The sequence below is a fragment of the Pedobacter soli genome (genome assembly GCF_900101435.1).
Classification (GTDB): domain Bacteria; phylum Bacteroidota; class Bacteroidia; order Sphingobacteriales; family Sphingobacteriaceae; genus Pedobacter; species Pedobacter soli.
In genome coordinates this window covers 634385-747953 of sequence record NZ_FMZH01000002.1, presented here as the reverse complement: position 1 = coordinate 747953, position 113569 = coordinate 634385, and the positions used below count along the sequence as shown (strand labels likewise).

At 40.4% G+C, this 113569-nt stretch carries 104 protein-coding genes and 1 tRNA gene (1 of these 105 only partly in view); 59 read left to right on the top strand and 46 right to left on the bottom strand.

Annotated features, from left to right (window positions below):
- Positions 1-183: 183 nt before the first annotated feature.
- The 4 genes from BLR37_RS07125 to BLR37_RS07110 all read right to left on the bottom strand — a co-directional run bounded on the left by BLR37_RS07125 (position 184) and on the right by BLR37_RS07110 (position 5097).
- Positions 184-660, bottom strand: a complete 477-nt coding sequence (locus tag BLR37_RS07125) for an acyl-CoA thioesterase (RefSeq protein ID WP_090766358.1) — start codon at positions 658-660, stop codon at positions 184-186.
- A 402-nt stretch (positions 661-1062) separates the two neighbouring features.
- Positions 1063-3207: a glycoside hydrolase family 97 protein gene (locus BLR37_RS07120; RefSeq protein ID WP_208599611.1), complete on the bottom strand. Its 2145-nt coding sequence runs from the start codon at positions 3205-3207 to the stop codon at positions 1063-1065.
- Positions 3208-3377: 170 nt separating this feature from the next.
- On the bottom strand, positions 3378-4628 hold the full coding sequence (locus BLR37_RS07115) for a DUF2130 domain-containing protein (protein ID WP_090766352.1): 1251 nt from the start codon (positions 4626-4628) through the stop codon (positions 3378-3380).
- Positions 4629-4716: 88 nt separating this feature from the next.
- Positions 4717-5097, bottom strand: coding sequence for an OsmC family protein (locus BLR37_RS07110; protein ID WP_090766349.1), 381 nt, complete (start codon positions 5095-5097; stop codon positions 4717-4719).
- Between the two features lie 366 nt (positions 5098-5463).
- Here BLR37_RS07110 and BLR37_RS07105 point away from each other — a divergent pair, with 366 nt between their 5' ends.
- From BLR37_RS07105 to BLR37_RS07060, 10 genes are all read left to right on the top strand, one after another.
- On the top strand, positions 5464-5829 hold the full coding sequence (locus BLR37_RS07105) for a YtxH domain-containing protein (protein WP_090766346.1): 366 nt from the start codon (positions 5464-5466) through the stop codon (positions 5827-5829).
- Between the two features lie 51 nt (positions 5830-5880).
- Complete coding sequence (locus tag BLR37_RS07100) at positions 5881-6630, top strand: YdcF family protein (protein WP_090766343.1); 750 nt, start codon at positions 5881-5883, stop codon at positions 6628-6630.
- A 268-nt stretch (positions 6631-6898) separates the two neighbouring features.
- Positions 6899-7318 (top strand): hypothetical protein, encoded by a 420-nt coding sequence (locus tag BLR37_RS07095; RefSeq protein WP_143009548.1) that lies wholly within the window; start codon positions 6899-6901, stop codon positions 7316-7318.
- A gap of 20 nt (positions 7319-7338) precedes the next feature.
- Positions 7339-8004, top strand: coding sequence for a hypothetical protein (locus BLR37_RS07090; protein WP_143009547.1), 666 nt, complete (start codon positions 7339-7341; stop codon positions 8002-8004).
- Positions 7985-8803, top strand: a complete 819-nt coding sequence (locus BLR37_RS07085) for a sensor histidine kinase (protein ID WP_090766334.1) — start codon at positions 7985-7987, stop codon at positions 8801-8803. The genes BLR37_RS07090 and BLR37_RS07085 overlap by 20 nt, the downstream gene beginning before the upstream one ends.
- An 87-nt stretch (positions 8804-8890) precedes the next feature.
- Positions 8891-9544 (top strand): response regulator transcription factor, encoded by a 654-nt coding sequence (locus BLR37_RS07080; protein ID WP_090766331.1) that lies wholly within the window; start codon positions 8891-8893, stop codon positions 9542-9544.
- Positions 9545-9738: 194 nt separating this feature from the next.
- Entirely contained in the window at positions 9739-10044 is a 306-nt protein-coding gene (locus BLR37_RS07075) for a hypothetical protein (protein WP_090766328.1), read from the top strand.
- A 56-nt stretch (positions 10045-10100) separates the two neighbouring features.
- Positions 10101-10652, top strand: coding sequence for a hypothetical protein (locus BLR37_RS07070; RefSeq protein WP_143009546.1), 552 nt, complete (start codon positions 10101-10103; stop codon positions 10650-10652).
- A gap of 2 nt (positions 10653-10654) precedes the next feature.
- Complete coding sequence (locus tag BLR37_RS07065) at positions 10655-11476, top strand: hypothetical protein (protein WP_090766322.1); 822 nt, start codon at positions 10655-10657, stop codon at positions 11474-11476.
- Complete coding sequence (locus BLR37_RS07060; protein WP_090766319.1) at positions 11461-11880, top strand: thiol-disulfide oxidoreductase DCC family protein; 420 nt, start codon at positions 11461-11463, stop codon at positions 11878-11880. The genes BLR37_RS07065 and BLR37_RS07060 overlap by 16 nt, the downstream gene beginning before the upstream one ends.
- A gap of 14 nt (positions 11881-11894) precedes the next feature.
- Here BLR37_RS07060 and obgE read toward each other — a convergent pair whose 3' ends face one another.
- The 5 genes from obgE to BLR37_RS07035 form a co-directional block, all read right to left on the bottom strand.
- Positions 11895-12890, bottom strand: a complete 996-nt coding sequence (gene obgE / locus BLR37_RS07055; protein ID WP_039479915.1) for a GTPase ObgE — start codon at positions 12888-12890, stop codon at positions 11895-11897.
- A 173-nt stretch (positions 12891-13063) separates the two neighbouring features.
- Positions 13064-13654 carry an adenylate kinase gene (locus tag BLR37_RS07050; RefSeq protein ID WP_039479914.1) on the bottom strand — a complete coding sequence of 197 codons (591 nt, stop codon included), beginning with the start codon at positions 13652-13654 and terminating at the stop codon, positions 13064-13066.
- Positions 13655-13967: 313 nt separating this feature from the next.
- Complete coding sequence (locus BLR37_RS07045) at positions 13968-14552, bottom strand: hypothetical protein (protein WP_090766315.1); 585 nt, start codon at positions 14550-14552, stop codon at positions 13968-13970.
- Positions 14553-14678: 126 nt separating this feature from the next.
- Complete coding sequence (locus BLR37_RS07040) at positions 14679-14936, bottom strand: helix-turn-helix domain-containing protein (RefSeq protein WP_090766312.1); 258 nt, start codon at positions 14934-14936, stop codon at positions 14679-14681.
- Positions 14937-15222: 286 nt separating this feature from the next.
- Positions 15223-16371 carry a hypothetical protein gene (locus tag BLR37_RS07035; protein WP_090766309.1) on the bottom strand — a complete coding sequence of 383 codons (1149 nt, stop codon included), beginning with the start codon at positions 16369-16371 and terminating at the stop codon, positions 15223-15225.
- 557 nt (positions 16372-16928) lie between these two features.
- Between BLR37_RS07035 and BLR37_RS07030 the strand changes: the two genes are divergently transcribed.
- Positions 16929-17741, top strand: coding sequence for a sensor histidine kinase (locus tag BLR37_RS07030; RefSeq protein WP_167356563.1), 813 nt, complete (start codon positions 16929-16931; stop codon positions 17739-17741).
- Positions 17738-18475, top strand: a complete 738-nt coding sequence (locus BLR37_RS07025) for a LytR/AlgR family response regulator transcription factor (protein ID WP_090766303.1) — start codon at positions 17738-17740, stop codon at positions 18473-18475. Before BLR37_RS07030 ends, BLR37_RS07025 begins: the two co-directional genes overlap by 4 nt.
- Here BLR37_RS07025 and BLR37_RS07020 read toward each other — a convergent pair.
- Positions 18472-21489 (bottom strand): lantibiotic dehydratase, encoded by a 3018-nt coding sequence (locus BLR37_RS07020; protein WP_090766300.1) that lies wholly within the window; start codon positions 21487-21489, stop codon positions 18472-18474. The genes BLR37_RS07025 and BLR37_RS07020 overlap by 4 nt on opposite strands.
- Before the next feature lie 88 nt (positions 21490-21577).
- Between BLR37_RS07020 and BLR37_RS07015 the strand changes: the two genes are divergently transcribed.
- Entirely contained in the window at positions 21578-22003 is a 426-nt protein-coding gene (locus tag BLR37_RS07015) for a MauE/DoxX family redox-associated membrane protein (protein WP_090766297.1), read from the top strand.
- Between the two features lie 121 nt (positions 22004-22124).
- Positions 22125-22448 (top strand): hypothetical protein, encoded by a 324-nt coding sequence (locus tag BLR37_RS07010; protein WP_090766294.1) that lies wholly within the window; start codon positions 22125-22127, stop codon positions 22446-22448.
- A gap of 38 nt (positions 22449-22486) precedes the next feature.
- Here the strand turns inward: BLR37_RS07010 and BLR37_RS07005 are convergent, their stop codons facing one another.
- From BLR37_RS07005 to BLR37_RS06970, 7 genes are all read right to left on the bottom strand, one after another.
- Entirely contained in the window at positions 22487-23839 is a 1353-nt protein-coding gene (locus BLR37_RS07005) for a RagB/SusD family nutrient uptake outer membrane protein (protein WP_167356562.1), read from the bottom strand.
- Positions 23840-23850: 11 nt separating this feature from the next.
- Positions 23851-27048, bottom strand: a complete 3198-nt coding sequence (locus tag BLR37_RS07000; protein WP_090766287.1) for a SusC/RagA family TonB-linked outer membrane protein — start codon at positions 27046-27048, stop codon at positions 23851-23853.
- Between the two features lies 1 nt (position 27049).
- Positions 27050-28378 carry a redoxin family protein gene (locus tag BLR37_RS06995; protein WP_090766284.1) on the bottom strand — a complete coding sequence of 443 codons (1329 nt, stop codon included), beginning with the start codon at positions 28376-28378 and terminating at the stop codon, positions 27050-27052.
- A gap of 50 nt (positions 28379-28428) precedes the next feature.
- The gene (locus tag BLR37_RS06990; RefSeq protein WP_090766281.1) at positions 28429-28704 is read right to left on the bottom strand and encodes a hypothetical protein; all 276 of its coding nucleotides are present in this window, start codon (positions 28702-28704) and stop codon (positions 28429-28431) included.
- Positions 28705-29482: 778 nt separating this feature from the next.
- Positions 29483-29556 (bottom strand) — tRNA-Arg (locus BLR37_RS06980).
- A 99-nt stretch (positions 29557-29655) separates the two neighbouring features.
- Positions 29656-30120 carry a redoxin domain-containing protein gene (locus tag BLR37_RS06975; protein WP_039481901.1) on the bottom strand — a complete coding sequence of 155 codons (465 nt, stop codon included), beginning with the start codon at positions 30118-30120 and terminating at the stop codon, positions 29656-29658.
- A gap of 100 nt (positions 30121-30220) precedes the next feature.
- The gene (locus BLR37_RS06970) at positions 30221-31117 is read right to left on the bottom strand and encodes an SDR family oxidoreductase (protein WP_090766276.1); all 897 of its coding nucleotides are present in this window, start codon (positions 31115-31117) and stop codon (positions 30221-30223) included.
- 161 nt (positions 31118-31278) lie between these two features.
- Here BLR37_RS06970 and atpD point away from each other — a divergent pair, with 161 nt between their 5' ends.
- From atpD to BLR37_RS06870, 20 genes are all read left to right on the top strand, one after another.
- Positions 31279-32781, top strand: coding sequence for a F0F1 ATP synthase subunit beta (atpD, locus tag BLR37_RS06965; protein ID WP_039481904.1), 1503 nt, complete (start codon positions 31279-31281; stop codon positions 32779-32781).
- A gap of 80 nt (positions 32782-32861) precedes the next feature.
- Positions 32862-33107: an ATP synthase F1 subunit epsilon gene (atpC, locus tag BLR37_RS06960; protein ID WP_039481908.1), complete on the top strand. Its 246-nt coding sequence runs from the start codon at positions 32862-32864 to the stop codon at positions 33105-33107.
- 169 nt (positions 33108-33276) lie between these two features.
- Positions 33277-33996, top strand: a complete 720-nt coding sequence (locus tag BLR37_RS06955; protein ID WP_090766273.1) for a hypothetical protein — start codon at positions 33277-33279, stop codon at positions 33994-33996.
- 511 nt (positions 33997-34507) lie between these two features.
- Positions 34508-35398 (top strand): branched-chain-amino-acid transaminase, encoded by an 891-nt coding sequence (gene ilvE / locus BLR37_RS06950; RefSeq protein ID WP_090766271.1) that lies wholly within the window; start codon positions 34508-34510, stop codon positions 35396-35398.
- A gap of 282 nt (positions 35399-35680) precedes the next feature.
- Positions 35681-37360 carry a dihydroxy-acid dehydratase gene (ilvD, locus tag BLR37_RS06945; protein ID WP_090766268.1) on the top strand — a complete coding sequence of 560 codons (1680 nt, stop codon included), beginning with the start codon at positions 35681-35683 and terminating at the stop codon, positions 37358-37360.
- Between the two features lie 80 nt (positions 37361-37440).
- Positions 37441-38013: an ORF6N domain-containing protein gene (locus tag BLR37_RS06940; RefSeq protein ID WP_039481917.1), complete on the top strand. Its 573-nt coding sequence runs from the start codon at positions 37441-37443 to the stop codon at positions 38011-38013.
- A 21-nt stretch (positions 38014-38034) separates the two neighbouring features.
- Positions 38035-39783, top strand: coding sequence for a biosynthetic-type acetolactate synthase large subunit (gene ilvB, locus BLR37_RS06935; RefSeq protein WP_090766265.1), 1749 nt, complete (start codon positions 38035-38037; stop codon positions 39781-39783).
- A gap of 133 nt (positions 39784-39916) precedes the next feature.
- The gene (ilvN, locus tag BLR37_RS06930; RefSeq protein ID WP_090766262.1) at positions 39917-40555 is read left to right on the top strand and encodes an acetolactate synthase small subunit; all 639 of its coding nucleotides are present in this window, start codon (positions 39917-39919) and stop codon (positions 40553-40555) included.
- Between the two features lie 110 nt (positions 40556-40665).
- A complete protein-coding gene (locus BLR37_RS06925) occupies positions 40666-41076 on the top strand; it encodes a glyoxalase superfamily protein (protein WP_090766256.1) in 411 nt (136 codons plus the stop codon).
- Positions 41077-41089: 13 nt separating this feature from the next.
- Entirely contained in the window at positions 41090-41551 is a 462-nt protein-coding gene (locus BLR37_RS06920) for a DinB family protein (protein ID WP_090766253.1), read from the top strand.
- 93 nt (positions 41552-41644) lie between these two features.
- Complete coding sequence (gene ilvC, locus BLR37_RS06915) at positions 41645-43126, top strand: ketol-acid reductoisomerase (protein WP_090766251.1); 1482 nt, start codon at positions 41645-41647, stop codon at positions 43124-43126.
- Positions 43127-43183: 57 nt separating this feature from the next.
- Positions 43184-44590: a 3-isopropylmalate dehydratase large subunit gene (leuC, locus tag BLR37_RS06910; protein ID WP_090766248.1), complete on the top strand. Its 1407-nt coding sequence runs from the start codon at positions 43184-43186 to the stop codon at positions 44588-44590.
- A 62-nt stretch (positions 44591-44652) separates the two neighbouring features.
- A complete protein-coding gene (locus BLR37_RS06905; protein WP_090766246.1) occupies positions 44653-44946 on the top strand; it encodes an antibiotic biosynthesis monooxygenase family protein in 294 nt (97 codons plus the stop codon).
- A gap of 74 nt (positions 44947-45020) precedes the next feature.
- Entirely contained in the window at positions 45021-45782 is a 762-nt protein-coding gene (locus tag BLR37_RS06900) for a class I SAM-dependent methyltransferase (RefSeq protein ID WP_090766243.1), read from the top strand.
- Between the two features lie 99 nt (positions 45783-45881).
- On the top strand, positions 45882-46466 hold the full coding sequence (leuD, locus tag BLR37_RS06895; RefSeq protein WP_090766241.1) for a 3-isopropylmalate dehydratase small subunit: 585 nt from the start codon (positions 45882-45884) through the stop codon (positions 46464-46466).
- Positions 46467-46501: 35 nt separating this feature from the next.
- A complete protein-coding gene (locus BLR37_RS06890) occupies positions 46502-47935 on the top strand; it encodes an ATP-binding cassette domain-containing protein (RefSeq protein WP_341844511.1) in 1434 nt (477 codons plus the stop codon).
- Between the two features lie 89 nt (positions 47936-48024).
- Positions 48025-49116, top strand: a complete 1092-nt coding sequence (gene leuB / locus BLR37_RS06885) for a 3-isopropylmalate dehydrogenase (protein ID WP_039481945.1) — start codon at positions 48025-48027, stop codon at positions 49114-49116.
- Positions 49117-49126: 10 nt separating this feature from the next.
- Positions 49127-50287, top strand: coding sequence for a 2-isopropylmalate synthase (locus BLR37_RS06880; protein ID WP_082018707.1), 1161 nt, complete (start codon positions 49127-49129; stop codon positions 50285-50287).
- 157 nt (positions 50288-50444) lie between these two features.
- On the top strand, positions 50445-51695 hold the full coding sequence (gene ilvA, locus BLR37_RS06875) for a threonine ammonia-lyase IlvA (RefSeq protein WP_090766235.1): 1251 nt from the start codon (positions 50445-50447) through the stop codon (positions 51693-51695).
- A gap of 83 nt (positions 51696-51778) precedes the next feature.
- The gene (locus tag BLR37_RS06870; RefSeq protein WP_090766232.1) at positions 51779-52129 is read left to right on the top strand and encodes a cupin domain-containing protein; all 351 of its coding nucleotides are present in this window, start codon (positions 51779-51781) and stop codon (positions 52127-52129) included.
- A 161-nt stretch (positions 52130-52290) separates the two neighbouring features.
- On the opposite strand, the gene BLR37_RS06865 is transcribed toward BLR37_RS06870, so the two are convergent.
- Positions 52291-52851, bottom strand: a complete 561-nt coding sequence (locus BLR37_RS06865; RefSeq protein WP_090766230.1) for a DUF4230 domain-containing protein — start codon at positions 52849-52851, stop codon at positions 52291-52293.
- 137 nt (positions 52852-52988) lie between these two features.
- On the opposite strand from BLR37_RS06865, the gene BLR37_RS06860 reads away from it, so the two are divergent.
- Positions 52989-53399, top strand: coding sequence for a YajG family lipoprotein (locus BLR37_RS06860; protein WP_090766227.1), 411 nt, complete (start codon positions 52989-52991; stop codon positions 53397-53399).
- 10 nt (positions 53400-53409) lie between these two features.
- Here BLR37_RS06860 and BLR37_RS06855 read toward each other — a convergent pair whose 3' ends face one another.
- Positions 53410-54402 carry an ABC transporter ATP-binding protein gene (locus tag BLR37_RS06855; RefSeq protein ID WP_090766224.1) on the bottom strand — a complete coding sequence of 331 codons (993 nt, stop codon included), beginning with the start codon at positions 54400-54402 and terminating at the stop codon, positions 53410-53412.
- Between the two features lie 133 nt (positions 54403-54535).
- Here BLR37_RS06855 and BLR37_RS25300 point away from each other — a divergent pair, with 133 nt between their 5' ends.
- Positions 54536-54688: a DUF6364 family protein gene (locus tag BLR37_RS25300; RefSeq protein ID WP_167356561.1), complete on the top strand. Its 153-nt coding sequence runs from the start codon at positions 54536-54538 to the stop codon at positions 54686-54688.
- Positions 54689-54775: 87 nt separating this feature from the next.
- Here the strand turns inward: BLR37_RS25300 and BLR37_RS06850 are convergent, their stop codons facing one another.
- The 13 genes from BLR37_RS06850 to hemA form a co-directional block, all read right to left on the bottom strand.
- On the bottom strand, positions 54776-55561 hold the full coding sequence (locus tag BLR37_RS06850) for an outer membrane beta-barrel protein (protein WP_090766221.1): 786 nt from the start codon (positions 55559-55561) through the stop codon (positions 54776-54778).
- A 132-nt stretch (positions 55562-55693) separates the two neighbouring features.
- On the bottom strand, positions 55694-56446 hold the full coding sequence (locus BLR37_RS06845) for a hypothetical protein (protein WP_090766218.1): 753 nt from the start codon (positions 56444-56446) through the stop codon (positions 55694-55696).
- Positions 56427-56996 carry an RNA polymerase sigma factor gene (locus tag BLR37_RS06840; RefSeq protein ID WP_039483528.1) on the bottom strand — a complete coding sequence of 190 codons (570 nt, stop codon included), beginning with the start codon at positions 56994-56996 and terminating at the stop codon, positions 56427-56429. The genes BLR37_RS06845 and BLR37_RS06840 overlap by 20 nt, the downstream gene beginning before the upstream one ends.
- 314 nt (positions 56997-57310) lie before the next feature.
- Positions 57311-58468, bottom strand: a complete 1158-nt coding sequence (locus tag BLR37_RS06835; protein WP_090766215.1) for a hypothetical protein — start codon at positions 58466-58468, stop codon at positions 57311-57313.
- A 209-nt stretch (positions 58469-58677) separates the two neighbouring features.
- Entirely contained in the window at positions 58678-59232 is a 555-nt protein-coding gene (locus BLR37_RS06830) for a CopD family protein (RefSeq protein WP_090766212.1), read from the bottom strand.
- A 116-nt stretch (positions 59233-59348) separates the two neighbouring features.
- Complete coding sequence (hemE, locus tag BLR37_RS06825; RefSeq protein WP_039477974.1) at positions 59349-60374, bottom strand: uroporphyrinogen decarboxylase; 1026 nt, start codon at positions 60372-60374, stop codon at positions 59349-59351.
- A gap of 192 nt (positions 60375-60566) precedes the next feature.
- Entirely contained in the window at positions 60567-61082 is a 516-nt protein-coding gene (locus tag BLR37_RS06820; RefSeq protein ID WP_090766209.1) for a hypothetical protein, read from the bottom strand.
- Positions 61082-61786 (bottom strand): response regulator transcription factor, encoded by a 705-nt coding sequence (locus BLR37_RS06815; protein WP_039477978.1) that lies wholly within the window; start codon positions 61784-61786, stop codon positions 61082-61084. Before BLR37_RS06815 ends, BLR37_RS06820 begins: the two co-directional genes overlap by 1 nt.
- Positions 61787-61794: 8 nt before the next feature.
- Positions 61795-62661 carry a sensor histidine kinase gene (locus tag BLR37_RS06810; RefSeq protein ID WP_039477979.1) on the bottom strand — a complete coding sequence of 289 codons (867 nt, stop codon included), beginning with the start codon at positions 62659-62661 and terminating at the stop codon, positions 61795-61797.
- A gap of 107 nt (positions 62662-62768) precedes the next feature.
- Positions 62769-64139 carry a glutamate-1-semialdehyde 2,1-aminomutase gene (hemL, locus tag BLR37_RS06805; protein WP_090766206.1) on the bottom strand — a complete coding sequence of 457 codons (1371 nt, stop codon included), beginning with the start codon at positions 64137-64139 and terminating at the stop codon, positions 62769-62771.
- 93 nt (positions 64140-64232) lie between these two features.
- Positions 64233-65201 (bottom strand): porphobilinogen synthase, encoded by a 969-nt coding sequence (gene hemB, locus BLR37_RS06800; RefSeq protein ID WP_090766203.1) that lies wholly within the window; start codon positions 65199-65201, stop codon positions 64233-64235.
- 179 nt (positions 65202-65380) lie between these two features.
- Positions 65381-66961 (bottom strand): hydroxymethylbilane synthase, encoded by a 1581-nt coding sequence (gene hemC, locus BLR37_RS06795; protein ID WP_208599609.1) that lies wholly within the window; start codon positions 66959-66961, stop codon positions 65381-65383.
- A gap of 646 nt (positions 66962-67607) precedes the next feature.
- Positions 67608-68834 carry a glutamyl-tRNA reductase gene (gene hemA / locus BLR37_RS06790; RefSeq protein ID WP_090766198.1) on the bottom strand — a complete coding sequence of 409 codons (1227 nt, stop codon included), beginning with the start codon at positions 68832-68834 and terminating at the stop codon, positions 67608-67610.
- Positions 68835-69218: 384 nt separating this feature from the next.
- Here hemA and BLR37_RS06785 point away from each other — a divergent pair, with 384 nt between their 5' ends.
- Entirely contained in the window at positions 69219-70046 is an 828-nt protein-coding gene (locus BLR37_RS06785; protein WP_090766195.1) for an alpha/beta hydrolase family protein, read from the top strand.
- A gap of 27 nt (positions 70047-70073) precedes the next feature.
- Entirely contained in the window at positions 70074-70598 is a 525-nt protein-coding gene (locus BLR37_RS06780; RefSeq protein ID WP_090766192.1) for a hypothetical protein, read from the top strand.
- A 14-nt stretch (positions 70599-70612) separates the two neighbouring features.
- On the opposite strand, the gene BLR37_RS06775 is transcribed toward BLR37_RS06780, so the two are convergent.
- The 6 genes from BLR37_RS06775 to BLR37_RS06750 all read right to left on the bottom strand — a co-directional run bounded on the left by BLR37_RS06775 (position 70613) and on the right by BLR37_RS06750 (position 77437).
- Complete coding sequence (locus BLR37_RS06775) at positions 70613-71887, bottom strand: mechanosensitive ion channel family protein (RefSeq protein WP_090766189.1); 1275 nt, start codon at positions 71885-71887, stop codon at positions 70613-70615.
- A gap of 82 nt (positions 71888-71969) precedes the next feature.
- Positions 71970-73949: a (E)-4-hydroxy-3-methylbut-2-enyl-diphosphate synthase gene (gene ispG, locus BLR37_RS06770; protein WP_090766186.1), complete on the bottom strand. Its 1980-nt coding sequence runs from the start codon at positions 73947-73949 to the stop codon at positions 71970-71972.
- Positions 73950-74297: 348 nt separating this feature from the next.
- Positions 74298-74912, bottom strand: coding sequence for an RDD family protein (locus BLR37_RS06765; protein ID WP_090766181.1), 615 nt, complete (start codon positions 74910-74912; stop codon positions 74298-74300).
- Positions 74913-75042: 130 nt separating this feature from the next.
- Positions 75043-76029, bottom strand: a complete 987-nt coding sequence (locus tag BLR37_RS06760; RefSeq protein ID WP_090766178.1) for a LiaF transmembrane domain-containing protein — start codon at positions 76027-76029, stop codon at positions 75043-75045.
- Between the two features lie 5 nt (positions 76030-76034).
- Complete coding sequence (locus BLR37_RS06755; protein ID WP_167356560.1) at positions 76035-76727, bottom strand: PspC domain-containing protein; 693 nt, start codon at positions 76725-76727, stop codon at positions 76035-76037.
- Between the two features lie 20 nt (positions 76728-76747).
- Positions 76748-77437 carry an SDR family oxidoreductase gene (locus BLR37_RS06750; protein WP_090766586.1) on the bottom strand — a complete coding sequence of 230 codons (690 nt, stop codon included), beginning with the start codon at positions 77435-77437 and terminating at the stop codon, positions 76748-76750.
- A 148-nt stretch (positions 77438-77585) separates the two neighbouring features.
- Here BLR37_RS06750 and BLR37_RS06745 point away from each other — a divergent pair, with 148 nt between their 5' ends.
- The 6 genes from BLR37_RS06745 (at position 77586) to msrA (ending at position 82169) form a co-directional block, all read left to right on the top strand.
- Positions 77586-78320 carry an MlaE family ABC transporter permease gene (locus tag BLR37_RS06745; RefSeq protein WP_039478005.1) on the top strand — a complete coding sequence of 245 codons (735 nt, stop codon included), beginning with the start codon at positions 77586-77588 and terminating at the stop codon, positions 78318-78320.
- Positions 78320-79072: an ABC transporter ATP-binding protein gene (locus tag BLR37_RS06740; RefSeq protein WP_039478008.1), complete on the top strand. Its 753-nt coding sequence runs from the start codon at positions 78320-78322 to the stop codon at positions 79070-79072. The genes BLR37_RS06745 and BLR37_RS06740 overlap by 1 nt, the downstream gene beginning before the upstream one ends.
- A gap of 19 nt (positions 79073-79091) precedes the next feature.
- On the top strand, positions 79092-79319 hold the full coding sequence (locus BLR37_RS06735) for a DUF2281 domain-containing protein (protein WP_090766172.1): 228 nt from the start codon (positions 79092-79094) through the stop codon (positions 79317-79319).
- A 53-nt stretch (positions 79320-79372) separates the two neighbouring features.
- Positions 79373-80254 carry an RsmD family RNA methyltransferase gene (locus BLR37_RS06730; protein WP_090766169.1) on the top strand — a complete coding sequence of 294 codons (882 nt, stop codon included), beginning with the start codon at positions 79373-79375 and terminating at the stop codon, positions 80252-80254.
- A gap of 97 nt (positions 80255-80351) precedes the next feature.
- Positions 80352-81401 (top strand): hypothetical protein, encoded by a 1050-nt coding sequence (locus tag BLR37_RS06725; protein WP_090766167.1) that lies wholly within the window; start codon positions 80352-80354, stop codon positions 81399-81401.
- 225 nt (positions 81402-81626) lie between these two features.
- Positions 81627-82169, top strand: coding sequence for a peptide-methionine (S)-S-oxide reductase MsrA (msrA, locus tag BLR37_RS06720; RefSeq protein WP_090766164.1), 543 nt, complete (start codon positions 81627-81629; stop codon positions 82167-82169).
- On the opposite strand, the gene BLR37_RS06715 is transcribed toward msrA, so the two are convergent.
- From BLR37_RS06715 to BLR37_RS06695, 5 genes are all read right to left on the bottom strand, one after another.
- Positions 82170-83258 carry an acyl-CoA dehydrogenase family protein gene (locus BLR37_RS06715; protein ID WP_090766161.1) on the bottom strand — a complete coding sequence of 363 codons (1089 nt, stop codon included), beginning with the start codon at positions 83256-83258 and terminating at the stop codon, positions 82170-82172. It abuts the gene before it with no gap.
- A gap of 12 nt (positions 83259-83270) precedes the next feature.
- Complete coding sequence (gene pnuC, locus BLR37_RS06710; protein WP_090766158.1) at positions 83271-83897, bottom strand: nicotinamide riboside transporter PnuC; 627 nt, start codon at positions 83895-83897, stop codon at positions 83271-83273.
- A gap of 453 nt (positions 83898-84350) precedes the next feature.
- Entirely contained in the window at positions 84351-87173 is a 2823-nt protein-coding gene (locus BLR37_RS06705) for a DNA gyrase/topoisomerase IV subunit A (protein WP_090766156.1), read from the bottom strand.
- A gap of 815 nt (positions 87174-87988) precedes the next feature.
- On the bottom strand, positions 87989-89674 hold the full coding sequence (locus BLR37_RS06700; RefSeq protein WP_090766583.1) for a PNGase F N-terminal domain-containing protein: 1686 nt from the start codon (positions 89672-89674) through the stop codon (positions 87989-87991).
- A gap of 152 nt (positions 89675-89826) precedes the next feature.
- On the bottom strand, positions 89827-90315 hold the full coding sequence (locus BLR37_RS06695; protein ID WP_090766154.1) for a cytidine deaminase: 489 nt from the start codon (positions 90313-90315) through the stop codon (positions 89827-89829).
- 148 nt (positions 90316-90463) lie between these two features.
- Here BLR37_RS06695 and BLR37_RS06690 point away from each other — a divergent pair, with 148 nt between their 5' ends.
- The 3 genes from BLR37_RS06690 to BLR37_RS06680 are packed head-to-tail and all read left to right on the top strand — an operon-like array spanning position 90464 to position 98784.
- A complete protein-coding gene (locus BLR37_RS06690) occupies positions 90464-95455 on the top strand; it encodes a translocation/assembly module TamB domain-containing protein (RefSeq protein ID WP_090766579.1) in 4992 nt (1663 codons plus the stop codon).
- Positions 95439-97751 carry a translocation and assembly module lipoprotein TamL gene (tamL, locus tag BLR37_RS06685; protein WP_090766151.1) on the top strand — a complete coding sequence of 771 codons (2313 nt, stop codon included), beginning with the start codon at positions 95439-95441 and terminating at the stop codon, positions 97749-97751. Before BLR37_RS06690 ends, tamL begins: the two co-directional genes overlap by 17 nt.
- Positions 97752-97758: 7 nt before the next feature.
- Complete coding sequence (locus BLR37_RS06680) at positions 97759-98784, top strand: YihY/virulence factor BrkB family protein (protein WP_090766148.1); 1026 nt, start codon at positions 97759-97761, stop codon at positions 98782-98784.
- Between the two features lie 153 nt (positions 98785-98937).
- On the opposite strand, the gene BLR37_RS06675 is transcribed toward BLR37_RS06680, so the two are convergent.
- On the bottom strand, positions 98938-100809 hold the full coding sequence (locus BLR37_RS06675; protein WP_090766147.1) for a DNA topoisomerase IV subunit B: 1872 nt from the start codon (positions 100807-100809) through the stop codon (positions 98938-98940).
- 499 nt (positions 100810-101308) lie between these two features.
- On the opposite strand from BLR37_RS06675, the gene BLR37_RS06670 reads away from it, so the two are divergent.
- From BLR37_RS06670 to BLR37_RS06660, 3 genes are all read left to right on the top strand, one after another.
- Positions 101309-102643, top strand: a complete 1335-nt coding sequence (locus tag BLR37_RS06670) for an APC family permease (RefSeq protein ID WP_090766144.1) — start codon at positions 101309-101311, stop codon at positions 102641-102643.
- Positions 102644-102838: 195 nt separating this feature from the next.
- A complete protein-coding gene (locus BLR37_RS06665; protein ID WP_090766141.1) occupies positions 102839-104173 on the top strand; it encodes an MFS transporter in 1335 nt (444 codons plus the stop codon).
- A 181-nt stretch (positions 104174-104354) separates the two neighbouring features.
- Positions 104355-105650 carry a DEAD/DEAH box helicase gene (locus BLR37_RS06660; protein ID WP_090766138.1) on the top strand — a complete coding sequence of 432 codons (1296 nt, stop codon included), beginning with the start codon at positions 104355-104357 and terminating at the stop codon, positions 105648-105650.
- A gap of 135 nt (positions 105651-105785) precedes the next feature.
- Here the strand turns inward: BLR37_RS06660 and leuS are convergent, their stop codons facing one another.
- Complete coding sequence (gene leuS, locus BLR37_RS06655; protein ID WP_090766135.1) at positions 105786-108614, bottom strand: leucine--tRNA ligase; 2829 nt, start codon at positions 108612-108614, stop codon at positions 105786-105788.
- A gap of 203 nt (positions 108615-108817) precedes the next feature.
- Between leuS and BLR37_RS25295 the strand changes: the two genes are divergently transcribed.
- The gene (locus tag BLR37_RS25295; RefSeq protein ID WP_167356559.1) at positions 108818-108988 is read left to right on the top strand and encodes a hypothetical protein; all 171 of its coding nucleotides are present in this window, start codon (positions 108818-108820) and stop codon (positions 108986-108988) included.
- Positions 108970-109269, top strand: a complete 300-nt coding sequence (locus tag BLR37_RS06650) for a type II toxin-antitoxin system RelE/ParE family toxin (protein WP_090766133.1) — start codon at positions 108970-108972, stop codon at positions 109267-109269. The genes BLR37_RS25295 and BLR37_RS06650 overlap by 19 nt, the downstream gene beginning before the upstream one ends.
- A gap of 70 nt (positions 109270-109339) precedes the next feature.
- Here BLR37_RS06650 and BLR37_RS06645 read toward each other — a convergent pair whose 3' ends face one another.
- Positions 109340-109765: a hypothetical protein gene (locus tag BLR37_RS06645; RefSeq protein ID WP_090766130.1), complete on the bottom strand. Its 426-nt coding sequence runs from the start codon at positions 109763-109765 to the stop codon at positions 109340-109342.
- Positions 109766-109967: 202 nt separating this feature from the next.
- Between BLR37_RS06645 and BLR37_RS06640 the strand changes: the two genes are divergently transcribed.
- The 7 genes from BLR37_RS06640 to BLR37_RS06610 form a co-directional block, all read left to right on the top strand.
- Positions 109968-110846 (top strand): cell division protein FtsX, encoded by an 879-nt coding sequence (locus tag BLR37_RS06640; RefSeq protein ID WP_039478963.1) that lies wholly within the window; start codon positions 109968-109970, stop codon positions 110844-110846.
- Positions 110846-111073: a DUF3098 domain-containing protein gene (locus BLR37_RS06635; protein ID WP_090766127.1), complete on the top strand. Its 228-nt coding sequence runs from the start codon at positions 110846-110848 to the stop codon at positions 111071-111073. The genes BLR37_RS06640 and BLR37_RS06635 overlap by 1 nt, the downstream gene beginning before the upstream one ends.
- Positions 111074-111112: 39 nt before the next feature.
- The gene (gene vapB / locus BLR37_RS06630) at positions 111113-111316 is read left to right on the top strand and encodes a type II toxin-antitoxin system VapB family antitoxin (protein WP_090766124.1); all 204 of its coding nucleotides are present in this window, start codon (positions 111113-111115) and stop codon (positions 111314-111316) included.
- Positions 111316-111702, top strand: coding sequence for a type II toxin-antitoxin system VapC family toxin (locus BLR37_RS06625; RefSeq protein ID WP_090766121.1), 387 nt, complete (start codon positions 111316-111318; stop codon positions 111700-111702). The genes vapB and BLR37_RS06625 overlap by 1 nt, the downstream gene beginning before the upstream one ends.
- 12 nt (positions 111703-111714) lie before the next feature.
- The gene (locus BLR37_RS06620; protein ID WP_090766117.1) at positions 111715-112509 is read left to right on the top strand and encodes an undecaprenyl-diphosphate phosphatase; all 795 of its coding nucleotides are present in this window, start codon (positions 111715-111717) and stop codon (positions 112507-112509) included.
- Positions 112510-112632: 123 nt separating this feature from the next.
- Complete coding sequence (gene truB, locus BLR37_RS06615; protein ID WP_090766114.1) at positions 112633-113364, top strand: tRNA pseudouridine(55) synthase TruB; 732 nt, start codon at positions 112633-112635, stop codon at positions 113362-113364.
- Positions 113361-113569 carry the 5' end (the start) of a YitT family protein gene (locus tag BLR37_RS06610; protein ID WP_039478885.1) on the top strand. Its footprint extends 652 nt past the window's final position, so the window shows 209 of its 861 coding nt (coding positions 1-209); the start codon lies at positions 113361-113363; the stop codon falls past the right edge of the window. The genes truB and BLR37_RS06610 overlap by 4 nt, the downstream gene beginning before the upstream one ends.

The window sequence follows — 113569 nt, the reverse complement described above, 5'->3', positions numbered from 1 at the left end:
TTGCAGCTTGCGCTCGTTTTTAACGAGTGCTTAAATAGCAAAGCGATTTTATCTCACTTTACATATTACAAGAAACATTTTTTTACAACAAAGACACTAAGCACACAAAGAGGCTCACAGCATTTAAAACTTCGTGACCCCTGTGCCTTACCTTTGTTCCTCGGTGGTTAAATTTGCCATCCGCTAAACGATATAAGGTTCCATTTCCTTATCAATGCTTTTGCGCAGCTCCATTAGTTTAACGGCGTAGCCCCGCATGGCAATTTCTTTTTCAGTTTTAGGTTTAAATTCAGGTATCCGTTGCGGATTTCCGTTATCATCAACTGCCACAAAAACAATAATACAATGCGTATTCTTCACAAAATCAATTTTCCCTACAGGTTTCGAGTAGGCATCAACAGCAATATGCATACTGGTTTTGCCCGTGTAAATAATGCGTGCATCCATTTTAACCAAATGGCCAATGTGTACCGGATGGAAGAAACGGATCCCCCCAACATATACAGTTACACAATACGATTGGCTCCACTGTAAGGCACAGGCAAAAGCTGCCTGATCAATCCACTTCATCATCATCCCCCCATGTACCTTGCCTCCATAGTTTACGTCAGAGGGTTCGCTTAAAAATTGAAGTTCGATATGATTTTTGGGTCGTGCCATTTTGATAATAATTAGAAGGTTTGGTTGTTATGTCGCTAATATATTACAAAATCACTTACAAGCACAGGAAATTATGATTTTTATCATGTTTCTTTAACAAAAACTTAACAATGAATCAATTCAATACACAAAAACGCCTTAATTAAGTAAAAACTAAGCAAAAACCCTGAATAACCACCAAACAAACACATTTAAAACCCAAAAAATGGACCAGAAATAAAAAAACACAGACAAGCAAATCTCATCTGTGTTTATCTGTAACAAAAAATAACTTTTCAGCGTCATTTGGTAACAACTGACACCACAAAACGGATACAAAATCTTATCTGCGTTCATCTGTGGCATCTGTGGCAAAAAAATAACTTTCAGTGTCAGCTGGTAACAGCTGACACCACAGAGAAATTATTTGGCCATAATGCTAATTGCATAACCGCCACCCGGTGCACAATACTGGCTAAGTTTGCTTTTGCTGGTCACCTCTATTTTGCGGATGGTATACGCTTTCGGATTGGTTTCATAGTGTGCATCCTTTGCATCAGCATAAATGGTTGCCGTATATTTCTTCCCCGGATCTAAAAAGCTGAAATCTATTTTCGAAGTACGCGCCACCTCATCGTTGGTACGGCCAACAAACCAATTGTTTTTACCTTTTGCTTTGCGCGCAAAAGTGATGTAATCGCCAGGTTCTGCTTCCAACACCTTGGTATCATCCCAATCAACGGCCACATCTTTAATAAACTGGAAAGCATCCATGTACTTGTTGTAAGTTTCAGGTAAATCGGCAGCCATTTGCAGCGGACTATACATCGTAACATACAAAGCCAGCTGACGTGCCAGCGTACTGTGCACAAAAGAAGTATTTGCAGGATTATAGGCACTTACCTTCGTTTCGAAAATACCAGGGGTATAATCCATTGGTCCACCAATTAAACGGGTAAAAGGTAAAATGGTAGTATGGTCGGCATTGTTACCACCAAAAGCTTCGTACTCTGTACCACGGGCCGATTCGTTACCGATTAAATTCGGATAAGTGCGTGCCAAACCTGTTGGTCTAACTGCCTCGTGGGCATTCACCATAATTTTATATTCTGCGGCTTTCTGTATAGCATACAAATAATGGTTGTTTAACCACTGACCATAGTGGTGCTCTCCCCTTGGTATCATATTACCCACATAACCGCTTTTTACTGCATCATACCCATTGGCTTTCATAAACTTGTAGGCCGTATCTAAATGGCGTTCGTAATTACGTACCGAAGAGGAGGTTTCGTGATGCATAATCATTTTAATGCCCTTGCTTGCTGCATAGCGGTGCAATTCCTGTACATCAAAATCGGGGTATGGCGTTACAAAATCGAAAACATAATCTTTCGTTTTACCAAACCAGTCTTCCCACCCCTCATTCCAGCCTTCAACCAAAACCGCATCCAAACCATTTTTGGCTGCAAAATCAATGTATTCTTTTACATGTGCTGTATTGGCCGCATGTTTTCCGTTAGGTTTTGTTTTCGAATAATCGGTTACCCCCAATTGTACACTGGTTAAATCGTTGTACGCCCAGGTACTTTTTCCGGTAATCATTTCCCACCAAACACCTACATACTTGGTTGGCTTAATCCACGATACATCTTTAAATTTAGTGGGTTCATTTAAGTTGTAAGTCAGTTTTGAAGTTAAAATATCGCCAGCCTTATCGCTCACAATAATGGTGCGCCATGGCGATACGCAAGGCGCCTGCATATAACCTTTATCGCCAACCGCATCGGGTGTTAACCACGACTCTAAAATCATATTTTTATCATCGAGATTTAGCGACATTAACGAATAATTGATCAAAGCAGCCTCATGGATATTAATGTATAATCCATCTTTGCTCTTCATCATTAAAGGTGTTTGCAAACCTGTAGGCGAAAAAGTGGTTTGCGATGCATTAGGTGTTACCGCAGCTTTCATTTTGCCACGCACTTCCGATAAATTCGACGTTACTGTGCTGTATTCCTGCGTATCGTAATCGCCAGGTAACCAAAAAGCTTTATGATCGCCGGCCAAAGCAAACTGCGTTCGCTCTTCTTTAATCACAAAGTAATCGAGGTTTTTCTGCTCCGGGAATTCATACCTGAAGCCCAGGCCATCATTAAATAAACGCAAACGCACCACAATAAAGCGGTTGCTTTCCTTTTGGGTTAAGGTAACGGCCAGTTCGTTGTAATGGTTTACAATTTCTTTTACCTCGCCCCAAACCGGTTTCCAGGTTTCGTTAAACGTACTGGTTTTGGTATCAGTTACTTCAAAGCCGTTTAATAAAGATTTACCCTCTTTAAGTTCTAAACCAAGCTTGCTGGTTTTAATCACGTCTTTTCCTTTATACTTTAAGCTATAGGTAGGTACTCCCCCATCAGCCAAAGCAAAGCTGGCTACCAGATTGCCATCCGGCGATTTCAATTCCATTCCGGGAACGTTCCCGAAAACATCCCCAAAAAATAGCATAGCGCATATTAAAGTAAGGATTTTAATGCCGTTAAAGAATTGGTTTGGTTTCTTATTCATCTTATCATTTATTTATTATTACGTATATATATCACATTAGTTTTGGTTTGTGCAACGTCGAAAAGTATTTAATTAAATATAATTCATATCTCGCAATACTCAAAACAGCCATGGCTCGTGTAGCCACGAACCATACCATAATAACCTGTAAGTCAAATATTTGCGACAACTTATTCTAAAAGTAACGCATCATCCTCATCCGTTAAACTCAACTGAATGCTGTCGCTACCGGCAATACCTTCAATAGAACCACGAATGTGTGTGGCATTTAAAAGCACTTTTTCAAGTTGTTTTTCACGGGCTTTCCACAAACGCTCCATCGCATCGCGTTCGCGCTGTATAGAAAGTTTCATACTCATAAATCCTTCGCGAATGGCTTTCCACTGCTCCGAGAACTCTACTCCAGTTAAATAATCGTACAACATGTGCATTTTATCGCCCCGGTTTTCCTGCGATTTCATCGCACTCGCTAAACGCAGAATCCCATCGCGCAAAACATAAGCTACGGCATTTACTTCTTCGAAAGAGCAAATCCAAACGCCATCGCGCTGGCCAAAGCTGGTCATGCCTTTAGGGTAACACTGGCTCACAATCACGGCAACATCTATCCCCATGCTGCGCATGTCTTTTTTCAGCTTTTCAATCCAGTCGCCACCAAAATCTTTGGTACGTTTACTTTCATATATAATTTTGCCACACTCCTGTCCAAACTGGTTGCGTACCACCTGTACACAATCTGCTCCACGTACGCCTTTGCCTACCTCATCAATCAAATCGAAAGGAAAATTGCTGCGCAACAGCTCCTCCAAAATCAGCTCCTGTACCTCGCCCTGCAACTGCATACTGCCCTGCTCTGCTTTGCGCTTCATTTCTTCGGCCAGTTTTTTCTGGTCGTCAAGTTGCTTTTCAAGTTCCTTTAAACGCAACTGGTGTTCAGTTTCTTTGATACTATTTTTTTCAGCCTCCTGCTTTCTAATCTGCTCTACCAACTCGTTGCGTTGTTCCTGCATTTTACGCTGAAAGGCAAGTTCCATTTCTTCCTCTTTCAACTTCAGGCTCTGCTCGCGTCTTAAAAATTCAAGTTCCTTTTCGCGGGCAAGCTTCAATTTCTCTTCGTTATCTTTTGCATTACCTTCCAGCATTTGCAGCTTGGTTTCAAAATCGGCTGCAATACTTTTACGCAGGTTGCCTTCCAAATCATCTTTCAGTTTAACCTTTTCTTCAGCAAGTTTAACATCAAACGCCTTTTGCTGCTGTTGTTTTTCGTTTTCTATAGCAGCAAGCTTACGCTGGTATTCTTCGTCCTTTTGCTTGGTAAAGGTTACCATCTTCTCACGCAACTCTTTTTTATAATCTTCGGCCATGGCTTCTTCCATCGGAAAAACATGGGCACAGTTGGGGCATTTTATTTCGGTAGGCATAAATATTTTTACTCCTTAAAAAATCAGGGGAACTACAAAGATATTAAAGCTTTTCATCAATGTATAACCGAGTTTTGCACCGTTAGGGTTAAAGCACTTTTGATCTGATTTCATTACCTGCAGCCAAAATCTTACTCACCGGGCATTTTGTTGCAATATCTTCCAGTCGTAATTTTTGTTCCTCAGTAAGCACACCTGTACAGGTAATTTCTTCCAAAAAAATAGTCTCGCCGTTTTCGGTATCCACGTTAACTTCAACCTCAATCCGGTCAACCGGCCAGCCTTTCCGGTCAATATACATCCTTAAAGTAATGGCCACACATGATGCCAGCGAAGCCATCAGCAGCCCTTTGGGTGCAAACCCCTGGTGGGTACCTCCATATTCCAACGGCTCGTCGGCTATAATTTCATGCGATCCGTTGCTTACCGAACAAGCATAATGCTCGCGGTTTATTGTTGCTTTTACCATATTAATTTAGCTCTTAAAAACGCTAAACTTAACAAATATTTCCTGATTGAAGGGTACCCAGCCATATCTCTACCTTACTTACCTGCATTATTTTTTTTGAAAAGCAGGGTCTGTACAACTATTAACGGTAGCCCTGCCATTCGCTTTATTCCGATGAATCGGGATGCCCGCTGCTGTCAGGTTTATTTTACCCGGGCAAACTGTGCTATTAAAAATAAGTTCCAGGCATAAAATCTGTAAATCTGTGGCTTTTACAAATAATTTTATCCTCTGGACAATTATTCCTCAATCTTATTTAATCTTATTTTTAGTTATTTTTTTGAAACATTATTTCACGGCATTTGTTCTTTTTCGAAATGTGATGTTATGAAATACAGAAAGTTAATCAGAAAATATTTAACGCAAAGGTCCGATAACAATGTTCAGGTTGCACTCGCATTAGTTGCAGGTTTAGCGGCAGGTGCCGTAATCAGTGTTTTATTTGCTCCCGATAGCGGCGCTGGTACCCGTGGCAAAATTGCAGGCAAAGCCAAAAACCTGCGCTATGGCTTTCAGGATAAATATAACCTTTTAAAAGAAAAGGTATTTGGTGTTGAAGCCATCGAAAATGATATTGTTGAACACGAAGTGCCACATTTTAAACATAAAATAGAAAAAAAGCGTAAATCTGATGTGAAAGAAATATTAGATGACGCCTATAAAAACGGACAGGTGCAGGAAGGTCAGGGATAATTGCGGTAAAGCAGATTAAAATCTTAGTTTTGCAGCTCCAGTCTGCAAATCATGATTTTTATCCTCTCCAAAGTTTTATTGTTTTTGATCAAGCCATTTATTTGGTTTTGCGTTTTGCTGGTTGCCGCTATTTTAGCCAAAAAGGATAAACCAAGAAAGAAATTACTCATTGCATCCGGATTGGTGCTGCTGTTTTTCTCTAATCCGTTTCTGGCCGGAAAAGCAGTTAACTTGTACGAACCTGCATACCCTACGCAAAAGAAAAGCTACGATGTAGCCATTGTGCTAGGTGGCTTTTCGGGTTTAAACAAGCGTAACAATGAAATACAGCTGAACGGCCACAGCGATCGCCTGTTTCAGGCGCTATCACTTTACCGGCAAGGCAGGGTTAAAAAGATATTAATTACCAGTGGCAACGCCAGTCTGGTTAACAACGAGGTAAAAGAGGCCGATCTGGTTAAAAAATTCCTGCACCAGATCTGCATTCCCGATAGTGCAGTACTTATCGAAAACCAAAGCAGAAATACCATCGAAAATGCCAAATTTAGTTTGGAGCTAATAAAGAAAACCGTGCCTGATGCGAAAATTGTAGTGGTCACCACTGCATGGCATATCCCCAGAACAAAGGTAATTTTTAAACGTTTTTTTGGCGATGGCCTAGATTATCTGCCCACCAATTATGCAGGCCAGGCAGATTACAATTTCGACGATTTTATCATCCCAGATCCTGGTGCTTTCGGCACCTGGGATGTGTTATTTAAAGAGTGGCTAGGCCTTCTGATCGACAACTTTCGCAATTGATACTTCAATCAATTATATCTTTTATTTACTCATAATCCTGTTGTAGGCGCGTTATTAAAGGGCCCCAATGGCCTATTTACATTATTAAACAGCAGTACACCTTCAAGATTTACAACAGTATTCAAAGTTTTACTTAACAAGTATATTTTTAAATACATTATTTGTATACATTTATATCATTACAAATACATTAAAAATTATGCTCACTAAAGAAAAACAAACCCAAAAATTTTATTGGCTCAAGTACGAGATTAGCACAATCCAGTCTATGATCTTAAATTCCCCAGGCATTGATCAATTTGTATTCTGCTATTTTTTCCCCGACACCGATAAAAAAGAAAAGCCTTTACAGCTGATTGCCTATGGTTATATGGCCGACACCAACCAATACAGTAGTTATTTCGATAAACTGGAGGTTTACAACAATAGTGCCCTTGATCTTAGTGGCCCGATCATCATGAGTAATAACCTCATTTCCCTGGCCGATATCCAGTTATTAATTAACACGCCTGATGTAAATGGCGATAAGCCAGATTATCTTGTATTTATCCCCAATTTAGCGCAGGGACATGTACTTTACAATGTAAAAAGATTTAAAAGGATTGATACCGGAGATGTAGAATTGCTGTTCAGCAACGATCCCGATCCAATTAAAACCAATCCTTCGCCACCGGCAACAATAAGTTAAAGCAACAACCCTCACCTCAGATGCTAAAAATATTCCAATTAGTTCTCGATTGGTCTGAAGTATGGGCACTATTTACCCCAATAACCATTTTAATGGTTAAGCAACAACCAGCAAAACTTAAGCTGGTTGTTGCTTATGTATGGGCGGCATTGATTATTAACCTCGCTATAGATCTGGTTTGGAAATTCAGGATGTTGCTGCCAGCAGATTACAACTCCAACAACTTTCTTTATAACCTGCATTCAACGGTGCGTTTTTATCTGTTCAGTGCATTTTTTATCCATCTTCAGCAGCCTTTTTTGGTTAAGGTTAAAAAAATTGTGCCTGTCTGTTTTACGCTCTTTATGATTATCAACTTTACTTTTTTCGAAAACTTTTTCGATTACTGGAAATTCAGCAATCGGTTGCTTTCAATCGAGGCCGCGCTCTTGCTTTTTTATGTATTACAGTATTACCTGTTTAAAATAAACGATAACATAGGCACAAAGATTACGGATAACGTTTTTTGGATTGTTACCGGCCTGGGCATTTTTGTAGCCCTCAATTTTTTCATTTTCCTGCTCTATAATGAGCTTACTATACGCTTTCAGCGCTTTGCCATAAGTTTGTGGAGCGTGCACAACATATCGTATATTATTTTAAACCTGTTTTTAGCAAAAGGTTTTTATGAATCAGGAAAGCAATAAGATTACCCTAATGTTAATGGCAGGTATGGCTGGTATGCTGATGCTTTTTATTAGCATTTTGCTCATTTTTATTTTTATGCAGCGCAAAAAACTTCAGTACAAAATGAATTTACAAGCGCTGCAAAATGCACAAAAAAATCAGCTGATAGCTGCAGCTGTAAGAAGCGAGGAAATGGAAAAGCTACGCATTGCCGAAGAACTTCATGATGAAGTGGGAGCCATACTCGGAGCATCCAGTTTGCATTTTTATGGAATTAACCTCGATAATTGTGATGAAACCAGTAAGGAAATGTATGCCAAAAGCAAAAGCCTGCTCGATGAGGGAATCAGCAAAATCAGGGGCATATCACATAACCTGCACTCCAACATCTTGCAGGAACTGGGCCTTAAAGAAGCAATTAGTCACTTCTGCGATAAGATTGGCCATAGCAGTTTAATTAACATTAGCTTAGATCTCCAGGACAGACACAATACCAAAGCCAGCCCTGACGACATTAGCATTTACCGGGTTGTTCAGGAATTGCTCCATAATATTAACAAGCATGCGAAGGCCAGCAATATCCATATCTCTTCGGCAAGCACAAACAACCAGCTGATCTTTACCATTACACACAACGGAAACGGAATTACCCAAAATCAGTTCGAAGAACTCCGGTTCACTAAAGATGGCCTGGGTTTAAAAAACATACAGAACAGGATGATCATGCTTAAAGCCGGTCTTAATTTTTCGGAACAGGCTGGCCATTACCAGATCGAATTAAAAATACCAGTTGGGGAAAGAAAACCAAATGACAAATAATTAATACAATTAAGTAGTATTAGAATGTAATTTATACCGTCTATTTATAGAAAATTAACTAATTTTAAAAGATTAAATAAAGTAACCATGGCCAAAATAAGGATAGCTATAGCAGACGATTACAGCATTTTTAGAGATGGCTTAAAAGTTGGTTTCACACGCGATAAAAACCTTGAAGTGATATTTGAAGTATCAGACGGGCATGAACTGATGCAAAAACTCGAAGAGGTACAACCAGACGTGATTTTGATGGATCTCAAAATGCCCGGAATGGACGGTATCGAAGCCATCAAGCTGATCCGGAAAAAATACGAAAGCGATATTAAAATACTGGTTGTTACCATGTATGATGATGTTAAATTTATCATTCACCTGATGGAAAACGGTGCCAATGGTTATCTACTCAAAAATACCGATCCAAAAGAAATCAGAAAGGCCATTTACTCCGTACATGAAAGCGGTTATTATTTTAACGATATTGTAACTAAAGCCTTGCTCAAAAAACTTACCATTAAAAGCACCTCCAAACTCTCGCTTGACCAGACAATAGAATTCTCAGAACGCGAACTCGACGTGTTAAAACTGATTTGCGACGAGAAAACAGCCAGTGAAATCGGCACCGAACTTTTCTTAAGTCCACGTTCTGTGGAAGGTATCAGAATGCGCATAATCGAAAAAACAGGCGTGCGCAATACCGCTGGTCTAGTGATGTTTGCCATCAAAAACGGCGTTATAGACTAAGTTCCTTCCTTCCTTTATTACGCCCGAACACCCCTGCATTTTATCCTAATACTACGTAGAAATACTTAGTTTTCTGATTAGGTATTATCACGCTGGCATCAAAACCATCTCCTCCTGAACTTTACATTGTGCAAACGAAGCTTCAAAACCAACGCACATAAACAATTATTTATTTACCTCAAAAAGAAAACAAAATGGCAAAATCAGGCTTATCCAAGGCAGAACTAGCAATCCTTGATGCACTAATCGCCGATTTACAAGGCGACAATGAAATTGTTGAATCAAATTCAGCAGCCCCCCTATTTATTACAGCAATAGCACGTACTGCTGTAAAAGCAGTAAAAGTAACCGTTAAGGCTACACCGGTAGTTACCCAAGTAGCCGAAGCTGTGGGCGCAGCCAATGCGTTGAACGAAGCAGAAATCAGCGATCTTTCTAAAGAGGCCAACAATGGCTTATCGTTAGATAAACTGATCGAACTCCGTAAAAAGTTCAATTAACTATTTGGGGAGGGCAGTTCTGCTGTCCTCCCTTTTTCTACAATCTTATTTTAAAAATGATGATGTTGAAATTAACACCTACGGCAATTTACGAACTTGTAATAACCGTTATCCTGGCCTGCTGGTTTTTAGCCACCATATTATGCCAGTTCAAAGAAACCGGAGTATCCTGGTTCATCAGATATAAAATCGACCTCTTTAACCTGATTCCATTATGGACATTTTTCGCGCCCCATCCAGGCAAAAGAGACTATCATCTGTTATTCAGAGACAAGACAGATGACAGTTATACCGAATGGCATGAAATGGATATTACTGAAGAACGCACATTCTGGTCGTGGTTATGGAACCCCGAAAAACGGGATAAAAAAATCCTCTCAGATGTGGTACAGAGCCTTGTTTCAAGTATCCCATCTTACCGCGAAAAAACAGGCAATTTAAATTTACTCATGTTCTCTACGCCTTACATTATTGTATTGCATGCAGTTAGCCACTATAAAAAACATACAGAGAATTGCTACCGCCAGTTTATGCTGGCCGAATCGGCGGGTTATCAAAAAGAAACGACTCCATCATTAATCCTGTTATCTGTTTTTCATCAAATTTAGCCATGATTTTATTTAACAACATATCGCAAATTGTATTGATCATACTCAGTGTGGGTTTACTGATCTCTACCTTAGAATACCTCAAAAAAGTACAGATATTTTCTACAAAAGGGCTGTTATCCTGGAATGTGATGCAGTTAAAATGGACTAAAGAGAATCAAAGTCCTTTGCTGAAACCGTTTTTCAAATTGTTTAGTGTTCCCGGCCTGGCGATGCTGTTTTTAATCAGATGTTTACTTATTACTGGTCTGTTATTTTTTCCGCTACAAAGTACAGTTGGATGGGTATTGATCAGTTTATTAGGGCTGAGCTTACTCCTGGCCTCATTGGTTACGCATTACGGAAGCGATGGTTCCGATCAGATGAGTATGCTGATTATTATTACCCTTATTTTATGCAATATGCCAGCACTTGCCAGTAATAAGTTAAGGGACATCGGACTTTGGTTTATTGCATTACAGGCTTGCCTTTCATACGCAGTTGCAGGCATTGCCAAACTCGTATCGGCTGAATGGCGGTCGGGCACTGCGATAAAAGACGTGTTTTCAACCAAAACATACGGTTCAAAAAAGGCAACGCTTTTCTTGCAGAAATATCCCGCAGCCAATCTTTTTCTATGCTGGAATGTCATCATTATGGAAACGATTTTTCCGCTATGCCTGTTTCTACCCTGGCCGTTTGCGTTGATATTTCTGGTATGGGGATTTATCTTCCACTTTTTTACAGCAGTAATTATGGGACTAAACGCTTTCTTCTGGGCATTTATGGCAACCTATCCGGCAATTTATTTTGTTAACCACCAAATTTCATGGAACCTGTTTTAAATACACCGAAAGATATTATCCTGTTTGATGGAGTATGCAATTTCTGTAATGGTTATATCAATTATGTTATTGCATACGATCATCGCAACCAGTTTAATTTTGCACCGCTACAGAGTGGTACTGCAGCGGTGTTAAGCGAAAAGTACAAAACTGATTTTGAAAGGCTCAACAGCATTATTGTGGTCAGGGAAAACGGGTTTTTAACCCAATCCCGAGCTGTACTCTACATCCTGAAAAATCTGAATGTCTGGTGGTCGCCGTTAATTAATCTGGCCTATCTGATTCCAAACATTATCAGGAACTGGTTCTACACCGCCTTTGCTAAAAAACGTTATAGCTTATTCGGACGAACAGAGAGCTGCATGATCCCAACGGCAGAAGTTAGGAGCCGGTTTTTGACCTAAAATAAGAATGGGATTTAGCCTTCAATCGCCTTCCAAAGCATATCTTTCAGTTCGAGAATATTCTTTTCTGCAACCGAAGAAATAAAAATAGCAGGTATTTTTGGCAAATCCTGTTTCATTTCTGCCATTAATTCCTCATCCAGCATATCTGATTTGGTGATGGCCAGTACGTGCGGTTTTTGCATTAATTCGGAGTTGTACGATTCCAACTCTCTTTTTAAAATTTCGTACTCTTCTTTAATCGAGCGGCTGGTATCGGCCGGAACCATGAAAAGCAATACCGAATTACGTTCAATGTGGCGTAAAAAGCGATAACCTAAACCTTTACCTTGTGAAGCACCTTCAATAATACCCGGAATATCGGCCATTACAAACGATTTGCCACCACGGTAACTTACAATGCCCAGGTTTGGCACTATGGTAGTAAATGGATAATCGGCTATTTCGGGCTTAGCTGCAGATACTACCGAAAGTAGTGTAGATTTACCCGCGTTCGGGAAGCCTACCAAACCCACGTCTGCCAAAACTTTTAGTTCAAGAATGTTCCAAACTTCCTGTCCCTGCTCACCTGGCTGGGCAAAACGCGGTGTTTGTTGCGTTGGACTCTTAAAGTGTGCATTACCCAATCCTCCACGACCGCCGGCCGTTAAGATTTTGGTTTCGCCATCTTTTGTAATTTCAAAAAGCACCTCTCCGGTTTCCGCATCGCGGGCAATGGTTCCAAGGGGTACTTCTAATATTTCATCTTTACCTTGCTTGCCTGATTTATGCGAACTGCCACCGGCACCACCATCTTCAGCAATAATGTGCTTGCGGTATTTAAGGTGTAATAATGTCCAGATGTGAATGCTTCCTTTAACAATGATATGACCGCCGCGGCCACCATCACCACCATCAGGACCACCCATAGAAGTTAAAACATCACGATGTAAATGTGCCGAACCTGCCCCACCTTTACCAGAACGGCAACAGATTTTTACATAATCTACGAAATTTGAACCCTGTGACATATTATTATTGTTGAATGTTTTAATGTTTTAACGTTAACCTGCTACAACCACAGTTCCGTTAAAATTAAAGAGTTATAACGCTTTAACATTATAACTCTTCTGATGTTTTTTATACTGCAGTACCGAAAAAATTAGTCCGATACTTCTTTATACTAATTTTGCTTTGCAGCTATTTATTTAACTTCGATACCGTTGCTAAACTGATCGATCACCTCGCAAAGATTGCTGTAAATGGTTTCAATTTCACCAATGCCATTCACTTTGCTTAATTTACCTTGTTCTTCATAGTAAGGTAATACGTGGATGGTTTTATCGAAATATTCTGAAATCCGTTTTTTTAGTTTTTCAGCATCATCATCCGGGCGGCCACTAATTTTCTGGCGCTCAGCAATACGTTTTGTTAATTCTTCCTGATCAACATCTAAAGCAATAACGCCTGCAATTTTGCTGCCTTTACGCTCTAAAAATAAATCAAGTTCTTTTGCCTGTGGAACAGTGCGTGGAAATCCGTCGAACACAAATCCTTTTGCATCAGGGTTTTTGTCTACTTCTTCTTCAAGCATGGCAATTGTAATTGCATCCGGAACCAATTCTCCATCCGCCAACAACTGACTTACTTTTTTTCCTAATTCGGTTTCACCTTTAACGTGTGCTCTAAAAAGATCGCCTGTTGAAACGTGTACCAGCTGATATTTTTCAATCAGTTTTTCAGATTGGGTGCCTTTACCCGCCCCCGGAGGGCCAAAGAGTACTAAATTAAGCATTCAGGTTGTTTAGGTTGTCTTCAAAATTAAAAAAAGCCTTATTCCTATGGCTTTACCGAAAGTAACGCACCTTTTAGTTAATAATCAGCTAAATAACTACGCCCTTTCGAGGCTGCAAATATACAATTATTAATTTATAAGCCATTTATAATTGAGAATTTATTTAAAAAAGCGCTGTTTTAATGACATTTCTCTTATCGTACAAAGATTCTTGTGCCATTTTTATATTTAGCAGAATATTCTTTTAAACAAACTGTTAATTAACCAAACTATTTTCAATATCTCTTCCAATAAATTCTTCCTTTTACACAACTTACCCTTTATTGGGGTTTAAAAATTGCTTCAATACATCATCCACTTCTGGCAAACTTTTTAGGTTTGACTCCAGCCTTATTACCAAATCTTCAAAACGGGCTTCATAATTCAAAACTTTAACAGCATATTCAAATGGATAAAGCGATAGCAACATTCCTTCCCGGTCATACTTTAGCGTCATACCTCTCAATGGATATTCAGGTTTTTTATCATGAAATAGCTTAAAGCCATAACGTTTAATCAGAAAATCGCTAAAAGCATAGGCGAGCATCATAGCCGAATCTGTCTTTCCTAAATTAAGCGCTTTACAATACAATTCGAAACCAAATCCATCCTCAACCGCCTGATCCAGATTTAATGGATGATTTATTGGAGACTCAACCTTTCTGTCTAGTTTGTTAGCAACAGCAAAGCCTTCAATCATTTTCAGACAGCCTTCAAGCATTTCGGGCTTTATAAAATCTTCATCATATCTTTCATCAAAATACTCGGTAGAAACGATCTCTTTAAAAGGTGTTTCCTGATCAGTTTCATTTTGATTTTTTTCGCTTTTAGCAGAAAATAGTTTTTTAAAGAAATTCATAGCTACGTTAATTTATACAACTAAGATATTAATTAATCGCAGCATTCAGCTATCAATTATGTTCAATATGCCAGTTCCCCTAATTTTTCATTACTGGCTCATTTATCATCTCTGCGATCACTTAGCTCATTGATCGAAACCCTCGCTGAAAAATTCCGCAAGGCTTATATCCAATGCCGATAGGACCTTGAGCAAAGACGAAAAATTCAGATCTTCCCCATTCTCATACCGCCAGAGCTGCGTGCGGTTAAGGTCATGCTTAAAAGCAAATTTTTCATAGTTGCGTTCCCCTTTAGCTTCCCTAAGGAAACGAATCCGTTCGCCAACCAATTTTAAAACCTGCTTAATATTCTCGCTGTTCTGATCGTTTTTGGCTCTACTCATAGGATAAAGTAAACCAAAATGATGCGCCAAAGGTACTTCTAAAAAGAAACATCATATTAGATACATCTTATAAGAAACAAAATTGTATCTTTATTATGTTTCAAATACCAATAAAATATGGAAAAGGAGGACATACTAGATATCCCGATTGAAAAACTTGGTTTTAGTTCTAATTTTCGCAGGGCTTGTGATACCATGAATGTCAGCACGCTAAACGACATCACATCTGTTCTGCCTGAACAACTGATAAATAAAAAAGGATTTAGTTACAGCTGGTTGGGGGAACTCAGCGCATACTTAGATAAGAAAGGACTGTTGCATTTATTGCAAAGACCATAGGAAAAAAATTTCGGTTGATCCGCTGGATCATGCGCTGCAATAAATCCCGCACACGTGCAGCTGTATGCTGATCAATACTGTAGAATTCTTTGCTCAAGCTTCCGGGCGAAATTATGACTTGTCTTTTGCTTTGAAAATAACCGGCAAAACCTTTGAAAATGGACTGGAGGTTCTGCGTGGCGAAAACACTTTCTTCGTAGAGTAACCGAATCAGGCAGGACAGGTGTGCGACTGACATCGCTAGCGGTATCTTGGGCACTGCCACTGCATTTTTATTACATGCAGATTTTTTAGTCAGCAAAATCTCTTCCTGCAACCAATCCGTTATCATTGTTTTTAATGGAGGCCATGTATGGTCATATGCTAATTTTTTTACTTCAGGCGATAAAAAAACTTCTGCTTTCTGCTCAACCAAATACCTGAGTTTCTCGTGACTGTCTTTCAAATCGCCAATTGCAATCCCCACATAATCTTGGTAGTAAACAAGAAAAGTAAGATTATTAAAATTTGAACGAACAAGCAGAGAAACAAGTGATGTCTCTGCGTCTTCTGAATCGTAATCAATTGAAGATAATCGCTTAACTACATATTCGAAATAATGCAGCGAGCAAAAATTAAATTTTATTATATCAGTATCTTCAGACATCAAATCGAACCATTTTACGAGACAGGTAATTAGAGAAGCATTCAGGTTGCTTGCCTGCAGTCTTTGCCGGATATAACTGATACTGTTGGAAAGTTGACACATTAACCTTTGATGATACATTAAAGGTGCCAATACATTTTCATTGAAATAGTTTGAGTAATATTTTCGCAAATGGTCGATAAGCTCTAAAAGCTTACTTTGCGGAACTATAAGTTTTTCGTCTATTTCTAACCTATATAAGTTATCAGAAATATTTGTGATCACCTCGAGGTGATAATGAAAATAACGCACCAGACTATTTTCTGGTATATCGGAAAATATAACCTTTTCCCATGCCCTATGAATTTGACTAAAGCATTTTTCAATATCAATCTGAACTATTCTATTGCTGTCGGAATATTTCTGTTCAAATAATATTTCTTCTATATCCTTCAATTCATTTTTAAGCATACCAAAAAAATTTCCCGGTGCGTTAGTTAACCGTTCTCTTATTGGTTGACAATATGAGAACTTGAAATGATTGTAGTTGTCATAGTAGTCGTGTCAGTCTCAATTCTCTTACCATGTTTAGTTAGAGATTTGTACTGTGTAAGAACTTGCGTGCTTTTTTTCGGAAGTCTGTTTGATTTCATATAATTTTAATTTTTAATGTTAAATTAAGAGTCTAAGAATTAATCATATAATTTATTACAGATTCAAGTGAATTCGTAGGTAAAACATTAGCTGTGATGATAGATTTGATAAGATTGAAGTTCAGTCCGCTGACGATAAAGACAATAATAATCCACACTTCATTTTGGGTGCTTTTTATAGCGTATGAGTTGGCGATAATATACTATCAACTAGAATCCCTGGAAAGGCCGCTGATATACGTTGTGTTTTACAGCATAAATATTGCGCTATTTTATGCTTGCCTTTTAGTATTAAATTTTACTTTAAAAGGATCGAGACTTAATTACCTCAAAGGTTTCTTGTCATACTTGGGATTGCTTGTCCTTTACCTAATTATGAAAGGCTTAGCTGATTATTCGCTGGGAAATCCCCAACCTTCGCAATACAATACATTTATATTTATCCACAAGTTTTTTCCACGAAATATTGCCCGGGCTGTATACTTCACCTTGTTAGCAATATTTTATTGTTCAGCGAAGTATGCTACCCAATATAAGCGACAAGTATTGGAAGCAGAAAAGCGTCAATTACTTATTGAAAAAGACAACGCAGAGCTGGAAACTCAACTTACCAGATCACGCAACGCTTACCTCCAACAACAGATTAACCCGCACATGCTTTTCAACGCACTCAATTTTGTTTACAACAGCACACAAAAATATTCAGATGATGCCGCGCAATGTATCTGGCTGTTGTCCGAGATCATGCGGTTTAGCCTGGAAGAAGCAGATCCTGATGGAAAGATTAAACTAGGTAGAGAAGTTGAACAGATCGATAACCTCATCGCGATCAACCGCTACCGGTTCAAAGAACCCTTACATCTTAATTTGCAGAGGGCTGGTGATTTCGCTAGCTATAAAATAATCCCCCTTATCCTGCTTACGCTGACTGAAAACGTGTTCAAGCATGGGAACCTGACAGAAGTTAATTCACCCGCCGTCCTGAAATTGACAGTAGACGAAAATGGATTGTTAACTTTTTACAGCCGGAACCTGAAAAAATCAAAAAACGAACATCCCCGCATGCGGAAAGCAGTAGGCCTACAAAACATCCGGCTGCGCCTGGATGCACTTTATAAATGCAACTACCAGCTGCAAATCGATGAGCCCGGGGGCTTTTACGAACTCAATTTAACGCTTCAATTATGAACTTAACCTGCTATATTATTGATGATGAATATCATTCGATAGAGATACTCGAAAAATATATCAACCAAACGCCGGGCCTCGAACTTGCCGGCAGTTCTACTAATCCGCTGCTAGCGCTCGAAGAACTGTGTAAGATTACCACACCTGATATTATCCTTTTAGATGTCGACATGCCCCAACTCAATGGCCTTGATGTGGCTGACCTTATCGGCTCTGCAAGCAACATTATTTTCACAACCTCCTACCGGGAATATGCGCCGGAAGCCTTTGAGAAAAACGCATTAGATTACCTGTTAAAGCCTATCAACTACACCCGGTTTTTAAAGGCGGTTACCCGGGTACGCTCAAACATCAGCAGTGCGAGAGATCAGGCCAGTATTAATCCATTCTTTTTTGTTAAAAGTAACGTCAAAGGTAAGTTTAACCGGATCACGATCTCGAAGATTCTTTATATTGAAAACATTGGCAACTATATCATTATTCATATGAATGATGAAAAAGTGACCACTTACCTTACTCTGGCAGAAGTCCTTTCCAAACTGCCCACCGAAAGTTTTTCCAGGATCCATCAGTCCTATATCATCAACCATGCAGTCATTAATTCTCTGGAATACGGCCAGGTAAGATTGACCAGGGAGGTTAGCATCCCAATCGGTAGCACCTACCGCACATCCTTCCGGGAAAAAATTCAGCCAACTTTACTGATTAGTAAAAGGGACAAAAGCGATCGCTAACTCAAAGATTTTTCGCGGGCCCTGAGCGAGGCCATGTACTTTTGCAGGCAATAATAAACCAGCAATTCCTGCTGCCTCTGGTTGACGGAAAAAGTCCGGTTCAGTTGCATATGTACCAAATTTGCCAACAGCTCCATTTTTTTATCCTTCGAATATTTTTTTGTAAGCTCATTTAGAACCGACATTTGCTTTAAAACCGGCGAAAGATGTTTTGATAAAGCGCAGCTTTCGGATAAGTCTGCCAAAACCGATTTCATTTCCCGGTACTTGACATCCATTGCAACTTTCAAGGGTTTACCGCCATTAAACTCAGCCATAAAGCGTCCGGCTATCTTTGAGAGGTATTCCGTGATAGACGCCAGAGACGGCAAAAAACAAGTAATCATGTGATAGGCCGTAAACATCGCCTGTTCAAATTCGCTAAGTTCAAGCGTTCTTTTCCGCCTTAAGGTTAAGACAGCTGCTGCAAGATTACTCCCTGCGTAAAAAAGGTACTCAACCTCTGTTATGAGCGCAGCGCCATACCGCTCAATCTCCCTGCGGTAGGTATCTCCCTGAAAATCCCGGATGAGTTTCTCATGTCCTGATGATTCAATTTTTTTACGCAAGGCTACTATTATCGCTCCCAAATCATCTTCGGCTGCCATTATACGCAGGCGCAGGTGATAACCATTTTCGTTATAGCGGATGAAAAACCACTTTTTGATCCGCTTTTTCTGACTTTTGATAAAAGGGAAGATCACGTTCGTAAGGATTTCATCCGAGGCACGGGGGATACAAAAAATTTTAAAGTATAACCAGCCGCTTCCCAGTAAAAAATCACGTTGCTTTTCGCCCTTGATAGAGATATTTTCCTTTTTAAAAGGCTTATAAATATTATTCTGGTGAGCCAGGAAAGCGACCATTTGTCCGGCAACCGGCTTTTTACCAGCAAGTACAGACCTGTCAGGCAATAGGTATTCCTGAATCGTCACGCGCTTTGATCCTTCAATGCACTGCAGGAAAAACCTGGCTTCAGCAGGGTCGGCCAGATCAAACACCAGTTGCTGATCTGTTTCCCCCAAAGAGATGTGACGAGGCAGATGATGCTTTTTGCGGAAGATATCCAGGGCTTGAACCAAAACCTGATTATCCTTTATGGATAAGTGTGCGATATCAGCATCCCTGAAAACCCATTTGGCGAGGCAAAGAACAACTTTTCCATAACAAACCCGTGGATAATAATTCAGGCCCGGGAAAAAGTTTTCAAGACTAAATGAAAGTCCTGCTTGCAGGCTCTGAAACTGCAGATCACATAAAAGCCTGAAAACCGGGGAATGGTTATTGCGAAAATTATAGGCAGTTGCCAGGCGGGGTATTACCCTCTTGTTCAATTTAGCGGATTCCAGTATCAGTTCCTCTCCCTTCAGGGAAAGCAGGAGATCTGCTGGAAGCACAAGGTTTTCAGCCGGCTGCGAAGAATATACATTAAGTGGCACCTCATGATCATAAATCGGTCTGCGGCGATTGATATTATCTACATGGCTATCAGACTGCTGCGCGATATCGGCAAAGACAATATCGGGATTCGCTACAGCTTCAATTTCAGCAAGTTCACGGCATAGCCGGTATACGCTGTCACTAAAACATGAAAACCTGCCGATAAGCGCGGTGGCAGTAACTCCGCCCGAACTCTCCATAATCAGGTATTCTCCTGTCGAGCGGTACATCAGTGCCTGCGTCTGCGGCAAAGGCAAACCAGGTCCTACTTCATTTTCAAGCCTGGCCACATCATCTTCTCTGATTTGTAAGGGCGCCCAGGGGTCGCGGAGGGTATCCCCTACCCACAGTCTGAAGATAAACTGCTGCGTGGAATGCCAGGCAAGGCTCCTGTTTTTTTCTTTACCGTTAGCAAACGGCATATTCGCTAAGACATCCTGCTCAGTCATGGACGGTTCCATATCCGCATAATGCAGGCCGCTATCGGGATCCAGCGCCAATAGCAAAGGCACCTTTTCCTGATCAAAGCGAGACCGGAAATCCCGGATAAAGCGTGACAGATCAGCAGGCTGCTCCACCACGTTTAATAACTGTAAAATACGGATTGCACGGGAGAGCTCTTCCTGTTGGGCGCTATCAGGCCCTCCAACCTTAACCGGCCTTTCCAGGGCTGCATAAAAGGGCTGTTCTTTGTTAAGTTTTGGATCAGCCCCAATCCTGGTGATATCCCGGGCCAAGGCCGATAGGGATACACCTTCTGATAAGGCGGTTTTAGTATTATCTCTCCAGAAATCTTTCCAGCCGGGTAAGCCGGGGAAATCCTGAATCAACTCCTGATCAATGACTCCGCCCTGACTGGCAGCAAATATAGCCTCTGCATCAAGCAAAAAACCAATGTAATCTGCTGCTTCTTCTTCCGAACAGTCACCACGCTCAATCACCCAGCTTAATGCCATTTTTTTTGACACCTTTTTTGAAGCTAAAAATGCAAGCAGATTCACATTGAATTTTTCGGCAGCTATACCCTGGAGGGAAAAGTTAAACTTGCCCCGATCATCCAAAGCTGATTTCGTGTAGCGCAAAACATCATTAAACCTGTACAACATCGGGTTAACCATCAACGTTTCAGCCAGATCGCTATCCGCCCTGGTTCTCAGTTCCCTTAACATTGCCTGGTCTGGCAACAGGTGAAGTAGCGACTCATCTGCCCCAGAGAGCCTCACCTGACCACCGTTTCCCCAGTTTAGCAAAGTAAAAGACGAAAAGCTACCGAAGGGTGTAGACCTGAAACACATCCGGTTGTAATATTTAGATAGGGTATGCTTCTCCTTATCTGTTAACCTGTCAAAATCAAATTCCTTTTTTTCCAGCAAGTGATAAAACCCGGCACTCGCCAGAAATACTGCATTCAGGAAAGCCTGCTCCTGAAGTACCTCTGGCAATCGCGAAAGATCATAACCACTGAAGCTATAATAAGGTGCCCTTAAAAATACCTTTGGTAAAAACCGGTAAACCATAGACCCGCTTTCTTTCATCTCATCCTTGTTTAAAAGGGTATAATACCCATCTCATACTGTTTTAACTTTTCTAATCCCCATTAATTTGTTTCATAATTCGTCTATCATGAAAACAATCTTCAAATTAACCGTGCCGCCACTGCTCGTACTGTTATTTAGTTATGCGGCGTTCAGTAAACTCTTCACCATTACAACTTTTGATGAGCAGCTCCACAACCAGGCTTTTCCAGGCTGGCTGGCAGATTTTCTATTGTATTTTTTGATCCCGGCAGAACTTGTTACCGCTCTGTTGCTATGTTTCAAAAGGACCGTGATACTTGGTCTGCTGGGTTCAACTTTACTGCTGCTAGCTTTCACCGGCTACATCGCGCTTGTACTGGCAGGTTATTTCAGCAAGACACCCTGCAGCTGTGGCGGAGTATTAAATGGCCTCGGATGGAAATCGCACCTCATTTTTAACCTTGTATTCACCACACTAGCGATAACTAGCTTAACTATTCACTTAAAGCAGGAGGTCCGTGACAAAGAGTAATCAACAGACCCGGATATTGGTCCTATCCAATACAGCAAAAATCAACCGATCAAGAGACCATCTAACCAGATCGACTTCATTTATCCTCCCTTAGGGAGATCATTTTAAAAAACTAAATACTATGTTAAAAAAATTCAACCTTGGCCTTGCAGCCCTTGTATTGGGGTTCGGCCTAACCATTACCACCAGCGCATTCAAATCTGCCAAAGCAGATATCCAGTGGAATTTTGTTGGCACCCAGCTATCCGACGCAACAGATGGCCATAAATATTCTACTACCATGAGTCCGCCTACCAGCTGTAATTCGGGCACTGCAGCACCTTGTTACCTGACTACACCGGAAACGATCGATACACAGGAAAAGCTGACCCAGTACATTGAGGATACTTACGGCAGCAATGCAGCTGATGTAAGGGATGGAGCTCCAGCCAAACGTGCACTGTAAGAGGAAAAGGGCCTGGTTAAATCATCCAGGCCCTTTGTTTACCGCTCATTCTGGACCATTCCCGTTAACGCAATAATATCTTCAGGCAGCGGCAGTGCATACCGCTTATCATTTGGTGTCAATGAGTAATCAATCCCCCCTGTGGTACGCTTCAGCACAATTCCTCTACCATCAGCATTCAAACGCTTAACATCCATCCACCTCAGCCCCCTCATTACCAGCTCTTTCCTTCTTTCGCTTAATACTATATCCAGTGCTACTGCTTTATCACTTGCTACTAAAGGCACAAATGTTCCGGTTTTAAACCTGGTCACCAAAAGCTTGTTCAGGGTTTGCATGCCAAGGTCTGTTTTTCCGTTCCTTACCTGACACTCGGCAAGCGTGAGGTACATCTCATCGCTGGCCAGGCCGAAAAAAAGTGCGGGCTGGAAATAGGTGCCTTTAAAATAATAAGCGCCACCGCTCTCAAAATAAAATATCTGCTTTCTTAAGTCATCAGCCTGGTAGGCCTGCAAAAGCTGGGGAACAATCTTTGCCCTGGTGCTGCTTACAATGGTTGAAGGCGGAACAAACGTGTTAAAAACCACTTCAGGATTAAAAAGCGCCACCGGATAGCGGTCTGCTTTATTGAATTTATTGTAATCCAAAAGCACCCCATTAATGCGAAGGCAGGAATCTGCATAATTTTCAGCTGCCTGATAATCGCCCATGTATAAAAAAGCACGCGCCAGAAGCCCATAGGCACTCGCTTTTGATGGCCTGGTTGCACTTAATGCTTTCTCTGGCAAAAGCGGTACCGCAGCTTTTAGATCAGTGAGTACCTTTAGGTAACCTTCCTGTACGGTAGCCCTTATAGAGGGGGTATTGAAATCGGCATTGGGTCGCAAAGGGATACCCAGATCTGCAGTAGATGAAACCTGGTAAGCCTTTGCCCAGACACCCAGCCCCTGCAAAAAGCACTTGGCGCGGTATACCAGTGCCTGACCTTTTACATTATCAAACCCAGCATCCCTGACAATTGTGGATGCTTCCAAGCCCTCCAGTACAGCATTGCATGAATATACAGCTTTATACAAATAAGCCCAATCATTGCTTCCCGGTTCAAAAAGATTATCCTTTTGCCAGCTGTACATCCTGCGCTCATATTCGCTTGGCAGTGCCGCAAGGTCGGCGTCGGTAAGATAATAATCATCAGCCGATATTTCCGCTGAGATCAAATCGTTGGCAGTCAGCACCCCGAAATTATCCATCAGTGCCTGGAAATCGACCAGGGTTGAAGGTATCACCAGACGCCGATCGGGTTTTTCATCCAAAAGCTGCTGACAGCCTGAAATCCCAACAAATATAACAGCCAGTAATAGGCAATATCCCAAATAGTTTCTCTTTTTCATGATCATAAATTTTAAAGGCTCGCCCTTAAGCCGAAAGCCAGGGTTTGGCCCGGAGGTAAGTTAAAGCTACTCGTTACATATTCAGGGTCGAGTTGGTGTTTATTTGCCCTGTAAATGATCCCAACGTTAGCCAGGCTGGCAAATACATTCAGCGTTTTTAAACCGATTTTTTTTGCAAGGGATCTATCAAAAGCATAATCGAGGTTGATGTATTGTATCCGGATATGGTCACCCCTGTCAATGAGTACTTCAGCAAAGCGGTAGAAAGATTCCCTGCTGCTTGAAATGGGATAGGGCATTGAGGGCACCTGGGTAAAAGCTTCATCACCCGGACTTTTCCAGCGGTCACTAAAATCGGCATGCCCACTACCGCTTGCAAACAGACTGGTATAGTCAATACCCCTGCGCCTGAAATAATAATCAAACTTAAAACTGAGCGCTACAGACAGGGTAAATCTCTTAAAACCAAAGTCGTTTACCATATTGCCGAAATACCTGGGCAGCGCAGAACCGTGAAAAACCAGGTCAGTAAGTTTTGTACCGCTGATGATACTGCTGTACGCCTTACTGGGCTGGCCATTTACAAATCCCATCGGTTCGCCCGTAGCGGAATCGAGGCCCTCCCAGCGGTATGAGAAAATCGAATATACAGGCAAACCTTCTACACCCGAAACCACTGCATTAGACTGCAAAAAATTGCTCCCTTGTACCGATGGAAGGTAATACTTAGCTATTTTATCGCGGTACCAAGAAAGGTTAAGCGTGGAACTCCAGGTTAAACCGCCCTGCAAAATCCGGCCACTCAACTGCAAATCCACACCGCTACCTTTAATTCCGGCAACGTTGCGCAATACCGTAGTTCCTACCCCGGTGGTATAATCTACCGGGTACACCCCGAAAAGATCAGACGCATGTTTGCTGTAATATTCTACACTCCCCGAAAGCCTCCCTTTCAGCAAACCAAAATCCAGGCCTACGTTCAGCATCCTAACCGATTCCCACCTCAGCTCAGGGTTGGCATATTTGTCAAAAATGGCATATGGCGATTGCGTGTAAGGTGAATTAACCTGGTAGCGGATGGTATTCACTCCGCTCATGGAAGGATCGGCATTGCCACTGAAACCCAGGGTGGACCTTACTTTCAGCTGGTCTACAAATCCCAAATTGAAAAAAGACATCCTGGAAATATCCCAGGCCACTCCTACCGACCATAAAGGTTTCCACTTATCATTGGTAGCAACACCAAAGAGGTTAGAAGCATCGGCCCTTGCGCTTGCCGAGAGCGTATAGGTATCTTTAAACGTATAGGCCATATTCACGAACTGCGAAAAGTAATTATTGGCCACCTGGCTCAGCCCGTTACCATCAGGAATGTAAGCCAGACTTCCGCTAACCGAGTTGGGGAAAGTGCGGGTATAATCAATCGGCCCTGTGGTGAGCTTATCGGTATCTACACCATACATCCTGCCCGATACCCCTGTTGATTGTGCCTTCCTCCACTCTACCCCGATCAAAGCATCCAGCCGGTGCGAAGACCATGCCCTGTTAAAATCAAGCTGTCCCCTATACTGCTCAGACCGCAGGCGCCCCTCGTTCCTGTCAACAATAGCGCCTATTGGAACAGGATAACTTACTACCCCACCGCTGCCTAATTGCGCAAAACTATTAATCAGGTTCCGGGTGTAATAACTTCCCAGCTGCTGCAAAATTTCCCTGTTGGTCCGCTGCTCTTCGATATTGTATTTAAGCGAAGCTTTAAAACCCAGTGGCAGTTTATAACCCAGATCGAAACTGGCCACCAGGTCAGTAAGCCTGGTTACATTATCGGTGTATTGATTATCCAGAAGCGGGTAATATGACCAGTCCAATAGCTGTGCTATTGCTGGCGAGGAAAGATAACCAGAGCGATAATTTTTGGTTATGGGCAAAGGGTTTCCGTTAGCATCGGCAAAGGCAGCATAAGGATAAAGTGAAGATGTACTCAATATGCCGCCAATGCCCGGCCGCCCCGCTCTAACTTTGCCTCCCGTATAGCTGAACACGGTATTCAGGTTCAGGTTGCGCAGCAGCGCAAAACTGTTGCTCAGTCGCAAGTTCTGTCTCGCGTTCTCCCCATCCAGATTATCTATATTTCGGTTATAGCCTGAAGAAACCAGCCAGGAATGCTTTTCACCCCCTCCCGACAGCGAAAGTGCATATTGCTGGTTGACTCCGGTTTTGTACACATAGCGGTCAAAATCTTCATAAACATCGTGTGCGGCAAAGCCTGTCTTGGCTAGTGCCAAATCAGTATCAGACAATTTACCCGAGGCATTCAAAATCAGCAGCTCTACAAATGGCGTTAAGGCAGACTTCTGCGAGGAATTAATCTGGCTGGTATAATAACCCTTGCCGAATAAAAACTGCTCTACATCAAGTGCATCGGCAGAGGAAATACGCTGCTCGTAACGCAGATCAGGCTTCTGCACAAAAGCCGAGCTAGCTGAAAAGCTGGCCGAAAGGGGCGTATTCTTCTTGCCTTTTTTGGTAGTAATCACAATCACCCCGTTTCCCGCGCGGGTACCCCAGATGGATGCTGCGGCAGCATCCTTTAAAACCGTTATGCTCTCCACATCTTCAGGATTGATATTTGATAAATCACCAGAATAAGGAAAATCATCCACCACAATCAGCGGATCTCTTGGCCCGCGGATGGTACTGGTACCGCGTATAGAAAACTTCCCCGTAGCTGAGGTACTCCTGTCAAAAGTTAGCCCGTTGCCGATGGCTTCCAACCTGTCGAGTAGGTTCTTACCTACCTGCTGATCCAGCCTGGTCTTATCCAGTTTATCAAAAGATCCTGTGGCCCGCGTCCTGTCCAGCACCTGGTAACCCGTGCTAACCGTTACTTCCCCTAACTGGTTATCCGCCGGAAGCAGGCTCACGACAAATCCCTTTGGCAGCGGAATAGAGACAGTAACTGCGTAGGCTTTAAACCCCACCGCAGTGGCCACAAAACGGTAAGTACCACCAGGCACACTAACAGAAAAGATCCCGTTTCTATCTGCCTGTAATTTACGTACCAGCCCATCAGCACCCATAAGCTCGACATTGGCAGGAACGGCAATGCTATCAGCAGCACTTAAAATTTTTCCGCCAAAGACTACCTGCCCAAAGGCTATTACCGGGCAAAATCCCATCAAAAAAATTAGTATATATATTTTCGTCATTTCAATTCATTAGTTTAGTTTGCTTAATCTGGTCTCGGATCACCATTACCTCCATTTTTTTCTTCGCCGGACGCAGGCGCAGCCCGTACTGCCGAAGCCCCGCATTTACCTGCTTTAGATCAGCGGTTTCCCTAATCGCAATCCATATGCGATCACTGATCCCCGTTTCATTGATAACCGGAACCCTGTTCCAGGCGAAGTTTTCCAGATGATCGACTAGCACTTCGACAGAAACATTTTTCAAGCTTAACTTATTCTTATTGCCGCTATCATAATTGGGGCCACCCAAAACTCCCTCATCAACACTTCGGATCAAGCGAACCTCCGGACCATCAAAACGCTCAAGAACAAGGCAATCAGCCACTTCAGCTCCGAAACTGCCTACATATGGAGAATAGGTATTCAGGTCATCCAGCATCATGGGGTACAACCTGGCAGATAACCATTCAGGTACCACAAACTCATAATTGTAGTTATCACCAGTAAACCCCAGCGAATCCGCCCCTAAATACCTGATCTGTTTATCAGAAAATCGCTGCCCCTCTGCACGCTTCAGCACCCTGCCAACAGTACCATAAAGGCTAAAAAAATCAGTATTGGTAAAAGCACGCCCCACCAGCACGCCTGAAGATTTTGACTTTCGAAATTGCGTACCGCTGGCCAACCCTGAAACCCGCCCTTTAGTCAACAGGCTATAGCGAACCAAACTGTCAGCAGGAAAATCTGCTGAACTGAACAAAGGCAAAGCCGGATCAATATTCTTTTTATTGACGAACCTATAACCCTCACCCGCCATAGCCTGTAGCAACTTCTCTTCCTCCAGTTCCTCCTCGCCTGTTATCGCCAGCACCCTGCCCTCCCTGCCGATCCATACATAGTGGGGTATGGTACGGTGTGGAAACATTTTATTCAGCACTGTATCGGCAAATACAGAAATAAAAGCTTCGCCATATTCTTTTCTCCTTTTCTGCAAAAAAACCTTTGCCCTACCTACAGGTTCGTTATTCACCAGGATCACCTGCAAATCGTTCTGATATTTCTCCTGCAACATTTTCATTTTCGGGAAACTGGTAATACAGGGTACGCAATAGCTCGCCCAAAAATCCAGGATCACCAGCTTACCCTTAAAAGCAGAAAACAGCACCGGCTTAAAATTGCGCCCGGCGCTATCAAGCCCCGAAACATTCTGTATCACTACCTCCAGCACCGGCTGTCCGATCACTATCCCAACCTTACCCGAAGCCGTAGAAGTAACCGATATTTTATTATCCTGAGCATAGCCCCATAAAAAAGGACATAGCAATAGCAGGAAGCATAATTTCAGCTTCATTTTGATTGATTTAAACCGTAAAAAATTAGAAATTAAACTGTAATCTGTCCTTAAGCCTCCGAACCAAGCCCATTAGTCTCACCCTGCTCAACCAACGTCTGTACCGCTCCGACCAGTTCGATCAGCCCATCGAAAACCTCACCGACCTCCTGTTCACTGATACCCAGTTCCAGAAAACCTTTTTTATCATTAAGGACATATCCTTGAAACACCTCCAGCAGCACAAGTTTCACCTTTTCTAAACTATAACTTTCACAAAATACCTCAAGTGCCTGTTGGGCTGATTTTAAAGCAGGTTTTCCAGAAGAATATAAAGGTGAACTCATTGAATCGATGTCAAAAAGCTTTAATGATTTTTTTTAGCGCCAGAAGCTAAAGCCCAAAAGCAAAAAACAGGGCAGGCTGCATTATTAAAGAACCCATAAGAATCATTAACCATTTAGGTCCCGCCTGCCCTGCCATCCCTCAAACAGGATTCTTAGGCTTAATAGCATACAGCCAGTCAAAAGGAAACTTTTCATTTGCGTCCATACGCTCCGGTTTACATTTTGTAGGGAATAATCTTTTATCAATCCTTGAAGTGATCACAATTGATGGCGGTTAATTTGTTCGTTTTCATAAACGGTAATTTTATGTAAAACGATGTACCCTAAAAGCAAGTGGAAACCAGATTGGTGAGACACCAATAAGACGAACTCCAATGCTTTTGAGTGAGGTACCGTCAAGAACCATTCAAGCCGAGGCTTGAGTGCTGCAAAAGACTAACATGAAGTCCGCCCTATTGAATATAAAATATCGCGGAGATAGCAAAATTTAATGGTCTGGGCGAACTCACGATCATCTCATGTAGAAAGCTTAGCCCGAAACAAGGTGGATAGTTTCAGTGAAATACGCACCATATCTACAGAAGAATATCAGCAGATCAAAAGGGAATACGAAAATGCTATTCTAAGGCTCGAAGCGGAACTGAAAGAGATTAGCCAGCTGGTAGATCAACACCTTTTTCCACTTGATCCTAATTAATCGCAGCATTCAGGCTAATCAATTTTGCCAAAGAAAATCAGCAAAACAAAAAAGCTCCAGATTTCTCTGAAGCTTTCGATGTGCACTCGTAGGGATTCGAACCCCAAACCTTCTCATCCGTAGTGAGATGCTCTATCCAATTGAGCTACGAATGCGTTTCCGTATCGTTAACGGACTGCAAAGGTATGAGTTGAGTTTTTAATTTCCAACTATTTTAGAGAAAAAAAATAAAAAATTTCTTTGCAAATGTTGCTTTAGGCACTCAAAACATCATTAATTGCTTTAAAATCAGGCAATTCATGCGCATCTTCTAAAACTTCAGCATAAGCAATTTTTCCTTCTTCATCGATCACAAAAGCCGCTCTTTTGGAAACACCTTTCAATCCGAACACAAATTCATCGTAAAATGCGCCGTAAGCAGCCGATACTTCTTTATTAAAATCAGATAATAACGGAAACTGATAATGCTGTACTTCCTTAAACTTTGCTAATGAGAACGGCGAATCGACAGAAATACCAATTACCTGTGCATTAATTCCTTCATAATAGCTAAAATTATCCCTCATGGTGCATAACTGCTCGGTGCAGGTACCTGTAAAAGCCATTGGGAAGAAATGGATAATTACTTTTTTTCCTTTGAAAGCAGACAAAGACACCTCTGTTAATTCAGAGCTGTATAATTTAAAATCAGGGGCCTGATCGCCTATTTGTAATGACATATTATTTTTTTAATGTTTAATTATATAAATTGCTTAATTGTTAATCTATTAATAAAGGCAGCTAACTTATCACTTGATCATGGCTATCCGGCAGCATATTTTACATTTGCCCTTTTAAAATCGCCAATCCTTCTTCAAAACTATGTGGATTATAGCCTAAATCTTTAATTGCTTTATCCAGAATAAAACCTGTTCGTATCGGCCTTTTAGCTGTTTGATTTAAACTGGCGGAACTGATCTCGTGCAGAAAAGACTGATCAAGCGACCAATAATCGGCAACTTTTCGCACTAAATCTGCAATACTCATGTAATCTTTACCTGAGATATGGTAAATGCCTTGTGCGCGTTGCTCTACGGCTAAAATGCAGGCTTCGGCTAAATCTTCAGCAAGGGTTGGCATGCGCCACTGGTCGTTTACCACATTGATAGGCGATGCCTTTTCTAAAGCACCTTTGGCCCAAAGTACAATGTTGCTCCTGCTCATATCACTGCTGATACCATAAACCAGAATTGTTCTGATAATAGCCCAATGTACTTTCGATTGCTTCAATAAATCTTCTGACAACACTTTCGATTCGCCATAATAACTTACCGGGCATACCGCATCCTCTTCTTTATATGGCCCGTTAGCACCATCAAAAACAAAATCGGTGCTTAAATGAACCAGCTGGATATTTTTTTCCTCACAAATAGATAATAAGGTTTTAACCGCATCTACATTAAGTTGATGGCAAAGTTCCTTATTGGCTTCGCAAGTATCAACATTGGTCATGGCTGCTGTATGAATGATGGCATCGGGCTTATATTTTTCTATAACCTGCCTAACCTGCTCAGGATTGAGTATATCCATTTCGGCATATTCATATCCTGCCTTTACCGGATACCGGTTTACTCCTTTTGAAGTTGCAATGAGTTTTACCCTGCCTTCGGCAAGAACTTTTTCGGTTATTTTCTGCCCTAAAAGGCCATTACTGCCCGTTGTTAAAATGCTTTTCATCTGTACGATTTAGGTCCCGAAATTATCTATAAAAATACTGTTAAAAAATTTTATAATATATATTTAAAATTAAGTAAGAATAACTTAACTTTGCCAACCGAATTGGAGACCTTACAAACAGCTTTAATTCATTGACTGTAATAAATTTACTCACAACAGATATGCCTAACTTAGGAAAAATAGCACAAATTATCGGCCCAGTGGTTGACGTTAGCTTTGCTGATGATGCCCATCTACCTAAAATTTTTGATGCGTTAGAGATAACGAAAGAAAATGGACAAAAAATTGTTTTAGAAGTTCAACAGCACTTAGGTGAAGACCGTGTACGTGCAATTTCAATGGACTCTACTGACGGTTTAGTTCGCGGTATGAAAGTAGTTGATACTGGCGCTGCGATTAAAATGCCAGTTGGCGACCAGATTAAAGGTCGTTTATTCAATGTAGTTGGTGAAGCGATTGACGGTATCAACGCTGTTGATAAAACAGATGGTCGTCCTATCCACTCAACTCCTCCTAAGTTCGAAGATTTATCTACCGAAACTGAAGTACTTTTTACAGGTATTAAAGTAATCGATTTATTAGAGCCTTATGCAAAAGGTGGTAAAATTGGTTTGTTCGGTGGTGCTGGTGTAGGTAAAACGGTATTAATTATGGAGTTGGTAAACAACATCGCTAAAGCTTATGCTGGTTTATCAGTATTCGCAGGTGTTGGTGAGCGTACCCGTGAAGGTAACGATTTACTTCGTGAGTTTATCGAGTCAGGTGTAATCAACTATGGTGATGATTTCTTACACTCAATGGAAAAAGGTGGTTGGGATCTTAACGCTGTTGATACAGAAAAATTAAAAGAATCTAAAGCAACATTGGTTTTCGGTCAAATGAACGAGCCTCCTGGTGCACGTGCTCGTGTGGCATTATCAGGATTAACTGTTGCAGAATATTTCCGTGATGGTGATGGCGAAGGCGCTGGAAAAGATATCCTTTTCTTCGTTGATAACATCTTCCGTTTTACTCAGGCAGGTTCTGAGGTATCGGCTCTTTTAGGTCGTATGCCATCTGCGGTAGGTTACCAACCAACATTGGCAACTGAGATGGGTTTAATGCAGGAGCGTATTACTTCAACTAAACGCGGTTCAATTACTTCAGTACAAGCGGTATACGTACCTGCGGATGACTTAACTGACCCTGCGCCGGCAACAACATTTGCCCACCTGGATGCAACTACAGTATTATCACGTAAAATTTCTGAGCTTGGTATCTATCCTGCGGTAGATCCACTGGATTCTACTTCACGTATCCTTTCTCCTGCAGTATTGGGCGATGAGCACTACAACACCGCTCAACGTGTTAAAGAAATTTTACAACGTTATAAAGAATTACAGGATATCATCGCGATCTTAGGTATGGACGAGTTATCTGAAGAAGATAAACTAACTGTACACAGAGCACGTCGTGTTCAACGTTTCCTATCTCAACCTTTCCACGTAGCTGAGCAATTTACAGGCTTAAAAGGTGTATTGGTTGACATCAAAGAAACCATCAAAGGTTTCAACATGATTATGGATGGTGAAGTTGACGAATATCCTGAAGCTGCATTTAACCTGGTTGGTAGTATCGAAGATGCTATCGAAAAAGGTAAAAAATTATTAGCAGAAGCGAATTAAGACAAGAGACATTAGATATGAGATGTGAGAAGAGATGAGTATCTCAAATCTCATATCTCAAATCTCAAATCTATTCAAAGATGAATTTAGAAATATTAACTCCAGATAAAAAAGTTTACGAAGGTGAAGTAACAGCAGTTACGGTTCCTGGTACTTTAGGTTCTTTTCAGATTTTAAAAGACCATGCCGCTATCATCTCAACTTTGGAAGATGGAGAAGTTATTATCAAAGCAAACAAAGCTGAAGAGCAACGTTTTTTTATTAAAGGCGGCGTAGTTGAAGCCATCCACAATAAAGTTGTTGTTTTAGCAGAAGGTGTTGCATAAAACATAACATGCAATTCTGATTTAGAAACGCATTAATAAGAAAAGCCTTTTCGATAAATTTCGGAAAGGCTTTTTTGTTTTAAAACAATATTACCAGTTTATTTCTAGGTAACAGCAACCCGAACGCCGATTTTATCGTATCTTTTATAGCTACTAATGATACACGAATATGCTTCCGGTTAAAAAAATCCTGATTTCATGCTTGCTCTTCTTTATCATTAATTTGGCAGAAGCCAAAGAATTCCGTTCTATTGCAGCTTATCTTGAAGTTTTCCCTAAAGCCATACCAAATGGAAAGGACGGCAACTGGCTCAAATCCGATCGCCTAAAAAACACCACAGCCTGGAAAAATGCCAATAAATTTAATATCCGGCTCGAAAATGGTTTTCAAGAATATGCAGATATTGCCGAACGCTCTGCTTTTTACCATTGGTTTCAGCACCAGACAGATTCGCTGGGCTTCGAAACGAAATGGAGTTATGCTGCTACAATTACTACCCGAAAGCTCGAAAAACTTTTAACGCAACCTGCAAAACTCTCCGGAATTACCAACCCCGAAATATGCGCGTTTGTTACCGAAGGCAGCCGCGTTATATTCGATGATATCTGGAAAAGCCTGAGATTACTTTATACCTCAAAACCCCTGACCGGGAAAGCAGCAGAAACCTGGGATGCAGATTTATTATTACAAGAACAAAAAATTATCGAACCTTATTATCAAGAGCTAAGTGCAGCTACCATTAAGAAACTGGAAAAGTTACTGCGCAAAGAAAATTTCTTTTCACGGTTAATGCCCGGTTATGAGTTCGAAGGTAACTTATTAAACCTTCGCGACAGGTGGTATTATGGTATGAAAATGATGCACTATCCAAACCCCAAATTCCCTTAACAGCTCCCCTGTTTTTAAGTAATTTTTGAGGTGATTTTTTAAAGTTTCAACAGCGTTTTAGTCATTTTAGGCAGAAAATCAGAAAATTTATAATGCAAGCATAATAATCATACCGTATACCGTTTTGATATTTAGTCTACGGCTATCGGCATTAAATCACTAATTACACTCCAATTAAGAATTATGTTTTGATTTTAAACAAAATACAAGAATTATATTCCGATTTAACTTTTTTCTGATTTCTCTTGCATATTAATGAACCAAAAACTAAATTGGTTTTATAAACAATAAGATAATGATGACGATCCAAAATCACACCTTTAATCCAAAAGCTTTAGCAGCAACAGTTGTTAGCGTGGTGTTGTTTCCTGTCATTTTACTTAACCTCCTACTCCTAAACCTTTTAGGCAATAAGCGGGCGCAGTTTAAATAGTAATTAAGAAACTAAATATACCTGAAGCGTCCCGATACAAACGGGACGCTTTTTTTAAATAACAAAACAGAGAGTATTATGAAATACTACAATTCTAATACGATTATTTACCTTGATGGAGCTTTTGAGAAAGCTGTAAACAGCAGCACTGATCTTTATGGTCAGTCGTTACATTATGGTTATGCAGCTTTTGAGGGCATTAGATCTTATAAAACACATAATGGCAACCGTATTTTCAAGGCTGCTGCCCACTTTGATCGTTTAGAGCGTTCCTGCCAATTGGCTAACATCCCCTTCCCCTGGGATAAACAGGAATTAATTGATGCTACATATAAATTACTTCAGTTAAATAAACTGAAAGATGCCTATATCCGCCCTTTGGTTTTTTGCCATCCCAACATGAAACTCAATTCGCCAAGTGGTGTTTCGATCATGATTTGTGCCTGGGAATGGGACGCTTATTCGGGCAATAAATTATTAAAATTAACGGTTTCCGATTACGAAAGACCAAATCCTAAATCGAGCCCTATGGAAGCTAAACTGAGTGGAAACTATGTAAACTCTATTTTAGCCACTACTGCCGCCAACATTAAAGGTTACGACGAAGCATTATTGCTTGATATGCATGGCTTTGTTGCAGAAGCGTCAGGTGCCAATATTTTCCTTGAAAAGGATGGCAAGCTGTATACACCTTCTTTAGGCAATATTTTACCAGGTATTACCCGGGCAACAGTTAAAGAACTTTGCACAGTATTAGATATCGAATGCATCGAAAAAAAGCTTACTGTCGAAGATTTAAAGAATGCCGACAGTGCCTTTTTATGTGGAACCGCGACAGAAATTGCAGGTATAGCCTCTATTGATGATATCGTTTACCGCCCTTTATGGCGCGAATCAATCGGCTACACCATACAACGGGCCTATAAAAATCTGGTATTGGAGAAAGTGAATTACGAGGTAATTATATAGACCGAAGTCGGAAAGTCAGGAGTCCGGAGTCTAAAAAATAGAGAAATAAACAAAAATAGTTCTTTGCATTTTTTAATAAGTTAGTATGTTTGTGATTCGTAGAAAACATGAATTTAAACACAAGCATTATTAGCAACCTAATTATTGTCATTTCTCAGCAGAGAGGTGGATATCGTTGCGTATAATAAAAATATACAAAATCGAAACCGCCTCCGAAACGAGGCGGTTTTTTTTTGCCTCAAAAAAGTACAACTAACAGAACCAGAATATACATTTTAAACAATGAGCGAATTAAACAAGTACAGTAAAACATTTACACAAGACCCAACACAACCGGCGGCGCAAGCCATGCTTTACGGAATCGGCTTAACCGATGCTGATATGGCTAAAGCACAAGTCGGTATTGCAAGTATGGGTTACGATGGTAACACCTGCAACATGCACCTGAACGACCTTGCAAAAGACGTCAAAGCAGGGGTCTGGAAAAATGATTTAGTGGGCTTGGTTTTTAATACTATTGGGGTAAGTGATGGTATGAGTAACGGAACCGACGGTATGCGTTATTCTTTGGTTAGTCGTGATGTAATTGCCGATAGTATCGAAACCATTTGCGGCGGACAATACTACGATGGTGTAATTGCCATTCCGGGCTGCGATAAAAATATGCCTGGTGCAATTATGGCTATGGCACGTTTAGATCGTCCTTCTATTATGGTTTATGGTGGTACAATTGCCCCTGGCCACTACAAAGGCGAAGAATTAAACATTGTATCGGCTTTCGAAGCTTTAGGTCAAAAAATCTGTGGTAATCTTTCTGATGAAGACTATCAGGGCATCATTAAACATACTTGCCCTGGTGCAGGTGCATGTGGTGGTATGTACACGGCAAATACCATGGCATCGGCAATTGAAGCTTTGGGTATGAGCTTACCTTACTCTTCTTCTAACCCAGCTATAAGCGAAGAAAAGAAACAAGAATGTTTAGATGCAGGTAAATACATCAAAGTTTTATTAGAAAAAGATATCAAGCCATCTGATATTATGACGAGAAAAGCATTCGAAAATGCGATCCGTTCGATTATCATTTTAGGTGGAAGTACCAATGCCGTATTGCACTTTATTGCAATGGGTAAAGCAATAGGTATCGAAATTACGCAGGATGATTTCCAACGCATGAGTGATGTAACACCTGTATTGGCCGATTTCAAACCTAGCGGAAAATACCTGATGCAGGATTTACACCAATATGGAGGTATCCCTGCGGTATTGAAATATTTGTTGAATGAAGGTTTGTTACATGGCGATTGCTTAACTGTAACCGGTAAAACAGTAGCTGAAAATCTGGCTGACGTAAAATCGATCATGGATTACGATCAAAAGATTATTCAAAAATTAAGCGAACCGATTAAAGCAACCGGCCACCTGCAGATTCTTTATGGCAACCTGGCCGAAAAAGGCTCTGTAGCTAAAATCAGCGGTAAAGAAGGTGAAAAATTTGAAGGCCCGGCACGCGTATTTGATGGTGAGCATGATCTAATTGCCGGTATTTCGAGCGGCCGCGTTCAGCCTGGCGATGTAATCGTAATAAAAAACTCAGGTCCGGTTGGTGCTCCAGGTATGCCAGAAATGTTGAAACCAACTTCAGCCATTATCGGTGCTGGTTTGGGTAAATCGGTGGCTTTAATTACCGATGGCCGTTTCTCGGGCGGTACACACGGTTTCGTGGTGGGTCACATCACACCAGAATCTTACAAAGGCGGTTTAATTGGCCTTGTTGAAGATGAAGACCGCATTTTAATCGATGCTGTAAACAACATTATTAACCTGCAGGTTAGCGATGAAGTAATTGCCGAACGCAAAAAGAACTATATACAACCTGCATTGAAAGTTACCAAAGGTGTGCTATATAAATATGCTAAAACAGTTTCAGATGCATCGGAAGGATGTGTAACTGACGAATAATAAAACAAAACATGGTTCTTGGAGACACGAACCACAGCAAAAAATCATCCCTGAGCTGAATTAATACTAAACAAAATATTATGCAAATAATTAAGAGTATTCAAAACAGGATTTATGAAATCAGGGGTGAAAGAGTAATGTTGGATTTCGATTTGGCAGTACTTTATGAAGTTGAGACAAGAGTACTAAATCAAGCAGTAAAGCGAAATATAAAGCGTTTTCCAGATGATTTTATGTTTCAACTCACGTCCATAGAGTGGCAAAATATGCTGTCACAAATTGCGACAGTACCCCAAGTTACAAATCCATCATCACAATTTGTGATGATGGCTAACATGCCACAAAATAGGACAGGCAAATATTTACCCTATGCCTTTACCGAGCAAGGTGTAGCCATGCTAAGTGGTGTTTTAAAGAGTGATAAGGCGATTAACATGAATATTGCCATTATGAGGGCCTTTGTTGATGTTCGGAAGGTTTTGCTAAAACAAAACAGCATAAATGAGCAACTAACAGAAATTAAGGAACGGATTGGAGAACATGATGTTCAGTTAAATGAACTTTATGATGCAATGGAAAATTTAATCGACGAAAAAATTGCTCAATTGAAATGGAAGGATAGAGAAAGAATTGGGTTTAAACTTAAAGAATAAAAGAACCGCAAAAACATAATTATGGAAACTGCACAAGATACAATACAACAAACCGGGGCGAAAGCAGAAACCTCAAAAACCTTTAAAGGCTCAGGCTCACAGGTCTTGTTGAATGGCTTAATCGAAGAAGGCGTAACCACCATCTTTGGTTATCCGGGTGGAGCAATCATGCCTATTTATGATGCCCTTTACGATTATGCCGATAAATTAGAACACATACTGGTTCGCCATGAGCAAGGTGGTATACACGCCGCTCAGGGTTTTGCACGCGCAAGCGGCGAAGTAGGTGTGGTATTTGCAACCAGCGGACCAGGCGCAACCAACCTGGTAACCGGTTTAGCCGATGCGCAAATAGACAGTACACCTTTAGTATGCATCACCGGTCAGGTATTTGCCCACTTATTGGGTACAGATGCTTTCCAGGAAACCGATGTAATCAACATCACTACTCCAGTTACCAAATGGAATTATCAGGTTACCGATGCCAAAGAAATCCAGGAGGTATTGGCCAAAGCTTTTTACATTGCTAAAAGCGGCAGACCAGGTCCTGTTTTAATCGATATTACCAAAAATGCGCAATTACAGATTGAGGAGTTTCCTGAATATGTAAAGTGTAACCATATCCGCTCTTACCGCCCGAAACCAAAAGTTAGGGTTGAGTTTATAGAACAGGCTGCAGCTTTAATTAACTCGGCTAAACGTCCGTTTGTATTGTTTGGCCAAGGGGTTATTTTAGGTAAAGCCGAAGAAGAATTTAAAGCCTTTATCGAAAAAGCTGGTATTCCTTCTGCCTGGACGATCATGGGCGAAGGTGCCATCCCAACTTCACACCCTTTAAACGTAGGAATGTTGGGTATGCACGGAAATTACGGGCCAAATGTTTTAACTAATGAGGCCGATGTAATTATTGCCGTAGGTATGCGTTTCGATGACCGTGTAACCGGCCGTTTAGATAAATATGCCAAACAAGCCAAGGTTGTGCATTTAGACATCGACCCTGCCGAAATTGATAAAAACGTTAAAGCCGAGGTTGGTGTTTGGGGCGATTGTAAAGAAACATTGCCGCTATTAACCAGCCTGGTTAACGAAAATAAACACGAAGAATGGGTTGCGAAATTCAGGGAGTACAACCAGCAGGAAATTGATCAGGTAATTACTTCTGAACTTTACCCAGCAGGCGATGAGATGACCATGGGTGAAGTATTACGCAACATCAACGAAATCTGTGGTGGTGATGCCATTATCGTTACCGATGTTGGTCAGCACCAGATGGTAGCCTGCCGTTATGCCAAGTTTAACAATACCCGGAGCAACATCACCTCTGGTGGTTTAGGTACCATGGGCTTTGGCTTACCGGCTGCAATTGGTGCCAAATATGGTGCACCTGATAAAACAGTAATTGCGATTATTGGCGACGGTGGTTTCCAGATGACTCCGCAGGAACTGGGAACAATTATGCAATTCGGTGCAGCTGTTAAAATCCTGATCCTGAATAACCGTTTCTTAGGTATGGTTCGCCAGTGGCAACAGTTATTCCACGATAAACGTTACTCTTTTGTAAACATTACCAGTCCTGATTTTGTGGCGTTGGCTAAATCTTACTACATCGAGGCCGCTAAAGTTGACGAACGTGCAAACCTGAGAGCAGCATTGGAAACCATGATTAACCACGAAGGTTCTTACCTGCTTGAAGTTATGGTTGGCAGAGAAAACAACGTTTTCCCGATGGTGCCACAAGGAATGAGTGTAAGCGAAATCAGATTGAAATAAGTTAAAAGCATAAAGCTTAAAGACTAAAGTTAGCGTAATCGTCATCTCGACTAAAGCGCAGCGAAACGGAGAGATCTTTTTAAAAAGATTTCTCCAAAAGGTCGAAATGACGAAAAGTTAAAAAGAAATTATCATGAGTACTGAAAACACAATTGAACATAAAATAGATAAGGCCGATTTAGAAGGTAAGCAGGAATACACCATTACGGTTTATGCCGAAAACCGCATCGGTTTATTAAACAGGATTGCGATTATTTTCTCTAAAAGAAAAATTAACATCGAAAGCCTTAACACCTCTCCTTCTGAAATTGATGGTATCCACCGTTTCAACATCGTCATTCACGAAAGCTATGAAGTTATACGGAAACTGGCCCGCCAAATTGAGAAGCAAATCGAGGTATTGAAAGTTTATTTTAATACCAACGACGAGATTATCTGGCAGGAACTGGCACTTTACAAAGTTTCTACCGATGAAATTGCAGAAAGAGTAACTGTTGAGCGTTTATTAAGGCAATATGGTGCCAGCGCTGTAGTGATTCGTAAAGATTATACTGTTTTTGCAGTAACGGGTCACCGCGAAGAGACTGATGCCCTGGTAAAAGCTTTAGAACCTTACGAATTAATTGAGTTTGTGCGTTCGGCAAGAGTTGCCATTATTAAAGACAGCGCTGGTTTCCACGAAAAATTAAAAGAATTTGAAGCTTTTGAACCAGGTGAAGAACTGGTAGAAAATGAGTTTTTAGATAAAGGACAGAAGATTTTTACAATGTAAAGCCAAAACGTCATTGCGAGGAGGAACGACGAAGCAATCTTTTTAAGAATTCAAAATGAGATTGCTTCGGCTCACACAACCCAGCCTCGCAATGACGATAAGTTTAGAATATGAAATGCGATAAAGCCATACCAGTTTTAAGAATATTCGATTACGATAAAGCTATCGAGTTTTACGTGAACTGGCTTGGCTTTAAAATAGACTGGGAACATACTTTTGATGAAAATGCACCCATTTACATGCAAGTTTCGTTAAATGGTATAGAATTACATTTAAGTCAGCATCATGGCGATTGTTCTCCGGGAGGAAGCGTATTTGTGGTTTGCACCGGCTTGAAAGCATTTCATAAAACCCTGATTGATAAAAATTACAAATACAACCGCCCCGGACTTGAAAAAACATTTTACGGTACATGGGCAGTAACTGTAAACGATCCCTTTTACAACAAAATTATCTTTAACGAAGAGTTAAGTGAAACTGAAAGCTCGGAGGCTAAAGACCAAAGCGAAAATACTAATTAAGCCAGAAAGCAACATGAACCAGATATTTGAATTTATTATCAACTCAAGAACGGCATTTATTAAGTTGCTTGATAGCTTAACTATCGAACAATTGAATAAAATTCCCGATGGTTACAACAACAACATCATCTGGAACTTTGGCCACATTGTAGTGAGCACGCAAACACTTTGTTATTTCCGTACCGGTATCTGGCCCGATGCAAGCGCTGTAAAGTTTAATGAGTTCTACAAAAAAGACACTAAACCAACTTATACTGTTAGCGAAGCAGAAGTAGCAGAGCTGAAGGCTATAGCTTTAACAAGTATTGAAACCATTAAAGCCGATTATGCAAAAGGAACATTTGCGAACATTACGCCTTTTTTAACGGCAACCTACGGTGTACAGTTGAACAGCATTGAAGAGGTATTGATTACCACCATCGGGCACGATAATGTGCACTACGGTTACGCCTCTGCATTAAAGAAGAAGATATAAAATAAAAAATCGGTGAAATCACTAAATCAGTGAAATCAACCAAAAAAGAAAATATAAACCCGATAATTAAATAGAAATTAACCAATAAAAACAATGGCAAATTATTTTAACACATTACCGCTTAGAGAAAAATTAAACCAATTAGGCGTTTGCGACTTTATGGACAGTGCTGAATTTTTAGATGGCGTAAGCGCACTAAAAGGTAAAAAACTGGTAGTTGTAGGTTGCGGAGCACAAGGCTTAAACCAAGGTTTAAATTTAAGAGACAGCGGTTTAGATGTTAGTTATACATTGCGTAAAGAAGCGATTGAAGGTAAAAGAGATTCGTGGAAAAATGCTACTGAAAACAACTTTAAAGTAGGTACCTACGAAGAATTGATCCCAACTGCTGACGTGGTAATTAACCTTACCCCAGATAAACAACACACTGCAGTGGTAAATGCGGTTATGCCTTTAATGAAAGAAGGTGCAACTTTATTGTATTCACACGGTTTCAACATCGTTGAAGAAGGTATGCAAATCCGTAAAGATTTAACTGTAATTATGGTGGCGCCTAAATGCCCGGGTAGTGAAGTTAGAGCAGAGTATGTAAGAGGTTTTGGTGTACCAACCCTAATTGCGGTTCACCCTGAAAACGATCCTCAGGGCAAAGGTTTAGCTCAGGCTAAGGCGTATTGCGTAGGTACTGGTGGTCACAGAGCTGGTGTATTAAAATCATCTTTCGTAGCCGAGGTAAAATCTGATTTAATGGGTGAGCAAACCATCCTTTGTGGTTTATTACAAACTGGTTCTATCCTTTCTTTCGATAAAATGGTAGAAAAAGGAATCGATGCAGGTTATGCTTCTAAATTGGTTCAGTATGGTGTTGAAGTAATTACCGAAGCCTTAAAACAAGGTGGTATTACGGCCATGATGGATAGATTAAGCAACATTGCTAAAATCAAAGCTTTCGAAATCTCTGAAGAGTTGAAAGACATTATGCGTCCGTTGTTCCAAAAACACCAGGATGATATTATGAGTGGCGAATTTAGCCGTATCATGATGGAAGATTGGGCAAATGGCGATAAAAACCTATTGGCCTGGAGAGCTGAAACCGGCGAAACTGCTTTCGAAAAAACTCCGGCTGGTGATGTTAAAATCGGTGAGCAGGAATATTTCGACAACTACCTTTTAATGGTTGCTTTTGTACGTGCCGGTGTTGAATTGGCTTTCGAAACCATGGTACAGGCTGGTATTAAACCAGAATCGGCTTACTACGAGTCGTTACACGAAACACCACTTATTGCCAATACCATTGCACGTAAAAAATTATTCGAAATGAACCGTGTAATTTCTGATACTGCTGAATATGGTTGTTATTTATTCGATCAGGCTTGTAAACCGCTTTTAGGCGATTTCATGAAAAAAGTTGATACCGATATTGTAGGTAAAAACTTTAACGCAGGTAAAGATGGTGCTGTAGATAACAGACAACTAATTGAAGTGAACGAAGCGATCCGTTCTCACGAGGTTGAGCAGATTGGTGCTACTTTACGTAAAGCCATGACTGCCATGAAAGCAATTAAAACTGCATAGTTAAAACCAAACCTAACAGGTTTTTGAAACCTGTTAGGTTTAAAAAATTCATAAAAAATGTCAAAAACATTAGTAGAAAAAATTTGGGATGCACACGTTGTAAAAAGTGAGGAAGGGTTTCCTGATATTTTATACATTGATACGCACCTGATCCATGAGGTTACCTCTCCGCAAGCTTTTGATGGTTTGCGTAAAAGAGGATTACCTGTTTTCCGTCCGAAACAAACTGTGGCTACTGCCGATCACAACGTACCAACGTTAAATCAGCTATTGCCCATTAAAGAAGAGCTTTCACGCTATCAGGTAGATATGCTAACCAAAAACTGCGCTGAATTTGGTGTCGAATTGTATGGTCTGGGCCATCCGTTTCAGGGCATTGTTCACGTAATTGGTCCTGAGTTAGGTATTACGCTACCTGGAAAAACTATGGTTTGCGGCGATAGCCATACTTCTACGCATGGTGCTTTTGGTGCCATTGCCTTTGGTATCGGAACTTCGCAGGTAGAGCAGGTTTTTGCTACCCAATGCTTGTTGCAATCGAAACCGAAAACCATGAAAATTGAGGTTAACGGCGAGCTTGGTAAAGGTGTTGGCGCAAAAGATATTATTTTATACATCATTGCTCAGATTTCTGCTGCAGGTGGTACCGGCTACTTTATTGAGTATGCAGGTTCAGCAATTGAATCTTTAAGCATGGAAGCCCGCATGACGATCTGCAACATGAGTATCGAAATGGGTGCCCGTGGCGGTTTAATCGCACCAGATCAAATTACTTTCGATTACATTAAAGGACGTGAGTTTGCTCCGGCAGGCGAAGAGTGGGATAAAGCTTTAGCTTACTGGAAAACTTTATACAGCGATGCAGATGCAAAATTTGATAGTGTTTTAACTTTCAATGCTGCAGATATTGCGCCAATGATTACTTATGGTACCAACCCGGGTATGGGAATGGGTATCCAGGAACATATTCCTGCAACCGCAGCACAACCCGAAACCGAAAAAGTATCATACAAAAAAGCTTTGGATTATATGGGCTTTGATGATGACTCTGCTTTAATTGGTAAACCAATTGATTATGTTTTCATCGGTAGCTGTACCAATTCACGCATCGAAGATTTGCGCGAGGTGGCCAACTTTGTAAAAGACAAACACAAAGCGGAAAATGTTACCGTGTGGATTGTTCCGGGTTCGAAACAAGTAGAACAGCAAGCTAAAAACGAAGGTTTGGATAAAATTTTCGAAGCTGCAGGTTTCCAGTTACGTGAGCCGGGTTGTAGTGCCTGTTTAGGGATGAATGAAGATAAAATCCCGGCTGGTAAATATTGTGTGTCTACATCGAACAGAAATTTCGAAGGTAGACAGGGACAAAACGCCCGTACTTTGTTAGCAAGTCCTTTAACTGCCGCTGCTGCTGCCGTTACCGGAAAAATTACGGATGTAAGAGAAATGCTTGAAAAGGCTTAAAATAAACTGTCATGTTGAAGAATAAGCAGGTGCTTGATTCCTCATCATGACAATTCAAAAACATGATACTTGAAGTTGCCATATTAAATGTAAAGCCGGGTTTATCCACCGATTTTGAAAAAGCCTTTAACCAGGCCGAAAAAATAATCAGTTCGATGGATGGCTACATTTCACATCAGCTAAAAAAGTGTTTTGAGGTTGCCGATAAATACATCCTGCTGGTGAACTGGGAAACACTCGAAGATCATACAGTAGGCTTTAGAGCTTCCGCAGCTTATCAGGATTGGAAAAAGTTATTGCATCATTTTTATGATCCTTTTCCAACCGTTGAGCACTATGTAGAGGTAGAAGGCTGAATGTTAAGTGCACGACTATAAACTTAAATCGTTTATATGTCTATAGAATAGTAAAATATTAAAGAAAATTAGTTATGCCAGAAATAGTTTGGGATGCAACATTATACGATAAGCAGCATCACTTCGTATCAGATTACGGGGCAGATGTATTGCAATGGCTGGCGCCGCAAAGTGGCGAGCATATTTTGGATGTAGGCTGTGGCACAGGTCAGCTGGCGGCACAGATTGCAGCAAGTGGTGCACTGGTTCTGGGAACCGATGCCTCTGCCGATATGGTAGCCAATGCAAAAGCCGCGTATCCCAACCTCAGCTTTGAAGTGGTAGATGGAGCACACCTTCCCTATCAGGAAAACTTCGATGCCATTTTTAGCAACGCTACTTTTCACTGGATTGAAAACCAGCAGGCCTTAACCGAAGGTTTATTTAAAAGCTTAAAACCTGGCGGCAGATTAGTAGCCGAATTCGGTGGCAACAGAAATGTGAAAAGCATTACTGATGCCATTGCAACCGCAGCCAGTCAATTGGGTTTTTCAGATCAGGTAGTAACCAACTTCTGGTACTTCCCGTCAGTTAGCACCTATACTACCCTGCTCGAATCGAAAGGTTTTGAAGTAGAGCAGGTGTGGTTGTTTGACAGACCTACCAAACTGATTGGCGAAGCAGGTATGTATATTTGGATTAACCAGTTTGCCCAGCATGCTTTTAAAAATTTAAACGAAACGCAGGCCGAAGCCATCAAAAAACTGGCAGTTGAAATCCTGAAACCCGGTTACTTTATTAACGGAGAATGGATAGCCGACTACAGAAGAATAAGAGTTAAAGCCTTTAAAAGGTAGAAGGTGGTAAGGTAGAAGGTTTAAGGTCAAAAAATAAAAAATTAGTGAAATCACCTTAATCGGTGAAATTATTTAAATCTGTGTAATCATCATTAAAAAATGAAAAAATTCACAAAATTAACATCGGCAGTAGTGCCTTTAAACATAGAAAATATAGATACCGACCAGATTATTCCGGCCAGGTTTCTAAAAGCTACCACGCGCGAGGGATTTGGCGAAAACCTGTTTCGCGATTGGCGTTATAACGGCGACAACACACCGAAGCCAGAGTTTGTAATGAATAACCCAACCTACAGCGGCCGGGTTTTGGTTGCCGGTAAAAACTTTGGTTGTGGCAGTAGCCGCGAGCACGCAGCCTGGGCTATTCAGGATGCAGGTTTTGATGCCGTAATCAGCAGTTTCTTTGCCGATATTTTTAAAGGAAATGCCTTAAACAATGGTTTGCTGCCAATCCAGGTTAGCGACGATTTTTTAGCACAAATCTTTAAATCAGTTGATGCTAATGCACAATCAGCCTTAGAAGTGGATCTCGAAAATCAAACCGTTACCATTGTAGATACCGGTGCAAAAGAATCTTTCGAGATTAATCCTTATAAAAAATCATGTTTAATAAACGGTTACGATGATATTGATTTCATCCTCGCTCAAAAACAATTAATCGAAACATTCGAACAAGCAAGATAATGTTTAAACCATTTGTTTACATACAAGACCTAAACTTGAGTTACCGCAATAAAGCGGTGCTGAAGGACTTGTATTGGGAAATAAATGTTGGCGAAAACTGGGTTTTGTGGGGCGAAAGTGGCAGCGGAAAAACAGCTTTGGCGAAAGCCATAGCAGGCTTAACTGCCGCACAGGGAAGTATTGAAATTGATTTCGACCCGTTAAGCAAGCTACCAGCGGAAGTTTTGTTTGTTGACAGCTGGTACCAGTTTAAAAACTTAGAAGGTGTTGCCAACTTTTATTATCAGCAACGCTATACCAGCCAACAGGCGAAAGATACTTTAACCGTACACGCCGAACTGGTACTTTTTGGAAAAGAAAAAGGACTTCACTTCGATCGGGTTGAACCGATTTTAGAAGCCCTGGGTTTTTCTACTTTTGCCAGTTCGCAGTTGATTGAACTGTCGAGCGGCGAGCACAAAAAATTACAACTGGTTAAGGCTTTGTGGTTAAAACCGCAGTTGTTGGTTATCGATCAACCTTATACAGGTTTAGATGCCGCATCGCGTAAAAACCTGAACATGCTGCTCGATCAGATTGCAGAAGAAGGTGTGCAGCTGATTTTAATCAGCAATGATCAGGAGCTGCCAACCTCTATTCACCGTTTTGCCGAAATTAAAGACGGACAAATCGAAACGGCTTATACCAGGGAAAACACACTGGCTGCTTTCGAAACGCACAACCGGGTAATTCCTGACTTTTTAAAAGAATCGCCGGTTTATGCGTCAGATAATATTGTTAAAATGGTTGATGTAAACATCAGCTATGGCGATAAACAGGTACTAAAAAACATCAACTGGGAAGTTAAGGCTGGCGAAAAATGGCTTTTACAGGGGCATAATGGTTCAGGTAAATCTACTTTACTAAGTCTGGTAAATGGCGATCATCCCCAATCGTATGCCAATGAGCTGTATCTCTTTGGCAACCGTCGTGGAAGTGGTGAGAGCATTTGGGACATTAAGCAGCACATTGGGCTCATTTCGCCAGAGTTTCACTGGTATTTCGATGCCACAGCCACCGTTTGGCAAAGTATTGCTTCGGGCTTTTACGATACTGTAGGCCTGTTTCAGCAATTGCCTTACACCAAAAGCAGCCAAGTTGATGAACTGGTTGAATATTTTGGTTTAACTGAAAGTAAAAATGAACTGTTAACCTCATTGCCATTGGGTAAACAGCGACTGGTTTTGCTGGCCAGAACCATCATCAAAAATCCCGAATTGTTAATTCTGGATGAACCATGTCAGGGCTTAGACCTGCAGCAAACACAACGTTTTAACCAACTGGTTGATGAATTGTGCAGCAACGGCATGACCGTAATTTATGTTGGCCATTTTGAATCGCAGCTGCCAACCTGCCTCGAAAAAAGAATAGTATTGGAAAAAGGCGAAGTAAAAGTCGTCGAAAGTTTAAATATAGAAATATTGAGCTAACAGGGCACGAAGATGAATTTAGAGCTAAAGGCAAAATCCTACAAACTTTAAATCCTTCAAATCCTGATCTGGCAAAGGAGAAATTTAACATGAAGAAGAACATTTTAGTAATACCTGGAGATGGTATTGGCCCCGAAGTCACTACCTGGGGAAAAGCAGCATTAGAAAAAATTGCCGAAATTTTTGGCCATGAGTTTGTGTTTGAAGAAGCTTTAATGGGCCACGCGGCTATCGAAGTTACCGGCGAACCTCTGCCAGATGAGACTTTAGAAAAGGCAAGACAAAGCGATGCTATTTTATTTGGCGCCATTGGCCATGCCAAATACGATAATGATCCGAGTTTAAAAGTTAGACCTGAACAAGGTTTATTAAAAATCCGCAAAGAATTGGGTCTGTTTGCCAATCTCCGTCCGATATTACTATTTGATGAACTTCTTCAGGCATCGAGCATTAAACCAGAAATTTTAAGAGGAACCGATATTTTGTTCTTCCGTGAGTTAACAGGTGATGTTTATTTTGGAGAGAAAAATCGTTCTGAAGACAGAAACACCGCTTCAGATTTAATGATCTACCACCGCTACGAAGTAGAACGTATTGCGCATAAAGCCTACCAGGCCGCACAACAACGTAACAAAAGATTATGTTCGGTAGATAAAGCCAATGTTTTGGAAAGCTCACGCTTATGGCGCGAAACCGTTCAGGAAATTGCCAAACAATACCCTGATGTAGAAACGGAGCACATGTTTATCGATAATGCAGCCATGCAGCTGATTAAAAACCCGAAAAAGTTCGACGTGGTATTAACCGCTAACTTATTTGGGGATATTTTAACAGACGAGGCTTCGCAAATTGCAGGTTCGATGGGTATGCTGGCCTCGGCTTCTGTTGGCGAAAGCACAGGTTTCTTTGAGCCTATCCACGGTTCTGCACACGATATTGCCGGTAAAGATTTGGCCAACCCGTTGGCTTCTATCCTATCGGCTGCTTTAATGCTCGAAATTGGTTTCGGACTTAAAGAAGAAGCGAAACTATTGGTTGATACTGTTGACCAGGTATTGAAAGAAGGTTTCAGAACACATGATATAGCCGACCAAACCACTAACCGTTTTAAAGTGTTAGGCACTGCCGAAATGGGTAAATTGGTATTGAAATTCTTATCACAAAAATTAATCACATCCTAAAACTTAGATTATGATTCACGACCCGAATAAAGTTTATATTTTCGACACGACGTTACGTGACGGGGAGCAGGTTCCAGGCTGCCAGTTAGATACAAACCAAAAAGTAGAAATCGCAAAATCACTCGAGCTTTTAGGGGTAGATGTGATTGAAGCAGGCTTCCCGGTATCAAGCCCGGGCGATTTCAACAGCGTTATTGAGTTATCAAAAGCGGTTAACGACCCGATTATCTGTGCCTTAACCCGCGCCAATAAAAACGATATCGATGTGGCTGCCGATGCTTTGCGTTATGCCAAAAGACCACGTATCCACACCGGAATTGGTTCTTCTGATTTCCACATTAAACATAAATTTAACAGTACCCGCGAAGATATCTTAGCCCGTGCGGTTGAAGCGGTAAAATATGCCAAAAAATATGTAGAAGATGTTGAGTTTTACGCAGAAGATGCCGGCCGTGCCGATATCGAATTTTTAGCTAAAATGGTTGAGGCCGTAATTGCTGCCGGTGCAACTGTGGTAAACATTCCCGATACTAACGGTTATTGCTTACCAGACCAGTATGGTTCAAAAATCCTTTTCTTAAAGGAAAATGTTAAAAATATCGATAACGCCATTATTTCGGTTCACTGCCACAACGATTTAGGTCTGGCTACAGCCAATTCTATTGCCGGTTTACAAAATGGTGCCCGCCAGGTAGAATGTACCATTAACGGTATTGGCGAGCGCGCAGGTAACACCTCAATGGAAGAAGTGGTGATGATTTTAAAAACCCACAAGGTGTTGGGCTTAAACACCAGCATTGATGCGACCCAGTTTTACGATATCAGCCACACGGTGAGAAACCAGATGAATATGCCAGTTCAGCCTAACAAAGCTATTGTTGGTGCCAATGCATTTTCGCACAGTTCAGGCATTCACCAGGATGGTTTCTTAAAAAACCGCGAAAACTATGAAATTATTAAACCAGAAGATGTTGGTTTCCCTGATGCGACCATTGTTTTAACAGCAAGAAGCGGTCGCCATGCCTTAAAACACCATTTAGAGCGCTTAGGCCATAAATTAGAAAAAGAACACCTGGATATTGTTTACAAACAGTTTTTGGTTTTGGCCGATAGCAAACAAGGCATTAACGATACTGATTTGAACCAATTGGTTGCGCTGCATTTAGCCTAGCAACAACTCATCATTGCGAGGCACGAAGCAATCCTACTACTATAGCTGTTAGTAAACCTAACGCTTTAAGATTGCTTCGTACCTCGCGATGACGAAAAGAAAAATATAGGAGAACACTGATCTTGATACCAGATTCTCCCTACTTGATACTATAAAAATGAACACTACAACACCACATACATTAGATTTTAAATCTGCATCTGAAAGACTCAAAAACGTGGTAAAACGTACCCCGCTTGAGTTTAATGCCGGACTTTCTTCTTACTACAATGCCAATATTTATTTAAAAAGAGAAGATTTGCAGATTGTACGCTCTTACAAACTGCGTGGTGCTTACAATAAAATTAGTTCGTTGCCTCAGGAATTGTTAGTAAACGGGGTAGTTTGTGCAAGTGCCGGAAATCATGCGCAGGGTGTGGCTTACTCCTGCAAAAAACTGGGCATTAAAGGTGTAATTTTTATGCCCGAAATCACGCCGAAACAAAAGGTAAAACAAACGTATATGTTTGGTGGCGAAAATGTGGAAGTGGTGTTAGTTGGCGATACTTTCGATGATTGTTTGAAGGAAGCCCTGGCCTACAGTGCGGCACACAATGCTACATTTATTCCGCCCTTTGACGATGAAAAGGTAATTGAAGGACAGGCTACTGTAGGAGTAGAAATTTTTGAAGATCTGCCAGATTTAGATATGGTGGTTATGCCTGTTGGTGGTGGAGGCCTGGCATCAGGCGTAAGTGCTTACCTGAAAACGGTTAAACCTGATGTTAAACTGGTGGGCGTTGAGCCTCTCGGTGCTCCATCAATGGTTACAGCGATGGAGCATGGTGGTCCTTTTACTTTAGATGAGATAGACCGCTTTGTAGATGGAGCTGCAGTAAAAAGGATTGGCCACATTACCTACGAATACTGTAAGGAATTGCTGGATCAGATGCACTTGATTCCGGAAGGAAAAATCTGTACCACCATCTTAAAATTGTATAATGAGGATGCAATTGTAGTAGAACCTGCCGGAGCACTGTCTGTAGCGGCTTTAGATCAGCTAAGAGAGCAGATTGCTGGTAAAACAATAGTTTGTATTGTTAGCGGCGGAAACAACGACATAGAGCGTATGCAGGAGATTAAAGAGAAATCTTTACTTTTCGAAGGGCTGAAACATTATTTCATTGTACGTTTCCCACAAAGGCCAGGTGCTTTAAAATTATTTGTGAACGAAGTTTTAGGCCCTCAGGATGACATTACCCGTTTTGAGTTTATTAAAAAAACCAACAGGGAAAATGGTCCGGCGCTGGTAGGTATTGAGCTTTCGAATAAAAACGATTACGCCAGCTTACTGCAACGCATGAGAGATTTTAAATTCGAAATTATCGAATTGAACCAGGATCAGACTTTGTTTGAGTATTTGGTTTAGGTTTTTGTTAAATTGTCATCCTGAGCCTGTCGAAGGACAATCGTAGTGTTTCGACAAGCTCAACATGACATAACTTATAAAAAATGAATTTCAAAGATTTAGCCAATAAAACATTAATTTCAGATAACGATATCAGCTGGGAAGACTTAGGCGCTGGCGTAAAGCGGAAAATCATGGCATATGATGATCAGTTAATGTTGGTTAAAGTTGCTTTTGAACAAGGCGCTATCGGATCGGTACACAACCACCCCCACCTCCAAATGAGTTATGTGGCTAAAGGAAGCTTTGAAGTGAGTATGGGCGAGGATAAAAAAATATTGAACGAAGGCGATGTTTTCTTTGCACCATCAAATGTATATCATGGTGTGGTATGCCTGGAAGCCGGATTACTGGTTGATATTTTCAATCCACACCGCGAGGATTTTTTGACGTAATTTTTAATTAAGTCGTCATGCTGAACTTGTTTCAGCATCTCTTATTAAGTATTGAGACCCTGAAATAAATCAGATAGCTATCGGATCAGGATGACGGTTTGAGGATAACCTTCCTCCTTAAAAACTTTAAACCCTACACCCTAAACCTTCTACCTTCTACCCTACTCAAAACTCAGCCTCACATTTTTGTAGCCCAAGCCTTCAATAATCGGTTTCAATACATTGGTCGCATTGGTTTTAGTCTGCGTTAAAATATCCGACTTTTTCACCTCAGCAGCTACCTTTCTCTCTGCTGCTTTATAAGCTTCATCTACCAGATCAGCTTCCCTGAAGAAGGCCATTTTGGTATCGTACACACGCGAGTTCTTATGATCAATTTTGACATAACAGATTTCGGGCTGTGGCAAATTTACTACAGCTGTATCGGCATCAATACGGATATCTTCGCGGGTAATTTTAGTTAAATCGATACAACCCACTGCTTCGGCTTTAACAATTAGCAAGACACTGGCTTCCGGCAAAAAATCTGTTTTGTTTTTGTGCTCCAAAACGTCACTAATTTGATACTTAACCAGTTCCAGTTTACCTATAGCCTCAATTTTCTCGACCAGTAGCTGATGTTTACTTTCTACAGAGGTATTGATACTGAACTTTTTAGCGATAAATAAGTAACCTGCAATCAGGAGAATTAACCAGGGTAAGAGGCGAAAAAAGATCTTCATATAATGGGAATAAATGCAAATTTACAAAGGGTGTCTGCGTTTAACTGTACAATAATTAATCCATAAATGGGAGGTTACATTTTTTGGCAGCAGATTTGTAATATCAAAATCACACACACAAATAAAAACTAATCAACATGAAAAAACTTACTATCCTATTGCTTTGCATTGCCACACTAGGTCTGGCTTCCTGCAAAAAAGACACTATTGTTCAAAACACACCAAACATTACCATTTATAAAACTATACAACCTAGTGCCTGGGTTTCAACTAGTGATGTTAATGGTTCTTATTTATACGTAGATATTAGCGACAACAGAATTGAACAATACGAAGATGACGGTATCATTTTATCATTCGCCCGTTTTAACGATGATGGCTACGATGCCTTACCTTTTACTTACGGAACAGACTCATACAGCTATAGTTCATTCCCCGGAAGGATCAGGGTTTATCTACAAAACAGCGCAAATAGAAATTCAGCACCGGTAAGACCAACAGCAAGTATTGGTGCCCGTATTGTATTGGTTGCTTCGTCTTCTGATTAGATAAAATTGATTAAAATTCTAAAAAACGACTAATGTTCAATTGAACGTGGTCGTTTTTTTTATGCTCCCCTCTGTTCAGTTGTAGCGCACGAATGTGAACGCCATTTCTTTCTACCAGCAGCTCTTCGTAAAAGCCTTTGTAATACACATCTTTTACTTCGTAACGCCTGCTGCTCCAATTATTGCTCACCTCTGCCCACTCAGGATAAAAAACAACAGTATCTTTTTGCGTTTTTAAGCCAATTTTTTCGGCATCAGCAGCTGGCAGTACTACTGCATTGCCTAAAATTTGCGCGGTATAAATATGGGCTGGGTGCTGATAAATTTCAGCTGGCTTGCCGGTTTGCAAAAGCTGTCCGTTGCGCAATATCAATAACTGATCGGCCAGGAATAAACCATCAGCAGGATCGTGCGATACCAAAATCACCGTTACCCCCGTTTCGGCAGCTATACGTTTAATATCGGCGCGTAACTGGTTTTTAAGCAGGGCATCAACCTGACTAAAGGGCTCATCCAAAAGCAAAACCTGCGTATCAGAAACCATGGCTTTGGCAATGGCTACACGCTGCTGTTCGCCACCACTCAGCTCAATTATTTTCTTATTCTGAAGGGGTAAAATCCGTAAATGTTCCATAATGGCCAAAGTTTTTTCAGCTTTGGTTTTCAGGTCAGTATTCGACAATTGTGAGGCAATATTATCGTATACTTTCGCATAAATATTGAGTGAAAAATCCTGCGTTACCATTTTCATTTGCTTATGGCCCGGAATCAATTGTTCGTCAGGCCCTTTAACGCGCTTATCTTCGAAATAGATTTCGCCTTCGTCGGTTTTTAACAAGCCATAAATCGATTTCAATAAGGTCGATTTTCCACTTCCACTTTCGCCAATAATGGCTACCACATCACCTTTATTGATATCGAAACTTACATTTCTAATTCCGCCGGCCTGTTCTGCCTGATATTGCTTGGTTAAATTTTTAACGCTGATTAGGATATTGCTCACGGGGTAAAGATAAGAAAAAGGTAGAGGGTTTTGAGGTAGAAGGTATAAGGTTAAAACTGACCTAATTGTTAATATTTTATTTAGAAATTCAAAAAAACGGTATTTACCTTTAAATCAAAAAAATACAAAAAAAATGAAAGCTAAAATCACACTAACACTTGATGATGCTGTTATAGAGCAGGCCAAAATTTATGCGGAAGAGCAGGGAATAAGTTTAGATGAATTTATAGAGAATTGCTTTAAATCTTTGATCGATGAGCATAATGACAGCGAAACTGTTGTATAAGAAAAAATCCTGTCTCGCCTAACCGAAACAGGATCTGTTCATTTGTGTGTTGCCGTAATCAAGTCCCCTTGAGGGGATTTAGGGGCCTTAGTTTAACCCAAAAGTAACACCGAAGCTCATGTTTTTTAAACCAGCTTGCTGCGAAGTGGTAAACATATCGTTAAAATAGTATTTGGTAAACAATCCTAAACCACCGTAACCAAAGCGGATTGTACCACCGTAACGAACCGATTGAAAGTGATAGCTATCGTATTGTTTCTCTTTGCCTCTTTCCTCGCTGATTTGTTTAATTTTTCCGTTTAACAAAAAGCTTACTTCCGGACCTAACACCAGGTAAAACCTTTTGCCGTTTTTGTTTTCTGAGGTGCGGAATTCAAAATTTAACGGAATATGCACATAGCTGCTAGAAAAGCGATTTTTAGAGAAATGTACCGGCGATTGATCGGTATAAACAAACTCGCTTGAGTTTTTGGCAATGGTAATGTCTTTTCTTAAACGGATCAGTGTCCAATCAAAACCTCCCGCTACGTAAACTTTAAAGTTCGAGTTAAAACGGTAGCCCAATTGTAAGATATCAAATGAAAATGTACTGGTTTTGCCACCTTTATAATCCAAAAAATCGTTATTGGGCGATAAATTGAAGCTTCCGTTATCAATTAGCCTCGAGAAACCCAAATCGACCCTTGTAAAGGTAATCCCACCCACAAAGCGGCCTTTTTTAGCTGAATCGGCTGAGTTACTTTTTAAAATAATACCATGCCCCTCGCTGTAATCCATTTTCTTTTTGGTGGTATCTTGTTGTGCAAAAGCACCTGGAGCCATAACACCGGCAAGCCCGCTTACCAAAAGTGTTGTAAAAATTAGACGTTTCATATCTATGTGTTTGTTATGTTTAATGTTGTGATGTTTAAAAGTTGTAAGGTTTAAATGTTGTGATGTTTTAATGTTTATAACTGAAAATTGCCAATTGATAACTGTGAACTGAAAACGGCCAACTGAAAACTGTTATTTCTTCCGTTTACCGATTTTAAAAGGCCCGATATTGATAGATGACAGGGAAGAATCGTCGTCGTCTGTTCTGAACTGGATAAACTTATCTTTCCTTTTATCAACCTTGTTTACAATGAGGTTTACCACATCGCCCACATTACGGATGCTTTTAATATTTTGCTCCTCGTTATCGTTAATGGGCTCATCAATTTTTACAGCTGTTGGGTTAGCCGCAATTACAGTTTCTTTTTCAGGCTGTAAAATTGCTTCCTCAATTTTGGTTTTAATATCCTTTTTAGGCTCTTCAGTTTTAGCGATTACCATTTCTTGTTTAAAAACTTCCGGGGCAGTAGCTATCTTTTGTTTTTCAACTGGTTTAATTTCCTTTTTAATGGTAGTTTTTGCTAAACTGGTAGCTGGTTTAGTGTTAACCGGTAAAACGGCTTCTACTTTTTCAATTGGCTTAACTGGTGTAATTACCGAATCTTTAACAGGTTGTTCTACCACAGCTGGTTGCTGCACTTTGGGTGCAACATAACTGGTTAACTGTTTACGGTTAACATTTTGTTGCTGGTAAACCAGAATCCCCGCTGCAACTACCAATAATACAGCAGCTGCCGATAACCAGTAAACGGGTATAATCCTTTTTTTCTTTGGTTCAATTTCGCTTTCAATATTGCTCCATAAATCCCTTGATGGTGCAATCTCGGCATCGTCAAAAGCATTTTTAAACAGCTGATCAAAATCCTTATCCTGTATAGGTTGCATAACCAAATCCCTCCATTTTTAAAATTTCTTCCTTTAATATTGCCCGGGCTCTCGATAACTGCGATTTACTGGCCCCTTCTGAGATACCCAGTGTTTCACCAATTTCCTTATGCGAGTAGCCCTCTATTACATACATGTTAAAAACCATCCGGTAACCATCTGCCAGTTTTTGAATCACTTTCATCAGGTCTTGCATGCCCAAACGGCTAAAATCAAATCCGGTTGATGGCTGCTCGTAAGCTTCATCAATTTCAACTACATTTAAACTGCGCAGGTTTTTACGGTAACTTTCAATAGCCGTATTTACCATTACCCGTCTAATCCAGCCTTCAAAAGAGCCTTCACCCCGGTATTCTTTAATTTTCTGGAAAACTTTAATGTAACCCATTTGCAGTACATCTTCAGCTTCCATCCTATCTTTGGCGTAGCGCATACAAACAGCCAGCATTTTCGATGCAGTTTGCCTATACAGCAGCTCCTGCATCTTCCGGTCGCCGGCTTTGCAGCCCTCCATCAAATCGTTTATCGTATAGCTTCGCGTCAATTTCATTGTGTGTTTGTATAGAGAAGATGGTCAGTTGCACACAATGGTTGCATGGGGAGAGAAAAAAAGTTAAATAAAGTTAAATTTATTTTTATTAGCACTGATTATCAATAAGATAAATCAGCGCAATTTTATTACGAAAGATAATATTTTTATTTGAAAATGAACGGTGAGGGTTTAAAAACGATAAACCCCGCAGTTTTTTAAAAACTGCGGGGCTAGCAATTTATCTAATGCCTCCGACTGAAGTCGGAGGCCAGGAATGAGAAACAAGAGTTTAGTTTTTTGCTTTAGTCTTTCAGCTTTTACCTTCCTGCCTTCTACCTTCCATCCTTTTTCACCTTAAATAATTTAAAATCCTGTTTGTAGGTTAAGAAAAATGAATGGTTAAACTGAAGCTGTTTATCGGTATTATCCAAATCAATATGCGGTTCGAAGCGAACATCCAGGTATAAATGCGGAATAAGTTCCTTTTGGTAAGCATAACGCAGGGAGACAATATTTCTTGAGTTTTGTCTTAAGCCTGGACTATATAAATTATCAGAAACCGATTCGTACAATGGCATACCTTTGATCGAAATAAAATTATTGCCTTTCCAGTACGAGGCAACCAGGCTTCCCCATTTACTTTCTACCCCGGCATTTAACCAAAGACCGAAACCACCTTCGTAAGCCCTTCTTTTATCAGGCGACAGGTCTTTATATACTGCCACATAGTTATCGGTATACACCTGCTTAATGCTGCTGTTAATGGCTTTATGCAGTTTTAAACCTGCTGCCCCATTAAATAAAGTACTGATTGGAATTTCTTTAAGTATATCAATCTGTCCGCCCTGGTGAAAAGCCAGAAACTGTGCAGGCACACTGAATTTCCAGCCATTTGCCTCGGCCAGTGTAGTTTCTGTAGATAAACCACCTATAATTTCTTCCTTAGCCGGATCGCCTTTATAGATCATTTTTTGCCAGGCAATCCAGGCATCTAAATTAAAGCGTTTGCGTTCTACTAAAAGCTGTGTACCATATTCAACCGGGTTGGTAATGGTTCTTTCAAAATCGTAAAGCGGCTCAATGTATTTATGCTGAATACCGCCTTCTAAACTCCCGAAAATCAGGGTCAGGTTTCTTTTGTGGTACTTTAAACTGAATAAAGGCTTCGCATCACTTACACCATTTCTGCCAAAATCTTTGCGGATAAAAGCTCCGGCGGTGATGGCCAGGTTAGGGTGTGCATAGTAAACAATCTGCGGTTGTAGCTGCGTACCATACAAGGTATATCCATCGTGAAAATCGTTGGTGTACTCGTAATTGCGTACGTAATTGAAATTGTAGAAATTAAAATGTACCTCGTTGGTTAAACTACTATCGGGACGAATCCGGTTTTCGAGCGCAGACTGATTAAACTGTGCTGAAGCTAAATAAGAACTGCAAAGAAAAGATATAAAAAGTACGGTCTTTTTCAGACCCGTGGCTGTAAACATGAGCTTGGATTTTTATCGCCCAAATTTAGGATAGTTTTTTATTAAATTATCAGGCACTGGGTATCAAGTATTGAGAAGTTGAAACAAGTTTACGAAAAGGCAACAAAATTTATTCGAGTAGCAAGTATTGAGGGCAGGATTTGAGTATCAAGTAGCATGACAAATCCTCAAATACGTCGATACTTGATACTAAATACTTAACACCAACTTTACTTCTTCAATCGATAATTCTTGTATAATTTAACCGCAATCATGATGGCCAGGGCAACGCCCATAATACCAATTAAGCCATAAATCCAATTGAGGGCGCTTTTTAAGATTACCACAAATACAATTGCAATCATAAAAATAGTAGCCAGCTCACGCCACAAACGCAACTGAAAACTATTAAGCTTAAACTGATTGTTTTTAAGCTGTTTTACGATATTTTGGCAGATGAAATGATAAATGAGTAAGCCAACCACAAATGCAAGCTTTACCCACATCCAATTAGCTTGTAAAAGGGCATTGTTCAAAGTAAGCATCCCAGCCCCTGCCAAAACTGAAATAATCATTGCCGGAGTAGCAATAATTTTCCATAGAGTAGCCTCCATTTTAATAAACTGTTTCTGGAGGATACTTTTTTCAGGTTCAGGCTTATCGTTAGCCTCGGTATGGTAAATAAAAAGACTTAAAATATAGAATAAACCCGCCATCCAGCTAATCACAAATACAATGTGAACAGCTTTAAAGTATTGGTAATATGGTAACAGGGTTTCTATCATTTTAGTTATTCTTACACACGTCATGCTGAACTTGTTTCAGCATCTCATTCTAAAAGAGACCATGAAATAAATCCGATAGTTATCGGATCAGAGTGACGCATTTATAAGTAATTTGGTTAGTACCTAAACTCCTTCACTACCTCAATCGCATATTTTACATTATCGAAAGGAATATCAGGCATAATGCCATGACCCAAGTTAAAGATAAAGCCTTCGGTACCGCGCATACGCTCGAATAATTTGTGAATCTGCGCTTTAATCACCGCTTTATCCGCATATAAAATGTGTGGGTCTAAATTACCTTGTACGGCAATACCTTTTGGTAAAGCATTTTTAATATTCAATAAATCAGCATTCCAGTCAACCGAAATTACATCTGGCTTAGCTTCGGCCATAATTGGGGCAAAAACCGAACTGCCTTTACAGAAAGAAATAACCGGAATGTCTTTTCTGTTTAAGTTGGCAATAATTTCCTGAATGTAACGGTGCGAAAACTCCTGATAATCGTTCCATGATAAAGCCAAAGCCCAGCTGTCGAAAATTTGAAGTGCATTTACACCAGCAGCAATCTGCAGGTTAAGATAATCGGCAGTTACTTTGGCAATTTTAGCCAAAAGTTTGTGCGCCAGCTCAGGCTGGTTGTGTATAAAAAGCTTGGTTAACTTAAAATCTTTAGATGAACCACCTTCAATTAAATAGCTCATTACGGTAAAAGGAGCACCGGCAAAACCGATTAACGGAATCCTGTTATCCAAACGTTGCTGAATCACTTTAATCGCATCAGCTACATATTGTAATTCGCTTAAACAATCTACATTCAGGTTTTCGATATCCTGAGCGGTACGTACCGGGTTGGCAAATTTTGGTCCAACGCCCTGGGTAAAACTTAAGTCGCCACCCATGGCCTCGCCTGTTACCAAAATATCACAGAATAAAATTGCAGCATCAATATCCAGTAAATCAACAGGCAACATCGTTACATCTGCAGCAATTTCTGGGGTTTTACACATCTCTAAAAAAGAGTATTTGTTTTTAATCTCCCAATATTGCGGCATAAAACGGCCTGCCTGGCGCATCATCCACACGGGTGGACGTTCTGTTTGTTTTGAAAATGCTGCGTCTAAAAATAAATTATTCTTCATGATTTGTATTTGGTACTTCATTTATCGTCATGCTGAATTTATTTCAGCATCTCTGTTTAGCTAGATCCTGAAATCGCTCAGGATGACGATTGAGCTAAAATTTTAATTTTGCAAAGGTATAAATAAAAAAAAAACGAAGTACCTTTTTATTGCTAAACTGGCGCTTCGTTGTTCAAAATGACAATAGTCCTATTATATTTTGCTGATTTCCTTTTCTATTTTTACAATAATATCTTTCGACCTTTGTGTTTCGGCCAGTTCTTTGGCTAATTTGGTATAAGCTTCAGCCCTTTCCCTGTCTTTTTTACGCAGTGCCAGGTTAGCCAGATGAATCAGCACATAAGCTTTCTCATTCTTTCCTCCTACCGGAAAACGGCTGGCCAATTGAAAGTGATACTCGGCTTTATCCCAGTCTTGTTCTTTCAATGCCATGTTGCCTTGCATAAATTCGTAGTAACCTCTGCGGCTTTTGGCTAAACGTTCTGGTTTGGTTACTTCAGCCAGCAAGACTTTGGTTTTACCAAATTCGTTGTTTTTGAAATGCTTCGAAGCCATTAAAACAGAACTGTGTTTAAAGTGGCTCCATATCACAAAGGCCAGTAAAAGTGCAGAAAGTGCTGCTAACTGGTATTGATGGTAAAAAACACAAACCAAACCTGCCAGCAGAAAAACTGCCATTAAAGCATACCTGCTGTTATTATTGTACATTAATGACTATCGGTAAATTTATAACCTACCCCACGGATAGAGTGAAAATAAACTGGATTTTTTTGATCCGGTTCAAAATACTTACGGAAAGTTAAAATGAAGTTATCGATCGTTCTGGTTGAAGGATAAACATCATAATTCCATACGGTTTCTAAAATCTGCTCTCTCGAAACGGCATCGTTTTTACGCTCAATTAAGAGTTTCAACAACATGGTTTCTTTTTTGGTTAACGGTGTAATGGTACCATCATCGTGTTTCAATTCAAAAGAGTTAAAATAGATGGTTTTATCGCCAATTTTGTAAGAGTTTAATTCTTTTAAATCGTCAGATTTTAAGCTGCGTTTAACCAAAATACCCACACGAAGAATCAATTCTTCTAAGTTAAATGGTTTAACCAAATAATCGTCGGCTCCTTTTTTTAGCCCTAAAACACGGTCTTCTGAAGTGTTTTTAGCTGTTAAAAACATAATCGGAACTTCTGCATTTTCTAAACGTATGGTTTCGCAAACCTGGAAGCCATCCATTTCGGGTAGCATTACATCTAATACGATCAGATTAAAACGTTCTTCTTTAAATACTTTAAGAGCGGTTTTGCCATCTTTAACGGCATGAACTTTATATCCTTCAAGTTCGAGGTTTAATTTAATAGCATCTAACAAGTGATCCTCGTCTTCTACCAATAGAATTCTTAATTTTTGTGACATAATTGAGATTAACTAAATGTTACTTCAAAAATACTTCCCTGGGGCAGATTGTCTTTTACTGTAATATCTGCATCATGGTATTGTAAAACCTCTTTCACAATAAACAAGCCTAAACCTGTTCCTTTCGCTTTTCTGACATTCTCGTTACCAACGCGATAAAACTTATCAAATATCAACATTTTTTCGGCATCTGAAATACCTGGCCCTTTATCCATTACACTGAGGTGAATATGCCCGTCCATTTCGTTTAAATGTACATTTATCTCATCGCAAGGGTTAGAATACTTGACCGCATTTTCAATTAAATTGGTCACTACTGACGATAAGGCAAATTTGTCACCCACAAGCTGCAAATTTGGCTGAATTTTAGCATTAATGATCTGCTCACAGCCGCACGAGTGTACTTGTAAACGGTCGGTAATTTTAGCCACCAGCTCCGAAAAGTTAAATGGCTCTTTTGGGAAACTATACGAACGGTTTTCGATCTTGGTTGCCAGTAGCATATTCTCGACCAGATCATCCAAACGCTCAATATCTTTTAACGAATTATTGAGCAAAGAAACTTGCCTGGCTTTATCCAAATCGCGCTTAACAATGGTTTGTATAGAAAGCTTAATGGCTGCCAGTGGCGATTTTAGCTCGTGTGTAATCGACATGAGGAAATTTTGCTGCTGCTCCCGCAATTTATCTTCACGTTTTAACGATTGATGTAAAAAATAACCACCAAAGCATAACAAAAATAAAAATACCGACCCCTCGCCCATAATCATTGTCATGCGGCTTGGTTGCAAACGCACCACCAAAGTACCCCACGAAATGAGTTGAATTAATGCATAAAGCAATAACGCGTAAAATATGATTATAGATTTCTTCATTCCTTTCGAGTTGATTATACTGGTTTGTTTGATTACACCGATTATTCTTTCCATGGTTCGTGTCCCCACGAACCATCAAAGCGTATATTTCAGTATCTAAATACTTTCTATTTCTTAAACACTAAATCTAAAGCCTCAAATATCGCACGTTTCGCTTTCTCCAGCTCAATCTTGGTATGTGCTGAAGATACGAAACCAACTTCATATCCCGATGGGCCTAAATAAATTCCGCGGTTTAATAATTCGCGGTGCATAATTTTAAATTTCTCCATGCTGCTGGCATCAATATCATCGGCCGACTGGATTTTATCTTTATCAGTAAAGGCAAACCAAAAGATAGAACCAATGGTAAACACTTTAAATTTATAGTTACGTGCAGTGGCAAAACGTTGGATGCTGGCCACAAATTCCTGTGCTTTGTTATTTAAATCTTTATAAAAGCCAGATTTGCTCAGCTCGGTTAAAGTGGCAATTCCTGCCGCCATGGCTACGGGATTACCAGATAAAGTTCCGGCCTGGTAAACACCACCATCGGGAGAAATATGCGCCATAATTTCGGCACGTGCACCATACATACCCACAGGTAAACCACCGCCGATAATTTTTCCGTAAGTTACAATATCAGGGGTAATGCCATAATGTGCAGCAGCACCTTCAAAACCAACCCTGAATCCGGTAATTACTTCATCAAAAATTAAAAGCGAACCGTTATCGGTACAAATTTTACGCAAGAATTGAATATATTCTTCATCCTGCATAATTAAGCCGTTATTGGCCGGAATACCTTCAATAATTACTGCAGCAATCTGACCTTTAAACTGCTCAAAAGCCTGTTCAATTGCTGTTTTGTCATTCAATGGCACTACAATGGTTTCTTCAGCAAAAGATTTAGGTACTCCTGCCGATGAAGTTTCGCCAAATGTAACCAAACCCGAACCAGCCTTTACCAGCAACGAATCGCTGTGACCATGGTAGCAACCTTCGAACTTTAAAATTTTATCGCGACCGGTAAATCCACGGGCCAAACGAATGGCCGACATTACGGCCTCGGTACCTGAGCTGGTAAAACGAATCTTTTCTACAAAGCGGTTGTTTTTGATAATCAACTCTGCCAGTTCATTTTCTAAAGCCGTAGGTGCACCAAAGCTCATACCGTTCTGCATTACTTCGGTTACTTTCTCTCTGATTTTCGGATTGTTGTGTCCCAAAATCAGTGGTCCCCAGCTGCCACAGAAATCGATAAACTGATTGCCATCTGCATCCCAGATAAAGCAGCCATCACCTTTCTCTATGAAAAGCGGTGTACCATAAACAGATTTAAAAGCCCTTACAGGCGAGTTTACCCCACCCGGGAAATACGTTTTTGATTTTTCGTACAATTCGGCAGATTTTGCCCTCGAAATATCAGGTTTGCTGCCCGTATTTACCGGAATATCGGCTTCGTTACCTGAAAACATTTTTTTTAATGAATCTAACATTTTATTAAGCTAAAAGCAGAAAGACTAAAGCTTAAAGAAAGATCAATTACCTAATCCGGCCTTTGGTCTTTCAGCTTTAAGCTTTCTGCTTAATTACATCCAATCGTTATTTAAAATATCTTTAATGTGGTAAGTAGTAATAATACTTGCTCCGGCTCTTGCGAAGGCGTGCATGGTTTCCATAACCACTTTTTGTTCGTCAATCCAACCGCGCTCGGCTGCTGCTTTAACCATCGAGTATTCGCCCGAAACATTGTAAACTGCAATGGGTAAATTGGTATCTTGTTTTAAGCGCTGAATGATGTCCAGATAAGCCAGGCCTGGTTTTACCATTAAAACATCGGCACCTTCCTGCTCATCTAATTGCGCTTCGCGTAAAGCTTCCAACGGGTTTCTGAAATCCATTTGGTAAGCTTTTCTGTCGCCTTTGCTCGGTGCACAATCGGCAGCCTCTCTGAAAGGACCATAGTAAGCAGAAGCAAATTTTGTAGCGTGGCTCATAATGGCCGCGTTTACAAAGCCGTTTTCATCTAAAAGATTGCGCATGGCAGCAATCCTTCCGTCCATCATATCAGATGGTGCAAACATATCAGCACCTGCCTCTGCATGTGTCAATGCCATTTTTGCAATAACATCCACGGTTTTATCATTTTGAACGTAATCGTTCTCCATAATTCCGCAATGCCCGTGCGTAGTGTACGAACACACACAAACATCGGTTACAACATATAAATCTTCGCCAAACTGTTTTTTAAGCTCACGAACTGCGGTTGGCACTAATGAATGATCGTGATAAGCCGATTTGGCATCAGCCGACTTTTCGTCGCCAACCCCAAACAACATAATTTTGTTGAGGCCTTTTTTTAATCCGGCTTCTACATCTTGTACCAGCGTATCAACCGAATAATGGTTAACACCTGGCATGGCATCAATAGCATGGGTAACATTTTTACCAGGTACCACAAAATAAGGGTACACAAACATATCTTTTGATAACCGGGTTTCGGCCACCATCTCTCTCACTAATGGATTTTTTCTTAATCTACGCGGACGATGTAACATATTTTATTGTATTTAGTATCGAGCGTTAACTCTTTACTTTTGTTCTGTTGTTGTATGAGAAGCATTCACTGTTGAGATGCTGAAACACCTGTCCGGACTCGCCGGGTGGAAGTTCAGCATGAAGATTCAGAAAGACAGCGCCCGGATCTTCTTTATGCTTTGGTCTTTTGGCTTTAAGCTTATCTCATTTCTATCCCAAATACTGCCTCAGCCAATCCGATTTCATCTGGCGAGTACGGCAAGGTATATTTTACGCCCATTTCATCAAATTTCTTTCCTGTTGAATTGCCAATTGCAATTACCTGCTGACCAGGCTCCAATAAATTATCGGCGAAATAAGCATCCACGTTCGATGGGCTGGTAAAAATCAGCACATCAGCATAGCTCTGGTCAATATCATCTTCAATTACTGTTTCATAAATCGGTAAGTCGATAATTTTAGCATCTGCCGGTAACGACTTCTGGATTGACTGTAGTGAATCCTGGGCACGTGGGAATAAAATCTGCTGTCCGCCAACCAATTGTGCAAAATCTTCTGCCACTTCGGTAATATCGCCACTTGCACCAACAAAATCGGCAAAATGGTTAAACTTACGTAAAGCATCTTCCGAGCCTCTGCCCACTACACCGAACTTGGTTTTCTTTGGTAGCACTGGTTTCAGGTTGAAAAAGTATTCGACACTGTTGCGGCTGCTGAAGAAAATCCAGTCGACATGACGCAGAATAAACTGATCCAAAACGGTAACAATCGGGAACGTACGGATTAATGAACGTCCTTCAATTTCAATATCATTATTTTCTAATGCCCTGCGGAAATAACTGTGTTCGCCAATTTCGCGGGAAATAAAAACCTTTGCCGGTTTTTTTCTTTCGGTATTGAACTTGGCCACAATTTTTTCGGCCAGGCCTTCTGTTGTTTCGGCACGTAAAAACAAACGCTCAGGAAAATGATCGGCAGTTTCGGCCTTTGCAGTCCACACTTCAAACTGGCCGTTTTCCTTTTTACAGTAACAGCCCAAAGGCATGTGACAGCCCCCTTCAAAAAGGTTTAGCACTTTACGTTCAACACCTACTTCTTCGGCAGTTGCCGGATCGTGCAGTTTTTGTAATGCATCGAAAAGTTCGGTGTCATTTTCCCTGATCTGAATAGCCAGGGCACCTTGTGCAGGTGCAGGTATAAATTCGGTAGTTTCGAGTTCTTCGATATGTAAATCGCTTACATCTAAACCTAAACGTTTTACACCGGCTTTAGCAATCAAAATCGCATCATAATCCTCATCGCGCAGTTTACCAATGCGGGTAGGCACGTTTCCGCGCAGATCTTCTACTTCCAAATCCGGACGTAAACCCAAAAGCTGGGCTTTACGGCGGTTAGACGAAGTACCTACCATAGCCCCTTTTTTAAGCGATAGTTTCTGCGAAACATCTACACAATCTTTTAAAATTAACAGGTACTCGCTCGCTTCTTCGCGTGGAGGCAAAGCTGCAATGGTTAATCCTTCAGGGTGTGTTGTAGGCAAATCTTTAAGGCAGTGTACAGCCAGATCAATTGTTCCGGCCAAAAGCTCTTCTTCCAGTTCTTTGGTAAAAAAACCTTTGCCTTCTAATTTGTCCAATCTTAAATTCAGGATTTTATCGCCCTGCGTTTTAATGATTTTTATCTCTGCTTCTATTCCAATAGCTGCCAATTCATTTTGAATATGATTAGCCTGCCATAAAGCCAGGTCGCTACCGCGTGTTCCGATGGTTAATTTCTTCACTATTAAGATTAAATGAGCTGCAAATTTAAATTAAATAGTGGTTTATACCATGATTTGTTTAAAAATGAGACAGTGAGGTTACAGAGGGCGTAATTAAGGGGATTTCTATGACATTAGGTGATAAGCTTTGTCATTCTGGGTATAGCGAAGAATCTGCGAGTGATTTGTATAAACTATTAATAAAGTGTTTTTTCCCTCACGCCGCAGTCTTGCCTCGGCTCGCCGCCGCCGATGGGCTCTTACTTTTGGCTTGATCCAAAAGTAACAAAAGATCAAGGCCTGGATCTTTTCTTGTAAAAACCTACGAAAACCTAAATAGCGGCAGTATCTATGCGCTAGCCATCACTCCTCTCCATCGCTCGCACTTGATTCTGCCTTGATCTGTGTTAACATGAAAGGTGGTGCAAAGTTTTTCGTGCTTTTTCCTACGAAAACCTCCTATGCCGAATAGCAGGATGCATTGGATCATGCTTCCAACTTCGCTTGCAAAACGTTAACGGATTATATTCAAACAATCGTTTTGAAAAACTTATTTACAATGAGATTCTTCACTGTGTTCAGAATGACAGCAAAGGGAAAATAGTAACAATAAAAACAAATAGCTTTGCGTTCTTCGCGCATTTACTTAGCGCGCTTTGCGGTTAATCTAAGATTGATTAACCAGAATCTCTTTGGCCATAACCATTGGTACACTGATGTATTTTTTCTCCATGTAGTTCATTACACGTTCTAAAACCTCGCGCGATGCTTCATCCATCTGACTAATTTCTTCGGCAAAAATACCATTGATAGCGGTGTTTTTGATTTCTTTAATCTTTCTGGGCACCTCTTGCATGGCAATTTCGATGCGGCGTTGTTTTAAAACTGAGAAAAACTCGGTGATGTTGTTGCTGATAATATCTTCGGCGTGAACAAGTTCGTTATAACGCTCCTGGATATTTTTACGGGCCACTTCTTTTAAAGATTCGACCTCGATATAATGAACCGGATTGTTGTGGATTACCGCCGGGGCAACATCGTTAGGGATAGCTAAATCGACAATTACTTTTTTGCTGGTATCGCCGTTAAGCAATTTAGCATACAGTTTTTCGTCGATAATGGCCTCAGTAGCACCTGTACAGGTAATAATTACATCAAATCCTTCTTTAAAATCTTCGAGCGCAGTAAGCGGATAAGCTTTACCGTTTAACTCTTCGGCCAACGACTCGGCTTTAGCCAAAGTACGGTTGAAAACAGAAAAATTAGAGTATTTATGTTTGTTCAGGTATTTGGCAATATTCTGATTGGTTTCGCCGGCGCCAATAATTAAAACACGCGAGTTACCACACATGTTTAACTCTTTTAACTTGCGGTAAGCCAATGATACCACAGAAACCGGATTTTTTGAAATATTGGTATGGGTATAAACTTCTTTGGCTGTCTTAACCACGCGATCCATAATCATACGCATGTAATCGCCGGTAAAACCAGCATCGCGACAGCTTTCGTAAGCCCTGCGGATTTGCGCCAGGATTTCCTTTTCGCCAACCACCAAACTCTCTAAAGAGCAAGAGGTTCTTAATAAATGGTTAAAGGCTTCTTCGTTTTCGTAAACAGTTACATTATCCAGGAAACGCTCCATAAACTCAGGCGGTAAACCCATGTCTAAAACAGTAAGAAACCTGGTTACAAATTCTTTGTCGGTTTTTTCTTTAGTAAGAAAAACAAACTCTACACGGTTGCAAGTACCGATATAAAAAATTTCGCTTACCGGAAGCTCTGATTGAATATTCTTCAACCTGCTATCCAGACTCTGATCACATATAACTAACTTCCCTAAAGATTTCAGGTCGATGTGGTGATGCGTAAAAGCTATTACTTTTAAATATTCCAATTGCTCCGTTATTAACTATTATCGGGATACAAAAGTAACATGGTTGGTGCATGTCAGCGTCATTAATCTGTAATTTACATTAATTTAGAACGGCTCTAAATAGCTATACAGCGCTGACAATCCTTTTAAAGCCTTTAAAAACAAGGCCAGATTTTAAACTTTCAATTCCGTTCTAACTGGTTTCCAACCCATTTGATCCACTTATTGATATTACGGATTTTGAACTAAATGGTTGCCTCGCCAAGTAATTTAATCTTTAACTTTGTTAACACCGGATTTATTGTGATGCAGAAAATGAAAATATTTTGCGAAACCCGGTACTTTCAAAAACTGACAACAAAATCTTAATTAGCAGGTTTATATTTTATATCAATACCTTAAACTATGATTACACAAAACGATTTTAGCCTTAGCGGAGCCGATGGAAAACTAATTATTGGCGACATTACTTTCGACGAAAAAAATCCGAACACGCCCATTATCCTTTTTGTACATGGCTTTAAAGGCTTTAAAGATTGGGGGGCGCATAACCTGGTGGCCAGGTATTTTGCCAGCAATGGTTACCGGTATATTAAATTTAATTTATCGCATAGTGGCGTACCAACCGATCATCCAAAGGATGTAACCGATCTCGAAACTTTTGCAAGCAATACCGTATCAAAAGAGCTGTTTGATGTAAATGCAGTGCTCGATTACATAGAAAAAGCTTACGGGGCCGACACCAAGGTAAATTTAATTGGCCATAGTCGCGGTGGAGGCTTATCGATTATTGAAGCGGCCAACGATTTAAGGATTGGCAAACTGATTACCTGGAGTGCCATTGCTGATTTTAGCAGCCTTTGGAAAAAAGAGCAGGAAGCCGAATGGAAAAAGAACGGAAAGATATTTGTAACCAACGCACGAACCAAAGAGCAAATGCCGCTAAATGTTAGCCTGTTAAAAGATTTTGAGGAAAACGAAGCTACGCTAAATATTTTAGAAGCTGCCAAAAGGGTTAACATTCCCTGGTTAATTGTGCAGGGCGATGATGATGTAAATGTTCCGTTTGAAACTGCACAGCAACTTGCAGATGCCAACCCGGCCAGCAGACTGGTAAAAATTGAAGGTGCCAACCATGTTTATGGCGCATCGCAACCTTACACCAACGAAACCTTACCGCCGCTTTTGTTTAAAGTTTGCGAGAAGGTTTTGATGTTTTTGGAGGAAGCGTAAATTACTTATCTTGAGCCATTATATTTTATGGCTCAAGATCGAATTAACCTTTCAGATTCAAACAAAAAGATATTAAAGCAGGCCACAATTGCCTTAACTTTATTTTCATGCCTGATTATTTTTCTGGATAGTAATTTTTCGCCGGTAAAATCAAAGTCAGAATTTATTAATGATTTATGGGGTGGTCGTTCGAGCAACGGAAGGACATATATTTTCAATGCTCAAACTCCAACTAAGACATACAAAATCCCGGCCCTGCTTTTTAATGAGACAAACCATAATGACTCATTGTTAATCTACAGATCAAAAATAACAGGTTTTATCCTGTATTATGGTCTAAAGAAACCTAATAAGATCATTATCTGCAGATCCCGTCTAATTAATGAAGAATTATTCGGCCTGATTACTACAATCATTGGCATTGTGATTGCGACAATACTTTACTTCAACAAAAAATTAGCACAAAACACCACCCTGCAGGGAATTTTGGTCTTTTTAATTATTATTTCATTGATTTTCTTACGAAATTACTTCGGCAGGAGTTATTTTTAGTGTATCAGCCAATATTAATCATCCCCTCTTCTCACCAAATTCCGCATGTCGCTACCACTAGGGCTTTGGAAAATTTCGAGGTCGAAATAAGGTACTGCAGCCAGCAAATGATCGAAGATATCGGCTGCAACTTCCTCAAATTTCTTGAGGCCTTTCTCTTTCGAAAACACATAGATTTCGATGGGAAGACCATTTTCTGTAGCCTGTAACTGCCTCACCATAAAGGTTAAATCGGTATTGATGTATGGATTGCTTTGCAGGTATTTTTCGGCATAAACCCTAAAAGTACCAATGTTAGTCATGTGGCGACCGTTTACCAGGTTATTCGGATTTACTGTATGTTCGGCATTAAAAGTAGCGATGTGTTGCTGGGTTTCTTTTAAATAATCTTTTAAAAAATCGATACTCTGCAGGCGCCCGATCAGTTCTTCGTCGCAAAATTTAATACTCGAAATTTTAATGTTAATGTGCCTTTTAATTCTTCGCCCCTCGCTTTCTTCCATGGCCCGCCAGTTTTTAAACGATTCGCTTACAATGGCATAACTCGGTACAATGGTTACCGTTTTATCCCAGTTGCGCACCTTAATGGTAGTTAAATTAATTTCGGTTACCTCGCCGTCGGCACCATATTTTTCAACGGTAATCCAATCGCCCACCCGAACCAGATCAATAGCACTCATTTGCACAGAGGCTACGAAACCTAAAATCGGATCGCGGAAAACAAGGATAAAAACTGCAGTAACGGCACCAAAACCACCAAAAATATACAATGGCGATTCGTTTAACAGAATGGACAGGATAAGTACGAAACCTACGATGTAAAAAACAATTTTAGCTACCTGCTTATAACTCCTGATAGGTTTATCGGCATACTTTTTCGATGATTCCATAATAGAAACCACCGCATTGAGAAAAGCATTTACCGCAAACATGACGGCCAAAACCATGTAGATTTTAGCAAAAATGAGTGCATAAAAAAGCCAGTTCTTAAAATAAATAAATACGTGAGGAACGGCATTGTAAATGATGTAAGCGCCAAAAATCAAAGCAAAAGCCCTGAATACCCTAAATTCGAACAAGGCTTTTTGCCAGTCGGATTTGGTTTTTGCGCTTTTAACCACGCCAATAAAAATTTGCCGGGTTAAGAAAATGGTGATGAATAAAAACAGTACTACCCCGATAATGCCTATGAAAAAATAGGCATACACCAGCTCATTGCCTGAAAGGCCTTTGCCGCTGAGCCAGTTTCGAAGTTCGTTAAAAAGGGAATGAAACTCGGGAATATTCATCAAGGCAATTTAGTATTTATTGGGCAGAAAATTAAATGGTGCTCGTGGTCTGATTATGGTCTGTGAGGACACAGACCACGGCTTAGTTTTTCTCCACCCAGTTGCCGTCACCTTTAATGATATCGATCAATTCATCTAAGGCATAAGCCGTAGTTACATTTTTCTTTACCACTTCTTTACCGCGGTATAAGGTAATTTTATCGGGTCCGGTGCCTACATAACCATAATCGGCATCGGCCATTTCGCCAGGTCCGTTTACAATGCAGCCCATAATACCAATTTTAATACCTTTCAAATGGTCGGTACGCGAACGGATGAGTTGTGTGGTTTCCTGCAGATCGAAAAGTGTACGGCCGCAGCTTGGGCACGAAATATATTCAGTTTTACTGATACGTGTACGCGTAGCCTGTAAAATACCAAAACTGGTTGAATTAATCAGCGAAAGATTTTGTCCTTGCGCATCAATCCAAACCCCATCACCGAAACCATCGGTAAGCAAAGCACCTAAATCGGTTGCAGCATAAAGCATTAAATTATCGGCATCTGCATCCTGATAGCTTCGTTTAATGATTACAGGGACCTGAATATTTTGTGCTTGCAGGGCTGTAAAAAATGTACGCTGTTCGGCCATGCCGTGTGCAGCTGATGTCTTTAAAATCAAAACAACATTAGGTTTCAATGTTTGAAGGTTGGAAGGTTGGAAAGTTCCGGCATCCACCTCAATAAAGTTTAACAGTTCGTCCTTAATCTCTGCCTGGCCAAATTCTTCAAGTGAAAATAAGGGATGACAGTTATTTTTGTCTTGCAGTTTTAACCAGGTTGGGTAATTGTACACCTGTTTTAAGTTGCCCGGAAAAGAAAAAGAAGGCAAATTATCGCCCAAATAAGCTAAATCGCAGGCCTGATCGGCCAAATTGTATTTATCTAAACCCGCACTGTAGTTGTAACCCACAGCACTTAAAAAATAAGGATCTTTTAAATTTTCTTTCGAAACATCAATCATCACTACCGGATGATGGTGTCCGCCAATGTGTTGTACGGGGGTAGTAACGCGGCGGTTGTACTCGTAAGGGGAATAAGTTTGGCGCTGAGCGCTAAGCGTAGGGCGTAGACTGGTCGACTCCGGACTTCCGACTTCTGACTTCTGACTCCTCAAAGTATACCGATCTGCTAAAGCTTTGGCTACGGGAGCTTCAAATTCGGGATCTTCGGTTAAAGAAACGCGAATGGTATCGCCTAAACCATCTTCAAGCAAAGTACCAATTCCAACAGCCGATTTAATGCGGCCATCTTCGCCATCGCCCGCTTCGGTTACACCCAGGTGCAAAGGATAATTCATGCCCTCTTTAGCCATGGTTTCGACCAGCAAACGATAAGCCTGCACCATTACCTGCGTATTACTGGCTTTCATAGAAATAACCAGGTTATAATAATTCTGGTCTTCGCACATGCGGATAAACTCCATCGCCGATTCTACCATTCCACGCGGTGTATCTCCGTAATGGCTCATAATCCTGTCGGAAAGCGAGCCATGATTGGTGCCAATGCGCATCGCCGTACCGTATTCTTTACAGATTTTAACCAGCGGGATAAACTTCTTGTAAATCCGGCTCAGCTCGGCATTGTAAGCGTCTTGTGTATACTCTATGTTTTCGAATTTCTTTTTATCGGCGTAATTACCTGGGTTTACGCGCACTTTTTCTACAATCCGCGCGGCCATTTCGGCAGCATTGGGTGTAAAATGGATATCGGCAATTAAAGGCACATTATAACCCCTGTAACGTAGCTCTTTCTTAATATTAGCCAGGTTCTCGGCTTCTTTAATGCTTGGGGCAGTAATACGAACATACTCGCAACCCGACTCTACCATGCGGATTGTTTGCTCAACCGTGGCCAGCGTGTCCATGGTATCAGTAGTCGTCATCGATTGGATACGAATGGGATTGTGACCGCCTAAAGCGATATCGCCGATATTTACCTCGCGGGTTAAATACCTCGAATAAGTTGCCAAACTATTGCAATATCCTCCTGCCAAATCGTGTTTTGCCAATATTTTTTCCATTTGGATGCAAAGATAAGGATTGTGTATATGTTTTACTGTTGGAAAGTTGTAATTAAATCAACCGGATTATAAAGACAAAATTATTTTTTTTTGGAAATGAAAGCGCAGTATCATTTGGCAAATACAGCCCCGCTCCCGCTTCTGCCGGTGGAAAAACCGGCATCTCGCTTTGATCGGGTTTATTTTTAGCGATGGGTGGATTTGGCCACATTGTACCGGCCCAGGTTATGTAAACGGGATGGAAGCGGCATACTTTGGCTGTAGGCCTGAGTGTTGTGGAAGGCCAGCCAAAGATATAGCGAACAGCCCGACTAACGACAACAGGACTACTGCACCAGCTTTTCTAATCTAAATCAACCTGTCTTTTATTACCAAAGTGTTGGCGGCAATATCGTGCCAGCACTGGTTTTTCTTGTTTAAGAAGCTATAGAGGTAGCCAAAAAACACCGGAATTACCGATAAAATTTTAGAAAAATTTCGAACCAAAGAAATACCAAAAGAAACCCGGCTCCCATCCATACGGGTTACTTTAATGTTCAGCAGTTTTTTACCAATGGTAGCCTGGCTTTGGGTTGCCTCAGCAATGCTGCCATAAATGAGCTTAACTACAAATATAACCGGAAAGGGAATTAAAAAAGCCATAATTCGCTGGTCTTTCCCCTCGATAAAAATATAACTGGTTAAAATAATGACGGTGTAAAAGCCGAAAATAATAAAATGATCGATTACCGAAGCCAATAAACGCTGATCAAAGGCTGCAAAATACTGCGGGGCGGTTAGCTGGTAGCTGAAACCCAAAAGCTCACGCAATTCGGGAATCGCGTGAGCTTCTTTATAGTCATCCATCCCCGGTTTGCGGATAAATGTATTTGGTTTAATGTCTAAATCTTTAAGTTCGGTTAAGCTATAAGGCCCCTGAGGCTTACCGTTAACTACAACTATATATTCTTGATCAGTACTCATTTAAAATCAGGATTGTTGGGTTTTTAGAATTGTAAGGTCAGGTTTTTTTAAAAGATTTCTGCTAACGAAGTTCGACCTTATGCCTTAAACCCTACACCTTCTACCTTCATTCCCTCAACCTTCCGCCTCCCTAGTATCTGCTCACCTCAAAGTTACTCAATCCGCCATCTAAATTGATAAAGATTTTTTTAGTCGAGGCTTTATAGTTAGCAGTTTCGTAAACGCCATCGCTCAGTTTTATAAATCCATCAAAATCTTTGGCCGATAAACCGGTTTTGGTTTTAATTCTGCAACCTGAATTGGTTGGTACTTTAATTTTCACATCGGCAACACCCGATTTTACTACCACGTCGGTAATTGGCAACAAATCGCCAAAAGTAATGTCGAGGGCTGCAGCACCGCCATCAAAACGGAAAGTACGTACTTTATAATCTTTGAAATCAAAATTAGCTTCACCTGCGCCCAGTTTCATGATCACATCCCAGTTAGCGGCTTTGTTTAATTTAAAGTTCACATCGTTACCACCATCGCCAAAATTCCATTTACCTTTTTTATCGTCCATTTTGAAGGTAAGCACTGTAGCACTATCAGTCAGTACTTTTTTTAGCGAAAAGTTACCATGTTTTTTGGTAATATCTGCATTGATCAGCTCGGGCGTTTCGCCATCCAAATTAAATGAAATTCCGCCACCAGAAATATTTAATACTGTTTTTTTAGCATTATCAGCCTCAACAAAAGGTTCGCTCAGTTTTAACTGGTTAAAAGCGGTATCCTTAATGTCGTCATTATCGTTATCATCGTTGTAGTCATTATCATTTAGGTTAATGTCAACATCTTTTTTAAAGTGATGTCCCCACCAGTTGCCCCTTTCGGGCACTTGCTGTCCTTTATAAAACAGGAACGATAAAGCAACTACTAAAACCGCAATCGAAATGATGCTTCCGGTTTGAGAATTATTTTTATTGAAGAGGATATTTACACCTGCAATGATGAGAAATATTGGCCAAAAGCTCCAGACACTGCGCCAGTAAAAATCAATAATATTAAAGTTTTCGAGTAGCAGTACACCGCCAATAAAAAGCAGTAAAATACCCCACATTAATCTATCTAGTTTCATTTTATTTATGCTTGAGGGTTCGTGGTTGTTGAATTATCGTCTTTGTTAACAGGGCTTTCGGGCGTTGGCTCCACAATGGTTTCAGCGAAATCGGCCTTCTTTTGCTGCTCTGCTTCTTGTTGGGTTTGAAAAGCTGCCCAATCGTTTTTTCTTTTTGATTTGGCAATAACAGCAATACCCAATCCAATGAATACTAATGGCCACATGAATTTAAACAGGTTGCGAAAGCTGAACCAATAGGGTATAAAATCCAGTTCGCGCATCAGAAAAAAGCAGCCTATTACCAGTAAAATCAATCCGCCAATGGTGCGGCCGGTATCGTTCGATTTGTTAAAGCCGCTAAAATCGGCACGGGTTTCGAACGGCGTTTTCTGTGTATTATCAACCGGCTGTGTCCAGTTGGTGTTACCAGAACCCACAGGACCAGTAAACTGGTCGCCGGCACCAAAAGGTGCACCAGGGTTTTGTTTGTTAAAAAAATCATTAAATTTTGAGAATCTTGCTGCCGGATCAGGATTTACCGGAACAATAATCCACATCACTATATAGGCAATTAAGCCACCTCCAGCCATAAATATAGCCGATAGTGCAAACAATAATCTGATTATGGTAACCTCCACCTGCATGTAATCTGCAAGTCCCGAAGCTACACCGGCAATCATCTTATCGTGGTCGTTTCTAAAAAGCTTCTTTTCCATAACGTTGTTCATTTTTGTGTTTAAAAATCGAGCGGTGTAATTAAAACCTCATCTACGTTTACCCCTTTACTTAAGTTTAAAATGGTAAATAATGTTTCTGCAATATCTTCTGGCTGTACAAATTTTTCGTCAGGGATGCTTGTTCCTTCCCATGATGCCGTTTTTGTAGAGCCGGGCAAAAACGCAGTAACTTTAACGTTGTGAGGGGCTAACTCTTGCCGCAATACATGATTAAGACTTAACATCGCTGCTTTTGTTACACTATAGCTGCCACCATTTTTTACAGGTGCTTTGCTGGCCACCGAGCAAATGTTAAATATATGGCCACGGCCTTCCGTACGCATCTTTTTACCAAAAAATTTACTGGTATAGTAGCCTGCATTTACGTTCAGGTTTTGCTGCTTTTCAAAGGTTTCATCAGCCTCATCCAGCATACTGCCAGGCAAAAAAGTGCCCACATTGTTTACCAATACATCGATAAAGCCTGCTTCTTCATCAACCTGGTTTAAAAATTGATATACACTCGTTTTAACCGAAAAATCGACCGAATAAATGGCTATGCTTCGCCCGGTAATAAATAATTCATTGCGGAGGGCTTCGAGTTCGTTTACGCTTCGTGCTGCAAGCACTAAATCGTAACCATTTTCCCATAATTTAATGGCTATTGCCCTGCCAATTCCTTTAGTTGCACCGGTTATTACAGCTTTCATGTTTTTGTGGTTTAATTTTTGTTGACAAAAAACCATATTTATATTTAAAAGCACGAATATTTTTACAATTAGCAAAGAGCGACAACTTTTTTATCGTTTCTTTGTAGTAGTATAATAATGATCATTTAAATTAAGCAACACCTACGGAATGAATTTTACCAATTTCGGCAGATACATCCTGCTATTAAAGTCTGTATTCAGAAAGCCGGAAAAGCTGAAAATATACCTTAAAGAGATCGCCAAACAGATGGATTATGTTGGCGTAGGTTCACTGGGGCTTATTGCCATCATCTCTACCTTTATTGGTGCAGTTATGACTTTGCAGATCGCTTTCCAGCTGGTTAGTGATTTTATTCCTAAAACCATTATTGGTTCGGTAAACCGCGATTCGAGTATCTTAGAGTTAAGTCCAACCATTAGTGCTATTGTTCTGGCCGGTAAAATCGGTTCGGCTATTTCATCAGAAATTGGCTCGATGCGTGTAACCGAACAGATTGATGCCTTAGAAATTATGGGTATCAACGCACCAGGTTACCTCATCTTGCCAAAAATAATTTCAGGAATAACCATGGTACCTATGCTGGTTATCATTTCAATGTTTTTAAGCATCACTGGTGGCTACATTGGCGGTTCAGTTTCAGGAGCGGTAACACCTGCAGAATATATTCAGGGTATTACTACCGATTTTAACCCTTACACCATTACTGTGGCGCTGGTTAAAGCATTTGTGTTTGGTTTTATTATTACTTCGGTACCTGCTTACGAGGGTTTTTACGTGCGTGGTGGTGCTTTAGAAGTTTCGCAGGCCAGTACAAGAGCCGTTGTAATTAGCTGTATTTCTATTTTAGCTTGCGATTATATCGTGACCCAATTGTTATTGTAATGATCGAAATTAAAGATATTTATAAATCGTTCTCGGGAAATGAAGTATTAAAAGGCATTTCCGGCAAGTTTGAAGAAGGCGTAACCAACCTGATCATCGGAGGTTCCGGCTCAGGAAAAACCACCTTACTGAAATGTATGGTAGGTCTGCACCAACCCGATTCGGGATCGGTATTGTACGATGGACGTGATTTTACCCCCATGACCTACGAGCAGAGGATTGATGTGCGTAAAGAAATCGGGATGTTGTTTCAGGGATCGGCCCTTTTCGATAGTATGACTGTTGAAGAGAACATTATGTTCCCGCTGAATATGTTTACCGATCAGAGCCGTAAAGAGAAAATAGAACGTGTAAATTTTTGCCTGGAAAGGGTTAACCTGGCCGGTAAAAACAAATTGTTCCCAGCTGAGCTATCGGGAGGAATGAAAAAACGTGTGGGTATTGCCCGTGCCATTTCCATGAATCCTAAATATTTGTTTTGTGATGAGCCCAATTCAGGTTTAGATCCAAAAACCTCTATTGTAATTGATGAGCTAATCAAGGAATTAACAGAAGAATATAAAACAACTACTATTGTGGTAACGCATGATATGAATTCGGTAATGGGCATTGGCGATTACATTTTGTTTTTGCACGAAGGAAAAAAATTCTGGGAAGGCAGCAACAAAGAAATTGCACATACCGACATTAAAGAGCTGAATGACTTTGTGTTTGCCAGCCGCTTTATGAAAGCAGCAAAAGATAAGTTTTAAAAATTTTGTATCTTTGGGCATGACTGCGGCCACGAAAAATATCATTCATAAATTGGAAACCTTACCAGATAGCATGGTAAATGAGGTAGAAGATTTTATTGATTTTTTAAAAGCCAAACATGCCAAAAGCTTTTCTAAAGCTGATGAGGATAAAATAGTTGAAGAGCCAAAAGTTTTATATGGTGCAGCAAAGGGTACAATACTTTACATAGCTGAAGACTTTAATGAGCCTTTAAATTTCTCTTAAAAACCAAATCGTCATGGCGAGGTACAAAGCAATGACGGCATACTATAAATTAAATGATACAATTACTAGCCCCCACCCACTGGAAAGATTACGAACTGATTGATTGCGGGGATTTTGAAAAATTAGAACGTTTTGGCAATGTGATTTTAATCCGTCCTGAACCGCAGGCCGTTTGGAAAAAAACCTTGTCAGAACAAGAATGGCGCAAAACCGCTAACATTACCTTTAAAGGCCGCTCGGCTACCTCAGGAGAATGGGTAAAGAAAAACCATTCCATCCCCGATCGCTGGCATGTAGAATATAAAAACAACGAAGTGGCCATTAAACTCCGTTTAGGCTTAACTTCTTTTAAACACGTTGGGGTTTTCCCTGAACAGGCTGTAAACTGGGATTTTATTTCCTCATCTATTAAAAAGTTTAAAACACCACAGCCTAAAGTATTAAACCTTTTCGCCTATACAGGTGCTGCCTCGTTAATTGCCAATGCGGCCGGTGCAGAAACCACACACGTTGATTCGATTAAACAAGTGGTTACCTGGGCTAATGAAAACCAGGAGCTTTCTGGTTTGAAAGATACCCGCTGGATGGTAGAAGATGCCCTGAAATTTGTAAAAAAAGAACTTAAAAGAGGCAAAAAGTATAATGGTATTATCCTCGATCCACCTGCTTATGGCCACGGCCCTAACGGCGAAAAGTGGAAACTGGAAGACCATATACAGGAAATGATGCAGGATGTGGTACAACTTTTAGACGAAAAGGAACATTTCCTGATCCTGAATACCTATTCTTTAGGTTTCTCATCTGTAATTGTAGAAAACCTGATCCGCACTTCGTTTCCAAAGGTGAAGAACCTCGAAACCGGCGAGCTTTATTTACAGGCCACAGCAGGTGTAAAATTACCCCTGGGTGTTTTTGGCAAATTCTGCAATGTGTAAATGTTAATTACTTTATTTTAAACTACCAGATTTCCATCTTACTTTCATCCCAAACAGATTCGGAAAACTGTCTAAACTTTAACTACTTTAATAATCTATGAAATTCCCACAATTAGCGGGCACACTAATACTTGGTTTCGCCGCAATAAGCTTATTTGCCAACTGTAATTCTGATGGCAAAACCAGCAGCAGTATCGGCAAAATATTTTCTTCCGATTCGACGAAGAAAAAAACAGATTCGACAGAAAATGTAATGAAGCCTGTTGATCCGAAATTATACGATTCTTTAGCTAAAAAACTGGCTAATGGCGATACTACAGGTAAATGGCCGGTAAAAAAGCAACCTTATCCTTTAGCGGGTGCTATTTTGCCTTTTAAACGCATTGTGGTTTATTACGGTAATCTTCACTCTAAAAAAATGGGCGCCTTAGGCGAATATGCACCAAAAGAAATGTGGTCGCGCTTAAATGCCGAGGTTAAACATTGGGAAAAAGCAGACCCATCTACACCAGTACAACCAGGCTTGCACTACATTGCTGCAGTGGCCAGTGGCACACCAGGTAAAGATGGCAAGTACATTAATAGAATGGGTAACAAACAGATTGATTCTGTATTGAAAATTGCTAAAATGCAACCCAATACCATTGTATTTTTAGATTTACAGGTGGCATTGAGTAACATCAAAGCCGAATTACCACACATCGAAAAATACCTTGAACTGCCTTATGTGCATTTAGGTATCGATCCTGAGTTTTCGATGAAAGATGGTTCATTACCGGGTAAGAAAATCGGAACTTATGATGCAGCAGATATCAACTATGTATCAGGTTACCTTGCTGATATTGTTAAAAAACACAATTTACCGCCAAAAGTATTTACCGTTCACCGTTTTACCAAGAAAATGGTAACCAACTCGCAAAACATCAAATTGCGCCCTGAGGTGCAGATTGTAATGCATATGGATGGATGGGGTGAACCGGAGTTAAAGAAAGGTACTTACCGACACTTTATTCAAAGCGAGCCGGTACAGTTTACAGGTTTCAAACTGTTTTACAAAAACGACCTGAAAAAAGCACCAAACAAGTTAATGACTCCCGAAGAGTTATTAAAACTTACACCAAAACCGATTTACATCCAGTATCAATAAGTAAAATATTACAAAAGGCCCGTAAAATTACGGGCCTTTTGCTTAAACAGCTTTTTTGATGAAATAATCCATTATTTGCAGCGTTTTTTATCAGGTTTGTTGACATATGACAACACATGGTTAAAACTTTCAGGAATATTCGGTAGTCAACTGTAATTAATATCAAAAAATATCGTTTTTTTGATTCAATTAATTAGTCGACTAGATTTTACAACAGGTTAGGATATGCAAACAGCAACATTTGGTGGAGGCTGCTTTTGGTGCACTGAAGCCGTATTTCAGGCCCTGAGTGGAGTAAGCAAGGTTACATCTGGCTATATGGGGGGCGATTTAAAGCATCCGACATATATGGAAATCTGCAATGGCGATACCGGACATGCAGAGGTAGTTCAGATCATTTTTGATGAAAACGTTATTTCCTTTAACGAGCTTTTATTTATTTTTTTTAAAACCCACAATCCCACTACACCAAACAGGCAAGGCAACGATGTGGGTTCGCAATACCGTTCGGTGATATTTTACGAAAATGCTGAGCAAAAAACACAGGTAGAGCAAATTATAGCAGCTTTAAGCCTGCAAAACATTTTTGATAAACCCATAATTACCGAGGTGGTACCCGCAGCTGAATTTTATGAGGCTGAAGATTATCACCAGAATTACTTTAACGATAACCAGGGAAAACCTTACTGCTCTTTTGTAATACAACCTAAGTTAAATAAGTTTGCGACTGATTTCAGGAACAAAATTAAACCTGAACTGCTCGAATAATTAAACCTCAAAAGTAAGCAACCCGTGTTGGCTGGCCGTGTGAATATCCCTCCATACCCGATTAATCTCCGATCCTTTTTTGGCCGCCTCTAAACCACAATACGGAAACAAAATACCTGCATTACGCCAACAGGCATGAGCCAATTTACGACAGATTGCACTGACTTTGCTTAGCTTAGCATCGCTTATTTGACCATTATCCATTAACTCAATCCAGGATTCATCAAATGTAGTATAGAATTGCTCACGCAGCGTTTGCACCTCTTTTTTGCACCGGTTTAACTCGGTTGTAAAGAACTGTATTTGTGGATTGCTAAACCTTCGCATACTGGAGCGCGAATGGAATGATTGTTCTACCAATTTAATAAAATGGTTGGTCATACCCAGGCTGTTTACCGTTAAGGTAGTTTCGGCCAGCTGTAAAAAGGGGTAATCAAAACCCGAATCTGCTACCAGGATATCTTTATTGATGGTAAAGGTCCTGTTTTCCGGTACTACAAGGTTTTTTACTTCAAAAGCATGACTACCGGTGGCTATTAAACCAAAGTAAGACCAGCCGGGTAAAATATTAACTTCGGCCTTTTTGAGTATAAATGATTTGATTACGGGTTCTCCGTTTTCATCCAGGATATCATCGCCGTTTTCGGTTTTGAGGGTGCAATTGGCCGTAAATATGGTGGCATGTAATGCACCACTGGCATAATTCCATTGCCCGTTTATACGATAACCTGTTTCGGTTTTAACCGCCTCGCCGCCTACCGCTCCACTCCCGGCAAAACAAACCTCCCTGTCGGCAAAAATTTCGGCTGCCAGTTCAGGATTAAGAAAGCCAGCAAACCAACCTGCACCGGCACATAAGGTAACGGTCCAGCCGAGACTGCCATCAGCTTCTGCCAGTTGTTCTTCTAAACGCAGGATTTCGGGCAACTTTTTATTGGCACCACCATAAACTTCCGGTACAAAAAGTTTAAACCAGTTTTCCTGGTAGGCAAGTGCTAATATTTCGGGATGCAGCTTGCCCATTTCTTCTGAAAGGGCGGCATATTCGGCCATTTTTTCCTGCCAGTTAAGGTTTAAGGTATCTTCCATGATGCTGACAGTTTAAGATTGGGCCAATTTGAGCCTGCTTTTATCGATAATTTTCTTCCAATCGAAAAAGCCGAAAATAGCTACTGTAAATAGAAATGTGGTTAAACAAGCCATTAATGGCAGCTTTTTATGGAACAATAAGGGAATAGCTACAATGTTGGAAATATTGAGAAAAATCCAGTTTTCTATTTTACGTTTGGCCAGTAACCACATACCCGCCCAGGCAGTAGCTGATACAAAGGCATCGAAAAGAGGCACATCCGAATCGGTAAAATGCCTTAATACCAGAAATAATCCCACAAAACCAATAGCAGAAATGAGCACAGCAATGGTTAATTCATTGTTACTTGACCATGATACCTGATTTTCGGCATCCTGTTTTCTTTTCTTCCAGATGATCCAGCCATATACGCTCATTACCAGGTAATAAATGCTCAACAGCGTCTCTGCGTATAGTTTTACGTTTAACAACAGAAACATAGATAAGAGGATAGAGATAATACCAGTTGGGTACAACCAAATGCTGTTCTTTTTGGCCAGCAAAACTTCGGCTACACCAAAACCCACAGCTAACCACTCTATAAAAGATGTATGTGCAATCTGCTCCTGAAAAAGCTTAAACCAATCCTGAAAATTCATTTAAAAATAATTGAAAACTGTTTTCGGGGCGAAACAGCATGGTAAAGCTAACCTCCTTCCTACGTCGGTATTATCCGCATCAGGTACATGGTTTTAAAATTCCAATAATCAATTTAACAATAACCAAAGGTCTGAACATTTGATTTTGGTGATTGGAATTTCTAAACCAATGGGTGTAATCTCAGCAAACTGATTATAAAAGAATTTTAAACCAGTAAGCACCCCTTTGAGCAAGGCAAATATAGGTTTAAAAATGGAAGGTTTTGCTTTTCATTCGACTTTGTGACGTTGGAGTGGGTTTATTTGAGTTAAACATTATAAGGAGATCGTCATTCCCAACTTGCCACGATAACTATAGGATGGGAATCCTAAAGCAATAGCATTAAGATTCCCACTTGCGTGGGAATGACGAGCGGCGGGGCGAAGGGCTCCGCCAATTATATCTAATCTTTATTAAAACAAACCAATTTGCCCTTTGTCATCAATATCGATATCATCAGGGTTGGTAATTTCGAAGTCTACCTTTTTTACAGGTTTATCTTCAGTTTTTTCTTCAGCTTTTGGTGCTTCCTTTTTGGCTTGTTCTGTCGCAGGTTTTTCTGTTTTAGGCGCAGGGGCTTCAGTACGTTCGAATTTTGGTTTTACCTTCTCCGCAACAGGCTCATCTATGGCCTTTTCTGTTGCTTCTGCAGGTTCGCTCGTTTCTTCACCTGTTTCTCCCGCTACATTACCTTCGTTATCATCTTCAACCGGTGTTTCTTCTACTTCTTCCTCCTCAATCTCCGGTTCTTCTAAAACAACCTTTTGCACATCGTGTGGCGATAAACGGTTACCGTTAGCCTTTAAACCTTTAACATCGATCAACTCGGCCAGTACCAAATCAAGGGTTTCCGGAACCTGTGTTTTACCTTTTAACACATCGACAATAATTTTAGCAGCCGGGTTAGCGGTTAAGTGCAATAATTTCGATTTTGGCTCCTCGCTGATGAAGATTGTTTTCTTGCCATTAGCCTGCAATTCGAATGCAAAACGTTTAATGAAGTAATTCTGCGCCTTACCTTCAAAATGAACCGCAGCAAAAGTCCTTTCGGGATCAAACTTCTGGATCAGCAACAAATTATCGTCAAAGTGGTTGGTTAAATCGAAAGAACTCAACTCATAGTAACCATCTTTATGAACCTGTAAAATACGATCGTCGCCATCAAATTCGCCAAGGTATTTACCGCGACCATCAACATTCAGGCGTTTTAACAAATCATCGTACCAGATTTTAAGTCCTGATAAGGTAGAAACCCCTTTGCTTTTTAGAATGATCTTTTTAACCGGATATTTCGATACAATATTACCCTGCGAGCCACGACCTTTAATGGCCACTTCGGCAAAATCAAGATCAAACTGTAGCTTACGTAATTTAGAATGCGGTTTTAAGGCCACATTGATCACTTCGGCCTCTCCGTTCGGGTTAGCTGTAAAATACAACACTTTCGAACCTTTTGATCCTTTGGTTAAATCGTATTCCTTATCGCGGGTTACCCCCACAACCGAAAATCTTTTAATATATGATGTTCCGCTGGCGCCATCTTTATAAACCATGTTATAAACGGTACGCTCGTCATTTTTCTTGAATACCTGAACGTGGATAATGCCTTTACCCACAAAGGTCTTGTCGGCCACTTTGGTAATAATGCATTTACCATCTTCGCGGAAAACAATAATTTCATCAATATCCGAGCAATCGGCTACAAATTCATCCTTACGTAAACCCGAACCCACAAAACCATCAGTACGGTTTACATATAATTTTACGTTGGCCAAAGCAACTTTCGAAGCTTCAACGCGATCAAACAAGCGGATTTCAGTTTTACGCTCGCGCCCTTTTCCGTACTTGTCTTTCAGTTTCTGAAACCAGGCAATGGCATAATCGGTAAGGTGTTTTAAATGGTTTTTAACCACTTTAATTTCATCTTCCAGATTCTTCATTTGCTCATCGGCCTTTTTCACATCAAAACGGGTGATGCTACTCATTGGCTTATCGATCAGTTTCTTAAAATCTTCTGGCAGGATTTCGCGATAAAGCGATGGTTTAAAAGGATCAAACAACATGTGCAACACCTCAACCACCGTTTCAAAATTGCTCGAATTTTCGTACTCAGGGTTTTTATACATTCCCTCCTGAATAAATATCTTTAACAGGGAGCTGAAGAAAATTTTCTCCTGCAGTTCGTGCAGGCGGATTTCGAGCTCTTTTTTAAGTAAGCCCTTGGTGTGTTTGGTATTTTCGATCAGGATATCGTTCACACTTAAAAAGTGTGGCTTATCTCCCTGGATGATACAAGTATTGGGCGATATGGAAACTTCGCAGGCCGTAAAAGCATAAAGTGCATCGATGGTCACATCCGGCGAAATACCGGGTGCCAGGTGCACTACAATTTCTACGTTGGCCGCTGTGTTATCTTCAATTTTCTTGATTTTGATCTTGCCTTTATCGTTGGCCGATAAAATACTATCGATAACGGAACCAGTGGTAGTACTGAAAGGCACCTCGCTGATGACCAAAGTTTTCTTATCCTTTTCGGTAATTTTTGCCCTTACACGGATTTTACCACCCCGCTGACCTTCGTTATAATTCGAAAAATCGGCCATACCGCCCGTAAAAAAATCGGGCATAATGTTAGGGCGTACCCCTTTAAGTGCTTCTATCGAGGCATCAAGCAATTCGATAAAATTGTGCGGCATTACTTTGGTGGCCAAACCTACAGCGATACCTTCGGCCCCCTGAGCCAGCAAAAGCGGAAATTTAACCGGTAAGGTAATGGGCTCATTGTTACGTCCGTCGTAACTTAACTGCCATTCGGTAGTATCTGGATTGAAAACCACCTCGTTGGCAAATTTCGATAAACGGGCTTCGATATAACGGGGTGCAGCAGCACTGTCGCCTGTAACCGGATCTCCCCAGTTACCCTGCATATCAATTAACAAGTCTTTTTGCCCGATTTGTACCATCGCATCGCCGATAGAAGCATCGCCATGCGGGTGGTATTTCATGGTGTTACCAATTACGTTGGCAGCCTTGTTAAAGCGTCCGTCATCCATCTCTTTTAACGAGTGCATGATACGGCGTTGAACAGGCTTTAATCCATCGTTAATGTGTGGAACCGCCCTGTCTAGAATTACATAAGACGCATAATCGAGAAACCAGTTTTCGTATAAACCGTTTATTGGTGTTATGGTATGTTTGTGTTCTTCGTTGATGTTTGGGTCTAGTTCTTCACTCATTTATATACAAAAATTGGCAGCCGTAAATATAATAAAAATGATGGCACAGAGAGAAGAGAGGTTATTCACATTTTGAGGTGGAAAATTTGTTTTTATTCATTTGAAAAGCAGGGTTCCGTACGTTTTATGAAGTGTTTCCTCCGGCTTTCCGATCCGATCTTTTTTGCCCTAACCCCCAGCCCCGGCCCAAAAAAGTATCTCCCCTTCAATCCGGTTTAGAAAAAAATAGTCCTGAGGTACTATTAAGGGTTGCAAAATGCCGGGAAATTCCTGGCAACCTGACATGCGCAAAAACCCGGTCACGTTAACCATCAGGAATATAACGCCATTACAGCTTAAATGTCTTATATGGTAAAACATTAATGCAGGTGCATTTATAATTAATACTTGTACAATTATAATTAACGCGGGTGCCTTTATAATTAACGTAGGTGCATTTATAATTAACGCACCCGCTTTTATAATTAAGGCAGTAGATTTTATAATTAATGTTCCCGCATTTATAATTAATGCACCAGCTTTTATAATTAACGTACCCGCATTTATAATTAAGGCACTAGATTTTATAATTAATGTTCCCGCATTTATAATTAATGCACCAGCTTTTATAATTAACGTACCCGCATTTATAATTAAGGCACTAGATTTTATAATTAATGTTCCCGCATTTATAATTAATGCACCAGCTTTTATAATTAACGTACCCGCATTTATAATTAACGTATGTTCATTTATAATTAACGCATGTGCATGATCCTATCGGCTGGTGTCGCACCAGCCGACTAAAGAAACATACCTACGCACAGTAACTGATATTATTCCGTACCCAACAACAGCCCCGATACATTCCAGGCGCTTGAGCTCGAACCTTCGGGTTTACCCATCGGGATGGTAACCTTAATGGTATGCTGCCCTGCTTTTAAATCGCCGAGGCTAATCCAGTTCGGGTTGGTAACCGTTCCGGGGCACCAGTTAGAACGGCTCAGGTCGGATGATGAAAGTCCGGTTTCAAAATTACCAGAGGCAGGGTTCGATAAACGGTACGAACCGCAATCTTGTCGCCATGGCGTAAAAGCAAAGGTTTCTTTATTGTCTAACCATATTGTATTTTTTCTGGGCACAAATTCATCACCATTTCCCCAACCACCATGACCAGTGGTAATGTAACGTAACCTGGCATCTTTAAGATCTTTATCGAGGGTAAAGGAAACCTCCAGTCCTTTTTCACTGCTAAACATGGTGGCGTATTCCTGTCCGGCCATTTCCATTACGTTAGTAGAATTGAACAGCGGCATAATAATCTCTTTTTTGCCTTCGCCACGACCACCATTATGCAACGTGATGTTCATCGAAACTTTATGTCCGCCTTTATCGTAATTACCAATAAAAACCGCTACCCAGGCTTCTTTTCCGTTCACCAGAGGAAAAAGCTCCGAAATATCCTGACGGTAGTATACTTTCTCTGCCCAGTTTTTATCCTTAAGCTTTAAAGTGTTGTATTTTCCCACACCAAAAGGGGTAAAAAAGCGCATCAGTTCAATTACCGGGTTATAATTGGCTGTAGCTACAACCCCCTGGTATTGCTTTCCATTGCCGTTATCATAAACAGGCAGTTCTTTTACCGATTTTTTCAGGGCATCCATCAGGCTGATGGTTTTATCTGTCGGAATTACAAAAACAGAACCTGTTCTGTCGTAAGCATCGCCGTTTGATTGCTCCGTTAAATCGACAAAAACATTTGGGCTGCCTGTGTAAGCAGGAAATTTAACCTTACGCGCAATCACTGTTCCACCTGCAAAGCGGAAAATAGAATCGGTTGATTGTGGTTTATCAACAAAATTGATGGTTTCGTTATTAAACACACTTAAGGTGGTAAACCTGCCTTTCCACAACAAATCTTTATAGGTTAAACCATCGCTCAGGTTTGTGCTTATTTTGGCTAAATCAATAGTATTTACATTTTTTACTGCTTCTATTTTAGTAGCAGTGACATAACTGCTGCCATTGCGCACCTGCTCTAACACCAAACCCAGGTTTTGGCCTAAAGCAGTGGGTGCGGCTTTTATGCCGGCATCAGTAGTATACCATAAATCGATCCGGTTGGAGTTGACAACCGTGGTTGCTTTTTTACAGGTATAACCCAATATTACTTTTGTATCTGTACTGTATTCAAAAACCTGCTTCGCAATAGCAGCGCTATCAACCGTTGCAATCTGATTGCCCGCACTTAAATTGGCTACCTGGTATAATAGCAGTGTTGGTTTGGTTACCAGGCTTTGCTCGTAAGGATATTTGGCCTTATTATCGAGAATGCCGGCGTTACTGATTAAATTCTGACCAGCAGTAGCAATGACCACCGTGGCATTCCGGTCTTCCTTTGGCTTGCCATCGGCAGAGCGGAAATAAGTAATTTTATAAGTTGCGTTACTTTTGAGTACGCCCTGGGCCTGCAGGTTAAAAGAAATGAAAGCCGAAAAAATGAGGAGGTATAAGTGTTTCATTGTGGTTAAAAAACCAAATATAAATAAAGTATCCGTCATTGCGAGAAGGCTTTTCAGCCGACGAAGCAATCTATTTCGCTTATAGTTCTTGTTATGCAGATTGCTTCATCCAATGAAAAATTGGCTTCGCAATGACGATCACTGGCATTCCCTTATCTCTCCAACCGATCCTCTGCAAAAGCAAAGGGCAATAAACTCTTTACGTTCGGCACCTTCAATATTTCTCCGTTTAAACAATAAAAAATTACCTCAATAGGGCTCCCCTGTTTACGTTCAAACTCGATCATAACCTGTAAACAGCCACCGCAGGAAGTAACGGGTTTTAAAATTTCAAAATGATCGGTTTGTGCCGTAATGGCCATACTTTCGATCACAGCATCAGGATATTTAGCACCGATAGCAAAAAGTGCTACCCGCTCGGCGCAGAGCCCTGATGGATAAGCCAGGTTTTCCTGGTTGCTACCTAAAATGATTTCACCCGATGCCAGGCGGATTGCTGTGCCTACCCTGAACTTAGAGTAAGGCGAATAAGAAGTGGCTAAAGCCCCCTCAGCCTGTTTACATAATAGCTGATCTTTTTCTATTAATTCATCAATACCGCTGTATTGTTCAAAAGATATATTTAGATTTATTGAATTCATTTTAAACTGTTTATTGCACCGCCCATGTTAAATTTTTATAGCGGGCGAACAATTTAAGTTATTTTTTGTATTAATTAGTAAAACGCCGTTTAAATTAATTTAAATGGCCATGCTTTTGGCTATTAACAAACACCAAACACACACCGTTTTGAACAAATACGTCCGCAAAAGTCTCAAAATTTTACTATGGTTCATTGCCTCCATTATTATATTGGTGGTGGGTTTAGCACTGTCTTTAAATATTCCAGCTGTTCAAAACTTTGTTAAGGATAAGGCCATCAATTACCTTAAAACCAAAACCAAAACTGAAGTTAGTCTCGAAAGCATTAAAATTGCACTTCCTAAAGATGTTGTACTAAATAAGTTCTATCTCGAAGACCGTAAAGGCGATACCCTCTTATATGCCGAAAAACTGGCAGTCGATATCAGTTTGTTTAAACTGTTAAAAAATACTGTTGAAGTAAATAATATTGAGCTAAAAAGTGTGCGGGCCAATGTAAAACGAATCAATCCGGATACTACATTCAATTTTTCATTTTTGGTTGATGCTTTCGCCAGCGACCAGAAAAAACCGGAGGAAAAAGTCAAAAAAGATACCACTTCAACCCTAAAATTCTCGGTGGATAAGGTTTCATTTGAAGATATAGGTCTAACCTACCGCGATGATGTGGCCGGCAATGATGTGAAACTTTACCTGGGCGCTTTTAAAACCAAAATCAAAGATTTCGACCTGGCTAACCAGCACTATGTAATTAAAGAACTGAGCTTAAACAATACTTCTTTACGCTATCTGCAACAAAAACCATTAACCCAATTGGTGCAGCACATTACCAATAGTGTAGATAGTACAGAGAAAGAACAGGGTAAGCTGCCTTTAATAGAAGTGCAGAATTTTATTTTCAGCAAGGTAAAAGTCAATTACGACGATCAGATTTCGACTACTAAGGCTGTTGCCGATGTAAACGATCTTGGCCTGGTTAACCTCAAAGTTGATTTAACCAATAGCCAGTACGCGGTTGATGATGCACATTTAAATCAATCGAACATCCTGTTTGCCTTTAAACCGGCACCCAGCAACGATTTAAAAAAAGTAAAGGATACAGTTTTACCCGAAAAATCGACCCTTGGGCTCATCATTAAAAACATTAGTCTGGCCGATAACGATGTACAGTTCGATAACCTTGGCGCTAAACCTGCACCAAAGGGCATGGATTTTAACCACCTTAAAATTGCCGGATTAAATTTGGGTGCCAGCAATGTAACTTATAGCGCAGCCGGCATAAAAGCCAATGTTAAAAATGGTTCGTTAAAGGAAAAAAGTGGTTTTGTATTAAATGAGCTTAAAGGCGATGCGGTGTACAACGACAAACAGATTAAGCTGAGTAATTTTATTCTCAAAACCCCCAATACCACCATTAATAATGCTACCGAGCTTAATTTTACTTCGATGGATGACCTGACCAAACATCCAGAAAGGGTAAAACTTAACCTGGCCTTTAAAAATACTACCATTGGTTTAAAAGATGCCGGCTATTTCAGCGATGCGATTCCAGCCAATTACCGCAATGAGAAAATAAAGCTCAATGCCGATGTTAATGGCTATTTAAACAATCTGAATATTCCACATTTACAAATCAGCGGCTTAAAAAATACCCAGATTGATATCAGCGGGAAAGCAAAAGGCTTGCCTGATATTAAGAAAACCTTTCTCGATTTAAACATTAAAAAACTGCACGTTACCAAAAGCGACATTCTGGTGGCTGTTCCTAAAAAGTCGCTCCCCCCTACCATCGAATTGCCCAATGTGATTGATGCAAAAGGTAATTTTAAAGGATCGATGACCGATTTTAACACCAACATGAACATCCTGACGGATATGGGAGGTGCCAATGTTGTGGCCGGGATGAAAGGCCCTAAAGGGAAAGAAAATTACCAGGCCGATATTAGCCTGAACAATTTTAATGTTGGTCGCCTGTTAAAAATGCAGCCAAAACTGGGTCGTGTTTCGGCAAAAGCCCGGGTAGCAGGTACTGGTCTTGACCCAAAAAAAATCAATGCAAAATTTAATGCCAGGGTACTCAATGCCTACTACAATAAATACACTTACCGTAACCTGAATGTGGCGGGTACTTACGCAAACCAGAACGTTGTGGTAAAAAGCAGCATGCCCGATAGCAATGCCAACTTCGCCCTCGATGCAAAAGTTAACCTGGCCGGGAAGTACCCGAGTGTAAAAGCCGATCTGAATTTAATACAGGTTAACCTGCAGGCTTTAAACTTTAGTCCGACTGTTTTAAGTGCAGCCGGTATGGTTAAAGTAGATCTGGCTACTGCCGATGCCGATTATTTAAATGGTTCGGTTGATGTTACCGGGCTACAGGTTGTTAAAGATAAACAACGGATTAATGTCGATACCATTTCGGTGCGCGCCAAAACTACAGCTACCGAAAATGAGCTGACGCTGAAATCCGAAATCCTGTCGGCCAAAATTGATGGCAAATACCAGCTTACCAAGGTTAGTGGTGCCATTATTAACGAAATCAATAAATATTATGCTTTCGGTACAGTCACCAAAGTTCCCGACCAGCGTTTAAGGTTTTTTGTGCGGGTGTACGATTCTAAACTGCTAAAGAGTTTTGTGCCCGAATTAACTGTGTTTAAGCAATCGCAGTTTTATGGCCTAATTGACACCCAAAAAGACAGCCTGCAGATTAAGGGTAATTTCCCGCAGGTAGTTTATGGCGATTTTAAGGTAGACACCACAGTTTTAAACATCAATAACGACAACAATAAGCTTGATTACAGTTTAACGGTAAAAAGTTTACAAAGCCCGTCTATTGCACTTTTTAATACGGAAGTGAGTGGTAATGCAGCCAACAATAATTTGGGCGTAAATGTTTTCTTACGCGATAGGCAGCGTAAAAACAAATATGTAATTGGCGGTAATTTCCAATCGATTAACAAGGATTTTAAATTCACCCTCGATCCGCAGAAACTCCTGCTCGATTATCAGAAATGGGTGGTTTCGCAAGATAATTACATCCAGTTTGGTGCATCAGGCATTTTGGTTAACCAGTTTCAAATCAGCAACAGCGGTCAATCACTGGCAATCAACAGCAACCCTACTGAGCCGAATGCACCTTTGGCTGTTGAGTTTAAAGATTTTCAGCTGGAAACGCTCACTAAATTTGCCGAAACTGATACCACTTTGGTGGGTGGCCGTTTAAACGGTACAGCCAATGTGAAAGACCTGGCTTCAACCCCAAAATTTGAAGCCAACCTGACCATAGACCAATTGCGTTACCAAAAAGATGAGCTGGGCACTTTGCGTTTAGCCGTAAACAACAATACCGAAAATGCGTTTGAAGTAAATGTAGCCTTAACAGGGGTACACGAATTACGGGCCAATGGTTTTTATTACACGGCTCCTCAAAGCGCACTGGATCTGACCGTAAATATTGATAAGATTGAAATGAAAAACATCGAGAGTTTATCGGCAGGTCAGCTTAAAAGGGGTACAGGTACCTTAACCGGTGCACTAACGGTTAAAGGGGCATTAACAGCACCAAAAGTACTGGGCGATTTAACCTTCAACAATGCCGGCTTTAATGTGGCCTATGTAAACTCTTATTTCCGGATGCCGAATGAAAAGATTTCCTTTACCAATGAAGGGATCAGCTTTAACAACTTCACATTGATTGATTCTTTAAATCAGAAAGCTACCATTAACGGAAAGGTTTACACCAGCGATTTTAAAAACTACCGTTTCGGCCTGGATATTAAAACCGATAATTTCAGGGCACTGAATTCGACCGCAGCCGATAACGACATGATTTATGGAACGGTTTTCTTAACCAGCGACATTAAAGTGCGTGGCGACCTGAACCAGCCCGATGTAAACATGAACATTAGGGTAAACAAGGGAACCAAATTTTTCTTTGCCCTGCCTGCAAACGATCCTTCTATCATCGACCAGGAAGGTATTGTTCAATTTATTGACGAAGATGCCCCACCGTTTAACGGCAAAAAACCACTGAAGGTAGATAGCATCAGTAAGGCACCCATTAAAGGCTTAAATTTAGTGGCCTCGGTAAAAATCGATCCTGAAGCAGAACTCAATGTGGTGGTAGACCCTGCCAGTGGCGATAATCTGAACGTTAAAGGCGATGCCGATTTAAACGTTACAATGGACCCTAGTGGTAAAATCAGCATGACAGGCCGGTACGAAATTGTAGATGGTTCGTACAACCTTACCCTGGCCGTAGTTAAAAAAGAATTTAAACTGGTTAAGGGCAGTACCATTATCTGGACAGGCGAACCAACTTCGGCTACCGCCAACATTACAGCCCTGTACGAAGTAAATGCCGCTCCTATCGATTTGCTTAATCAGCCAGACCTTTACGAAGCCAGAACCAAATTGCCTTTTCAGGTTTATTTAATGATGAAAGGCGAATTGCTAAAACCTACCATTTCGTTTAAACTCGATTTACCCGAAAACGAACGTGGTGCTTTGAGCGGTCAGGTGTACACCAAGCTGATTAATGTAAACCGCGATGAAAGCGAGCTGAACAAACAGGTATTTGCCTTACTGGCTTTAAACCGGTTTATTGCCAACAATCCTTTCCAGAGTTTGGCCGGTGGTGGCGGTGGGGTTTCTACCCTTGCGCGCTCGAGTGTGAGCAAGCTCTTAACCGAGCAACTCAATAATTTAACTTCAGATTTAATCCAGGGGGTTGACCTCAACTTCGGGGTTAACTCATCAGAGGATTACTCTACAGGTTCAATGCAGCAAAAAACCGACTTAGAAGTTGGTTTATCTAAAAAGCTGCTGAACGATCGCTTAACCGTTACCGTGGGTAGCTCGTTTGCATTGGAAGGACCACAGGCTCCGGGTGAAAAATCGACCAATATAGCCGGAAACGTGAATGTAGAATATGCACTTTCTGCCGACGGCCGCTACCGCTTGAGGGCTTATCGCCGCAACCAGAACGATGTTATTGTACAAGGTCAGATTATCGAAACCGGACTAGGATTTACCCTGGTGGTAGATTACAATAAATTTAGAGAGATTTTCCAGAAGAAACGAATCAGAAGAATAAGAAACATTGAACAGAAAGCACAGGATGAAAAAACTAACTAGACCGCTTTTATTTGTATTGGCCTGTTTAGTTTGGGCTTGCAGCAGTACCAAATCTTTAAAACCAGGACAGATTTTGTACACGGGTGCCGAAGTAAAGATCAATCCCGATTCTTCGGGTAAAATTGACAACGAAAAGCAGATTAAAAACGATCTTGAAGCTAAAACAAGGCCGCGTCCGAACAGCTCTATTTTAGGCATCAAATTTAAACTTGGCCTTTACAATCTTGCTGGCGAACCTAAAAAGCCAAAAGGTTTCAGGAACTGGCTGCGCCGAAAAGGAGAAGCACCTGTTCTGCTGAACGATGTAAAACTGAAATACAACAACGACGTATTAACCAGCTACCTCATTAGCGAAGGCTACCTGCAAGCCAACGTTACCGGCGATACAGTTGTGAAAGAGAAAAAAGGTAAAGCCATTTACACGGCGGTTACCGGGCAGCGCTATAAAATTAACAAAGTAACTTTCCCGCCCGATACAGGCATCCTGACCAAAAACATCAATGCCAACAAAGATAAAACCCTGTTAAAGGTTGGCGACTTTTACGATATTGATACTTATAAAAACGAGCGCATCAGGATTGACAACGACCTGAAAGAAATCGGTTATTTCTATTTCAGTCCCGATTATTTAATTATACAGGTTGACAGTACCATAGGCAAAAACCTGGTTAACATCAGGGTAAAAGTAAAAGACATTGCGCCAGATGCTGCACTAAAACCTTATACCATCAAAAACATCAACATCTACCCCAATTATACCTTGAGGAGAGATAGTGCGCTAAGAAGATTAAAACCACAGGTTTACAACGATTTTAATATCTACGATAACCGCAACACTTTTAAACCTAAACTTTTCGATCGGCTGGTATTCTTTCAAAAAGGAGAACCTTACAACCGTAAAGACCATAACCAATCGTTAAACCGGATGGTAAATGTAGGTGCATTTCAGGATGTGAGGGCTGAGTTTTTACCTGTAGATAGTTTCAGGAATAATCAGCTTGATCTGAATATTTATTTAACCCCCTTAAAGAAAAACTCGCTTACCTTCTCCGTTACCGGAACCAGTAAATCGAATAATTTTGTGGGATCTGAAGTTAAGGTTACCCAAACCACCCGTAACCTGTTCAGAAATGCCGAGCAGCTTGATATAAGTGTGAGTGGTGGCTTTGAAACCCAAACCAAGGGAACTGCACTGGGTAAAAATTCATTGTCGTTTACGGCCGAAGGAAAGCTAACTTTTCCACGGTTAATTGTTCCCTTTTACAAACCGAACAGCACCAATGCCTTTATTCCGAAAACCATTACTTCGCTTTCGTACCAGATGCTAAACAGGGGTTCTGAATATACTTTGCATGCAGTAAAAGGAGAATACGGATATAATTTCAAAGAAAATCAGTACAAGGAGCATAATTTTAATCCAATATCCATTAGTTATGTTTCTACAGGTTTTCCGGATTCACTTACCAAAAAAACGCTTTTTGAACAAAATCCTTTACTACGGTCTACTTTAGAAAATCAATTTATTATCGGTAGCAATTACAATTTCACCTACACCAACCAGATGGAAGATAGCCGAAGAAATAACACTTATTTCTATGGCGCTTTAGAAACCGGTGGAAATGTTTGGGGATTATTTACGTCAAAAAATAACGAAGGAAAAAGAACCATTTTTAATATCCCGCTAACGCAGTTTATCAGAGCGGAAGCCGATTTAAGGGATTATTACAAAATAACCAAAAATCTGATCTGGGCCAACAGGTTAAATTTGGGTTATGGTTTTGCTTATGGCAACAGCACCTCATTGCCCTTTGTAAGGCAGTTTTTTGCCGGTGGAAGTAACGATGTCAGGGCCTTCCCTGCCCGTACTTTAGGGCCTGGTACTTATAAAGTTCCGGATGATGCCATTTTTGCTGATCAGGGTGGTGATATTAAGCTCATGCTTAATTCTGAGCTGCGCTTTAAAATTGTGAGTATCTTCTATGGCGCGTTATTTGTAGATGCAGGTAATATCTGGCTTAGGAAAGAAGACCTGGGGGAACCCGGCAAACCTGAAACCGCCAGACTTGGTTCTGGCTTTAAACTAAAGAATGCATTTAACGAACTTGCTGTGGGTACAGGAGCTGGCTTAAGGGTTGATGCCAGTATTTTCGTGGTTCGGCTCGATGTAGCCTTCCCGGTACGTAAACCTTATTTACCAGAAGGACAACGTTGGGTATTTAACGACATCGATTTTGGAAATAAAGACTGGCGCAGACAAAATTTAATTTTTAATATTGGGATAGGATATCCGTTCTAGTTTTTAGATGAAAAGAGTAAGAGTATTACATAAGATCAAATATTTTTTCGTTGCCATTTATCACCTCTTTATAGCTGCAGGTAAAGGCTTTATGGAAGATCGGGTAATGAAATTGAGTGCTTCATTGGCATATTACACCATCTTTTCGCTTACACCACTCATTATTATTGTACTCTCGGCTGCCACTTTGTTTTTTGGCGACAAAATGCAAACCAGAGACAAGTTTTTTGTAGAAGTTACCGAACTGGTTGGTAAGCCGGCAGCTACCCAGATCCAGGGCTTTGTTGATCATGCGAATAAAACAGGTCAGTCTACCATCGGTTTAATTATTGGTATAGGTACTTTAATTATTGGTGCCACAGCCATTTTCATCGAAATACAAGACAGTATTAACTTGATCTGGAAAGTTAAGGCCATGCCCAAAAAGGGCTGGATCAAAATGCTCACCAACCGGTTACTTTCCTTCTCGCTCATTGTATCCATGGGTTTCCTGCTCCTGGTTTCACTCGTAATTAACAGTATTGTAGTCGGGCTTGGCGATAAACTGGTTTCGCTGATCTCGGAAAGTAAGGTAGAAGATGTGATTCCGGTTGCCAACGATACCATGGCCCTGATCATTTACATTTTAAACAATGCGCTAACACTTTTGGCGGTAACAGCTGTATTTACCATTATTTTTAAGGTGCTACCCGATGTAAACATCAAATGGAAATCGGCCATTATTGGCGCATTATTTACTGCGGTATTGTTTAGTCTAGGCAAATATTTGATTGGTATTTACATCGAAAAAGGAAGTACCGTTTCAGCCTTTGGTGCGGCAGGTTCTATTATCATTATTCTGCTGTGGATTTACTACACTTCTATTATTCTCTATTTTGGCGCAGAATTTACACAGGCTTATGCCGAAAAGTTTGATGGTGGTATTTCACCAAGTAAGTATGCGGTATTTACCAAAATTACCATTGTAGAAAAGAAAGTAGATGTTTTGCCACCTCAACATCCTGAAGATACGGTTAACCTGCCGAAAGAGTAAAAGTGATAGTATAATGGCTAAGCTACCCCATCGGTTGGTGTCACACCGACCGAAACGGAGAACATATAAATAACAAGTCTGGTTGGTGGGACACCAACCAGTAAGGAACGCCCATAACTAAAAAGTCGGGCTTTTAAAACCCGACTCCTTATATTATGCTACTTCTTCTGTAATTACCTTCGGCTCTTCTGCCACCTCATCTTTCTCTATACGCAGGTTCCGGATAATATGCTGCTGCCTGTCTGGCGTATTTTTACCCATGTAATATTCTAAAAGGCTTTTAATGGTCTGATCTTTTAAGATAACCGGATCAAGACGAATATCCTTTCCGATAAACAAGCCAAACTCATCCGGCGAAATCTCTCCCAGCCCTTTAAATCGGGTAATTTCCGGTTTATTGCCCAATTTCTCTATCGCATTTTTACGTTCTTCGTCGCTGTAGCAATAAATCGTTTCCTTCTTATTACGCACCCTGAAAAGTGGAGTTTGCAAAATATAAACATGACCTGCCTTTACCAGATCAGGGAAAAACTGCAGAAAGAAAGTCATCATCAGCAAACGGATGTGCATACCATCCACATCGGCATCTGTAGCGATAACAATGTTGTTGTAGTGCAAGCCGTCTAAACCGTCTTCAATATTTAAAGCATGTTGCAAAAGGTTAAATTCCTCGTTTTCATACACCACTTTTTTGGTCAGCTCGTAACAGTTTAGCGGCTTACCCTTTAAACTAAATACTGCCTGGGTATCTACATCACGCGATTTAGTAATCGAACCCGAAGCCGAATCACCCTCAGTAATAAACAAGGTCGTTTCGTAACGCTTTTCGTGTGTGCTATTGAAGTGAACCTTGCAATCGCGCAGTTTTTTATTGTGTAACGAAGCCTTTTTAGCCCTGTCGTTAGCCAGTTTTTTAATACCCGCAATATCTTTACGCTCACGCTCCGACTGCATAATCCTTTTTAACAAGGCATCGGCAACATCAGGATTTTTGTGCAGATAATCATCCAGTTCCTTTTTAACAAAGTCGTTAATAAAAGTAGCTACCGAAGGCCCTTCAGGCCCCATGTTCTGAGAACCCAGTTTGGTTTTGGTCTGCGATTCGAATACCGGCTCCTGCACACGGATAGAAATAGCTGCAATAATCGACGAACGCACATCCGAAGCATCAAACTCTTTCTTAAAAAACTCGCGAACGGTTTTCACCACTGCCGCCCTGAAAGCCGCCTGATGCGTTCCACCCTGTGTAGTATGCTGGCCGTTAACAAACGAGTGGTAATCTTCGCCATATTGCTGGCCATGGGTCATTGCAATTTCGATATCCGGTCCAACCATATGGATGATCGGGTACCTGATTTCTTCGGGTTTATTAAATTTAGAAAGCAAATCGTAAAGACCTCTTTCTGAAAAATATTTCTGGTTATTGAAATTTACGGTTAAGCCTGTGTTTAAGAAAACGTAGTTCCAAACCATGCTCTCCACAAAATCAGGGATGTAGTGGTAGTTTCTGAAAATACTTTCATCAGGATAAAAAGTAATGGCTGTACCGTTGCGCTGTGTCGTATCGATAACCGGATTTTCGGTAACAATTTCGCCTTTAGAAAATTCAACTTTCTTGGTTTTTCCATCGCGGTACGATTGAACGGTAAAACTGGTCGACAAGGCATTTACTGCTTTGGTACCCACCCCATTTAAACCTACTGATTTTTGGAAGGCATTGCTATCGTATTTACCCCCGGTATTGATTTTACTTACACAATCGATTACTTTACCTAAGGGAATACCACGGCCGTAATCGCGTACGTTTACCTTTTGCTCCGAAAGTGTAATTTCGATGGTTTTTCCGGTTCCCATCACAAACTCATCAATAGAGTTATCTACAATTTCCTTTAACAAAACATAAATACCATCATCCTGTGCAGAGCCGTCACCAAGTTTTCCGATATACATACCGGGGCGCAACCTGATGTGCTCTTTCCAATCCAATGAGCGGATACTGTCGTCGTTATAAATTACTTCTGCCATAATGTGTTATCTGTTTATCAATTGAAACCCGTTTCAGGCTATCATGTATCCAGGCCCGGTGGCTCAGTTACTTTTTAATCAAATTGATAATTGTTGTAGGGATAAATCTGATGCTGTTTTAACAGTTTTCAAAAATATTATACAATAATAGATTTATTCTGTGAGGCAAGCAAAAGAAAGTTTCAACATACAAACAATGGAGCAAATGCTTTAGTCGATGGTCAATAGTTTGATAGTTAGTAGCCTATTTGCTAAACCTGGCGAACACGTGAGCCAAAATACTACAAGGGTCAATAGTTTAATCACTAATAGCCTATTTGCGAAAAAAATGTGTTACAAAATGATTATTAAAAGGTCTTGTATTATTAGCCAGCCATTAACTATTAACCATCAACTATTAATCTCTCCACCTATCAACTATGGTCCATCAACTAATATACCTCTCCCATCTTACCTATTACATAATTCCCTATCTTCATCCCATATTAACAACTTATTCATGCAACAGAAAAAGCAGCTTTCGCTATTCGATTTATCCATGATTGTGGTAAGTCTCGTTATTGGTATGGGGGTTTTCCGTACCCCAGTAAACGTGGCCGCTAAGGCGCAAATTCCCGAGTTGTTTTATCTTGCCTGGTTTATAGGTGGTTTTGTGGCCTTTTGTGGGGCGTTAACCTATGCCGAAATCGGCTCGCGTTTTCCGGTAACCGGTGGTTATTACAAAATATTCTCGGCAGCCTATCATCCATCCATCGCCTTTGCCATTAATTGCATTGTTATTATTTCGAGTGCGGCATCGGTGGCGGCCATATCTATTATTGGGGCAGAATACCTGAGCAAGATTATTTTGCCACCGGCCATGCAAAACGAAACCTACCGGGTGGCCATTGCTATTACTACCATTCTGGTGTTTTATTTCATTAATCTGCTGGGTTTAAAAGCCAGTTCGAAAACCCAAAATGTATTAACGGTTATTAAAATCGGGATGATTTTAACCCTCATCTGTGCCGTATTTTTCGGCGGAAGTACCCAAACTGCTATGCCTGTTTTTAAAACTGCAAGCGGCACATTACCCAATTGGGCCGATTATGGCAAAGCCCTCGGACTTTGTTTAATTGCCGTTTCATTCTCTTACGCAGGTTATGCGCAAACCATCAATTTTGGTGGCGAAGTTAAAGAGGCCAAAAAGGTGATTCCGAGAGCAATTATTATCGGTTTAACCATTATTGTCATCCTGTATCTGGCTATTAATTACGTATATGTTAAGGTTATTGGTTTCGAAGAGCTAAAATCGGCAGAAAGTATTGCAGCCATATTGGCCGCCAAAATATTCGGACCAGCTGGTTTTAATGCCCTTTCGGTGATTATTTTTTTCTCGGTAATGGGTTATGTTAATGTAAACCTGTTGAGCAACCCCAGGGCCATGTTTGCCATGGGCGAAGAAGGTGCGCTACCCAAAGTTTTTAGCAGCATGAATAAAAAAACAGAGGTAATTACCTTAAGCTTAACCGTTTTTACGGTTGTTGCAGTGGTGATTATCTTTTACGCCAAAACCTTTGATAAGATTTTAAACTACACCATTTTTTTAGAAAGCATCAGTATGGCGAGTTCTGCAGCCACTATTTTTATCCTGCGCAAAAGAACTTCATATCTTGATAAAAAAACCATCTATACTGTTCCTTTATATCCTATATTGCCTATTATATTTATTGCAGCTTATACTTTTGTGGCACTAAGCATTTATGCCGATGATCCCAATGCTGCACTAAATGGTTTATACATTTTTATTGGCTTTCTGGGAATCTATTTTATCGGAAGGTTATTTAAAAAATAAAACTATATATTTATTTGAAAAGCAGTTACAGTGCTATTCGGTTACAATAGTCCCGCCATTCGTTACAATCTTTTTGGCCCTTTCACTACGTTCGGGGCAAAAAAGGATTTCCACTGCTGTCGGGTTTAATATCGTAAGGCAGACAGAAATAATAAACCTGATTTACAAAACACATAAAGGAATTTAAAATAATTAATGAACAAAACACTCTCGCCGAAACAAGAAATTGCTTACGCTGCCGGTATGATTGGCTGGAGCACGATGACGAACATTATCATCGTTATGCTTCCCTTTTTCTACCTGCCGCCAAGTAATGCTGGTCTTCCCCCGCTTGTGCCGCAGCTGGTTTTGTTCGGTGCCTTTAACATTCTTTCTATTATTGCTGCATCGGGCCGCTTGGTAGATGCCCTTTACGACCCGTTTATTGCCGCTAAAAGCGATGCCAGTACCAATAAAAAAGGTCGGCGCATGCCTTTCATGAAATGGGCCATTATACCAGCGATGCTTTTCTGTGGACTGGTTTTTTACCCGATTCAAAAAACAGAAAGCCTGCACAATGCCTGGTGGTTAACCATTACCCTTTGCCTGTTCTTTGTATCGGTTACTACCTACATCATTCCATATAATGCTTTACTGGCCGAAGTAACCAACACACCACGGCAAAAAGTAAAACTTTCGAGCTACCAGCAGGTTGGTTTTGTTATCGGAATTATTTTATCGGCCTGCACCAATAATTTTGCCGATCTGGTACAGGATCATTTTCAGGTTGCCAACCGTAGTGAAGCTGTGCAGATGGCTATATGGGGTTTGTGTGCACTCTCCGGACTAGTAATGTTGCTACCCGTTTTTTTTATCAATGAGAAAGATTTTTCGGTAGCTAAACCTAGCCATGTACCACTTTGGGCAGCCATGAAAAACACCTTTAGAAACAGCAACTTTAAATATTACCTGATTTCTGATTTTGCCTTTTACACTGCTTTGAGCATTATTTCGAGTGGTTTGCTATACTTCTGCACGGTATTGTTAGGTTTGCACGAATCAGAGGGGGGAAAATTTATGGCATCAATGGTGTTTGCTTCGTTGCTGTTCTATCCACTGGTAAACTTTGGTTCGGCTAAAATTGGTAAGAAACCTTTTGTACTGCTCGCATTTGGAGTACTGTGCCTCATTTTCGTAACTATTTTTTTCCTGGGCAAATTGCCTTTCGGTCCGCATACCCAAATTTATATGCTCGTTTTATCGGCTTCGTTTCCATTGGCTGCACTGGGTATTTTACCTACCGCGATATTAGCCGATATTGCCCAAAGAGATACTTTAGAAACCGGCGAAAACCATGAGGGGATGTTCTTCGCTGTAAAATACCTTTTTGTAAAGCTGGGGCAAACACTTGGGATTGCTATTTTTGCCATGCTTACTATTTACGGCAAAGATCCGGGCAATGATTTTGGGCTACGCCTCAACGGAATAGTAGGTTTCGGTCTCTGTTTAATTGCATTGCTCTTTTTTAGCAGGTTTAAAGAGGAGAAATAAGTTTAGCGTTTGGAGTTCGGCTTTAGCGTTAGTATTCGCCACAATCTCTACCATATCACATATTTTACCTATCTTTGCGGCGAAGCAGAATTTCTTTATCATTTAAAGCAATCCGCAAGTTAGTCCTTCAACAAATGATTGTTCTAGCTTCTTCAACACAAAATATTACATAAAAACATACATGTTATTTAAAGAATTAAACCTCATTGAGCCGATTTTAAAGGCGCTTGAGACTGAGGGTTACACCCAACCTACGCCTATACAGGAGCAATCTATCCCTACCATATTAAAAGGTAAAGATTTATTGGGTTGTGCACAAACCGGTACCGGAAAAACCGCTGCCTTTGCCATCCCGATGCTTCAATTACTACACGAAAAACACCTGAATACCAAGGTGAACAAAAACATTAAAGCTTTGGTTTTAACGCCAACCCGTGAGCTTGCTATCCAAATTGAAGATAGTTTTAAAGCTTATGGAAGCAACCTAAATTTACGCCGGCTGGTAATTTTTGGCGGTGTAAACCAGCACTCGCAGGTAGAAGCACTGAAAAAAGGTGTTGATATTTTAGTAGCGACCCCGGGTCGTTTGTTAGATTTAATGAACCAGGGTTTTATTAACCTGAATACGATCGAGCTATTCGTTTTAGATGAGGCCGACCGCATGCTGGATATGGGCTTTATCCACGATGTGAAAAGAGTGGTGGCTAAATTGCCTGCAATCCGCCAGACTTTGTTTTTCTCGGCTACTATGCCTGATGAAATTCAGAAACTGGCCAATACGATTTTATCTAACCCTACGAAAGTTGAGGTTACCCCTATTTCTTCTACTGCTGAAACCATCGTTCAGTCGGTTTATTTTGTAGATAAACCTGATAAAAAGAAATTACTGATTCACCTTTTAGAAGATAAAGATATTCAAACTGCCCTGGTATTTACCCGTACCAAACATGGTGCAGACCGGATTGTTAAAGATTTAGGTCATGCAGGTATTAAAGCGGCTGCCATCCACGGTAATAAATCGCAAAATGCCAGACAAAGGGCACTAACCGATTTTAAAGACCGGAAAATCCGTGTTTTGGTAGCTACTGATATTGCTGCACGCGGGATTGATATTGATCAGTTATCGCATGTTTTCAACTTCGAGCTACCAAATATTCCCGAATCTTATGTGCATAGAATCGGCCGTACAGGTCGTGCAGGAGCAAACGGAATCGCTATATCGTTTTGCGATGCAGAAGAAAACGAGTACTTACTGGATATCCAGAAACTGATTAAAATTACCCTTCCGGTTGTTGATGACCATCCTTACCCGCTAACCTGGGAAAAAATGCTGGCTAAAAACCAGGTTAAACGCAAACCTCAGGCACAATCGAAAGGTGGAGGCGGTAAAAAAGGCGGCGATGGCAACATGAGCGGCAAACCGCGTAACGCCAGCAACAACAGGAGATTCGGCGGGAACAGAAGGAAGAGAGACTAACTTGAGCTGAAAGACCAAAGCATAAAGACTAAAGCTCGGTTACATATAAAAAACCCCGAATTGATTACTCAATCCGGGGTTTCTTTATTAAAGTTTATTCAAGCTTTGCGCTTTAGTCTTTATGCTTTTAGCTTATTAAACTACCACATTAATAATCTTTCCTTTTACGAAAATGATTTTCTTAGGTGCTTTTCCATCTAAAAACTTCTGGAAATGTTCATCGGCCAATAAAATGCTTTCTACTTCCGGCTGAGCTAAAGTTAAGCTCAAATTCAGGTTCATTTTCATTTTACCATTGATAGAAACCGGATAAGCGAACTCATCTTCCACCAGATATTCAGGTTTAAAAGTTGGGAAAGCTGCATAAGAAAGCGTTCCGGCATCGTTACCCAATAATACCCAAAGCTCTTCGCAAATGTGCGGTGCATAAGGCGAAAGGATAATTACCATATCTTCTAAAATCTGACGGTTTTTACATTTCAGATCGGTTAACTCATTTACAGCAATCATAAAGCTTGATACAGAAGTATTGAACGAGAAACGTTCGATATCATCCTGCACTTTTTTAATGATTTTGTGCAAGGCTTTATGCTCGGCTTTAGTTGGTACCGCATCGTTTACATGGAATACCCACTCTTCATTGTGGAACAAACGCCAGAATTTACGTAAGAACTTAAATACGCCCTCAATACCGTTGGTGTTCCAGGGTTTGCTTTGCTCTAACGGACCCAAAAACATTTCGTACATGCGCAAGGTATCGGCACCGTAACGCTCAATCAAATCATCGGGGTTAACCACGTTGAATTTCGATTTCGACATTTTTTCTACCTCAACACCGCAAATGTATTTTCCACCTTCCAGAATAAATTCGGCATTGGCATATTCTTCTCTCCAGGCCTTGAATTTATTTAAATCCAGTGTATCGTTTTCTACAATATTTACATCAACATGCAATGCCGATGTTTTATATTCTTTTCTTAAACCAGCAGAAACATAGGTATTAGTTGGTTTACCGTTCTCATCATTAACGCGGTAAACAAAATTACTTCTACCTTGAATCATGCCCTGATTAATCAGCTTTTTGAAAGGTTCTTCTTCTTTGGTATAACCCAAATCCTTCAAAAATTTATTCCAGAAACGGCTGTACAACAAGTGCCCTGTAGCATGCTCAGAACCACCGATATACAAATCAACTGCCTTCCAATAGTCAACCGCTTCTTTTGATGCAAATTCATCATTGTTATTGGCATCCATATAGCGGTACCAGTACCAGCTACTACCGGCCCAGCCTGGCATGGTGCTCAATTCGTAATGCTGACCTGCTGCAGGCACCCAATCTTCGGCCCTGGCCAAAGGTGGCTCTCCGGTTTCGGTTGGCAAATATTTATCAATTTCGGGCAACAACAAAGGCAATTCTTCTTCCTGCACCAGGTAAGGCAAACCATCTTTAAAGTAAACCGGAATTGGCTCTCCCCAATAACGCTGGCGACCAAAAATCGCATCGCGCTGACGGAAGTTTACTTTCGCTTTTCCAAAGCCTTTTTCTTCCAGCCAGTTATTTAAAAATGCAACAGCCTCTTTATATTCCATTCCATTAATGAAACCCGAGTTGATATATTTCCCTTCTTTGGTTGGATCGGCCTGAACGTCGATATCTTTTTGTGCATCTAAAATCTGAACAATTGGCAAGTTAAAGTGCGTAGCAAATAACCAGTCGCGCTGATCGCCACTTGGTACACCCATTACCGCACCTGTTCCGTAACCAGCCAGCACATAATCCGCAATCCACAGTTGGATACGCTCACCGCTTACCGGATTAATTACGTAAGTACCGGTAAAAGCACCCGAAACCGTTTTGGTATCGGCCATGCGGTCTAACTCCGATTTCTTTTTGGTTAAAGCAATATAAGCTTCAACAGCCTGTTTTTGTTCAGGTGTAGTTAATTCGGCTACCCATTCGTGCTCTGGTGCCAGTACCAGATAAGAAACGCCAAAAATGGTGTCTACACGGGTGGTAAAAACTTCTATATATTTTTCAGTTTTCAGTTTTGAGTTTTCAGTTTCTCCAACTGCCAACTGCGAATTGTCAACAGCAAACTTAACCGATGCCCCTACACTCTTCCCAATCCAGTTGCGCTGCATTTCTTTGATCGGCTCCGGCCAATCGATGGTATCCAAACATTGCAAAAGACGATCAGAATAAGCTGTAATGCGCATACTCCATTGCATCATTTTCTTTTGCTCAACCGGAAAACCGCCACGTTCAGAAAAACCATCTTTTACTTCGTCATTTGCTAAAACGGTACCCAGGGCAGCGCACCAGTTTACGGTACTTTCCCTTAAATAAGTCAGGCGGTATTTTAATAATTCTTCTTGTTTTTCCTCTTCTGTAAAAGTAGCCCAGTCACTTGGCAGGAAAGATTTAACGTCGTCATCGCAAACAGCTTTCACATCAGCTGATCCCGAAGCATTAAACTTTTCGATCAAAGTGGTAATATCTTCGGCCCTGTCGTTTTCGATATTATACCACGAGTTAAACAACTGCATAAAAATCCACTGTGTCCATTTGTAGTAAGATGGCTCACTGGTACGCACTTCCCTGCTCCAATCGAAAGAGAAACCAATCTGATCTAATTGACGACGATAGGTTGCAATATTGGCTTCGGTGGTAATGGCCGGGTGCTGACCGGTTTGTATGGCATATTGCTCAGCAGGTAAACCGAACGAGTCGTAACCCATTGGATGCAATACATTGAAGCCCTTAAGGCGTTTGTATCTCGAAAAAATATCAGATGCAATGTAACCCAGTGGATGGCCAACATGCAAGCCTGCACCCGATGGGTACGGAAACATATCTAACACATAATACTTTGGCTTTTCAGAATTGCTTTCGGCTTTAAACGTTTGATTGTCTGCCCAAAATTTCTGCCACTTTTGTTCTATTTCTTTGAATTGGTAATCCATTGCAGGTTTTAATTTTTTTTAATGCGCGAAATTACGCAAATAAAGGGGCTTAAAAAAGCAGATCAGCGATATTATTTTGACTATTGGAATGCAGAATGATAAGGAGTTACAGTATGAATGTTATTAATTTAAAACAGCTAAAACAAACAGAAGTAAGCGCTTTAATTTTTATTCAGTATATTTGAGTATCAAAATGAGTAGTTATGACACATCTTACTATAGAAAACAAGAAATACGTACTCATCCCTGAAGAAAATTACCAGGCGCTACAAAAAATAGCCGCATTAAAAAACCATCCCGAAAAAACATTTTCTATTGATGAGGCGAGAGCCCATAGTAAAAAATTGATTGGGAAATGGGCTACAGAAAAATAACTATCAAGCAGTCAGTTGCAGAAAGTATTGCAGGAATTGCCTGGTATCTTGAATCGGAAGGTCTTCCGGCAACTGCAGAAAAATTCGCAGATGATGTCTACAACTTTATTGAAAAATTGGGCGATAACCGAAAAAGATACCGCACATGTAGGGAACCGCAGAGAATTTTAATGGGGTACAAGTGTTTAACTTATAGAAAAAAGTATGTTATTGTTTTCATCGAGTTAGATACCGAAATAATTGTGTGTGAATTTACCCCATCAAAATTGATTTACTGGTAGCTAAGCAAGTAAAAAAAACGCCATTGATTAGAAACCAATGGCGCATTTAAATAATAAGGAGATCAGAATATTATCTCGATAAGTAGTAAACCTTTTTTATCCTGTTGTTAATGGTTGCGGTAAACTGAAATTGACTCCCTGTCAAGCTGTTAACCATACAGAAATTATTTCCATCATTCAGCTCCATGGTAAACTGATCGGAATAAATAATCTGATAAGTACCGATAGTTCTGTTTCCTGAAAGGCTTATTTCTACCTGATCATCGTTGTTCGATTTGTAATCAACATAATCGCTGGTTTTGCCATAAGTTACATCGCCATTAATTTTGGTAGGATCTTTTAAGGTCGCATCGGCTGTATAACCGGTAGTAACAATCCTGTTCAACTGCCATCTGCCCATCATTTGGGCTTTTAATGAGGTAGTGTCTTTTTTACAAGAAATAATTGTACTGGTAACAATTAATAGCAGGCTTAATAACGCTATTTGTCTTTTCATAGTTTAGATTTAGTCTTAAGTTCTTATGATTAACGGCGTTTCAACAAATTTCGTACCGCATTTTTACAAAAGAATGAATTAATTAAAGAATTTATGCTTTGAACTAAAACTTTAACCTATGCGTTAATGTTCATTTAAGGGCCTTTTAAATTGGTGTTTATCAGGTATAATTTATATTTTCGCAGAAACAAAAATGAAATACATGGAAGAATTCGAAGTAAGTGATGCATCTAAGAAAACCAAAACCGTATATATCTCTACTATCATCAGTATTGCTTTGGTTTTATTAATGCTGGGGCTGCTTGGGTTGGTACTTGTACACGCCAAAAACCTGTCTAACTACGTTAAAGAGAACATTGTTTTAAATATTATTGTGGATGAAGGCGCTAAAGAAGCTGATGTACTGGCCTTTCAGAAAGAGTTAAACACTAACCCGGCTGTTAAGCAAACACAATATGTAAATAAAGAGCTTGCAGCGAGAAATTTAACACAGGATTTAGGTGAAGATTTTGTTAACTTTTTAGGTTACAACCCCTTAACCTCTACTTTCGATGTGTATTTAAAAGCAGAATATGCGAACAACAAAAGCATCGATGCTTTAAAAGCCAGTATTTCGAAAAATCCGGTGGTTAAAGAAGTGGTTTATCAGAGTTCGTTAATTGATATGGTAAATAAAAATATCAGTACCATTGGCTTAATAATTTTAGCATTTGCCATCTTATTGCTAATTATATCTATAGCACTGATAAACAACACTATACGATTAGCCATTTACTCGCAACGCTTTTTAATTAAAAGTATGCAGCTGGTTGGTGCAACGAAAAATTTTATCCGACGTCCTTTCTTACTGTATGCTGCCCTGCACGGTTTAATTGCGGCCTTTATTGCCATTATTATCCTGCTGGCCACTTTAATATATGCCCGTAAGGAAGTACCTGAAATTATAATTTTAAATAATTATACCGAATTTGGCTTCGTATTTATAGGCCTGTTAATTGTGGGCATTTTTATAACCGGTATTAGTACCTGGTTTGCAGTAAGCAGATATTTACGTTTAAAATCTTATCATCTTTATAGATAATGGCAGAAAAAAAAACAAGTCCGGTTGTTAAGGACGTTAAAAGCGAATTGGTTTTTACCAAAAAAAACTATCAGTTATTGTTAATCAGCATTGCTATTGTAGTGGTTGGTTTCATTTTAATGATGGGTACCACCGGCGATATCTACGATTTCAGAAGAACCCTCCTTGCACCTGTTGTTGTGCTTTTTGGTTTCGCTTTCGGGATTTACGCCATTTTAAAAAAATAATTGCTTCGGCAATTACCCTGTTTTTGTTAACTTTAAAGTATGACTACAACAAATCTGCAACTCGAAATTAATTCACTTCCCCTAAATCTTAGGCAGGAAGTTGCAGATTTTGTGGCCTTCTTAAAAACAAAACACCAAAACACCCCGAAATTAAAATCACGCGAGTTTGGTTTTGCAAAAGGCAAGATCAAATTATCTGACGATTTTGATGAGCCCCTCGAAATGTTTTCAGCATATAGGTAATGGCTTATTTATTAGATACCCATACTTTTTTATGGTTTGTTGCCGGAGATAATCAATTACCGGCCTCGATTAAAAAGAAGTTATCGGATATTAATGAATCTTGCTTTTTAAGTATTGCTTCCCTATGGGAAATTGCCATAAAAAAACAAATCGGAAAGCTTGATTTAAAAATAGGCTTTGAGGAACTTTTTCGCTTTGCAGAACGCAATCAGATTGAAATCATTTCTATTAATGAAACTCATCTTACTACGTTACTAAGCCTCGACTTACAAAACAATGATCCTTTTGACCGGATTATAGTATCACAGGCCCTCTCAGAAAATTTAATATTAATTTCCCGGGATAAAAAATTAAAAAACTATAAAATAAAATTACTGTGGGAATAGCCCATTAAGCATATGAACTCTTTTCAAGCCATTGTCCTTGCCATTATTGAAGGAATAACTGAATTCTTACCTGTTTCAAGTACCGGACACATGATTGTTGCCTCATCTTTTATGGGCATTGCATCAGATCCATTTGTAAAATTATTTACGATTGCCATACAGCTGGGGGCTATCCTTTCGGTTTTGGTATTGTATTTTAAAAGATTCTTTAAATCAATCAATTTTTACATCAAATTATTCGTTGCTTTTATCCCGGCTGCTGTTTTTGGATTATTATTGAGCAAAAAGATCGATGAACTTTTAGAAAGCCCGATGGCAGTTGGCATTTCTTTGCTGGTAGGTGGTATAATTTTGTTATTTGTTGATAAATGGTTTAACAAAGCTACAGTTGACCAGGAAGAAAATGTAAGTTATTTGACGGCTTTAAAAATTGGTTTTTTCCAATGTATTGCCATGATTCCTGGCGTTTCGCGCTCGGGAGCCACTATTGTTGGTGGTATGAGCCAGAAATTAAGCAGAAAAGTTGCCGCCGAATTTTCATTCTTTTTAGCCGTTCCAACCATGTTTGCCGCTACAGCTAAAAAACTTTATGATTTTTATAAAGAAGGTCACACCATTACGCACGAACAAACCAACCTCTTAATTATTGGTAATGTTGTTGCCTTTATTGTAGCCCTTTTAGCCATTAAAAGCTTTATTGGTTATTTAAACAAAAATGGCTTTAAAGTTTTCGGTTGGTACCGGATTGCTGCCGGCTTAGTTATTATCATCTTATTACTGAGTGGCCATAACTTACAAATTATATAATCGCCATAAATATCTTAACCACAGACAAAAAAGATAAATACAGGCAATAAGCATCTGTGTTTATCTGTGCGCATCTGTGGTAAAAAACAATATTGAATCCTTATCTTTGCGCAAAAAAGATTTGTGAGTACCGAAAATCCTAAATTTAAAGATTTCAATTTTGCCGAAGGCGAATTGCTGTTGATTAATAAACCATACAAATGGACCTCATTTGATGTGGTTGGTAAAATCCGTAATTCTTTAAAACCGCTCAAGCTAAAAGTTGGCCATGCAGGCACTTTAGATCCCCTGGCAACAGGTTTGCTCATTATCTGCACCGGTAAGTTAACCAAGCAGATTGACACCTTCCAGGCCGAAGAAAAAGAATATACAGGCACCATGATACTGGGCGCCACTACTCCATCTTTCGATATGGAAACGGAGGTTGACGAAACTTTTGATGTTAGCCAGATCAGCAACGAAGAAATTTATGCTGCTTGCAAACCCTTTATTGGGGATATTGAACAATACCCGCCAGCGCACTCTGCAGTAAAGGTAAATGGCGAACGTTTATACGTTAAAGCCAGACTGGGTGAAGAAGTAGAACTGCGTAAACGCTTTGTTAGCGTTCCAGCGTTTGAGATTACGCGCATTGAACTCCCCGAAGTTGATTTTAGGGTGGTATGCAGCAAAGGAACCTATATCCGTTCGTTAATATCCGATTTTGGTAAGCAACTTAACAACGGCGCCTATCTTTCTAAACTTACCCGTACCCGCAGCGGAAACTTTTTGCTTAAAGATGCGTTTGAGGTATTAGAACTTGTTAATTATATTCGTAACAAGAAAGAAGAAGCTAAAACCCAGGCGGAGGTATGAACCACATTAAAAACAGGAACACCAGATTTGTAAAAGAAATCTTTTTAATCATTGCAGGTGTAACTTCGGCATGTTTTGGCCTCAAAAGCTTTTTAATGCCCAGCCATTTTATTGATGGTGGTGTAACCGGTATTTCACTTTTATTAAGCACCTTAACCGGTTGGAATTTATCGTACCTTATTGCACTGATCAACGTCCCGTTTGT

Coding starts and splice junctions, on each gene's coding strand:
- BLR37_RS07125 (WP_090766358.1), bottom strand. CDS start 660: ATGGCACGACCCAAAAATCATATCGAACTTCAATTTTTAAGCGAACCC.
- leuB (WP_039481945.1), top strand. CDS start 48,025: ATGAAGAAGAACATTTTAGTAATACCTGGAGATGGTATTGGCCCCGAA.
- pnuC (WP_090766158.1), bottom strand. CDS start 83,897: ATGAATTTTCAGGATTGGTTTAAGCTTTTTCAGGAGCAGATTGCACAT.
- BLR37_RS06970 (WP_090766276.1), bottom strand. CDS start 31,117: ATGAAAAGCATTTTAACAACGGGCAGTAATGGCCTTTTAGGGCAGAAA.
- BLR37_RS07085 (WP_090766334.1), top strand. CDS start 7,985: ATGAATCAGGAAAGCAATAAGATTACCCTAATGTTAATGGCAGGTATG.
- BLR37_RS06900 (WP_090766243.1), top strand. CDS start 45,021: ATGCCAGAAATAGTTTGGGATGCAACATTATACGATAAGCAGCATCAC.
- BLR37_RS06905 (WP_090766246.1), top strand. CDS start 44,653: ATGATACTTGAAGTTGCCATATTAAATGTAAAGCCGGGTTTATCCACC.
- BLR37_RS06920 (WP_090766253.1), top strand. CDS start 41,090: ATGAACCAGATATTTGAATTTATTATCAACTCAAGAACGGCATTTATT.
- BLR37_RS06635 (WP_090766127.1), top strand. CDS start 110,846: ATGGCAGAAAAAAAAACAAGTCCGGTTGTTAAGGACGTTAAAAGCGAA.
- BLR37_RS06780 (WP_090766192.1), top strand. CDS start 70,074: ATGGCTCAAGATCGAATTAACCTTTCAGATTCAAACAAAAAGATATTA.
- BLR37_RS06840 (WP_039483528.1), bottom strand. CDS start 56,996: ATGAAATTGACGCGAAGCTATACGATAAACGATTTGATGGAGGGCTGC.
- BLR37_RS06670 (WP_090766144.1), top strand. CDS start 101,309: ATGCAACAGAAAAAGCAGCTTTCGCTATTCGATTTATCCATGATTGTG.
- BLR37_RS07015 (WP_090766297.1), top strand. CDS start 21,578: ATGAAAACAATCTTCAAATTAACCGTGCCGCCACTGCTCGTACTGTTA.
- BLR37_RS07050 (WP_039479914.1), bottom strand. CDS start 13,654: ATGCTTAATTTAGTACTCTTTGGCCCTCCGGGGGCGGGTAAAGGCACC.
- BLR37_RS06645 (WP_090766130.1), bottom strand. CDS start 109,765: ATGAAAAGACAAATAGCGTTATTAAGCCTGCTATTAATTGTTACCAGT.
- BLR37_RS06880 (WP_082018707.1), top strand. CDS start 49,127: ATGATTCACGACCCGAATAAAGTTTATATTTTCGACACGACGTTACGT.
- BLR37_RS06955 (WP_090766273.1), top strand. CDS start 33,277: ATGCTTCCGGTTAAAAAAATCCTGATTTCATGCTTGCTCTTCTTTATC.
- BLR37_RS07115 (WP_090766352.1), bottom strand. CDS start 4,628: ATGCCTACCGAAATAAAATGCCCCAACTGTGCCCATGTTTTTCCGATG.
- BLR37_RS07105 (WP_090766346.1), top strand. CDS start 5,464: ATGAAATACAGAAAGTTAATCAGAAAATATTTAACGCAAAGGTCCGAT.
- hemE (WP_039477974.1), bottom strand. CDS start 60,374: ATGAAGAATAATTTATTTTTAGACGCAGCATTTTCAAAACAAACAGAA.
- BLR37_RS07095 (WP_143009548.1), top strand. CDS start 6,899: ATGATCTTAAATTCCCCAGGCATTGATCAATTTGTATTCTGCTATTTT.
- BLR37_RS06700 (WP_090766583.1), bottom strand. CDS start 89,674: ATGAAACACTTATACCTCCTCATTTTTTCGGCTTTCATTTCTTTTAAC.
- hemL (WP_090766206.1), bottom strand. CDS start 64,139: ATGTTAGATTCATTAAAAAAAATGTTTTCAGGTAACGAAGCCGATATT.
- BLR37_RS06665 (WP_090766141.1), top strand. CDS start 102,839: ATGAACAAAACACTCTCGCCGAAACAAGAAATTGCTTACGCTGCCGGT.
- tamL (WP_090766151.1), top strand. CDS start 95,439: ATGAAAAAACTAACTAGACCGCTTTTATTTGTATTGGCCTGTTTAGTT.
- BLR37_RS07060 (WP_090766319.1), top strand. CDS start 11,461: ATGGAACCTGTTTTAAATACACCGAAAGATATTATCCTGTTTGATGGA.
- BLR37_RS07035 (WP_090766309.1), bottom strand. CDS start 16,371: ATGCTTAAAAATGAATTGAAGGATATAGAAGAAATATTATTTGAACAG.
- ilvD (WP_090766268.1), top strand. CDS start 35,681: ATGAGCGAATTAAACAAGTACAGTAAAACATTTACACAAGACCCAACA.
- vapB (WP_090766124.1), top strand. CDS start 111,113: ATGACTACAACAAATCTGCAACTCGAAATTAATTCACTTCCCCTAAAT.
- BLR37_RS06830 (WP_090766212.1), bottom strand. CDS start 59,232: ATGATAGAAACCCTGTTACCATATTACCAATACTTTAAAGCTGTTCAC.
- BLR37_RS06870 (WP_090766232.1), top strand. CDS start 51,779: ATGAATTTCAAAGATTTAGCCAATAAAACATTAATTTCAGATAACGAT.
- BLR37_RS06845 (WP_090766218.1), bottom strand. CDS start 56,446: ATGCAACCTATACAGGATAAGGATTTTGATCAGCTGTTTAAAAATGCT.
- BLR37_RS07080 (WP_090766331.1), top strand. CDS start 8,891: ATGGCCAAAATAAGGATAGCTATAGCAGACGATTACAGCATTTTTAGA.
- BLR37_RS07070 (WP_143009546.1), top strand. CDS start 10,101: ATGATGATGTTGAAATTAACACCTACGGCAATTTACGAACTTGTAATA.
- BLR37_RS06660 (WP_090766138.1), top strand. CDS start 104,355: ATGTTATTTAAAGAATTAAACCTCATTGAGCCGATTTTAAAGGCGCTT.
- BLR37_RS06940 (WP_039481917.1), top strand. CDS start 37,441: ATGCAAATAATTAAGAGTATTCAAAACAGGATTTATGAAATCAGGGGT.
- BLR37_RS06625 (WP_090766121.1), top strand. CDS start 111,316: ATGGCTTATTTATTAGATACCCATACTTTTTTATGGTTTGTTGCCGGA.
- BLR37_RS06680 (WP_090766148.1), top strand. CDS start 97,759: ATGAAAAGAGTAAGAGTATTACATAAGATCAAATATTTTTTCGTTGCC.
- BLR37_RS07110 (WP_090766349.1), bottom strand. CDS start 5,097: ATGGTAAAAGCAACAATAAACCGCGAGCATTATGCTTGTTCGGTAAGC.
- ispG (WP_090766186.1), bottom strand. CDS start 73,949: ATGGAAAAAATATTGGCAAAACACGATTTGGCAGGAGGATATTGCAAT.
- BLR37_RS06835 (WP_090766215.1), bottom strand. CDS start 58,468: ATGTTTACAGCCACGGGTCTGAAAAAGACCGTACTTTTTATATCTTTT.
- ilvE (WP_090766271.1), top strand. CDS start 34,508: ATGAAATACTACAATTCTAATACGATTATTTACCTTGATGGAGCTTTT.
- BLR37_RS07090 (WP_143009547.1), top strand. CDS start 7,339: ATGCTAAAAATATTCCAATTAGTTCTCGATTGGTCTGAAGTATGGGCA.
- ilvC (WP_090766251.1), top strand. CDS start 41,645: ATGGCAAATTATTTTAACACATTACCGCTTAGAGAAAAATTAAACCAA.
- BLR37_RS06675 (WP_090766147.1), bottom strand. CDS start 100,809: ATGGCAGAAGTAATTTATAACGACGACAGTATCCGCTCATTGGATTGG.
- BLR37_RS07100 (WP_090766343.1), top strand. CDS start 5,881: ATGATTTTTATCCTCTCCAAAGTTTTATTGTTTTTGATCAAGCCATTT.
- BLR37_RS06990 (WP_090766281.1), bottom strand. CDS start 28,704: ATGAGTTCACCTTTATATTCTTCTGGAAAACCTGCTTTAAAATCAGCC.
- BLR37_RS07010 (WP_090766294.1), top strand. CDS start 22,125: ATGTTAAAAAAATTCAACCTTGGCCTTGCAGCCCTTGTATTGGGGTTC.
- BLR37_RS07000 (WP_090766287.1), bottom strand. CDS start 27,048: ATGACGAAAATATATATACTAATTTTTTTGATGGGATTTTGCCCGGTA.
- BLR37_RS06695 (WP_090766154.1), bottom strand. CDS start 90,315: ATGAATTCAATAAATCTAAATATATCTTTTGAACAATACAGCGGTATT.
- BLR37_RS06815 (WP_039477978.1), bottom strand. CDS start 61,786: ATGTCACAAAAATTAAGAATTCTATTGGTAGAAGACGAGGATCACTTG.
- BLR37_RS25300 (WP_167356561.1), top strand. CDS start 54,536: ATGAAAGCTAAAATCACACTAACACTTGATGATGCTGTTATAGAGCAG.
- leuC (WP_090766248.1), top strand. CDS start 43,184: ATGTCAAAAACATTAGTAGAAAAAATTTGGGATGCACACGTTGTAAAA.
- BLR37_RS06755 (WP_167356560.1), bottom strand. CDS start 76,727: ATGGAAAAGAAGCTTTTTAGAAACGACCACGATAAGATGATTGCCGGT.
- BLR37_RS06725 (WP_090766167.1), top strand. CDS start 80,352: ATGAAATTCCCACAATTAGCGGGCACACTAATACTTGGTTTCGCCGCA.
- ilvA (WP_090766235.1), top strand. CDS start 50,445: ATGAACACTACAACACCACATACATTAGATTTTAAATCTGCATCTGAA.
- BLR37_RS06850 (WP_090766221.1), bottom strand. CDS start 55,561: ATGAAACGTCTAATTTTTACAACACTTTTGGTAAGCGGGCTTGCCGGT.
- BLR37_RS06785 (WP_090766195.1), top strand. CDS start 69,219: ATGATTACACAAAACGATTTTAGCCTTAGCGGAGCCGATGGAAAACTA.
- BLR37_RS06735 (WP_090766172.1), top strand. CDS start 79,092: ATGACTGCGGCCACGAAAAATATCATTCATAAATTGGAAACCTTACCA.
- BLR37_RS06650 (WP_090766133.1), top strand. CDS start 108,970: ATGGGCTACAGAAAAATAACTATCAAGCAGTCAGTTGCAGAAAGTATT.
- BLR37_RS06995 (WP_090766284.1), bottom strand. CDS start 28,378: ATGAAGCTGAAATTATGCTTCCTGCTATTGCTATGTCCTTTTTTATGG.
- BLR37_RS07045 (WP_090766315.1), bottom strand. CDS start 14,552: ATGAATTTCTTTAAAAAACTATTTTCTGCTAAAAGCGAAAAAAATCAA.
- ilvB (WP_090766265.1), top strand. CDS start 38,035: ATGGAAACTGCACAAGATACAATACAACAAACCGGGGCGAAAGCAGAA.
- atpC (WP_039481908.1), top strand. CDS start 32,862: ATGAATTTAGAAATATTAACTCCAGATAAAAAAGTTTACGAAGGTGAA.
- BLR37_RS25295 (WP_167356559.1), top strand. CDS start 108,818: ATGACACATCTTACTATAGAAAACAAGAAATACGTACTCATCCCTGAA.
- BLR37_RS06865 (WP_090766230.1), bottom strand. CDS start 52,851: ATGAAGATCTTTTTTCGCCTCTTACCCTGGTTAATTCTCCTGATTGCA.
- BLR37_RS06810 (WP_039477979.1), bottom strand. CDS start 62,661: ATGAAGAAATCTATAATCATATTTTACGCGTTATTGCTTTATGCATTA.
- BLR37_RS07030 (WP_167356563.1), top strand. CDS start 16,929: ATGAAAGGCTTAGCTGATTATTCGCTGGGAAATCCCCAACCTTCGCAA.
- BLR37_RS07040 (WP_090766312.1), bottom strand. CDS start 14,936: ATGAGTAGAGCCAAAAACGATCAGAACAGCGAGAATATTAAGCAGGTT.
- obgE (WP_039479915.1), bottom strand. CDS start 12,890: ATGTCACAGGGTTCAAATTTCGTAGATTATGTAAAAATCTGTTGCCGT.
- BLR37_RS06765 (WP_090766181.1), bottom strand. CDS start 74,912: ATGAGTACTGATCAAGAATATATAGTTGTAGTTAACGGTAAGCCTCAG.
- BLR37_RS07005 (WP_167356562.1), bottom strand. CDS start 23,839: ATGAAAAAGAGAAACTATTTGGGATATTGCCTATTACTGGCTGTTATA.
- BLR37_RS07120 (WP_208599611.1), bottom strand. CDS start 3,207: ATGAATAAGAAACCAAACCAATTCTTTAACGGCATTAAAATCCTTACT.
- BLR37_RS06715 (WP_090766161.1), bottom strand. CDS start 83,258: ATGGAAGATACCTTAAACCTTAACTGGCAGGAAAAAATGGCCGAATAT.
- hemB (WP_090766203.1), bottom strand. CDS start 65,201: ATGTTACATCGTCCGCGTAGATTAAGAAAAAATCCATTAGTGAGAGAG.
- BLR37_RS06820 (WP_090766209.1), bottom strand. CDS start 61,082: ATGTACAATAATAACAGCAGGTATGCTTTAATGGCAGTTTTTCTGCTG.
- BLR37_RS06760 (WP_090766178.1), bottom strand. CDS start 76,029: ATGAAACTAGATAGATTAATGTGGGGTATTTTACTGCTTTTTATTGGC.
- BLR37_RS06775 (WP_090766189.1), bottom strand. CDS start 71,887: ATGAATATTCCCGAGTTTCATTCCCTTTTTAACGAACTTCGAAACTGG.
- BLR37_RS06975 (WP_039481901.1), bottom strand. CDS start 30,120: ATGTCATTACAAATAGGCGATCAGGCCCCTGATTTTAAATTATACAGC.
- BLR37_RS06730 (WP_090766169.1), top strand. CDS start 79,373: ATGATACAATTACTAGCCCCCACCCACTGGAAAGATTACGAACTGATT.
- BLR37_RS06740 (WP_039478008.1), top strand. CDS start 78,320: ATGATCGAAATTAAAGATATTTATAAATCGTTCTCGGGAAATGAAGTA.
- BLR37_RS06745 (WP_039478005.1), top strand. CDS start 77,586: ATGAATTTTACCAATTTCGGCAGATACATCCTGCTATTAAAGTCTGTA.
- BLR37_RS06640 (WP_039478963.1), top strand. CDS start 109,968: ATGGAAGAATTCGAAGTAAGTGATGCATCTAAGAAAACCAAAACCGTA.
- BLR37_RS06620 (WP_090766117.1), top strand. CDS start 111,715: ATGAACTCTTTTCAAGCCATTGTCCTTGCCATTATTGAAGGAATAACT.
- BLR37_RS07020 (WP_090766300.1), bottom strand. CDS start 21,489: ATGAAAGAAAGCGGGTCTATGGTTTACCGGTTTTTACCAAAGGTATTT.
- leuS (WP_090766135.1), bottom strand. CDS start 108,614: ATGGATTACCAATTCAAAGAAATAGAACAAAAGTGGCAGAAATTTTGG.
- BLR37_RS06860 (WP_090766227.1), top strand. CDS start 52,989: ATGAAAAAACTTACTATCCTATTGCTTTGCATTGCCACACTAGGTCTG.
- atpD (WP_039481904.1), top strand. CDS start 31,279: ATGCCTAACTTAGGAAAAATAGCACAAATTATCGGCCCAGTGGTTGAC.
- BLR37_RS06925 (WP_090766256.1), top strand. CDS start 40,666: ATGAAATGCGATAAAGCCATACCAGTTTTAAGAATATTCGATTACGAT.
- leuD (WP_090766241.1), top strand. CDS start 45,882: ATGAAAAAATTCACAAAATTAACATCGGCAGTAGTGCCTTTAAACATA.
- BLR37_RS07065 (WP_090766322.1), top strand. CDS start 10,655: ATGATTTTATTTAACAACATATCGCAAATTGTATTGATCATACTCAGT.
- ilvN (WP_090766262.1), top strand. CDS start 39,917: ATGAGTACTGAAAACACAATTGAACATAAAATAGATAAGGCCGATTTA.
- BLR37_RS06750 (WP_090766586.1), bottom strand. CDS start 77,437: ATGAAAGCTGTAATAACCGGTGCAACTAAAGGAATTGGCAGGGCAATA.
- BLR37_RS07075 (WP_090766328.1), top strand. CDS start 9,739: ATGGCAAAATCAGGCTTATCCAAGGCAGAACTAGCAATCCTTGATGCA.
- BLR37_RS06705 (WP_090766156.1), bottom strand. CDS start 87,173: ATGAGTGAAGAACTAGACCCAAACATCAACGAAGAACACAAACATACC.
- BLR37_RS07025 (WP_090766303.1), top strand. CDS start 17,738: ATGAACTTAACCTGCTATATTATTGATGATGAATATCATTCGATAGAG.
- msrA (WP_090766164.1), top strand. CDS start 81,627: ATGCAAACAGCAACATTTGGTGGAGGCTGCTTTTGGTGCACTGAAGCC.